Origin of the sequence: Microbacterium murale (genome assembly GCF_030815955.1) — a bacterium.
Taxonomy (GTDB): Bacteria; Actinomycetota; Actinomycetes; order Actinomycetales; family Microbacteriaceae; genus Microbacterium; species Microbacterium murale_A.
The window spans coordinates 1807862-1920159 of sequence record NZ_JAUSXK010000001.1 but is presented as its reverse complement, the minus strand read 5'-3'; the positions used below and the strand labels follow the sequence as shown (position 1 = coordinate 1920159).

Here is a 112298-nt window from a genome sequence, read left to right as displayed (position 1 = left end):
GATGCCGGGCCGGATGCTCCGCGGCGGTCTGCTCTGCGTGCGCGCGAGACGAGACACCGATGACCTTCACACCCAGCTCACCGGCACGTAGCGCCGCGTCAATGAGCGCAGCGTTGATCCCGTAAGCATTCACGAGCACGAGCACGTCATCCGCGCCGAGTCCCGCATCATCGATCACGATGCGACCGTAGCCGGGCAGCCGTTCCATCGCCATCGAACGAAGCGCACCTGATGACAGCAGTGTGCCCTCGTCGAGGATCGCCGAAACATGCATGAGCCCACCCGCGCGGAAGAAGACCTCCTGGCTGGCGAGATTCGAGTGGCCGCCTGGACCGTAGACGTGGACCAGGCGATCTTCACGGATCTGGGCCGCGAGCACACCCGCGGCCTGCGCGACACCTGCACCCTCCTCGGCCCTGATTCTGGCCATCAGTCCGGTGACGGCATCGAAGTACTCGTCGGCGATCTCACTCATCATCGGCTCCGTCGGGGGTTGAGCCCGCGTCGAGATAGAGATGTGCGTCGCGGTGCGTGTGCAGAGCGGTGCCAGGATATTGCGGGTCGGGTTCTCGGGCGATCGTGTCTGCGACCGCCTGCCGCTTCGCGATGCCGAGAACACTGCAGATCACATGCCGCGCGTGCAGCAGCCGGGGAATCGTGACAGTGATCGCCTGAGCGGGCACAGCGTCGAGGTCTGGGAAGTGTCCCTCATCGACCTGCTGTCCGCGCGAGACGTCGTCGAGGAGCACCGGGCGCGCGGCGAATGGGTCTTCAAAATCCGCCGGAGGATCATTGAAGGCGAGGTGGCCGTTCACACCCAAGCCGCAGAGCGTCACGTCGAATTCCGCCTCTCCCATTGCCTCAGCGTAGGCGGCGGCGCTTTCCTCCGGCGGGCGTGACGCATCGATGCGGTAGAAGGCGGCGGGCTGCGACAACTGGGAGAGGAAGTTGTTCTCCAGCCAGTTGCCGAAGCCCTGTGGTGCATCCGGCGCGAGGCCGAGATAGTCGTCCATGTGGAAGAACTCCACACGCGAGAAGTCGACGTCGGATGCGGCGAGCGCCTGCAGAGTCGCGAGTTGTGAAGGTGCGGCAGCGAGCATCACGCGCGCGGTGCCGCGCTCTTCGATCGCTTGGGCGATATGCACGGCCGCACGGGCGCCGGCGGCATGGCCGAGCTCGTGCGTCGTGCTGAAGCGGTGGACAGCGAGAGGGTACAGCGGCATTCAGATCTCCTGGGAAAGTGTGGCGGTAAGCCGATTGAGCAGCAGCAGGCTGCGGGCGATATGGAACGGATCCTTGACGGGGAGGGCCACGACCTGATCGAGCGGCACGCCCGCGCGGTTGCGGATCTGCAGCCACTCCGCGCCATCAGGATCGGGGAACGTCGACAACGTGTAGTCGGAGATGAGCTGGGCGACCGCGGCGAGATGAGCATCGCCAGTGCGCTGGGCGAGCAGCGCCGTCGCGTACATGGCCTCGGCGTGCACCCACCAGAGCTTCGTGTCCCACGTGTCGGTGACGAGTTGCTCGTAACGTGACAAGGCTTCGGCATGCGGCCCCTCAGGCCTCCGTCCGGAGGCGTCGACGTAGCGGAACAGTCCGCCCTGTTCGTTGTCTTCGCCGATCGCGACTGCACGCCGCGCGAGTCGGGCGAGGCCGCGCGTACCAGGTAGCTGTTCCGCGCCGATATCACCTCGAGCGGATGCTTCCTCGGCGGAATGCACCAGCATCCACGTCAGCTCCAGCAGATGTCCCGGTGTACGGTGCCGAGAGAGCAGGGTCTGCTCTGTCTGATCATCGGGGCGAAACTCCCACCACCAGTCTTCGCGCAGAAAGCCGTTCTCGCCGTGCAGCCGCGTCCAGGCGCGGTCGCGTACCGCGCGAGCGGGTGCACTGTCGGGCACCGCGCGCAGCAACTCGGATGCCGTATGCACGAGACTCATCGGTGCGGCGAGATCGGCGTACCCCTCGGGTACCGGATACGGCTCGCTGAGCGCCGTACGCTCAACACTGCTCAGCTCTGCCGTGAGCAGCAGCTGGGTCGCAGCACCCGTCCAGTGCGAACGTCGCGAGTCGTCCACCGGGAGTGCCCGGAGGCCGCCCGCCAATCCCAGAGCGGCGAACAGATCGGCGAACACGCTCGTCGCGAGTTCTCCATCCGGGCCGCTCGGCAAGGGCGTCCCGTCGGACGACAAGCGGAACGCGACGGTGCCGTCGCCCAGCAGAGCGTGATCCGCGATCAGCGCCGCGGAGTCGACGGCACGCTGCTGCCAGAGCTCGGCGTCGACGGACAGCCGACCGGCGCGCGCCTCTTCGGCGAGTTCGGCCGCGAGCCACGCCCAACGTCCCTGCGACCAGGTGTAGAGGTCGTCACTGATGCGCGTCCCGTCATTGCTGTAGCAAGTGAACACGCCACCGTGCGGTCGAACAGCCTGCTCCCACCACGGCAACACCACCGTCTCAAGGTGTCTGCGCCATGACGTCGCCGATTCAGGCACGGGCGTCGTCTGCGCTTACGTCGGCGGCCGTTCCGTATCCTGCCGTGGGCACGACTTCGGCTTCCGGAACATCTGCGGCGATCGAGTCGAGCAGCGCGTCGGTCTCGACGCTGGCTTCGGAGCGGATGAGGCCGATCGCAATGAATGAGACGAGAGAGACGATCACAGGTGTGGCGACCGACCAGGCCTGTGCGTTCGCTCCGAACGACTCGACCCAGCCTGGCCAGACCCATCGGTTCAGCGCGAATGTGACCAGGCCGAGGGCGGTCGAAATGAGCGCTGCGGCGGAGCCGGAACGGCGGAACCAGGGAAGCATCCCGAGCAGCATCGGCACCGCGACAGGGCCGACCAATGCACCGAACCACAGGATCAGCAGGCCGAGAACGCCGCCGAAGGAGTCGCTCGTGAGTGCGATGACCATGGAACCGGCGATGAAGAGGAAGGTGATGAACCGGCTGAACCACAACTCGGCCTTGGCCGGAAGGAAGCTGCGCCCCTTGCGGAACATCGGGATGATGTCTCGCACGACGACTGAGGCGATCGCATTCGAGTCGGACGAAGTCATCGCCATGGTGTGGCTGAACATGCCGACCAGCACGAGACCGACAAGTCCCACCGGGAGCAGGTTGTTCACCAGCAACGCGTACGACTGACTCGGATCCTCGAGGCCGGGCAACAGAATCGGCGCCGCCCACATCGGGAAGAACAGCACAAGCGGCCACACCAGATACAGAACGCCGGAGAGGATCATCGATCGTCGCGCTTCACGACCGTTCGGAGTCGAGATCATGCGCATGGCGAGATTCCACGTCCCCCCGTTGTAGGAGAGGGTGGAGATGAGGATGTAGGCCAGGAAGAACGGTGCCGTCAGCGTGCCGGCAAAGGGATCGGCGTGACCGGCCGGAAGGTCGTCCCACATCGTCCAGATGGTCGCGAATCCGTCGAGGTGGACCATGACGATGACGGCCAGGGCGATGGCTGCGACCAGCTGGATCAGGAACTGACCGAAGTCGGTGAGCACGTCAGCCCAGACTCCGCCGATAGTCGAGTAGATCATCGTCACGCCGCCGACGAGGAGGATGCCCCAGCCGATCGGCACGCCAGCGAACACCTGCAACAGGATCGCCGAAGCGCTCCATTTCGCGGCGACGTCGAAGACCTTCAGGGCCACGCCCGACCATGCGAGCACCTGCTCGGTGGCGATGTTGAAGCGCTTGGCCACGTACTCGAGCGGAGAGATGATCCCGAGACGCTGGCGCAACCGCGGCCAGCGCGGGGCGAACAACCATGTACCGAGACCACAGGCGATCGTGATGCTCAGTGCCCACCAGACGTACACAGAGAACCCGGTCGTATAAGCGAGGGCTGCATAGCCGACGAAGACCGCGGCCGAGTACCCGGACATGTGGTGCGAGATCCCGGTCAGCCACCAAGGGATCTTGCCTCCCGCGACGAAGAAGTCTGCAGCATTCTTGATACGAGATCTCGCGTAGATGCCGATCGCGATCATCACGAGGAAGTACAGCGCAACGACAACCCAGTCGAGCACACCCATAGAAGACTCCTTCAGACAGTTCGTCACGGCGGCACCGAGACCGGGAACAATTGTTCGGAACGGTTGCATGCAATCGTTTGCATTGCAAGGGTTTCGTTCCTGGAACGCGGATTCGCCGGGAAACCGTGCGGATGACCCGGTCGGGAAACCGGGAGAACCCGACCTCGCCGCGCGCGGGCTGCGCTCGATCGGTCTGCTCGATCTCCGCGTGGACGGATGCGACGTGACCCTGTTCGCCGAACGACCGGACGGGTACCCTCGGGCGTGAACGGAGGAACCATGACCATTCAGCCCGTGGACGTCGCCCGCGACGAAGACATCGAGGGTTACCTGCTCGGCTCGCCGGTGAGCATCATGCGCGAGTACATCACAACGGCCGGCAGAGGGCCACGGCTGCACAGGCATCCCTATGCGGAGACCTTCCTGATCCACCGGGGGCGGGCGCTGTTCACTGTCGGAGAAGAGCAGGTCGTCGGCACAGGTGGGCAGATCCTCGTCGTGCCCGCGCTCGTGATCCATCGTTTCGAAGTGCTGGACGGCGGCACTTACGAGGCCACCCACCTGCACGCGAACGATCGCTTCGTCACGGAGTGGCTCGAGTAGCTCCGACGACATTCACGCCCGGGCCCACGAAGGCACGAGCACGCCGACCAGGGGACGGGTGGACGCGCGCGTCAGGCGAGCACGCGTGCGAGCGCGTCAAGGGTCGTGTCAGGGCTGGCGTTGAATGCGAAGCGGGCTGTGGGAGCGAGTTCATGCACGGCGTTGACGATTCGTTCGAAGAGTTCGGTGTGCACTGGCAGTGCGCGGATGCCGGCGCCGATCATCACGGCATCCCATACTCCTTCGCCGAGCCGCGCACGGACGGTCGCCTCACCCTCTGAGGGGTCGGTGCCGAGCTGGCACGAGATCGCCTCGTACCCTGCTGCTGCGACAGCCGCATCTCCCGCGGCGATCCGCGCCTTGAGCGTCTCGTAATCGATCGGCGCTTCGGACAGGTCGACAGCCTCCGGGGCCAGTCCGATGAGGAGAACGCGAGGAGCGGCAGCATCAGTCATGGCGCGATCCTAACCCAGCCGTGCGAGGGCAGGCTTCACGGCAGAAAGAAGTGCACGCGTACTCTGAGACCGTGACCGACACCGAGCTGCACACGTTGCTGGAGGTGCTGCGCCGCGAGGCGAACGCTCGCACGGAGACGATCGCTGCCGCGCTCACCGAGCTGACGCACGATCGCAGCACCCAGAGCGACGACGATGAGCACGACCCGGAGGGCGTGCCGCTGTCAGCCGAATGGTCGCGGCTCAGTGGGCTGCTCGACGGCGCTCGCGACGAGCTGAAGCAGGTCGACGATGCACTCACCCGAATGGATGCCGGCGACTACGGCGTCTGCGCGAACTGCGGTCGCAGCATCCCGATCGCGCGGCTACGTGTGCGGCCGTTCGCCACGCTCTGCGTGCCGTGCGCCGAGAAGCTCGGACGCTGACGACGTGCGTTTGTCAACCCTCTGGTCGCCGTCGGCCCGCCGGGCGACGCTGAGCGGACATCCGATGAACAGGAGCACCTCATGAGCGATCCGAACACCGGCGAGCCCCACATGGACGACCCCACCGAGACCGGTCTCGACAAGGGGACGGGCGACCCGAACGATGACCGCGCCTATCTCGACGACCTCCCGCCCGCCCAGGTCGACGACGAGGACGACACCGACGAGACGGATGCCGACGCCTGAGCAAGCGCACGGCCAGGGGTTACGTGACCGTGCGCTTGGGACTCAGCGCGCGGCGTGCGCGGCGAATCCGTTCAGCGCCGCAATGACCTGCTCCTGATCCCCCCGCGCCTCGCCGTAACGCAGGAACTTCACGCGCTCGACCTGCACTTCGGTGGCCTCCGGCTGTGTCTCCAGGATGTTCATCGTCTCGTCGATGTACTCGTCGAGAGGCATCGCTGTCGGCTCGTCCTGGTGTCCGGGCATCAGCTCGGTCTGCACAGACGGCGGCACGAGTTCGACGACGCTCACGCTCGAGCCGGCGAACTGCAGTCGCAACGACTCACTGAGCTGGTGGATCGCGGCCTTCGTCGCGTTGTACGTCGGCGTGACGCGCAGTGGCGCGAACGCCAGTCCCGACGAGACGGTCATGATCGTGGCATCCGGCTGTGCGAGCAGGTGCTCGATGAAGGCGGCGATCAATCGGATCGGGCCGAGCAGGTTCGTCGTCACGGTGGCCTCGGCGGTCTCGAGGAAGCTGCCGGGCTCGGTCCAGTCCTCCACGCGCATGATGCCCGCCATCGGGACGATCACGTTGAGATCGGGATGACTCTCGATGACCTTTGAAGCCGCAGCGGCGATGGACGCGGCATCCGTCGTATCGATCCGGACCGTGTCGATCCCCGGATGCTGCGCCGCGATCTCCTCGAGCAGCTCGGTGCGCCGGCCGCCGATGATGACCTGGTTGCCAGCGTCCTGCAAGCGCAGAGCGAGGGCGAGGCCGATGCCGCTGGTCGCGCCGGGGATGAAGATGGTGTTTCCATTGATTCGCATGATTCGAGTGTCCGCCGCCCGAGAAGCCGGCGGCAGAGAGCGGTTGTCGGGGGACTGGCGATCCCTGGATACCGCAGCGCCACGCGCGCATGATGGACTCATGGATCGTGAAGCCCTCGCCGAGTTCCTCCGCCGACACCGGGAGCAGTTGCAGCCCGGCGACGTCGGGCTGTCGACCGGCGTGCGCCGCCGCGCACCGGGGCTGCGCCGTGAGGAGGTCGCGCAGCTCGCGTTGATGTCCACCGACTACTACACGCGGCTCGAGCAGCAGCGTGGACCCCAGCCGAGCACGCAGATCCTCTCCTCGCTCGCGCGTGCCCTGCGGCTCTCCTCCGACGAGCGCGACTACCTCTATCGCGTCGCGGGGCAAACGGTGCCCGACCGGATAGCGCCATCTGATCACGTCGCGCCGGCACTTCAGCGCGTGTTCGACCGGTTGGACGACACCCCGGCCCTGATCATCTCCAGCCTCGGCGAGACGCTCGTGCAGAACGCGCTGGCCGCTGCACTGCTCGGCGACAACGTCGGCGCCACGGGGCTCGAGCGTTACGAGCCGTACCGCTGGTTCGCGCAGCCCGAGCAGGCGCGAGCGCACTATCCCGAGGACGATCACGCCCGCAACAGTCGTGCGCAGGTCGCGGGGTTGCGCGCGGCATACGGTGTCATGGGCGCGGGGTCGCAGGCCGGGATGCTGGTCGCAGAGCTGTCCCGGCGCAGCGAGGAGTTCCGTGCACTGTGGGATCGGCAGGAGGTCGCCCAGCGATTCGCCGACCACAAGACGCTGATCCACCCCGAGGTGGGAGCGATCGAAGTAGATTGTCAGGTGCTGTTCACCGAAGACCGCGGACAGGCGCTGCTCGTGCTGACCGCCGCGCCCCGTAGCGAGGACGAGGAGAAGATCCGCCTGCTCCGAGTGCTCGGGGCGCAGCGGTTCAGCACTGAGCGGGCGCCGCGGGCCTGAGGCCCGGCATCCGCGATACTCCTGTTCGCAGTTGTGCACCTGATCCGCAGGAATTCAAGGATTCCCTGCGAACGAAGCGCACATCTGCGAACGACGGCACGCCGCGACCCGGGCCGGCTCTTGCAGCTCAGCCGGCGTCGGCCTTGCGCGCACCCGCCTCGAGCACGTCGCCCGCCGGGAGTTCCTTGTGTCCGCCGAACTGCAGTCGCATCGCCGAGAGCACCTGATTGGCGAAGAGGTCCTCGTCGCGTGATGAGAAGCGCTCGAAGAGCGATGCCGCGAGCACGGGCACCGGAACGCCGACGTCGACGGCGGCCTTGACGGTCCAGCGGCCCTCGCCGGAGTCCGAGACTCGACCCGCCAGCCCGTTGAGCGTGGGGTTCTCGTGCAGGGCGGCCGCTGTGAGGTCGAGCAGCCACGACGAGATCACCGATCCGCGCCGCCACAGCTCGGACACCTTTTCGGTGTCGATGGGGAACTGGTAGAACTCCGGCTCCTCGAGCGGGGCGATCTCGGCGGAGTGCTCGGCTTCGCGCACTCCGGCATCCGCATTGTCGAGCAGGTTGAGGCCTTCGGCGATCGACGCCATGATGCCGTACTCGATGCCGTTGTGGACCATCTTCACGAAGTGGCCCGCGCCGGAGGGACCGCAGTGCAGGTAGCCCTGCTCCTCCGGAGTGAGGTCTCCGTCGCGACCGGGCGTGCGCTCGATCTCGCCGACCCCCGGCGCGATCGTGCGCAGCACCGGCTCGATATGAGCGAAGGCGGTGTCGCTGCCGCCGACCATGAGGCAGTAGCCGCGCTCCAGGCCGAACACGCCGCCGCTGGTGCCGACGTCGACGTACTCGATGCCGCGCTCGCGCAATGCGGCCGCCCGGCGCACGTCGTCGCGATAGTTGGAGTTGCCGCCGTCGATGAGGATGTCGCCCTTGTCCAGAACTGCCGCAACCTCTTCAGCGACGGAACCGGTGAGCGAGGCGGGCACCATCATCCACACGACCCGCGTGGGCTCGAGCTTCGCGGCGAGATCGGCCACGCTGTCCGCGCCGACTGCCCCCTCCGCGACCAGTGCGGCGACGGCATCCGCGTTCACGTCATAGACGACGCAATCGTGCCCATCTCTCATCAACCGTCGGACGATGTTCGCGCCCATCCTGCCGAGTCCGACCATGGCCAGCTGCATATCCGCTCCTGCCGTTCAAGTTCGGCTCGCGGTGAGCCGAGTCGTGGCCATCCTGACACGACGACCGGCACGGTGCCAGCATCGATCGGACGCACTGGCGCTGGGAGCACCATCTCGCGGGTGATAACAGCCCGGCATCCGCTGGACCGTCAGATGTCCGCCTCGATCGCGAGGGTGTTGCCGTCCGGATCCGCGACCCAGGCGATGCGTCCGCCCCCGGCTCGAGGCGCGATCCCACGCTCATCCTGATCGAACGCGTCGTAGCGAGCGAACTCCGCGCCCGCTGCCGAGAGCTGGTCGACGATCGCATCGATGTCATCGACGTACCATGTCGCGACAGTCGACCGCGTCCCACCCGCTGTCGGCGTCTCGAACACGTTGAGCATCGTGCCCTCCCCGGCAGCGTAGAACCGAGCGCCTCCTTCGATATCAGCGCTCGGACCTTCGCCCTCGGGGACGAGACCGAGCACACCTTCGTAGAACGCCGCCGCACGTCCGATGTGGGTGACTCCGATTGATGCTCTGACGGGATAGTCGCCTAGTGCCATGTCCGCACCATAGTCCGCTCGAGGCGCCGGAACAATGGTGCACGAGGGCGATGATTCGCCGTGAAGGACGCACCGGCGCTGCGGATGCCCCGGCGCTCGCCCGCATCGTCAGTCGCCGAGCGCACCGAACCCCGCCACAGCGCACGCGATTCCCGCCACCAGGAGCACGGGAGCCGCGGTCAGTCCGCACCAGAAACTGCGCGCGATGGGCGTCTCGTTCATCCGTCCGATGAGCACTGCGAGCCCTGTGAGCACCATGCCGACCAGGGCGTACATCGGCTGCACGAACACCCACGCGAGCGGCACGAAATGGATGCCGACCACCGCGAGAACGAACACCGGAATGAGGTCCTGGCGCTTCTTGCGCGACGCCCAGATCGCGAGTGCGATCATCGCAGCGACCTCCAACCAGAACACGACGATGTAGACGATGAACGCCGGAGTGCCGACGCTGATGGCCGTCGGCTCCGACCAGTTCCTGATCGCCGCGGGAAGGCTGATACCGGCGAGCGCCGCGCCACCGAGGCCGAGCACCGCGAGGATGACCCGCCAGATCCAGTGCTTCGGCGGACGCTCCTGCGCCCACCCCGCCCACACGAACGCCGCGACGCCGAAGATCGCGCCCGTCATGAGCAGATCACGCGGGAAGTCGGTGATGATCATGCGGCCCAGGCTAGTGGAGGGTACGTCCTCAGTGCCCCGCGTGGCCTCCGGTCGCAGCATCATCGGTGTCCTCGTCGTGCCCCGAATGCTCCGGCACCCCGACCCTGTCCTCATCCCCTGACTCGATCACGACGAACTGCCCCATCATGCCCTCGTCCTCGTGCAGCAGCATGTGGCAGTGGTACATGTACGGCATGGTCGGATCGGCGTAGTCCTCGAAGCGCACCAGCAGCCGGTAGGTCAGGTTCGGGTTGAGGTAGATCGTGTCCTTGGGCCCGGCCAGCTCGGGCGGCGGCTCCCGTCCGTCGATGCTCAGCACCCGGAACTGCACATCGTGGATGTGGAAGCTGTGCGGAATCGGCTGGGTGCTGCGCACCTCCCACACCTCGGTGGCGCCGACGTGGACGACCTCATCGATCCGGTTCATGTCCATCTGCTCACCGTTGATCTCACGGGTGTTCAGTACGAAGTCCCGAGTGACGGATGCTTCGTCCTCATGCAGCTCATCGGCGACAGCATCCTTCGCCTGCGGCCATGACGGCTCGGAGGACGGCGTCAACGTTGCTGCCGCCCGGAACTCCAGCACATCGAACTCGTCGTTTCCGCCCGACGTCGCAGGCACGACGATGCCGCCGAGGTCGGTCTTCGACGAGTGCAGGCGCACGGTCTCGCCGGCGTCGAACGATACGACGACTTCGGCACGCTCGCCAGGAGCGAGTCGCACCTGATCCATCTCGACCGGAGCATCGAGGAAACCGCCGTCGGTCGAGATAAGAGTCATGGGCCGATCCGGCATCTCGAACGTGTACGTCCGGGCGGTCGAACCGTTCAGCAGCCGCAGACGCACCTGCTCGGTCGTCACCTCCTGGTACGCGCCGACCGTGCCGTTCACCATGACCGTGTCGCCCAGCGTCCCCGGCTCCGAACCGTCGTCGTTCAGCGCGAGTCGGCCAGAATTGTCGAACTCCTTGTCCTGCACGATGAGCGGCAGATCGTCCACGCCGTACTCACTCGGCAGATCTGCGGCGAGGCTCGCATCGTCGTCGAGGATGAACATCCCGGCCAGACCGAGATACACGTGCTTCTCCGTCTCCCCATGCGGATGCGGGTGATACCAGAGCGTCGACGCGGGCTGATCGATCGTCCACGTCGACCGCCACGTCTCACCCTGCTCGATCATCTGGTGCGGACCACCGTCCATCGCAGCCGGCAGATGCATCCCGTGCCAGTGCACACTGGTGGCCTCCGGCAGCTGGTTGTCGATCTCGAAAGCGACCCGCTCACCGCGCTCGGCGCGGAGTGTCGGGCCGAGGAAGGCGCCGTTGAAGCCCCAGGTCTCCGCATCCCCGATGCCGAGGAAGCTGGTTGTGCCCTGCCCCGCCGTCAGCTGGAACGTGCGCACGCCGTCCTCGACGGTGGAATCGGCGAGCGGCGGGATGGCGAGCTCGTTCACGAAGTCGTGCTCGGCGACAGCGGTGGTGGAGAACGAGTCGCATGCGGTGAGGAGTACGGCGGATGCTGCGACTGCGGCGAGCGCGGCGGCGATGCGCCTGCCGCGCGGTCGTGGTGCTCCATAACTCCGGAGGATTTTCCCGGATGCCCGGATTCCCGGGGCCCTAACCACGCTATTCATCGGATTCTCCGGAGTTGTGCGGGCTCGTGCCGGTCTGCTCATGCTCGGGGCTTCCGCATCTGCTGGATGGCGAGAGCGAGGAGTCCGGCGATCGCACCCCAGAAGGTGTCGATGACGAGGGCCACGAACACGGTCCAGACCGGTCCGTCGACGCCGCCGAAGATCGCCGCGACGACCATCGAGATCGCACCGTGGGCGAGCCCCGTGAGCGTGAGGACCAGCACCGGGCGCGGCACTCGGCCGAAGCCGACGACGGCGATCCAGGTCACAGCGACGACCGCGATGATCGTCAGCGCGCGCGGGGCACCCTGGCCGATGCCGATCAGGTTCGTGAGCGGCCACAGCAGCGAGAGCGAGGCGAGGCCGACGATGAGCAGCCAGGGCAGTGCGGGTCGGGCGGTGGTGGAAGGAGTTGTCTCAGTCATGCCTCCAGCCTCGCCAGCCGCGGCGGAAGGCACATCTGGCCCGGGGCGTCTCCTCGCACCGGCAGCAGGCGACGTCCGGGCGGTCGGGTGTCGCCTGGGAGCGACATGCTCGTCGCCTTGAGGGGATCGCGCACTGCACCGTGCACTTCTACGCTGGAGGCATGCGCAGCGAGGTGAACCCACGGCTCACCGACGCGGGACTCGCGATCGCGGTGACGCTGGTTCTCGCGGTCGTCATCGCCGCTGATCCGGTCGGTCGCACGTCCTTCGGCGGATATGCGTTCGCGCTCGGATTCGGGCTGATCCTGCTCGTCCGGCGCCTGCTGCCGCGGACCACGCTGGTCGTGACGCTGCTCGCGATCTTCGCGTACTACACCCTGGATCTGCCGCCCGTCGGCATCGTGCTCCCCGCCATCGGCGCCCTCTTCTCTGCCGCTGAGCAGCATCGCACGTACTGGGCGGTCGGGTCGGCCGCAGTGCTGCTCGCGGTCGCAACCTACTTCCGCCTCGACGGGTCAGAGCCGGAGGCAACGCTCAACGGCTACACCTTCGTCACCGAGTTGGCGCTTGCCGCCGCGGCCATCGCGCTCGGCGTTGCAGTGCGCCTCGCGCGGGAGGCACGTGAGCGAACCGCGCAGATCTCCGCGCTCACCGCCACAGAAGAAGCCCACGCCGCGGATGCGAGGATGCAGGCCGAGCGGATGCAGATCGCCCGTGACCTGCACGACACCATCGGGCACACGCTCTCGGTCGCGTCCCTGCACGCCGGGGTCGCCGCCGAGGCTCCGGATGCCGCGGCAGCGCGACCCGCGCTCGACCAGGTGCGCGCGGCGACATCGGACGCCCTGCGTGAGCTGCGGCGCACCGTGAAGGTGCTGCGGGCGGACGACGCCTCTGGCCCCGAACCGGTGCTGGGTCTCGGGTCGCTCGACCCGCTATTCGCCGCCGCGCGGAACGCCGGACTGCGCGTCGAGACCGAAGTGTCAGCCGCATCGGATGCGCTGTCGCGATCGGTGGATGCTGCGGCCTACCGGATCGTGCAGGAGTCACTGACGAACGTGCTCCGGCATTCGGGAGCCTCGACGGTTCGCGTGACCGCGCGCGCGGTGGAGGGGACGCTGACCCTGCGCATCGTGGATGACGGCACCAGTGCGCGTGAGAGCCACCGTGCGGGATCCGGCATCCGGGGCATGCAGGAGCGCGCAGAACTGCTCGGCGGCACGCTCACCGCGCACCCTGCACCGGGCGGATTCATCGTGGACGCCGAGATTCCGGCGCAGTCAGAAGGAGAAGCGTGAGCGAACCGATTCGTGTGGTGATCGTCGACGATCAGGAACTCGTACGCGCGGGGCTGCGTTCGCTCGCCGAACGCGACGGCGACATCGCCGTCGTGGATGAGGCGCCGGACGGGCGCAGCGGGCTCTCGCGCGTGCGTGAGCTTCGTCCCGACGTGGTGCTGATGGACATCCGGATGCCGGTGATGGACGGGCTGGAGGCGACGAGGGCGATTGTCGCGGATGCTGCGCTCGACGGCATCCGCGTCCTGATCCTGACGACGTTCGACGAGGACGAGAACGTCTACGCCGCGATCCGCTCCGGGGCGTCGGGGTATCTGCTGAAGGACGTGTCGCCGGAGGACCTGCGCGCCGCGATCCCGCACGGTCGCCGCCGGCGATTCGCTGCTGTCTCCGTCGGTGACGGCGACAGTGATGCGGGCCGCCGCATCGCAGACGGTCATAGACCGCACGCTGCTCGCCGGACTCACCGAACGCGAGCTCGAGGTGTTGACGCTGGTGGGCCGAGGCAGGACCAACGACGAGATCGGCGCCGAGCTCTTCCTCAGCCCCGCCACCGCCCGCACCTATGTCAGTCGCCTGCTCGGCACGCTCTCCGCCCGCGACCGCGCAGCGCTCGTCGTGTTGGCATACGAGACGGGGCTGGTCGCGCCCGGACGCTGACCGGGCGCGACCGCATGCTCAGCGGGTTCGCCGGTGGATGCTGTCGAGCTGAGCCCTCAGCTCGGGCGGGCCATGCACAGCCGAAGTACGCCGAGCAGATGCGCGTCGCGCAGGAGACATTCGACGCGGAGATGACCGGACGGGCGGAGGGACGCAGCAGCGCTCCCACCCGCTGAGATCGCTGCGCAGGTCCCATCGAATGGGGAGGGGTGCAGGGCAACAGCGCGCAGTAGGCTGAACGCATCATGCAAGAGTTCTGGCAGTGGGCGGGCAGCTTCTGGTGGCTCATCTTCCCCATCATGGGAATGGCCGGCGGGGCTGCGAAGGCGTGGGAGCAGGGCGCGAAGCGCCGGCACGAGCGACGCCTCGAGACGCTGCGACTGAAGGGCGAGCTCAAGGCCGCCGAACTCGCCGCCCGCGGCCAGGTCGCACCTTCCAGGAAGCCGCGAGAGATCGTATCGGACGCGCAGGTGTCGTCGAACCAGTTGTTGGAGCGACTGTTCCAGGAGCACGACGAGATCACGGCCCGGTGGCTGGACTACGAACTCGACGTCGCGAAGCTCATCGCCTTCCCCGCCATGAGCGACGGCCGCCAGCCTCTGACTGCCGCGTTCCTGCGAGCGAAGAAGACGGCGGATGCTCTGCGTCCGGCATCGGCAGACGCCAAGATCAGCGAGCAGCGCGTCTCCGAGTATCTGGATGCTGTCGGCAATTACGCCGTCGCGTTCGAGATCGCCGAGAAGGACGCCAGGCGGCTGCGCGATTCCACGTTCAGCGAGGCCGAGCGCAAGCGCCTCGACCGCGCCCAGAAGCTGTTGAAGGTCGCCATCGACGAATCGGCCACGCAGGCCGAACGCAACGTCGCCTACAAGCGCGTGCGCGAAGAACTCGAAGGACTGATCCTCCTCTCCGACGACGCCGTGACGGTGCTCGAGAAGCAGGTGGCGCGCGAGATCACGGCGGGACCGACTCCGACTCCGGCCCCCGAACGGGAACCGAATGCCGAGCCTGCGCCCGAACCCGTCCGTGCGCCGGAGCCTGAGCGTGTCCGGTTGAACCGGGAAGACGACCGGGCGTAGGCGCCCTACCCCTCCGCATTCGCCCGGCACGTCCCGGGAGGAGGCGCACCACTCACGGCAGCTCCGCCGCCCCTACGATCACTCGCCGCCGATCCCGCATCCAGATCACACCATCGCGGTGCCGCTCCTCGCGGGTCGCGAAGCGGTAGCGGTATGACACCGCACGCACCCACCGCGGCGGACGGCCGGCGAACGGATCGGCGCGCAGCAGCGCCAGCGTCGGGGCATCCGCCTGCAGCAGTCGGGCGAGGAACACCGTGAACCAGTCATCCAGCGACCGCCCGAGCGGCAGGAACCACATCAGCCAGTCCAGGCGCAGATGGTACGGCGCGAACTGCCGCGGCACGCGGCGCACGTCGCCGGGCTTGCCCTTGAACTCGTACTCGCGCCAGGTCGCGGCATCGGGGTCCTCATCCAGCGTCCCCTCGATGACGATCTCGATCCGTGCCTTCGTGACCGTCCCGAAGGCACCGTAGGCATTCGCCAGCTGCCAGCGGTTGAAGCTCGCGTTCATCAGCTGACGGTGGGCGAAGAGGTTGCGAAGGGCGGGCCAGCTGACGACGAGATACAGGATGCCGACAGCCGAGGTGATGATGATCCAGTAGAGCGGGAGGGTCTGCTCGGCACTGGCGCGCATCGGCACCCCGATCGCTGAGAACGCCAGCACGATCGTCGCCCAGTTCAGCCATGCGAAGTTTCCGGTGATGACGAGCCAGACCTGCGTCACGATGATGATCACGCCCGCGACGGCGCCGATGATCTGGGGCACGGGCCCCGGCATCCAGAGCGAGAGGATCGGAGCGAACAGGAAGAACGGAACGATGAGCTGCGCGAAGTGATTGCCCAGCACCTCACCCTTGTGGAGCCACCGAGGCAGCAGATGCGCCTGACGGCTGAGCGGACCCGGCATCGGCTGCGTCTCGTGGTGATAGGTGAGAGCGGTGAGGTCGCGCCATTCCCGTCCGCCGCGGATCTTGATCATGCCCGCACCGAACTCCAGGCGGAACACCAGCCACCACATCAGCACGATCACGACGGTCGGCGGCGGCTGATCCCTCGAGCCGAGGAATGCGGCGAGGAACCCGGCCTCCAGCAGCAGCATCTCCCAGCCGAAGCCGTAGAACGTCTGCCCGATGCTCGAGATCGACATGTACCCGATCCAGAGTGCCAGGAAGCACGTCATCGGTACCCACGGCGGTGCCAGTTGCGGGATGCCTGCGACGAGCAGCACCGAGATGACGATGCCCGCCCAGCAGAGAATCGCGAGGCGTCGATCCGTGTAGCGGATGCGGCGGAACAGCGTCGGTTGCAGCATCCGTCCGCGCGCCTTCGACGAGGCAGCCCATCCCAGCAGCGCGGGCGCAGGCAGCAGCCCGTGCTCGCCCAGCAGCGGGCGGAACTGGTTCAACGACGAGACGAAGGCGACGAGATACAGCGCCGCAATGCCCCGCTGGAGCACCTCGCGAGAGAAACCGAAGTCGACAGCCGCGAAACCGTCCATGCCCTCAGGCTACGCGCGTCACCCCGACGCGGCAGGGGGTTGCGTGCACCGTGCATCGGTGAGCCGCGGCATGATTCCGCCCCGGCCGTGGTTGCATCCACCATGCGCATCGATCTCAGAGGCAAGACCGCACTCGTCACCGGTTCCACCCAGGGGATCGGACGGGCCATCGCCGCCACCCTCGCCGATGCCGGCGCGCGCGTCGCCATCAACGGCCGCAGCGCCGACGGCGTGGCATCCGTCATCGCGGAACTGCAGGCAGAGTCCGCCGACCGCCACCTCATTGCCGCTCCGGGTGACGTCACGAACCAAGAGGGAGCGGATGCCGTGCTCGCCGCGACCGGCGACATCGACGTTCTCGTCAACAACCTCGGCATCTTCGGGACGGAGCCCGCGCTCGAGATCACCGACGAGGAGTGGCGCCGCTACTTCGACGTGAATGTGCTCGCCGCTGTACGGCTCATCCGTGCCACGCTGCCGGGGATGAAGTCACGCGGATGGGGCCGCGTCCTCAATATCGCCAGCGACTCGGCGGTCGTCATCCCCGCCGAGATGATCCACTACGGCATGTCCAAGACCGCCCTTCTCGCCGTCTCGCGCGGCTTCGCAAAGGATGCCGCCGGCACCGGCGTCACGGTCAACTCGGTACTCGCCGGTCCGACGCACACCGGCGGCGTGGAGACGTTCGTCTACGAGCTGGTCGATGCTGCCCTTCCTTGGGATGAGGCGCAGCGCGAGTTCATGCGCCTGCACCGGCCGCAGTCGCTGTTGCAGCGGCTCATCGAGCCCGAGGAGATCGCGAACATGGTCGCGTACCTCGCCTCACCCCTGGCCTCCGCGACGACGGGCGCTGCGGTGCGGGTCGACGGCGGGTACATCGACTCGATCGTTCCGTGATCCCGCCGCACGCTTGCACGTCGAAACGCACGGATGGCTGACGAAATCGGCCATCCCGACGGCCAACCGTGGCTTCCGCCAGCCATTCGTACCGGCACGCAAGCACGCACGACCGCACGCACGCAGGAGGGCGCCGCGACCGGAGTCGCGACGCCCTCTGTCGCTCGGTGAGCGTGAAGTGATTACTCCTTGACGACCCAGTCGAACTGGTCGCCGTTTTCCTCGAGCCACTTGTCGACGGCGTCGGCCTCCTGGCCTTCACCGAACTCGTTGACGACGAGGTCCTCGAGCGAACCGTACTGGTCGTCGTCGAGCTTGATCTGCTTGACGAGCTCAGCGGCCTCGGGGAACTCCTCGGCGAAGCCCTTGTGCGCCATGAAGTTCAGCGTCTCCGCCTCACCCATCGCGCCCAGCGGGTCTTCGAGTTCCTTGACGTCGTACTTGCTGTTCGCCCAGAACGGCTTCCACAGCGTGACGACGAGGTCTTCCTTATTGTCGATGGCCTCACCGAGAACGGTGAGCATCGCCGAGGTCGACGAAGTCTCGAGGGTGTACTCACCATCGAGGCCGTACTCGGGCATCATCGAGTCCTGCGTCACGCCGGTGAGGCCCGCGCCTGGCTCGATACCAGTGATCTTGCCGTCGAAACGGGCGGCCTGGCCCTTGAGGTCTTCGATCGAGTCGATGTCCATGTAGCTGGGCACGGCGATCGTGAGCTTGGCGTTGTCGTAGTACGCGCCGAGATCCTCGAGGTCGTCGCCATAGGTCTCCATGTACTGCGCGTGCGTGACCTCGGGCCATGCCGACGGGAACAGGTCGACATCGCCCTGCGCGAGGCCGGTGTACAGCGGGCCGGCCTCAGTCAGCGTCTCGAGCTCGACCGTGTAGCCGAGCTTCTCGAGCTGGTCCTGGACCAGGTACGCCATGCTCAGACCATCGGTCCACGAGGGGATGAAGCCGAGGGTGATGGTGCCCTTGTCTCCGCCTTCGCTGTCACCGCCGCCGTTTCCGCCTGCGGTGTCATTGCCGGTCGCGCAACCGGCGAGGGTGAGGGATGCCACGGCCCCCAGGGCCACGGCGGCTGTGATGTGCCGGAACTTCTTCATGGTGCTTCCTTCCGTATGTTCTGCTGCGTTTCGTATGGGTGAGGGATGGTCAAGGGGCCGCGCGGCGCATGCCCTTAGCCGTGGCTCGGTTGGTCTCCAACGCCGCGGCATCCGCCTTCTCGGCCTGCTGCGAAGCGCGACGGCGCGACATCATGCCCAGCAGCGACGACGGGAACTCGCCCGGCGTACCGAGCGCAGCCGTGACGCGGTCGAGGAACACGGCGAGCAGGACGACGGCGAGTCCCGCCTCGACGCCCTTGCCGATGTTCACGGTCGCGATCGCCTCGACGACCAGCTTTCCGAGTCCGTCGGCGCCGGCCATACCGGCGATGACGGCCATCGACAGCGAGAGCATGATGACCTGGTTGACACCGGCCATGATGGTCGGCATCGCGAGCGGAAGCTGGATGCCTCGCAGGATCTGACCCGGCGTCGCGCCGAAGGCGTGTCCGGCCTCGACGGTCTCGGAGTCCACACCGCGGATGCCGAGTTCGGTCATGCGTACGCCAGGAGGCAGGGCGAAGATGACGGTGGCCACGAGCCCTGGCACGACGCCGATGCTGAAGAACACGATCGCGGGGATCAGATAGACCATCGCCGGCATCGTCTGCATGAAGTCGAGAATCGGCTTGAGGATGGCGCGGACGGTGTTGTTGCGCGCCGACCAGATGCCCAGTGGGATCGCGATGACGACCGCGACGAGCGCGGCGACGATCACCAGCGAGAGCGTCTGCATCGCCGCGACCCACAGCCCCATGCTGAGGATCAGCGCGAATGACACGGCGGTGCCGAGCGCCATCCAGATGGAGCGGACAGCCCAGGCGATCAACGCGGCGATGATGATCACGGCGACTATCGGCGTGCCGAGGAGCACGTCGGTCAGGCCGTTGACGAGGAACTTGACGATGAACGAGATGAAGTCGAGCAGACCCTCGAGGTTGTCCTTGACCCACCCGACGGCAGCGGCCGCCCACTCACCGATCGGAATGCGGAATCCGTCCATCAGCGCACCTCCCCTTCAGCCGTGGCTTCCGGGGCGACGGCATCTGCCGCCTCTCCGCGAACCGTGGTGGCCGTCGGGGCGACGGCATCCGCAGCCTCTCCGAGCACGGCGGCGATCTCGGCGTGGGAGACCGGCGGAAGCGGCAACGTGATCTCCTCGGTCGAGTTCGGACCGGGGCCGAGCGCTGCGAGCAGCGTGACGCGCGGGATGACACCTGTCAGGCGGCCGGCCCCATCGACGACCGCGAGCGGCAACTGCGACTCGACGGCGGGGACGAAGAGGTTCATCAGCACCTCGTCCTCGGGGACGCTCTGCGGCACGGGCTTCAGGATCGATGCGAGTGCGGTCTCCCCCTTGCGCACGAGCTTGACGGCGTCGCGGTCGGTGACCATGCCGAGCAGCTTGCGGTCGCGGCCCGTGACGTATGCGGCCGACATGTAGGCGTCGCGCATCTGACGCAGCGCTGTGCGGGGTCCCGCGTTCTCTGCGACCACGGGGCGCGGGCGCTCCATGACGTTCGACGCAGTGAGCACACGGGCGCGGTCGACGTCCTGCACGAACTGCTCGACGTAGTCGTTGGCGGGGTCGGTGAGGATGTCTTCCGGTGTGCCGATCTGCACGATGCGGCCGTCGCGCATGACCGCGATCCGATCGCCGAGGAACATGGCTTCGTTCAGGTCGTGCGTGATGAAGACGATGGTCTTCTGCAGCTTCTCCTGCAGTTCGAGCAGCTGCTCCTGCATCTCGCGACGAATGAGCGGGTCCAGGGCGCTGAAGGCCTCGTCCATGAGCAGGATGTCGGTGTCAGCGGCGAGCGCGCGGGCGATGCCTACGCGCTGCTGCATGCCTCCGGACAGTTCCGACGGGAGCTTATCGCCCCATCCGTCGAGGCCGACCATGGTGAGCACTTCTTCGGCCTTGGCCGAGCGTTCGGCCTTGCCGACGCCCTTGAGCTCGAGCGGGTAGGCGACGTTCGCGGCGACCGTGCGGTGCGGCAGCAGCGCGAAGTGCTGGAAGACCATCGACACGTTCTCGCGGCGGATCTCGCGCAGTCGGGATGCCGGCACCCCGGCGATCTCGTCGCCGCCGACCACGACGGAGCCGTCGGTGATGTCGTGCAGGCCGTTGAGCATGCGGATGATGGTGGACTTGCCCGAACCGGACAGTCCCATGATGACGAAGATCTCACCGCGGTTGACGGTGAAGCTGGCGTCGATGACGGCCGCGGTTCCGGCATCCTGCACGGCGGTGCGGGATTCGCCGGACTTCAGACGCTGGACGGCCTGCTTCGGATTTCGTCCGAAGACCTTGAAAAGATTGCGCGCTTCGAGAGCGGTTTCGGTCACGTTTCCCCCGGTGGCTTCCGATTTTTCGGGTCTCGGTAGCCGACTTCGGTTACGCCCGGGTGATGATCGCAGGGCCGCTTCGACAGTGTCGTGCTGGCGGCTCGGGCAACGGATTTCGGATCCGCGCAAAGAACATCGACCGTACGTCCACGCCTCTTCGCAGCACAGCTCATCGAATGAAGGACGTGACCGCGGACTGGTCTATAAGCCGAAAGGCCTACATTTCAACGTAACAAAAGGGCCGGTCAGGGGCAAATCTCGCCCAGTCTGGGCTTCTGGATTTTTGTAGCCTGAACGGGGGTTCTGTCGAATGTCGACAATCTGCGTGTGGGCGTGTCAGCGACGGATGCTGCGGGTCACGGTGAACTTCGGCGTACGGTGCAACTGCTCGGTCGGGCCGATCAAACGCGTCAGTTCCGGCCGGTACGAGAGGCTCGAATTGAACACGGTGAGCAGTGCGCCGCCAGGCTTGAGCAGGCGGGCGGATGCCTCGAACAGACGCGTCGCGGCACCGGTGTGGACACTGGCGCCGAGATGGAACGGCGGGTTGAGCAGGATGAGGTCGGCGCTGCCGTCCGACAGGGCCGAGCCCGCATCGTCGTGGGTCACTTTCACGCGGTCGGCGACGCCGTTCGCGATGATCGTCGCCCGAGCGGATGCCACGGCCGCCGCAGATCGATCGGTCGCCGTGACGCCGGCTTCGGGGTGAGTCAGCGCGTAGTAGGCGGCGAGCGCTCCGGTACCGCAGCCGAGGTCGATGACGTCGGTTGACCCTTCGCGCTGCTCACCCAGCACCTCGAGCAGCACCCGCGTGCCGATGTCGATCCGGCTCGCGGCGAAGGCGCCGCCGTGCGCTGCGAGCCTGAGCCCGAACTCCGGATGCTCCGACCACTGCGGGTACGGAGGTTCGGCCGACACGGTCAGGGGGCCCGCAGCCACGATCAGCCGCGACTTCCGCTCGGCGCGCTGCGCCTGAACCTGGGCGAAGCTGCGCCCGAGCACCTCGTTCTGCGCGAGGGTCATGTGCTTCACGCGTCCTCCGGCGACGATCACCACGTCGGGCGCCGCCCAGCGGGCCACGGCATCCGCGATCTCCTCGAGTTCGGCGAGCGCCTTCGGCAGCTGCAGCAGCACGAGGCGCGCGCCCTTGAGCAATGACGATTCGAGTTCGTGCGAGACGAACCCGCCCAGCTCGAGCGCGGCGGCGTTGCGAGCGAGCGCCTGCCTCCCGGTGGCGAGGTCCTGGTGCACGCGGACGCCGTCGTTACCCGGCGTCCGTCAGCGCCAGTGTGATCGCGCCGTATTCGTCGCCGATCACGCTGATCTCCGAGCCGGTCAGCGCGCGTTCCGCGATCAGGGCGAGTGCCTGATCGACCAGCATCCGATCTGTCGCGTCATACGCGAAGAGATTGTCGGCCTCGACGTCGGGGAATCGACGCAAGCCGTCGTATGGGAAATCGGGCACCCCCTCAATTTACGCGTGCCGGCGTGCCTTCATGAAGGCCTGGCTCGAACACGGCATCGACCTCCGCGAACACTTCTACCACTGGTCCTCGTTCAGGCCTAGTGTGCTGTTCAGCGGTGGCGTCACACCGGAGAAGGGCCAACGTCCATGAGCGCAGCGATCGAGATCACCCGGCTGCATAAGAAGTACCAGCAGCACACCGCCCTGCACGAGCTCGATCTGCACGTGCGCGCCGGCGCCGTGTTCGGGCTGATCGGACCCAACGGCGCCGGCAAGACGACAACGCTGCGCACCCTCGTCGACGTCATCCGCCCGTCGTCTGGCACCGTGCGTGTACTCGGTGAGGATCCGCGCCACGGTGGAGCCGCGCTGCGCCGGCGGATCGGATACGTGCCCGGCGAACTGCACCTCGAGGGCCGGGCGAGCGGGCATCGACTGCTCGCCTTCTATGCCGAGGTGTCCGGATCCAACGGCTCGACGACATCCGTGCTGCGCACAGCCCGCGACCTCGCCGATCGTCTCGGCGTCGACCTCGACCGGCCGGTGCGTACGCTGTCGAAGGGCAACAAGCAGAAGGTCGGGCTGATCCAGGCCTTCATGCACCGCCCAGAACTGCTGATCCTCGACGAACCGACCAGCGGACTCGATCCGCTGGTGCAGCGCGAGTTCCTCTCGATGGTGCGCGAGGCGCGCGATGCCGGGCAGACCGTCCTTCTGAGCTCGCACGTGCTCAGCGAGATCCAGCAGACCGCCGACGAGGTGGCGGTGCTCAGCGCTGGTCGCATCGTCGCCGAGGGAGACGTCGCCTCGCTCCGTCTCGGGTCCGTACGCCGCGTGCGCGTGCGCATCGGCGGAACGGATGCCGTGGTCGCACGCGCGGCGTTCGAGAGGCTCGCCGGGGTCGAAGCGCTGGATGTCGTCGATCATGGCGAGGGCGTGCAGCTCTCGACCACGATCGAGGGCGGAATCGACCCCTTCCTGAAGACCCTTGCACGATACGAGGTGCAGGATCTCACGGTCGAGGAGCCCGATCTCGAGGAGTCGGTGCTGCGACTGTACGGCGACCGCTCCCACGCCGACACCGCTCCGACCACCAGACGCTCGAGCCGCGGGCGGAGGCACTGATATGCGCAGCATCCTGCCGGTGTTCCGGCGCAGCATGCGGGAATCGTGGCGGAGCCTGCTCGGCTGGACGGCCGGCATCGCCGCCGTACTGTTCCTGTACCTGCCGCTGTACCCGAGCATCGGGGCGAGCGATCAGATGACGCAGCTCATCGATTCGATGCCCAAACAGTTGGTCGACACGCTCGGCTACGACCAGATCGCCAGTGGCGCCGGCTACACCGAGGCCACGTTCTACGGGCTGATGGGGTTCCTCCTGACGACCATCGCCGCGGTGCTGTGGGGTTCGTCGCTCGCGGCTGCGGAGGAGAGCGGCCGCGCCGAACTCGACCTCGCGCACGGCATCGGTCGCGGTCAGTACGCACTCGAGACAGCACTCTCGGTGCTCGTGCGCCTGATCTGGCTCGGCGCCTTCGCCGGGCTCGTGATCTGGGGGCTCAATGGCCCGGCAGAGCTCGAGTTGGAGCCGGTGCGCATCATCGGTGCGAGCGCGGCGCTCGTGGGTCTGGCCTTCCTCACCGCCGGCGCCGCGCTGCTCGCGGGCGCCGCGACCGGACGCCGCATCTGGGCGACGGGAGTGGGTGCGGGTATCGCCGTGCTCGGGTACATCCTGCAGGCGCTCGCGAAGCAGTCCGACGATCTCGAGTGGCTGAACGCGCTGTCGCCGTACGCCTGGGTGTTCCGGCAGTCGCCGCTCGCCGAGGGCATCGACCTCGGCGGCCTCACGCTCACCTGGGCGATCGGGCTGGTTCTCGCCGCAGCATCCGCCTTCACCTTGCGCGCCCGCGACCTGCGCGGCTGACCCGCATCCCTTTTCACCCCTTCCTCCTCGCCGAAGGGCTTGACCTGCCCGCGGTTCTATGGTTAATTAGTCGAGTAAGTAACCAACTGACCACCTGGAGGCACCAGTGATCGAAGAAGGCAAGGCACTCTTCCTGCAGATCGCCGAGCAGATCGAGGACTCGATCGTCGACGGATCGCTGGACGAGGAAACCAAGGCTCCATCGACCAATGAGCTCGCCGCCTTCTACCGGATCAACCCCGCCACCGCAGCGAAGGGAGTCGCCATGCTCACCGACAAGGGCGTGCTGTACAAACGTCGCGGCATCGGCATGTTCGTCACCGCCGGCGCCCGCGACCAGCTCCTCACCGAGCGCCGAGCCGAATTCGCCGACCGCTACATCGACCCTCTCCTCGCCGAGGCCCGCACACTTGGACTCGGCCCGGAGGATCTGGCCGCATTGCTGCGCGAACGCGCGGCAGCATCCACCGCCACAGACACCATCACAGAAGGGAAGAACCCCGCATGACCGCCGTCATCGAGGTGCAGAACCTCTCCAAGCGCTACAAGGACACGCGCGCACTCGACAACGTTTCGCTGTCGGTCGAAGGCGGCGCCATCTACGGCCTCCTCGGCCGCAACGGCGCCGGCAAGACGACGCTGATGTCCATCCTCACGGCCCAGAACTTCGAGTCGTCCGGCACCGTCAAGATCTTCGGCCAGCACCCGTACGAGAACGCCCACGTGCTCAGCCGGATCTGCTTCGTCCGTGAGAGCCAGAAGTACCCGGACGACGCGTACCCCCGGCACGCATTCAAGGCATCCAGCCTGTTCTTCCCGAATTGGGACCAAGCGCTCGCCGACGACCTGATCGCCGAGTTCCAGTTGCCGATGAAGACCACGATCAAGAAGCTCTCCCGTGGGCAGCTCTCCGCGGTCGGCGTGATCATCGGCCTGGCATCCCGGGCAGAGATCACCTTCTTCGACGAGCCATACCTCGGCCTGGACGCCGTCGCCCGGCAGATCTTCTACGACCGCCTCGTCGAGGACTACGCGGAGCACCCGCGCACGATCATCCTCTCCTCGCACCTCATTGACGAGGTCTCCAACCTCATCGAGAAGGTCATCGTCATCGACAACGGCCAGATCCTGCTCAACGAGGACACGGATGCGGTGCGCGACCGCGCCATCACCGTCATCGGCGATGCGGACAAGGTCGACACGTGGTCGGCCGGACGCGACGTCCTGCACCGCGAGGCGCTCGGACGAGTGGCCTCGGTGACCGTTCTCGGCGCTCTGACCGACGACGATCGCTCCAGTATCGCGGCATCGGGGTTGGATCTGGCACCGGTCTCCTTGCAACAACTCGTCGTCCGACTCACCCAGAAAGCCGCCGCTGCATCCGCCACGGAGGAGGTCCACTGATGCGACGCACACTCAACGTCATCCGCCTGCAGTTGATCAACAAGGGCACCTTCATCTGGTACCCGCTGGTGATCCTCGCCGGCGCAGTGCTCATCTCGGTGCTCATCTACGCGATGATTCCCATCGATCAGCCGAAGTACGGCGGTGGCGGACAGGCCCCGCTGTGGTACTTCTTCGCGATCGGTATGTCGGCGATGACTCTGACCTTCCCGTTCTCCCAGGCCATGAGCATCACGCGCCGGGAATTCTTCCTCGGCACGATGCTCACCGCGATCCTCGGCAGTGCCCTCATGGGCGCGTTGTTCCTGATCGGCGGTGGGATCGAGATGCTGACCAACGGGTACGGCGTGAACGGGTACGTCTTCCATCTGCCGTGGCTGTGGGAAGCCGGTCCGCTCGGAGCGTTCGTGGTCTACTTCACCCTCGCCCTGTTCTTCTTCGTGGTCGGATTCACCGGCGCGACGATCTTCAAGAGCTGGGGCCAGATGGTGCTCCTCATCGCGAGCTTCGCGGTCGTGCTCCTGATCCTCGGTCTGGTGTTCCTCGTCACCCGTCTCGAGGCGTGGGGGCAGGTCTGGGAGGGCATCCTGGCACTCGGCGCGGTCGGCCTGGCACTGTGGGGCCTGGTCGTCGTCGCGTTGCTCTCGGTGATCTCGTTTCTCGCGTTCCGCAGGACGATCCCGTAGTCCTCGAGCTGCAGCCGCGTCACGGGGCGCCCGTCATCCTTGGGATGCGGGCGCCTCGGTGCGGGTACACGTGGGTGCGCGGGTACAGATGGCCGTCCGGAATCACGGATGGCTGCCCAGATCGCCGATCCGGACGGCCAAGTGTGCAGATCCACGGCCAAGCGTGCAGGGTCTGTGCCGCGCGACGCAGGGGCCGGGCTCAGATCGTGTCATCGGCGGCGATGATGTCGAGGCTCCAGATGCGAGTGTCGGGATCGTCGGGGTCATGGGCATCGCCGACCTCCTTGATGACCTCGTGGATCCGCCGCTCGATCTCACTGAACTCCGCCTCGGTCAGTCGTAGGTTGGCCTGCGAGAAGGTCCCGTGCACGACGGGGTCGCGACCGGACACGTACTCCGGTGCCCACGCCATGAACCGCCGCATCATGTCGAGATGATCATCGACGAGTGCATTCATCAGCACTCCGCCGAGCACTTCGTCGGCGATCGGATGCTCCGGCGAACCGACGTTCCAAGACCCCTCAGTCGCCTTCCACACCCGATCGCGCTTGTCGCGGGCGAACTCGGGTGCCTCTTCGATCAGCCCGGCCTCGGCGAGGACACGCAGATGAAAGCTGACGCTGTTGGCGGGAACGCCGAGGTCGGCCGCGACGTCTGCGGCGCGCGCGTGGCCACGACCGGCGACCGCCTTGGCGATCCGCCGACGCAGCGGGTGCGCATACGCCTTCAGCATGGCCGTGGTCGCCGGCTTCGCGTCGGGGTGCGTGCCCTTCGAGCCCGAGTGCGCGGGCATCGCGTTCGGCCGCGGATTCTTCGGCGATCTCTCGTCTGCCATCTCGACATCCTATCCACAACAAATATTGCGCAATAAAAGTTGCGCAACTTCTGTTGCGGATCTACTCTGGATCACATGACAACAGCCACCGCGCATCGCCTGGTGCACAACATCCGCTACATCACCTGGCTGATCAGCGACACGGCCAAGGGGCTGGCTTCTGCGCTGTTCGGCTTCGCCATCCCGCTGATCGCGCTGTTCGTCACGAACGACCCGGCGCAGGCCGGCATCATCAGCGCCGTCGGCATGACGATCCGCACGCTCACGACGGTGTTCGGCGGCGTGCTCGCCGATCGGCACGACCGCATCGTCATGATGATCGTCGGCTCTGCCGCCGGCGTCGTGCTCGCCGGGGCGTTCACCGTCCTGGCCCTCGCGGACGCGCTCACGTTCGCGACTCTGCTGGTGATCGATGTGGCCCTCGCCGCGCGCGCGGGCCTCTTCGACGTCGCCGGCGAGAGCGCGTTGAAGGAGATCGTGCCCGATGACGCGATGGGCAGAGCACAGGCGGCGAATCAGGGGCGCGATGCCGTGCTGCAGCTCGCGGGAGGGCCGCTCGGCGGCGTGCTGCTCGCGTCCGGAGCGTGGCTGATCGGTGCTGCGATGGCGGCGTGCCACGTGGTCGCAACGGCGACGGCATGGATGCTGCGGCGCTCGGCCCCTGCAGCAACAGGTCCTGCAGCACCAGATCCGGCGGCATCGGAGGTCGGGCTCGCGGCCGCCGCAGTGGCGATCGCCCGCCCGAACGCACTGCGGGAGATCGCGGAGGGCTTCCGTTGGCTGATCTCCCGACCCGACCTGCGCGGCGTGCTGTTCGTGGCGACCATCGTCAACCTCGGATTCAGCACCGCCATGACGACCGTCATCTACGCATTGCAGCAGGCGGGCCACTCAACGGTCACGATCGGCCTGCTCGCGACCGGCGCTGGGGTCGCGATGCTGATCGGCGCGCTGATCGCGCCCCTCCTGGTGTCACGGATCCGCGCGAGCATCGTCATCATCGGCGGCCTCGCCGTCGCCACTGCCGGGGTGTTCAGCATGATCCCCGCACGCGAGCCGCTCGCACTGATCGCTGTCCTCGGCGTCACGGTGTTCTTCATCCCCGCCGTGAACGCCGCTCTGATGGGCTACTTCATGGTCGCGACGCCGACCGAACTGCTCGGTCGAGCCAACAGCGCATCTGCAGTCCTCGGGATGGGCGCGATGCCCTTCGCTCCGCTGATCGCCGGGTTCGGTCTCGCTGCGATCGGGCGCGAGAACACCCTGATCACGGCATCCGTCCTGTGCGCGATCTCGGTACTGCTCGCCGTCGCGAATCGCGGTCTGCGTGCGCTTCCCGCCGAAGCCGGCTGGACCTCGCACGCGCGCCAGTTCGAGTGAGTCGCACAGCACGAGCGGCCGGCGCCTGCCGGTCCGGTCAGAGAGCGCCGGTGAGTGCGGCTATGCCCGCGATCACGGACACGAGCGCGATCACCAGTGCGAGCGCGATCAGCACCGCGTGCACTTTGAGGAACGTCGTGGCCCTGCCCTCGGCGTCCCGCGCCCTCGGGTCGTTCGCGACCCGCTTGTAGAACCGCGGCCACACGATGACGTTGAAGGCGGCGTTGACGAACAGGAGCACGGCGAGAGCGATCACCTCTCTACGCTATTGCCTTGACCACTGCCTGCCGCGCCGTGAGCGTCAGGCCAGCATCCCGCGCCACACGACGTCCATCGCCGCGCTCACCCTGGCACGAGTGCTCTCGTCCTCGAGCCGGTCGCCCCGAACGACGAGCTGGTAGTACACGACCCCGGCTATCGCGTCGAAGCACGCCTCGACGTCGAGGTCGTCACGCAGGATGCCACGTGCGATGCCTGCGCTCAGCGCGGACTCCACCGGAACGCGGCGACGTGCGACGTGCGATCTCCAGTACGCCTTCTGCAACGCCCGATCGGCCATCACGAGGCGGATGCGGTGCCGGAAGCGCGCCTCGGAGTAGGCGGATGTCGTCGCCATCCCCGCCGCGCCGAACATCGATGCGAAGATCGCTGTTCGAAGATCGCCCTCCGCGTCGACCGCAGGCGGGATCGAACGTCCCACATCCAGGGCCGCCGCGATCAGTGTCGTCAACGACGGCCAGCGCCGGTACAGCGCAGCGCGGCTCACACCGCTGCGCTGCACGATCCTGGTGACCGTCACCGGTTCCTCTGCATCGATCAGCCCCAGCGTCGCCGCGATGATCTGACCGTCGATCTCCTCGTCCCGCGGACGGCCGGGCCTACGGCGCACCGCGGTCCCGGCATCCGCCACGACAACCGTCATTACGAGCGCGCCCGCTCACTGAGTCGGGCGATCGTGTCATCGCTGAGGCCGGCAGCGCGCAGTGGTGCGAGGGCATCACCGTGCCGCTCACGCAAGGTGCCCAGCAGTGAACGCATGGAGACCTCCATCGATCCTTCGAGGAGCTTCGTCGAAGCCTGACGCGCGTCGGGCTCGAAGCCGAGCGCTCGCCACATCGCACCCATGACAGGGGCGGTGCGCTGCATGATGGCGACCATGTTCTCGCCGGTGCGCGTGTAGTCGGCGACGATGTCATCGTCGTGCGCCCCCAGGACCAGCAGCAGCATTGCGGCGAGCACGCCGGTGCGATCGCGGCCCGCGGCGCAGTGGAAGGCGGTCGCCCCCGGGGTGTACGCGATGACGTTCAGGGCCGTGACGAGCTGAGGGGCTGCGGTCTCGACCATCCGTACGTACATCCTCCCCATGCCCTCGTGGCTGAGATCAGGAGCGCCCTCGGCCATCGAGTCCGCGACGTTCGCGATGAGAGGGAGGTGGTGATAGCCCAGGGCGCGTTCCCCGAAAGGGCCGCGCCCTGTCGCGGCGACCTCGGCCGGAGAGCGCAGGTCGATGATCGCGGTGAGGCCCGCATCGATCAGCTCGTCGACCACATCCGAGGTGACGTACGCGAGGTCGTCGGTGCGAATCGCCAGGCCTTCGCGCAGCACCCCTCCGTCGATCGGGATTCCGCCGAGATCGCGCAGGTTGACCGGTGCGCTCAGGGTGATGTCGATCGCGGCGGTGTCCATGGATGCCGTGGTCATGTGATTCTCCTTCTGATGAGGGCGCTGCCCTGATCGATTGCCGTGACGAGCACGATGATGCAGATGATGATGGCGCTGAGGTGTCCGTAGTCGTACATCCGCATCGCTGTGGTGAGTTCGAGACCGATGCCGCCGGCGCCGACGAGGCCGAGGATCGTGGCGCCGCGCACGTTGCCCTCGAACAACAGCAGCGTGTACGACACGAGCAGAGGGGCCGCCTGCGGAAGCACCCCGTACTGGATGACCTGACGCTTGGATGCACCGACCGCCTGCATCGCGGTGATCGGGCCGCGATCGACCGACTCCATCGCCTCGGCGAAGATCTTGCCGATCGAACCCAGCGAGCCCAGCGTCATCGCCAGGATTCCGGCGAACGGGCCGAGCCCGACCGCCGACACGAACATCAGCGCGAAGACGAGGTCGGGCACCGAGCGGATGATGTTCATCACCCAGCGCGAGGGGTAGTACAGCCACTTCGGCGCGATGTTGGATGCCGCGCCGAAGGCCACGATCAGCGAGAGCACCGCACCGAGCACGGTGGCGATGATCGCCATCTGCAGCGTCTCCAGCAGCAGGGCGAGGATCGTGCCGAGCTTGGAGAAGTCCGGTGGGAACAGCCGCGAGAGGAACTCGCCCATGTTGATGGCGCCCTCGCCGAGCTTGAAGAAGTCGAAGCCGACTCCGCCTGCCGACCAGAACAGCACGATGATCGCGACCGGGATGCCGATCAGGAAACGGGTCCGCGGAATCGAGAACGCCCGCTCCAGTCGCGCCCTGTCCGCTGTCGACAGCGTCGGCTGCTCGCGCTTCGCGCGCGGCTGCGGCGAGTGCGACTCGGGCGTGCGCGATTCAGGCGTGGTGGTCGACATCGTCATCCTCCTCGTCGTAGAGCACCGACAGTTTCGCGGCGTCGAGGTCGGTCGTGCGCGCCGAGACGAGCATCTCGCCGTGGCGGAGCCCGACGATCCGGTCGCTGTGCGCGAGCGCCAGCGGCAGCACGTGCAGACTGACGAGCACCGGGATGCCGTCCTCCGTCGCGATCCGACGCAGCAGCCCGAGCACCGAGTCGGCGAGCTTCGGATCCAGCGACGCCACCGGCTCATCGGCGAGGATCACCCGCGGCTGCTGCATCAGCGCCCGTGCGATCGCGACTCGCTGCTGCTGGCCGCCGCTGAGGGAGCGGGCGGGGTCCTTGGCCTTGTGGGCGATGCCCACGCGGTCCAGCAGCGACAGCGCGCGCTGACGGTGCGCCGACGAGAACCCGCCGACGAGGTTGATCGGTCCTGCGCCGTGCAGCGCCCCCGTGAGCACATTCGTGAGCACGCTCAACCGTGGGATCAGCTGGAACTGCTGGAACACCTGCCCGACGTCCGAGCGGAGAGTGCGCAGCTCACCCCGTGCGAGGTTGGTGACGTCGTGACCGGCGATGCGCACCGAACCACCGGAGACCGGTGCGAACCCGGTGAGACTCTTCATCAGCGTGGACTTTCCCGAGCCGGAGGCACCGAGCAGCGCCACCATCTCGCCGGGGAACAGTTCGAGATCGACGCCGTCGAGCACCGGCTTGGTCTCCGGCTTGTCGTCGTACGCGACGCGGAGATCCCGCACCGTCACGAGTGGGAGCGCCTGCCGCAGCTCGGCCGTGGTCGTGCGATCGGTCGCGGTGACGGATGCCTGCCCAGCACCGGCACGCACGGGCGCCGCCTGGGCAGTGGCGGATGCCGCGGCATCCGTCACCCGTGTCACCTGGTTGCTCATTTCAGATCCTTGAGCTCGACCCCGGCGACGCCTGCGATCTCAGCGAAGGACGCGAAGATGCTCGGGTCCGGCGCGATCTCGACCTCAAGACCGATGAACGAGCTGTAGGCGGCGAGCGCGTCCGCGTTCTCCTCGGAGAACACCTTCGGCAGCGCCTCTTCCAGGAGCGTGCGGGTCTCGTCGTCGAGCGACTGCCGCGCGAGCACCGTTCCCATGACGTCCATCGAGGGGCTCTCGCCCACTGCCCGCCACTCACCATCGGCGAAGGGGAACATCGGAGCCCCCATCTCGGTGAGCACGAAGGCCGTGCATGCGGCATCCACCTGGTCCTGCTGCAACGCGGCGAAGCTGCCTTCGTGGCCGCCGGCGAAGATGCCCTCGTAGTCCTCGCCCTGTTCCAGCCCGGCCTCGTGCAGCATGTACACCGGCATGAAGTATCCGGAGCTGGATGCCTGATCGGCGAAGGCGACCGTCTTGCCTTTGAGGTCGGCGACGGTCTTGATCGGAGAGTCGTCCTTCACGACGCAGGTGGAGACCGGCTCATCCGACCCCTTCCACGCCAGGAGCGCATCGACCTCGCCGGTGTTGACGGCGAGTGCCGAGGGGAAACCGCTCATGATCCCGATGTCGACGTGGTCGCTGCGAATGGCCTCGACGACGCTGAGGTAGTCGGGCACGTCGGTGATCTCGACGGTGCGTCCGGTTTCCTTCTCGATGAGCTCGGCGAGTGCATCGACCGGGTTGACCTGGGTGGGATCGTCGGACGCGGGGAGAGTGGCGATCGTGATCGGGGCATCAGGCGCAGCTGCCGCGGCGTTCGCGTCGGTGTCTGCGGCAGGGGTCTGGCAGCCGGTGAGAGCGAGAGCAGCGATGCCGAGCAAGCCCACCGCGGGGAGGGTGTAGCGACGCATGGATGTGGCCTTTCCAAGGATGACGGGATTTCGAGAACACCTGTATTCGAACTCTCGAAGGTGTCCAGGAATTACGAGACCGTCGTACTTGGAATGGAACGTCAGGTGAACACAGCGTGATCGGTCGACCGCAAGGGCACATCGGGTACAGATGCAGGGAGATCGCACGGATGCAGGACGACACGCCGCCGGATGCCCCTGCATCCGTGCAACGGCCCTGCAGATGTACCCGGGTCAGCAGGCGAGCCGGGTCAGCAGGTGCACCGCGTCAGCGGGCGAGGAGGACGCTGTGCCCCACGGACTCCAGAGCGGTGCGATTGGCCTCGGTGATGCCCGCGTCGGTGATCACCGTCGGGAACAGCTCCGGTCCTCCGACGAATGCGAAGGCGGAGACGCCGATCTTGCTCGAATCGGCGACGATCACCGCTCGCCTCGCGCGCTGCGCCATCATCCGATTCACGGCCGCCTCACGCTCATCGTGCGTGGTGGCACCGGCCCCGGCATCCATTCCGTTCACGCCGATGAACGCGATATCGAGTTGGATGCCGCTGAGCAGTTGCTCCACGAAAGGACCGACGAGCTCGTAGCTGCGCGAATGGATCACTCCACCGGTGACCACGACCTTGATATCGGGCCGCGTCGCCAGCTGAGCGGCGATGTTCACCGCGTTGGTGACGATCGTCAGGCCGTGCTGAGCGGTGTCTTCCCTGGCGGCGAGGGCGGCCGCGATCGCTGTCGTCGTGGTGCCTCCGGACAGCCCGACCACGGCACCGGGGGCGACCAGGTGTCTTGCGACCTGCGCTATGCGCGCTTTCTCATCGGTGCGGTGATGGCTCTTGTACCTGATGGGCAGCTCGTAGGCGACCGACTGCGCAACCGCTCCACCATGCGTGCGGGTGAGCAACCGCTGCTCCGCGAGGCTGTCGAGGTCGCGCCTGGCCGTCGCCGGAGACGCATCGAGCTGCTCCACCAGCTCATCGACCGTGACCTCCCCCTGCGTCGCCAGCAGATCGAGGATCGCACTCAGTCGAGCCGCCCGCTTCATCACGCGCCCTGCAGGGCGAACAGCCGCAGCATCCGGGCGGCCTCGTCGACGACCGCCGCACGGCCGGGGGCGATGTACTTGCGCGAGTCGACCAGGCGCTCATCGGCGTCGAGCGTCTGACGCACGGCCCGTGTGAAGAAACCGTTCAGATGTGTGGAGACGTTGATCTTGGTCATACCGGCGTGCACGGCATCCATGATGACAGCATCCGCGACGCCGGACGACCCGTGCAGCACCAACGGCACATCGAGGGCTCCTCTCAGCCGCGCGATGAGGTCGACGTCGAGGGATGCGCTGCGATCGGTCATTGCGTGGGACGACCCCACAGCGACGGCGAGCGCGTCAACTCCGGTCTCGGCGACGAACGCGCTGGCCTCGTCAGGATCGGTGCGCACGCCCGGCGCGTGGGCGCCGTCCTTCCCGCCGACCTCGCCCAGCTCGCCTTCGACGTAGACGCCGGCCGCGTGCGCGCGGGCCGCGACCTCACGGGTCAGGGCGACGTTCTCGTCGTAGGGCAGGGCGCCGCCGTCGAACATCGCCGATCCGAATCCGAGCGCGATGGCCTCGTCCACGAGTTCTGGCAGCTCGGCGTGATCGAGGTGCACGGCGACCGGTGTCTCGGCCCTGCGAGCGACGGCGAGCGTCGCCAGGGCGATCGGCTCGAGCGCGCCGTGATACTTCGCGCAGTTCTGCGAGATCTGCAGGATGACCGGGAGCCGAGCCTGAGCGGATGCCGCGACCAGTGCCTCGGCGGTCTCGAGGTGGATCACGTTGAAGGCGCCGATGCCACGGTTGCGGGCGGCAGCCTCGCGGACGAGGTCGGCGGCGGAGACGAGGGTCATGCGGGCTCTTCCAGATGGTGCGTCGGGGCGGGAAAGGTGTCCACGATCAGCGCTCGTTCAATGTCACGCCAGGTCGGATGGATCTCGCCGGCCAGAGGCATGAGCACGGCTGCTGCCGACCAGGCGGTCGCACGACGCAGGATCGATTCGGGATCGCTGGTGCCGTCGGTCAGCAGCGTCGCCGCGGCCGCGACAGCGGCATCTCCCGCCCCCGTCGGGTTCCCGGCGAGCGGCTCAGGCAGGCATGCGCGCAGCAGCCGATCGGTCGTGACCGCGTACATGCCGTCGGCGCCGAGCGAGAGCAGCACGAGACCCGCACCGCGGCGCAGAAGCTCGCGAGCCCCGGCGATCGGATCGGCGAGCCCGGTGGCTTCCGCGAGTTCGGCTTTGTTGGGCTTGAGCACCGCGACCCCGGCATCCGCCGCCGCGAGCAGCGCGGGGCCCGACGTGTCGACGATCACGGGCCGCCCGGCGCCTGCGGTGATGAGTTCCGGCAGAAGCGTCGGCGGTGCACCGGGCGGGAAGCTCCCGGAGATCACCAGCACCGATGCAGCGGCGGCCTCTGCGCGCACGACGTCACTGAATGCCGCCCATTCGTCGGCGCTCGGATTCGCACCGCGCTCATTGACGATCGTGGTGTCTCCGAGCGCACGGTCGACCCACGCGACGCTGCGCCGGGTCGGCGCGGCGACCGGAACGAGCAGGTGCGGCACCCCGCTCGCCTCGAGCTCGGCGCGCAGCTCTGCACCGGTCGCGCCGCCGCAGGTCGTCACCGCACGAACCGGATATCCCTGGGCGTGAGCGACCCTTGCGACGTTGAGACCCTTGCCGCCGGCGCGAACGGCACCGGTGTCTGCGCGGTGCGCGGCACCGATCTCGATGCGGTCGATCTCCCACGTCAGGTCGAGTGCGGGGTTCGCCGTGACGGTGACGATCATGTCGACTCCCTCGCGCGCAGGGCTGCGCCGATGAGCCCGGCGTCGCCTTGAAGCTCGGCCGGCAGCAGTTCCGGCAGCCGATGGAAACTGAGCCTGGCCGCCAGCCGCCTGCGCAGCTCGTCGAACAGTGCGCCCCCGGCGCGGGAGAGGCCGCCGCCGATCACGATCGCCTCCGGCGCGAACATCGCGGTCAGCTGTGCGAGCGACATCGTGAGCGCGTCGAGCGCGTCGTCCCAGATGCGCGCGGCGACAGTGTCGCCGGCGGCAGCACGTGCGATCACATCCCTGGCGCCGTCCGGAGTGGTGCCGGTCTCTGCGGCATAGCGGCGGGCGATGGCCCCCGCAGAAGCGACGGCCTCGAGGCAGCCGCGCGCACCGCACGCGCACACGGGGCCGTCAGCGATCGGGGAATGCCCGATCTCGCCGGCGTAGCCGCCCGCGGTGTATGGCTCGCCGCCCACGAGGATCGCTCCGGCGATACCGGTGCCGATGATCAGCACGACGACGTCGTCATGTGCGCGGGCGCCGCCGAGCTGGTGCTCTGCCCAGCTCGCGGAGCGCACGTCGTGATCGAAGGCGATCGGCAGCTGCAGCCGTTCAGCGGCAAGCGCACGCAGCGGCGCATCGCGCCACCCCAGGTTGCTCGCGAAGACGCCGATCCCGGCATCCGCATCGACGATGCCCGGCACGACGAAGCCGAGGGCCGCAGGTGCGACTTCCGGATGCTGCGCCCGCAGCTCGTCCGAGAGACGGGCGAGCTCTTCGATCAGCGCCGCAGCCGGGTCGTCACCCAGAGCCGGGGTCGGCGTGCGACGCAGCCCGAGTGCGATGCCGTTCGCGTCGAAGATCGCCGACTTGATGTCGGTGCCTCCGACGTCGAAGGCGAGTACGGGCGCACCCTCGCCGATGCTGGGCGGGTCGATCGCTGCTGCGGACATCACGCGTCCAGAATGACCGATCGGCTGAGGTTTCGGGGGAGATCCGGGTTGAGTCCCTTGGCCACGGCGCGATCGAGTGCGACGCGGTGCAGTCGTACGAGGTCGGCGAGCGGATCGACGTCGTGCTGCACGAAGCGGCCGCCGGTGGCCTCGATCTGGCCTGCGAGCCCTTCGGGAGCGACGCCGAACTGCCAGGTGATGCGGCCGGGCGCGGCGATCGCGATCGGGCCATGGCGGTAGTCCATCGAAGGATACGACTCCGTCCAGGACTGCGAGGACTCGCGCATCTTCAGCGCAGCCTCATGCGCGAGACCGATGGTCCAGTTACGCCCGAGGAATGTGTACTGCTCTGCTTCGGTAAGCGTGCTATCGTCTGCGGTCGCGAGCACCGCTTCGGCATCCGCGATCGAACGGGCGACGTCGTCGTGGAGGCCGAGCGAGGCGCGGAACAGTGTGAGCGCGGTGGTGGCGAAGCGCGTCTGCACGACCGATTGCTCGTCGGCGAAGGGCAGCAGCACGACCTCGTCGACGAGGTCGACCAGTGGCGAAGTCGGGTCGCCGATCACGCCGATGACCGGGACCTTCCCCTTGACCTGCTCAGTGAGCTCCAGCACCTCGCTGGTGGTCCCAGAGCGCGTGAGCGCCACGACGGCGTCGTAGTCACGATCGAGGAACGCCTCGGATGCCGCGTAAGCGTCCGTCACGCCGAGACCGGCCGTCTCGCGCAGCGCGGCGTACGACTGCGCGATGAACCAGGACGTGCCGCAACCCACGACGGCGACACGTGCACCCGCGGCCGGGAGCACCTTCTGCTCGTCGCGCATCTCGGCGGCGCGCGCCCAGGTCTGCGGCTGGGAGAGGAGTTCCTCGCGCATGTATGCGCCGGGGACCGAATTGGCCATGTGTGGATGCCTTCCGCTCAATGCTTGTTTTTGATTGCTTGCCCCAAATTACGATCATAGAGTAGCTTTCGAGGATGATGTGGCATCGCGCGGGATCACCGGAAGCGCGAGAGCGTCTCGCTGAGCCTGGCGAATGTCTCGGACGACACGCGCGCGCCGCCGGCACGCACCGCGAGCAGCCCGGCGCCGACCGCACCGTCGATGACCGGAATCAGCTCGAGGCCCGCCGCAGCAGCGCCGAGACGGTGGAGGAACGCGTCTCTGACGGGGGTCGGGCGAAAGAGCACGCTGCCTCCGACGACGAGCGGCCCCGGGCCGGCCAGAACTGCGGCGAGCGAATCGGCGAGGTGCTCGCCCGCTCGCCGCAGAATGCTCTCGGCCACCGGATCACCGGCCACGAAGGCGAGCGGTGCGAGAGCAGCGAGCTCGATCGGCCGCATGGCGTACAACGTCTCGACCAACTGTTCGAGCGTGCGAGAGCGCCCCTCTCTGCGTGTCGCATCCTCGACGATGCCGAGATGCTCCAGCACGCCGCGCGTCAGCACCGTCGCCGGTCCCGCATGATCCAGATCCCGCACGACCGCCCGCGCCACCCGGTGCCCGATCCAGAAGCCGCTGCCACGATCTCCCAGCAACCAGCCCAGCCCATCCGCCGTCGCGTCGATACGGCCACCGGCGACGCGGACTGCGGACGCCCCGGTGCCGGCAACGATCGCGTAGCCGAAGGGCTCCACCGAACCGCTGGCGTATGTCGCCATCAGATCCGACTCGAAGGTGAGCCGGCCGCTGAATCCCTCGGCAGCGAGCCGGTCGGCCAGCCATCCGCCTTCGCCGTCTTCGGCGCGCTGCCCTGCCATGGCCGCGGTGACGACTTCCACCTCGGCCAGGGTGCGGGCGGACGGCGCGAGCGCCAGCGCGATGGCATCGAGCACACCGTCCGCCGCGCGGTCGGGACCCACAGCGATGGGGTTCCCGCGCCCGCCGACGCCGTAGCCGATGCACTCGCCCTCACCGGTCGTCAGCACCGCCCTGGTCGATGTTCCGCCCGCATCCACTCCGAGCATCAGAATGTCGTGACCCATTTGTTACGCGTCCTAACTTGACGCACCCTGACGGTGAGAATAGTTTTCATCCAAACGGGAACTTCCTGCGAGAGTGAGTTCTGGAGGCAATGGTGCCACGCAGTATGAACACCGGCAACGGCGCGATCGTCAGCCGTATCGCCGAGCGCCGTCATGCCATGCCGGTCGCTCTGGCCCGGATCGCCGATCTAGTGATCTCGCACCCGACCACTCCCGCGGAGCTGACGATCACGGAACTCGCTGAGCGGTCGGGAAGCTCCCCTGCGAGCGTCACGCGTTTCTGCCGCTCGCTCGGCTTCGACGGATACACCCAGTTCCGTGTCGCGATCGCGACCGAACTGGGGCACGCTGCCGCCGAGCATGCCTGGCTCACCGACATCGGTGCCGAGTTCGAGCCGACGGATTCGCCGGAGAAGATCCTGCGCACGCTGCTCAACGTGCATGTGAGCGGCCTCGAGACCACCCGAGAAGGCATCGACCTGGATGCTGTCGGTCGGGCCGCGCGCGCGATCACCGCCAGCACGCACGTCGACATCTACGGCCTCGGCGGCAGCGCAGGAATCGCTCAGGAGTTCCAGCGCAGGATGCACCGCATCGGAATCAGTGCGCATGCCTGGTCGGATGTGCACGACGGTCTGGCCAGCGCCGTCCTGCAGAGTGAGAGCTCCGTCGCGATCGGAGTGTCCAGCACTGGGCAGACCAACGAGACAGTGCAGATGCTCGCCCAGGCGGGTGCCGTCGGCGCGCTCACTGTTGCGATCACTCACGACGACGAGAGCTGGATCGCGGATATCGCCGATGTGTCGATAACCACGGCGGCACCTGTCGGCTACCTGCGCCCTGACGACATGTCGGTGAAGCACTCGCAGCTCTTCGTGATCGATCTGCTCTATCTCCTCATCGCGCAGCAGATGTTCGATCCGGCCACGAGGCGGCTCGCCGCCACCGCGACGGCCGTGTCGGGGCACCGTCGACCTCGGAAGCTGAACTCCCGTTCGCCGGAAGCCCGATCGGAACTCCAGGAGGAAGCAAGTTGACCGCGACACCGTCCGATCTCTTCCGTGAGGCGAACGAACGCCTCACTCGCCTGACTGCCGATGCCGAGGCGGGCTCCCTCGACCCGGCGATCGAGCTGATGGTCGGCGCCTTGGACGCCGGCGGAGTGATCCATGCCTTCGGCACAGGGCACTCCGAAGCCTTCGCTATGGAGATCTCCGGGCGCGCAGGCGGGTTGATCCCGACCAATCACTTCGCTCTCCGCGACCTCGTGCTGCACGGCGATCGCGAGATCGGCGTGCTGACGCCCGCGCTGGAGCGAGAGCCCTGGTTGGTCGAAGAACTGATGGCGACGGTCCCGGTCGGCGAGAACGACGTCTTCATGATCGCCTCGAACTCCGGGGTGAACGGTTCGATCGTCGGCGCAGCGCTGTGGGCGAAGGAGCGCGGTCACAGCGTGATCGCGGTGACGAGCATGGAGCACACCATGCGCGTCGAGCCGAAGCATCCGTCCGGCAGACGCCTCGCCGACGTCGCCGACGTCGTGATCGACAATCTCGCCCCCTATGGCGATACGACTCTCGAAGTCTCCGGAGGCATCGGCGCCGGTGCGATCTCGTCGATCACCGCGGCGTACATCGCGCAGCTGCTCACGCTCGGCGTGGCACGCACCATCGCCGACCGCGGCGACACGCCCCCGATGTACATCTCCGCGAACATTCCCGGCGGCGATGAGCACAACTCCGTCCTCGAAGACCGCTACCGCGGTCGAATCCGCCGGGGCACCTGATCGGATCCCCGGAACACCAGAACCCGAACACCAAAACGAAAGGTACGAAGATGGAACTCACACAAACCTCCATCAGCCGCCGCAACCTGTTGCGCGGCGCGGCAGCGACGGCGCTGCTGCTGCCATTTGGCATGTCGCTCGCCTCCTGCGCAGCACCAGGCGGCGGAGGAGGCGGTGGCGGCGCCAAGGGTGAAGTCACCGCAGACAACCCGTTCGGCGTCGCTGCCAACACCGAGGTCGACGCAGTCATCTTCGACGGCGGCTACGGCGTCGACTACGTCGAGAACGCGGCCAAGATCATGGCGGGCAACAAGGGCCTGGACGGCGTCACCGCCAAGGTCTCCGCCTCCACCAAGATCGCGCAGGAGCTGCAGCCGCGGTTCGTCGGTGGGAACCCGCCGGACCTCGTCGACAACTCCGGCGCGAACTCGATCGGCTGGAACACCATCCTCGACCAGCTCGAAGACCTCAGCGATGTGCTCGAGTCGGAGAACCTCGAGGGCAAGAAGATCGCTGACACGCTGTTCGACGGCGTGAAGGCGCCGGGCACCTTCGGCGACAAGTTCGCAGCGCTCAACTACGTGTTCACCACTTATGGCCTGTGGTACTCGGGGAGCCTGTTCGAAGAGAACGGCTGGGAACCGCCGACCACCTGGCAGGATCTGAAGGCCCTCGGCGAGGCCGCGAAGGCACAGGGCAAGTACCTGTTCCTCTGGGGCAAGGAGGCGGCGACCTACTACCAGACCTTCGTCGTCGACTCCGCTGTCATCCAGTCCGGTGACGACGTGCGCCTGCCGCTGGAGAACCTGGAAGAGGGCTGCTGGTCGCATCCCACACTGCAGTCGATCCTCACGATCCTGCACGAACTCATCGCAGCCGGCTACGTCAAGCCTGGCGGCGGTGGCACGCAGTTCACGCAGGCCCAGTCGCAGTGGAGCCTCGACCAGGAGGCGCTGCTCTACCCCTCGGGCTCGTGGATCGAGAACGAGATGAAGAAGACGACTGCGGAGAACTTCCAGATGAAGGGCGTGCGCGAGATGCCCCTGGACGACAACGCCACCACGCCCGCCGGCTTCATGCGAGCCGAAGCCGGCGAGCCGTTCATCGTTCCCTCCAAGGCGAAGAACCCCGCCGGTGGCAAGGAACTGCTGCGCACGATGCTCTCGAAGGAGGCGGCATCGGCATTCTCGAAGGAGAAGCTCGCCCCGACCGTCGTCAAGGACATCGTGCCCGAGGACGGATTCGGATCGACGGCGCTCGTGTCGCAGGTCGAGATGATCGCGGCCGCCGGAACGGGCATGTTCACGATCAAGTCGTTCAACCTGTACGGCATGAACTCCGACCAGCTGCCGATCTGGAACTCGTTCCTCGACGGCAAGATGTCGGTCGCGGACATCACGAAGCAGCTGCAGGACCTCACCGACAAGATCCGCAACGACAGTTCCATCGAGAAGATCGAGATCAAATGAGCCTCAGCGCTCCCGGTCTCGACGTGGCGCTGGACACCAGCGCCGTCGTCACCGCCCGCACGGGACGCCGCAAGGCGCCCCGTGCGGGCCTTCGGCGCAAGATGACGTTCGACTACGCGTCGTTCCTGCTGATCTTCCTCGGGCTACCGGTCGCGATCTTCCTGATCTTCGTCATCTCGCCGTTCATTCAGGCCGTGTACTACGCGATGACGAACTGGACCGGCTTCTCGCCGAACATGGACTTCGTCGGCGTCGACAACTTCGTGAGGCTGTTCCAGGACCCGACGTTCCTGCAGGCGATGGGCAACAACATCCTGTTGGCGATCGTCGTCCCGCTGATCACGATCGTGATCGCCCTGATCTTCGCGAGCATGATCACCGTCGGAGGCCCGAGTCACGGTCAGGTGCGCGGGTTGAAGGGCTCGAGCTTCTATCGAGTCGTGTCGTTCTTCCCGTACGTCATCCCCGCGATCGTGATCGCGATCCTGTGGAACATGATCTACACGCCCAGCGGGCTGCTCAACGGTCTTCTCGGGGTGGTGGGCGTCGACACGAACGACTTCGCGTGGCTCGGCGACGCGCGCACCGCGATGGGCGCGACGATCTTCGTGATCGTCTGGAGCATGGTCGGCTTCTACATGGTGCTGTTCATCGCCGCGATCAAGGGGATCCCAGGGGAGACCCTTGAGGCCGCGCGCATCGACGGGGCGGGCCGGTTCCGCACCGTCATCTCGATCGTTCTCCCCCAGATCCGCGACAACGTCCAGACGGCCTACATCTATCTCGGCATCCTCGCATTGGACGCCTTCGTCTACATGGCAGGCCTCAACTCCACGGGCGGACCGGGCAACAGCACACTGGTGATGAGCCAGTACCTGTTCCGCACCGCCTTCGAGAAGGGGCAGTTCGGCATGGCGAGCGCGATGGGCGTCATCCTCGCCGTGATCACCCTGTTGTTCGCCGCGATCGTGATCGGCGTGTTCCGCCTCGCCGGCGGCAAGGATGAAGGAGGACGCTCATGAGCCTGACCACCCGTGCCGCAGTCACGATCGATCCGAAGTCGGCGACTCGGCCGACTGCCTCGAAGACGAAATCCACCAAGAGCGACAAGGCGGTCGGCGGCGCATCCCACGTCGTCCTGGTCATCTGGTCGCTCGTCGTGATCATGCCGATGCTGTGGACCCTCATCGGCTCCTTCAAGACCACGAAAGAGATCTTCGCCTCACCGTTCGGACTGCCTGCGGACTGGAACTTCGACAACTACATCAACGCCTGGGTGGGGAACAACTTCGGCGGCATGTTCATCAACACGGTCGTCGTCGTGGGCGTCTCGCTCGTGCTGGTGATGGTGCTGGGCGCGATGTGCGCATACGTGCTGGCGCGCTTCTCTGTTCCCGGCAGCCGGGTGATCTACTACCTGATGCTCGCAGGACTCACGTTCCCAGTGTTCCTCGCGATCGTCCCGTTGTTCTTCATCCTGCAGGGCATGGGGCTGCTGAACACGTTGCCCGGCCTGATCATCACGTACGTCGCGTTCGCACTGCCGTTCACGGTGTTCTTCCTGTTCTCGTTCTTCAAGTCGCTCCCGTATGAGATCCAGGAGGCCGCTTACGTCGACGGTGCGAGCGAGTGGCGCACGTTCTTCCAGGTGATGCTGCCCATGGCGAAGCCTGGAATGGCGGCGGTGGCGATCATGAACTTCCTCGGCCTGTGGAACCAGTTCCTGCTGCCGATCTCGTTGAACACCGACAAGAGCAAGTACGTGCTCTCGCAGGGCATGGCGTCCTATGCGTCGTCGGCGGGCTACGCACTCGACTTCGGGGAGATGTTCGCGGCCGTGGTCATCACGATCGTCCCGGTGCTGATCGTCTACATCTTCTTCCAGCGTCAGCTGCAGGGGTCGGTGTCGCAGGGCACTTCGAAGTAGAGGGGCAGCGCCCTGTGGTGTCGGCGCAGTTCCCACGAGAGCGGCGCCGACAACAGGGAGTCTCGATAGGCTCGAGCGCATGCGCATCCTGATCATCGGAGCAACGGGACACATCGGCAGCGTCGTCAGCGCGACGCTCGAATCGGGCGGTCACGAAGTGCTCCGCGCGTCGCGCGGCAGCGAATGGACCGTCGACGTCACCGATCCGCCATCGGTGCGCGCCCTGTTCGAGAAGGTCGGCGAAGTGGATGCTGTGGTCGTCGCATCCGGATCCGTCCCGTTCGCGCACCTCACCGAGCTGACCCGCGACGACTACCTCACCGCGTTCACGTCGAAGGCCCTGTCGCAGATCGACGTCGTGCGCACGGCTCTCGACCACGTACGCGACGGCGGATCCATCACCCTCACGTCGGGAGTGCTCGCCCGTGAGCCGATCGCGACCGGTGCTGCGGCTGCCGCCGCCAACGGCGCCGTGGAGTCGTTCGTCGTCACCGCCGCCGCTGAGGCGCCGCGCGGCATCCGCATCAACGCCATCTCGCCGAACGTGCTGGAGAACTCGCCCGGATACCACTCCCTGTTCGCCGGCCAGCGCCCGGTGACCGATGCCGAGATCGGCCGGGCCTACAGGCTGGCCGTGGAGGGGCTTGTGACCGGCCGCGTGATCACCGTCTGACTGAACGGGCGCGCGCCGGGTCGATTCATGGGGTCATCGCCCCTCTTTGGCCTCTGTGTGGTGGCGGATGACTTCGGCGACCACGAAGTTGAACCACTTCTCGGCGAACTCGGGGTCGAGGTGGGCCTCTTCGGCGAGCGCGCGCAGTCGGGCGACCTGCTGCTCCTCCCGCTTCGGATCAGAGGCAGGCATCTCGTGCTCAGCCTTGAGCACGCCGACCTGCTGAGTGGCACGGAAACGCTCGGCGAGCATGTAGATGAGCGCGGCATCGATGTTGTCGATGCTGCCGCGCAGTCGCAGCAGTTCGGCGCGGGCGTCTTCGGCGTCAGTCATGAATCTCCTCCTGGTCGCAGGTACGACGATATCGCGACGGGCTCAGGGAGCGGCTCACGTCAGGCTGGGACCCACGCCTTAGAGTGGGCGCATGAGCACCGACACGCCTGCGGCCTCCGATGACCCCACCGATGCCGACATCTCAGACGCCTCGCGAGCGAAGGTCTCCACGAAAGCGAAGTCCAAGAAGAAGTCGAAGCCGGAGCCCGCCACGGAACCCGAGATCACGACGAAGCCCGTCATCGAGCCGGTACTGTCGAACCGCTCGTTCTGGACGCGCATCGAGCGCCCTTTCGGGTTCGGATTTCTCGTCACTCTCGGGGGCCTGGCCGCGATCCTGCTCGGGCTCGCACTGTCGAACCTGTCGACGGTCATCATCTACATCGCACTCGCCCTGTTCGCCGCCTTGGGCCTCGACCCCGCGGTCCGCTTCCTCGAACGGCGCGGACTGAGTCGAGGGTGGGGCGTCATGATCGTGCTCCTCGGCCTCATCATCGCGCTCGGCCTCATCATCTGGGCGATCGTCCCGGTCGTCGTTGCGCAGATCACGTCCTTCGTGAAGGACGTCCCTGGGATGATCGCGGACTTCCAGGGCAGCGACCTCTACGCGACTCTGGAAGATCAGTTCGGCGAACAGTTCGAGTCGCTCGTGGGGGACGTGCAAGGGTTCCTCACCGATCCAGGAAACATCGCCGCGATCGGCGGCGGCGCCCTCCAGGTGGGCGCATCCATCGCCAACGGCATCTCCGGCGCGGTCATCGTGCTCGTGCTCATCATCTACTTCGTCGCCACGCTGCCAGGGATCAAGACCGCGATGCTCCGTCTCGTGCCGGCACGCGACCGCGCGAACGCCGACATCATCAGCACCCAGATCACCGACTCGGTCGGCGGCTACGTCATGGGCATGGTGACTCTGGCGTTCATCAACGCTATGGTCGTGCTGCTCCTGTACACGGTGCTCGGATTGCCGTTCCCCCTGCTGCTGGCCGTCGTCGCATTCCTCATCACGCTGATCCCGCTCGTGGGCTCACTGCTCTTCTGGGTGATCGGCACCGGCATCGCACTGTTCGGCGACAACATCGTCTTCGCTCTGATCTTCGCGGTGATCTACCTCATCTACATGCAGGTGGAGTCGTACTTCCTCACCCCGCGCGTGATGAACAGGGCCATCTCGATCCCGGGGTCGCTGGTCGTGATCGGCGCCCTCGTCGGAGGAACCCTGCTCGGGCTGCTCGGAGCGCTCGTGGCCGTCCCGGTCACGGCATCCATCCTGATCATCATCAAGAAGATCTGGATCCCGCGTCAGGACTCGAGGGTCTAAACCCCTTCGATCGACTGATCCACGAAGCCGACGAACCGACTGCCGACGCCGTCGAACTCACCGCGGTGGTGTCCGGGGGCCGGCTTCGGAAGTTCCGCCGGCGAGTGATGCCTGCAACTCAGGTAGGTGAACTCCGGCCACCACTTCTTGGGTCTGGCCGTCTCGGTGTATCCGCACACGTCGCAGGTCAGGGTGGCCCACACCGGGCGCGCGCCCTTCTTGCGGTTGGCCCTGGACTGGATGAGCCAGGCGGGCGGGTCCTGCTCAAGCGCTGCGAACTCAGCCTCGCTGATGCCGTCTCCGAGTCCGTGACGGGCGACCATCTCCAAGGAGATGTCGAGCCGCTGGGCGAGATCGCGCTTCGAGATCATGCGGGTGAGTCCGTTGCCATGGGCTCCATTGTCTCAGGCCCGGCTGAACACGCAGGAGGGGCCTTCCGCAGATCGCCGGAAGGCCCCTCCATTTGACTGATCAGAGCAGATCGTTGTCCGTCAGCCACTGCTTCGCGATGTCCTCGGGAGATTTCTCGTCGACCGTGCTCTGCACCCCGAGCGCGACGAGGTCATCGGCACCGAGCGCGGCGCTGACCCCGTTGATGACGTCGGCGATCTCATCGGCCACATCGCTCGAGGCGATCGGCACGACGTTCGACGCCAGGATGAGGTTCTTCGGGTCTTCAAGCGCGACGATCTCCTCGGTCTCGAATGCCGGGTCCGCAGAATAGATGTCTGCGACCTGGATCTCGCCGGCCAGCAGGGCTTCCAGCGTCGTGTCGCCAGTGGCCGAGAAAGCGAGGTCGACGTTGTAGAGCTCCTTGGCGCCGGCCGGCCCGTACGGGCGCTGCTCGAACTCGGGCGCACCTCCGATCGTGGCCTTCTCGCTGAGGTTCGCGAGATCGGCGATCGTGGTGAGGTTGTTCGCCTCGGCGAACTCCTTCGTGACCGTGTACGTGTCCTGGTCACTGGCCTCGGCGTAATCGAGAGCCGTCAGTCCTTCTGGAAGCGCGTCCTGCAGAGCCGCATACACGTCTTCCGGGCTGGTCACGTCGGCCGCGTCGTCGTAGAACTCCAGCAGGTTGCCGGTGTACTCCGGGAACAGGTCGATCGCACCGGACTCCAGATCGGGCATGTAGGCGTCCCGCTGACCGATGTTGAACTCCTTCTTGACATCGAAGCCGGCGTTCTCCAGTGCCTGCGCGTAGATCTCCGCGATGATCTCGTTGGAGTAGTAGGCCTGCGAGCCGATCACGATGGTGTCGGAACCGGCGCTCTCGCCGCCGTCTTCGGTGGGGGTGTCCAGCGGGTTGCTGCTGGCGCAGCCGGCGAGCACCAGCGAGGCTGCGAGCCCGATGCCGCCGATGAGGGCGAGGCGTGACTTTCGTGCGGTGAACATGATGTTCCTTCCTGGTGGGGAGTGCTGGTCAAGTGGTGGAGGCTGTAGCGGATGTTGTGGTCGATGTTCCGGCGGATGCCGCGCGGCGGACTGAACGCGGCGTCTGGGAGCGCGGCGTGGCGGCGCGGATACCGGCGGGAACGGCCGCTCGCTGGGCGAGGGCGAGCAGCAGGTCGGCGATCAGTGCGAGCACGGCGACGAGGATCGCGCCACCGAGCACCTGGTCGAACCGTCGCAACGGAATGCCCTGGATGATCGGCCAGCCGAGGCCGCCGAGGTTGACGTACGCGGCGATGGTGACCGTGGCGATCACCTGCAATGTCGCGGCGCGCAGACCGCCGACGAGCAACGGCAGCCCCAACGGCACTTCGACCTTCCAGAAGATCTGCCACTCGGTCATCCCGGTGGCGCGCGCAGCATCGATCACGCGACGATCGATGGCCTCGAGACCGGTGTACGCCCCCGCGAGCAGCGAGGGGATCGCCAGCAGCACGAAAGTGATGGTCGCCGCCTCCGGGACGCGCAGCACGCCCAGCAGCAGCACGAGCAGCACCATGAGTCCGAACGACGGCACAGCACGTGCCGCACCGGAGATCGCGACTGCCACCTCGCGTCCGCGCCCGCTGTGACCGATGAGCCAGCCGGACGGGACGGCGATCACCGCCGCGATCAGAACGGAGATGACCGTGTAGTAGAGGTGCTGACCGAGGAGGATGGGCAGCGCATACTGACCTTCCAGCCGTTCCGGGGAGAACAGCCAGGCGAAGGCTTCGGCGAAGAGATTCATGCGGCGGCCCTGACGATACGGGCGGGGGCGCGAGTCGCAGTCGGTGTCTTCACTGCGCGCGTCCACGGCATCAGCGCGCGCCCGGCGAGCAGAAGAAGAAGATCGATGATGAGGGCGATCACCACGACGGCGATCACCCCGGCGAACACCTCGGCGATGATCCGCCGTTGCAGGCCGTTGGTGAACAGGTAGCCGAGGTTCTCCACACCGACCAGGATCCCGACGGTGGCCAGCGAGATCGTACTCACGGCTGTCACTCGGAGACCGGCGAGGATCACCGGCGCCGCGAGAGGGAAGTCCACCGTCCAGAACCTGCGAAGTCCGCCGTAGCCCATCGCGGTCGCGGATTGCCGGATCGCCGGATCGACCGAATCGAGCCCGTCGGCGACCGCCCGCACCAGGATCGCGACGGCGTAGATCGTGAGTCCGATGATCAGGTTCGCCGGGCTCCGAGTCGACAGGCCGATGACCGCGGGGAGCAGGATGAGCAGGGCGAGAGACGGGATCGTGTACAGCAGACCGGTGAGGATGATGACCGGTCCCCTCGCGAGCCGGTAACGCCAGGCGACCCACCCCAGCGGCAGCGACAGGAAGAATCCGAGCACGATCGGGATCGCGCTCTGCCAGAGATGCGCGAGTGTGAGCTCGAGGATGAGGCCGATGTTGTCGGCGATCCAGTTCACTGGGTGCCGGGCCCTTCAACGGACTCAGAGGGCGACGGGTTCGGAGCTGCCTCGTCCAGAAGCGCGCCCTGCGTGCGCCCCTCGGAGTCGACGACCACCCGACCGCGCGACGTCTGCTTGATGCGCAACGCCCTCTTGCCGCGCTCGGTGCCGATGAAGGCGGAGACGAAGTCGTCGGCGGGATTCTCGATGATCTCGCTCGGGCTGCCGACCTGCACGATGCGGGCGCCCTTGTCGAGGATCACCACCTGGTCGCCGAGTAGGAACGCCTCATCGATGTCATGCGTGACGAATACGACGGTCTTGTCGAGCTCGACCTGCAACCGGATGAGCTCTTGCTGCAGATCAGCGCGCACGATCGGGTCGACCGCGCCGAACGGCTCGTCCATGAGCAGGATGTTCGGGTCGGCCGCGAGGCCGCGTGCCACTCCCACGCGCTGCTGCTGCCCACCGGAGAGCTGGCTCGGGTAGCGATCTGCGAGCGCACGGTCGAGACCGACGGTGTCGAGAAGTGAGCGGGCGCGCTCGTGCGCGTCCTTCTTCGAAGTGCCGGTCAGGCGCAGCACCGTTGCGACGTTGTCGATCACGGTGAAGTGCGGCATGAGGCCCGAGTTCTGCATCACGTAGCCGATACTGCGCCGCAACGCCACCGGGTTCTTGTCGAGCACGCTCTCGCCGTCGATCTCGACGTTGCCGCTGCTCGGCTCGACCATCCGATTGATCATGCGCAGCAGGGTCGTCTTGCCGCATCCGGACGATCCGACGAACACCGTCGTCTTGCGTGACGGCAGCACAAGGCTGAAGTCCTCGACGGCGAGCGTGCCATCGGGGAATCGCTTCGAGACCGAACGGAACTCGATCATGCGCGGCTCGCTTCCGTCGCCCGGACTATGGTCCGACCTCTACCTGGCGCGGATCGAACGCGATGTGGCCGGAGATGTCCTTGCCGAGACGTTCGAAAGCGGTCGGGTATGGGTTCGGGTAGCCCCAGGCGGCGTCGGCGTGCGTCTCTCCGCCGACGATGGCCGAGTGGTACTGGGCCTCGCCTTTCCATGGACACGTATACGGCGTGGGACTGTCGACGAGCACCCCGTCCTTCACGGAGGACAGCGGGAAGTACCAGTTGCCCTCGATCGAGATGAGTTCGCTCTCGTCTGCTTCGGCGATCACGGTTCCTGCGAGTACAGCCTTCATGGTCATGTCTCCTCAGATTCGGTTTCGAGCGTATGGGAAGGCTCGGACATATGGGGCATATTCCTCGGCTGTTCGGAGCCGACGGCCAGATGGATGGGATGCTGACGGGGAGCGCCTCAGGCCGATTCCCGCCCGTACTGCTCGAGCAGCCGGAGCCAGACCTCGCTGACTGTCGGATATGCGGGCACCGCATGCCACAGCCGTGAGATCGGCACTTCGCCGACGATCGCGAAGGTCGCAGCCTGCAGCAGGTCGGCGACGTCCGGCCCCACGAAGGTGACGCCGAGGATGACGTCGCGCGCGGCGTCGACGACCATCCGAGCCTGCCCGCTGTAGCCGTCCTCGCGGAGGCTGGAGCCGGCTATGGCTCCGAGGTCCTGATCTATCACTCGTGTTTCGTATCCGGCATCCTTCGCGGCCTGAGCTGTCAACCCGACCGATGCGACCTCCGGCTCCCCGAACACGACCTGCGGTACCGCGGCGTGGTCGGCGGTGGCGACATGTCGACCCCACGCGGCGTCGTCGACGTCGTCGCCGTTCGCGCGCGCGGCGATCACGTCGCCCGCCGCCCTGGCCTGGTACTTGCCCTGGTGGGTCAGCAGAACCCGTCCGTTGACGTCGCCGACGGCGTACAGCCAGTCGCTGCCCGGAACGCGGAGGGTGTCATCCGTCTCGACGTACTTCCCCGGTTCGAGGTCGACAGTCTCGAGCCCGATGTCACGGCTGCGCGGGGTGCGTCCCGTCGCTGCGAGCACCTCCTCCGCGACGATGTCCGTGCCGTCGTCGAGTGTCACCGTCACGCCGGCCTCGTCGCGCGAGACACGAGTCGTACCGGTGTTCGTTCGAATGTCGACGCCCAGCGCGCGCAGCCCCTTCTCGACCAGCTCGCCCGCGAAAGGTTCCATCTTCTCGAGCAGACCGCTGCGGGCGATCAGGGTCACTTTCGCACCCAGGCCCGCGTAGGCGGTTGCCATCTCCACGGCGACGACGCCCCCGCCGATGATCGCGAGGGATGCCGGAATCTCCTGCGCACTCGTCGCCTCGCGGCTCGTCCAGGGCGCAGCGTTCACCAGCCCGTCTATCGGGGGGATCGCGGCATCCGTTCCTGTACTGATCGCGACCGCGTGGCGGGCCTTCAACACTGTCGTCGTGCCGTCTTCTGCGGTCACGGTGACTTCGCGTGGGCCGGAGATACGGCCGTGGCCGCGCGCCAGGTCGATACCTGCCGACTGCAGCCAGCCGACCTGTCCATCATCCGACCAGTCGCTGGTGAACGAGTTGCGGCGTGCGAGCACGGCGCGCACGTCGAGTGTGCCGGTGACCGCCTCGGCTGCCCCGGCCACGTGCTGGGCCGCGCGCAGCGCCTGTGCCGAACGCAGCAGTGCCTTGGACGGCATGCACGCCCAGTACGAGCATTCGCCTCCGACGAGTTCGCTCTCGACGATGATCGCGGTGAGTCCGCCCTGCACCGCCCGGTCAGCGACGTTCTCACCGACAGGGCCTCCGCCCAGGACGATCAGATCGTATTCATCCGTTGGCATAGCGTCGCCTTCCGTCGGAACCGGTACCGCACCAGTCTCGTCGAGATGCAACGCGATGTCACCGGGGTTGTTCCCGGGCGGGGTACACCTGTAGGGAGTTTGAACGGATGCAGGGTCGGATACCGGCGTTTCGCCCTGCAAGTGTGCCTTGGCCCTGCATGTGTGCGGATCCGCGACTGCATCACGGGATCAGCACGACCTTCCCTCGCTGACGACGCTGCTCGATCGCCGCATGCGCATCGGCTGCACGCTCGAGGGGGAACTCATCGACCGGCGGAATCACCCGGCCATCCGCCACGGCGGCGAGCGCACGCGTCTCGAGTTCACGCAGCTGCGGAACGGGGCGCCCGAGCGGGACCGTCACGGTGAGCGATCGGCCGACGATGTCGTCGGTGTCGATCCGCACCGCCTCACCGCTCGACCATCCGATGATCACGACACGCCCACCGCGGCCCAGCGTCTCGAAAGCCGCGCGGCCCGTCGATCCACCGACACCATCGATCAGCAGCGACGGTTCGCGCTCCCCGAGCAGTGCGGTCATCTGCGAGGGCCAGGACTCGTCCGTGGCATCCAGAGCGAAGAATCCCGCGGCATCCGGTGCCAGCCCTTCCACGACGGTTCGCTTCGCCTCGCCTCCGTACAGCGCCACGACAGTGGCCCCGATCGAGAGCGCAAGTTGCGCGAGCTGACTGCCGAGACCTCCTGAGGCCCCTGGAATGATGACGACGTCGCCAGGCTGCACGCGCGCGTCTTCCAGCACGTACTGCGCCGTGCGTCCAGTGCCGATCGAGGCGACGGCGTGAGGGAACGTCACGCCGTCGGGCACGGAGTGCAACGCGGCCACCGGTGCCAGCGCATACTCGGCATAGCCGCCGTTCAGGAACCCGACATGCGCGACCACTCGCGTACCGATGAGCGACCGATCGCCCCCGGGTCCTACCGCGTCCACGATGCCCGCCACCTCGCGACCGGGTGTCATGGGAAGCGACGGTCGCGGCATCGATGGCGGGCCGTCTCCCTGCCGGATGTTCGTGTCCACCGCATGGACACCGGCAGCAGCGACCCGCACGCGGACCTGCCCCTCGGCGGGATCAGGAAGATCGGTTTCCTCGACGACGAGCACCTGCGGCCCCCCGAACTCGCGCTGGACGACCGCCCTCATGCCCCCGCCTCCTCACGGGTGCGGACGACGGCCACCCTTGGCGCCAGGATGACCGCAACAGCGGCGATCACCCCGGTCAGGGCGAACACGGCGGTGAACGGATCCGCGGTCGTCGCCAGGGCGGCGAACAGGGTCCCGGTGATGGCCAGCACCATCGCACTGCCGAAGGAGTCGGCGACCGTCATGGCCGCGCTGTTGAATCCCTGATTCACGGGTGTCGAGAGCGACAGCGTCAGCACACTGCTTCTCGGGCTCATGAGGCCCATGCCCGAACCTGCGACGACCCACGCCACAGCGATCACCAGAGCATCCCATCGGAAAGCGGCGATGGCCAGCACGAGCGCGATGCCGATGAGCACGAGCGCCGTTCCGATCCGCAGCGCGAGCGCATTCGACAGTCGGGTACCCATCCGGCCCTGCACCGTCGATGCGGCGGACCACGCCAGGGCGCCGCCCGTCAATGCGAGCCCGGCGAGAGTCGGGCTGAGCGCGTACCGATCCGTCAGCAGGTACGGCACGTACACCTGCGTGCCGAAGAACGCACCCGCCACGAGCCCTCGGACGAGGATGACCGACGGCAGGCCCCGGCGTGCGCGCAGCGTGCCCGTCGGCACCAGTGGTCGCACGGCGACCAGCGCGACGACGACGGCGACCGCCGCGAGCACCGGGCCGACACCCGGGATATCGCCGACGAGGTTCAGCGCGAGCACTGCGACCGCCGCGAGCACCGACCAGCCGAGCCGGCCCAGAGCCCAGGGCGCCGTCGCATCGCCGCCGCCCGACAGACCGCGGAGCGCCGGAACCACCATGAGGAGCGCGGCGAGCGCGAGCACGACGACGCCGAGGAACACCCAATGCCAGCTCCACAGGTCCGTCACCACGGCGGCGATGGTGGGTCCGATCAGCGACGGCACGACCCAGGCCGCCGCGAATGCGGCGAAGATCGCCGGATGCTTGTCCTGCGGATACACCCGGGCGACGACGACGTAGAGCGCGACCATCATCGCGCCGCTGCCCAGTCCCTGCACGAAACGCCCTGCCACGAGGGCTTCCATGCTCGGCGCGAGTCCGGCGATGAGCAGGCCGGCGACGAAGGCGATGACCGACGTGTACAGCGGCGCCGTCGGTCCGCGGCGGTCGGCCCAGTTCCCCGCAGCGACCATGCCGATGACTCCCGTGGCCAGCGGGCCGGCGAAGGCGAGAGCGTACAGTCGCTCGCCACCGAGGTCGTCGCTCACCACCGGCATCACCGTCGTGACCGCCAACGACTCGAACGCTCCGAGGAAGACGAGTGCGCACGCGCCGATCGTGATCCAGAGGAACGTGCCGCTCATGATGCCCGGTGCGGTGGACGGGGCAGTCCGCACCTCTCCTGTTTCCGTTGTCATTTCCCCGACGTTAGGACCTCAACTATGGTTGAGGTCAAGTAAGTGGATGCAACGGGGGAGAAGAGCATGCCGCAGTTGGACGGAGACAAGCACCGACAGCTCACGATCGGCGAGCTTTCCAGCCGCAGCGGAGTGGCTTCGTCTGCCCTGCATTTCTACGAACGAAACGGCCTGATCCGCTCGGCGCGCACGGAGGGGAATCAGCGCCGCTATTGTCGCGACACCCTGCGCCGCGTGGCGTTCATCCGGGTCTCGCAGCGCGTCGGCATCCCGCTCAAAGACATCCGCTCCGCGCTCGAATCACTGCCGGAAGGACGCACGCCGACCAAGAAGGACTGGGCACGCCTCTCGCAGCGGTGGCGCGACGAACTCGACGCCCGCATCCGCCAGCTCGAGCACCTGCGCGGCCATCTCGACGGATGCATCGGATGCGGATGCCTGAGCCTGAACTCCTGCGCGCTGCAGAACCCGGCCGACGTGCTCGGGAACAAGGGTGCTGGACCGATCCGCTGGCTCAAGACCGGGGCCGCGGCCGCGGAGTGAGCAGGCCGCCATCCGCGGCCGCAGCCCACACCGCAGCCGATGCCGCAGCTCACGGTACGAATGGCTGGCCGAAGCACGGATGGCCGTCGATTTCGGCCTGTTCCGACATACAGGTGTGCATTCTGACGGCCATCTGTGCGAGATGAGCGGGTGCGGCACGAGATGAGCGGGTGCGGCACGAGATGAGCGGGTGCGGCACGAGATGAGCGGGGGCGGCACGAGATGAGCGGGGGCGGCACGAGATGAGCGGGTGCGGCACGAGGTGAGCGCGGGCGGCGCGGGTGAGCGGGTGCGCCCTCAGCGGGCGAGCAGCAGGTGCGTCGGTGCCGGCGCCGCAGTACGGTGACGGATGCCGCGGGGGGCGCCCGTGCGGTCATCGAGGTCGAGCACACTGATCTCGTTCGAGCGCTGGCCGGCGACGAGCAGCGAGCCATCGTGGATGAGGTGGTGACGCGGCCAGTCCACTCCGGATTCAGCGAGCGCGAACGGCTCGACGCTCTCGCCGCCGCCGCGCACGCGAAGCGCCGCGATCGTGTTGCTGCCCCGCAGCGCCGTGTACAGCGTCGCGCCGTCCCTGGAGCGGGCCAGCTCAGCGGGGAAGTCGGTGCCGAGCTCTGCGGCGGGCGTCACCGAGGTCGCGGCGGCGAGGGCCCAGCGCCCGTCGGGTTGAACGGCGAGCGTGAAGATCTCGCAGGAGTACTCGGTCACCACATGGAGGTGTCCGCTCGGGTGCACGACCATGTGCCGCGGCCCGGTGCCGAGCGGCAGCACGATCTCGTGGTCCAGCGCCAGGCCTCCCGACGTCGGACGCCAGATGCGCACGAGATCGAACCCCAGGTCTGTGGTCGCGATGCGCCCGTCAGGCAGGAACGCCGCAGCGTGCGCATGCGAGGCGCGGGCGGGCTGATCCTCCGCCTTGACAGCGGGTTCCGGCTCTGGCGCGGTGACGGGGTTGAGCCCGAGCGCCTCGTCGAAGAGCAGCAGTCCCGACCGCGGCGGATCCGCGACTTCGGTGGGAGGCTGCTCGAACGTCATCGACCCGTTGCGCAGCATCGCTGCGGCGATCTCCTGCGCCGAAGCCTCCATCGCTTCCTCTGAGGGATTCTGTGCGGCATCCGGATCGTAGGGATCGCGCGCGGCGACCGAGACCGTCGGCTTCAGGAGCGAGCCGTCTGCGGAGAGCCCGATGCGCACGACCCGGCCGTCGCCGTAGCAACTGGCGATCAGGTACGAGCCGCTCGCAGCGACGGCGATATGGCACGCCGAGTCGCCCGCCGCGACCGGCCGGGCGAGCGGCGCGAGCGTCGACTGACCGGTGCGGGCGAACGCCTGCACCGTGCCGTCGTCCTCGAGCGCTGCGTAGACGACGTCGAGCGACGGATGCCGTGCGAGCCAGGACGGCGAAGAGGTCTGCGTCACAGCACCGCGGTAGGCGAGCGTATCGGGCTCACGCCCCTCGTCTCCCTCGAGCAGGCCGATGCCTGCGGCATCCCCGCCCATCCCGGCGCCGTAGCCGCCGACCCAGAACTGCGTCATTCTCAGTCGAGAAGGTCGTGGCGCACGATCACCTGATCGCGCGCCGGCCCCACGCCGATCACCGAGATGCGTGTCTTGCTCATCTTCTTGAGCGCGAGTACATACTCCTGGGCGGTCTTCGGCAGGTCGTCGAAGCTGCGCGCGGTGGAGATGTCTTCGCTCCAGCCGGGGAAGTACTCGTAGATCGGCTTCGCGTGGTGGAAGTCGGTCTGGTTCACCGGCACATCGTCGAACCGCTCGCCGTCGACGTCATAGGCCACGCAGACCGGGATCTGCTCGAGACCGGTGAGGATGTCGAGCTTTGTCAGCACGAGGTCGGTGATGCCGTTGATGCGCGTCGCGTATCGCGTGATCGGCGCGTCGTACCAACCGACTCGGCGCGGTCGCCCGGTGGTGGTGCCGAACTCGAAGCCGGCCGAGCGCAACCAGTCGCCCTTCTCGTCGAACAGCTCGGTCGGGAACGGGCCCGATCCGACGCGTGTCGTGTAGGCCTTGACGATGCCGACGATGCGGTCGAGGCGCCCGGGTCCGACACCGGATCCGGATGCTGCGCCGGCCGCCGTCGCGGTCGACGAGGTGACGAAGGGGTACGTGCCGTGGTCGATGTCGAGCATCGTCGCCTGGCCGCCCTCGAACACGACGACCTCGCCGTTCTCGAGCGCCTGGTCGATGAGGTGTCCGGTGTCTGCGACCATCGGGCGCAGCCGTTCGGCGTAGGAGAGCAGGTCTTCGACGATCTCGTCGACCGTCACCGCGCGGCGGTTGAAGACCTTGACGAGGAGGTGGTTCTTCTGATCGAGCGCACCCTCGACCTTCTGGCGGAGGATGTTCTCATCGAACAGGTCTTGCACGCGGATGCCGACGCGATTGATCTTGTCCGCGTAAGCCGGACCGATGCCGCGGCCTGTGGTGCCGATGTTGCGCTTGCCGAGGAAGCGCTCGGTGACCTTGTCGAGCGTGCGGTGGAACTGCGTGATGAGGTGCGCGTTCGCACTCACTTTGAGCTTGGAGACGTCGATGCCGCGCGCGGACAGCGCCGTGAGCTCATCGAAGAGCACTTCGGGATCGATGACGACGCCGTTGCCGATCACGGGCGTGACGCCGGGCGAGAGGATGCCGGAGGGCAGAAGGTGCAGGGCGTACTTCTCATCGCCGACCACGACGGTGTGCCCGGCGTTGTTGCCGCCGTTGAACTTCACCACCCAGTCGGTGCGGTCGCCGAGCAGGTCGGTCGCCTTGCCCTTGCCTTCGTCGCCCCACTGGACGCCGACGATCACGATTCCTGGCATGGGTAACCCCCTGGGTAGTGCTTCTCGCCGGGGTTGCACCGGCAGATGAGCTGGCCCGATCGGGCCGTTCCATCTTAGCGAAGGGGTCTGATGGAGCCTGCTCGGACGAGACGACGACTCCGATACTGGCGGAAAAAGCACGGCAGTTGGCTCTCCGACCGGTCGACGGTGTCTGTAGCCACTGCGAGGATCGGATCATGCCAGAAGTGCCGATCCGTCCCACACCGCCCGTGGCGAAAGTCGCCGTGCCTGGCGTCGATGAGCCGAGATCGCGGGGGTCGCTCACCCTCATCGCTGCTCTCGTCACCGTCGTGCTGTGGGCGTCGGCCTTCATAGGCATCCGCGGCGCCGGCCCGCACTTCGACCCCGGCGCACTGGCACTGCTGCGGATGGCCGTCGGCACCGTCGCCTTGGCGATCATCGCGCTCCGGCACGGCATCCGCCTGCCCGAGCGCCGGCATTGGCTGCTGGTGGTCGTGTGGGGCGTCGGCTGGTTCTGCATCTACAACCTGGCGCTGAACAGCGCCGAGCGCACGCTCGACGCCGGCACCGCGGCGATGGTCGTGAACCTCGCTCCGCTCATGGTGGTCGTCTTCAGCGGCCTGTTCCTTCGCGAAGGCTTCCCCAAGCCGCTGCTGATCGGGGCTCCGATCGCCTTCCTCGGCGTGGTGCTGATCGGAATGAACTCGACGACGAGCGCCGGACTCGACATCACCGGTCTGCTGCTCGCCTTGCTCGCAGCCGTGATGTACGCGGGCTGCACGCTGGTGCAGAAGCATCTGCTCACCTCAGGAGTCGACGCGACGACGCTGACCTGGCTCGGAGCGATCGCGGGCACTGTCGCTCTGCTGCCGTGGGCGGGCCGTCTCGTCGCCGATCTGCAGACCGCGCCGCTGGATGCGACCCTCTGGGTCGTGTACCTGGGCATCTTCCCGACCGCGATCGCCTTCACCACCTGGGCGTACGTGCTGCAGCGCAGCACCGCCGGTCAGACCTCGGCGACGACGTACGTCGTTCCGGCGATCGCCATCCTGATGTCGTGGATGATCCTCGGCGAAGTGCCGACGCTGATGATGTTCGTCGGCGGGGCACTCTGCCTGCTCGGCGTACTCGTCACTCGGATGCGGCGGCGCCCGGTGGGCTGAGCGTCACGATCATCCACCTCGAAGAGAGCTCAACCGATATCTGCGCCGAAAGGTTGCCGCCGCGAGGTTCTGTCCACCAGACTTGGCGCATGCCTCAGCGTCCGTTCAAAGACACGACTGTGTCCCCTCGCCGTGCTTTCACGCGTTCGATGTCGGCCATCATCGCCGTCGCGGCGCTGAGCCTGACCGTCGTACCCGCGGCGTCGGCCGCCACCACGACGGCGTGGGCCGCATGGGCACCCCTCTCCGGCACGGCAGGGAACTACACCTCGGCGGTGACTCTCGCCGGACAACCCGCTCTGTCCGCGAGCATCACGAGCGACTCCCGCGCCGGCAGCGTGGGCGTCATCTCCGGTGCATCGAACTGGTTGTCCGAGGGGACGCCGATCGGCGCGAAGTACGGGTCGAGCCGCGATCAGCCCTATCTGAACCTTCGCCCGGCGGCTGACAATGCGACGTCGCCTTCGACGACCACGTACACCTTCGACACTCCTGCCCCCGCATCCGGATGGGCCTTCGCACTCGGCGACATCGACGCCGACTCGGTGCGGATCTCCGGTGTCTCGGCATCCGGCGCAGCTCTCACTGCCGCCGACCTCGGCTTCCAGGACGGATTCAACTACTGCGCGCCCGGCGTCGCCGGCAAGCCGTCGTGCACGGGTGATCCGGCAGATGTCCCGACGTGGGACCCCGCGGCACTGACGTTGGTCGGAAATCTGGGCGCAGTCGACACCTCCGGCTCTGCCGCCTGGTTCGAACCCACCACTTCGATCGCGAGCCTCACCTTCGAATTCACGCAGCGCTCCGGATTCCCCGTCTACCAGACCTGGTTCGCGTCGATGGCGAGAGACATCACCGGCGCGGTCAGTGACGTGGATGACGGCCCGCTCGACGGTGTCGCCGTGTCGCTCACCGATGCGAACGGAAACGTCGTCGCCACCACGACCACTGCCGGTGGCGGCCTCTATTCCTTCCCCGGATACTTCGCCACCGACGGATACCAGGTCACTGCGACCCCTCCTCCGGGCAAGATCGGAGTGGTCGGCACGGGGACCGCTGACCTCCGCACCGCAGACGCCGTCGTCGACCTCACAGTTCGCGATATCGCATCCCTGGCAGGAACCGTGACCGCAGCAGGTTCCGGCATCGCCGGCGTGACCGTCACCGCGACGGGGCCCGGCGGCACACTCACGACCACGACGGCGAGTGACGGAACCTATTCGTTCCCGTTGATCGGCGACGGAACGTATGACGTGACCGTGACCGTTCCCGCCGGCACCGTTGCGGTGACACCGGCCACCCGGAATGAGACCGTGGCAGGCTCCGACCTCACCGGGGTGGACTTCGACCTTGCCCGGCTGGGTTCGGTCTCCGGCACGATCAGCGACGGCGAGGGCGATCCGGTCGCCGACGTGACGATCAACATCGACGGCCCGGCGGGCACGACCACTGCGACGAGCGGCGCCGACGGCACGTACCTGGTCGGCGACCTCCCGCCCGGGTCCTACGACATCTCGGTCGTCGCCCCGGACGGCTACACCGTGGACGGTCCGGCACGCCTTACTGCCACGATCACCGCCTCCGGTGACGTCATCGTCGACCAGGACTTCGCGCTGATCGCCGACCGGGTCGACCCGGTCGACCCGGTCGATCCGCCCACGACGCCCGGCGGCCAGGCTCCAGGTACCGATGGTGGCAGCTCAGGTCCGCTCGCCACGACCGGTGCCGACAGCACGCCGTTCATCGCCGGAGGACTGATCGCCCTGCTCAGCGGTGCACTCCTGTTCGCAGCAGGTCGTCGGCGCATCCGCGGACGCGTCTGACGGGGAGAGCCGCGTCGCCTCCTCGAGCGGTCATCACCGGTCGAGGAGGCGCCTCCGGTCGACGCCAAGGCCCGCGAGCGTGTCGGCCGCGAGGGCCCGCTTGAGCTCCAGTGACTCCCCGATCTCGGCGGCGAGTTTCGGCCGCGAGCGGATCAGGTCGTCAACGGTCGCGAGCGGGATGACGACGACGGTGAGGATCTCCCCCGCGATCGTCACCGCCTGGGTGCGCTCGCGGGTAAGTGCGGTCTGACCGATGAGGTCGCCCTTCTCCGCTGTGGCGAATTCGATCCGCCCGCCGTCGATATCGAGGGCGAGGATGGCCCGACCCGACACGACGATCTTCACCTGATCGGGGATGATTCCTGCGGGAAGCACGGTCTCGCCGATTCCAAAACGCTCCAAGTGGGCTGAAGAGAGAAGTGACTCCGTGTCCTCTTCCCGCAGATGCAGTGTCGGCGCGATCACCGTCATGGCCTCGACGAGGCGCTGGGGTTCGGCGAGCGGATCGGTGGAGTCGCCATCCAGGGCGAACCCGCGCCGGCGTGCGGCGTACCAGAGCCAGGACAGGTACGTGGAGAGCGCCTGTCCGGCATCGGCAGGACCCGTGACCGGTATCGACACTCCATACGCGCCACTCCCGGAGTAGTTGACCGACGCTCGCCGCTCCGGCAACCGCATCGGCAGTGCGTCCGCGATCTCGAGCAACAGCGCCATCACCTCGTGCGGCGGGTCATCGGTCGAGAAGCTCACGGGAGTGGTTGCGAGATACGGCCCTTCCGGCTCGCTCATGTTCGTGAAGGATGCTCCGGACAGGGTCGAGTTCGGCACGATCTGGATGCCGGCGCCGGTCTGGATGTGCACAGCACGCCAGTTCACCTCGACCACGCGCCCCTTCACACCTGCAGCATCGAGCCAGTCGCCGATCTTGAACGGCTGCTCGAACAGCAGCAGCAGACCCGAGATCACACCGCCGACAGCGTTCTGCAGTGCGAGACCGATCACGATCGAGGTGACACCGAGCGCGGTGATCAACCCTCCGACGTCGGCACCCCACACCCAGGAGAACAGCAGCGCGAGCCCGACCACCACGAGGGCGAGGCGGGCGATCTCCACGAAGATCGTCGGGATGCGGTCTCGCCATGACCCCGGCTCCGCGTTCGCAAACAGGGCCACGTTGAATGCGGAGAGCACGAGCAGGATGACGAGGAAGCCGAAGACGGTCGCGACGACCCGCACCCACACCTGATCGGCCGGAGACTGGATCGCGAAGGCCAGCAGGGCGAGCAGCGCGCCGGCAGGAACCACCCAGTTGCGCAGCAACCGCAGCGGTCCGGCGACCGGGTTGTTGCGGCGCACAAGGGTGCCGATCACCTCGGTGAGTACCACGAGCAGCACAGGCACTCCGACGGCGAGCGCGATCACCCACCACGCCCAGCCGTCCTGGAATGCATCGGTCATCTCACGCCACCTTCCACACGGTCTCGGTCCTGCCCTGCGACTCGACGGTTCCCGCCTCGACGTAGTCGACGAGCTCCAACGTACGGTCGCGTACCGTCTGACTGACGTAGATGCCCGGCTCCCCGGTCACAGACCGAACGCGGTAGGCGAGGTTCACGGCATCCCCCCACAGGTCGTACGCGAGGGTGGTGCGCGCCACGAGTCCGCTTGTGACGGTGCCGGTGTCGACACCGGCACGAAGCGCGATCGAGGTGCCGTTCTGCACGTTGAATCGCTCGACGACCTCGACGAGATGTCGGGCGAAATCAACGCTGCGGCGCACGTTGTCCACGCGCGGGATCGCCATGCCGGACGACGCCAGATAGCCGCCGTGGAGCGTGCGGACCTTCTCCACCCCTGTCTTCTCCGCAGCCTCGTCGAAGCCGCGCATGAGGGTGTTCAGCTGTCCGATCTCCTGCTCGCCCGTCAGCCCTCTGGCGTAGTCGTCGAAGCCGACGAGCTCGGCGAAAACGACGGAGACGTTCTCATGAGCCTCGGATATCGCCTCGTCGCCTTGCTTGTACCTGTTCGCGACGCTTTCGGGCATGAGTGTGTGCAGCAGCTTCTCGTTCTCCTTCTGCTGCTCCTCGATGAGGTCCTGCTTGATTCGCAGACTCGATGCCATGTCGTTGAAGGCGCTTCCGAGGTCGCCGAACTCGTCGCGTGATCCTTGAGGCACTTGAACGTCGAGGTCGCCCTCTGCAATCTTGTGAACGGCACCCACCAGCCGGTGGATGGGCCGCGTGAAGATCTGAGCGAGCAGCAGCGAGAGCAATGCCACTCCGAGCATGATGCCGAGGAGCGACAGCAGCACGTTGCGGGTGAACTCGGTCACCGGTGCGAGCGCCTCTGCGGTGTCGATTCTCGCGATCACCACCCAATCGAGCCCCTCGACCTCCAACGGCGCATAAGCGGTGACGCTGTCGCCGCCCATGAAATCTCTGCCGACGACCGTGCCGCTGCGTCCTGCCTGCGCCTCAGCGACGGCGAACGTGTTCACGGGCTGCAACAGAACCGTCCCCTTGATCTCGGCAACTCGTTCGGCGATGCTCGGTGCGACGCCTCCGTTGATGATCATCTGCGCATAGGTGTCCGGGTTCTCGATGAGCCTCCTGGCGTTACTGCGCATGAGATCGTCCCGCCCGACGAGGTAGACCTCGCCCGTGTCGCCGAGCCCTTGCGCCTTCCACTGCTCGTTGCCGGTCATCACGTCGTTGATCTGATCGATCGAAAGCTGAAACGCGATCGCGCCCGTTATCCGGTCGTCGTTGCCGACCGGCGACACCACCCACATGGCGGGGATGTTCAGCGAGGGGATCCAGCGTTCGAAGTCGGTCATCCCGATCGCGTCCACCGAGTTCGTGGCGATCGTCTCACGATATGTCTCAGCGAATGCAGTATCGCGATACGGCCCGGTGTTGAGATTGGCACCGAGATCGATGCCCTTGTACGCGGAGAACACGACGTCGCCCTCGAGATTGAGGAGCAACGCGTCTTCGTAACCGACGTGCTCGATCAGGCGGGAGAAATAGTCACCGTAACGGCCTGCCGCTGCCGAGTACGAGGTGCCGTCCCCCACATCGTTGCGGGTGAGGAGCTCGTCGTAGTCGGCGTCGAAGTCTCGGTTCCCCGTGGTGTACTGCAGCTGCAGATAGCGGCCGGCGTTGGACTCGGGGATGAATGCGGTTGCCCCGTAGTCCTCTCCTGCCCGACCTTCCAGCTCGGGGATGTAGGTGTCGGCATAGTAGGCATCGAGTTCGGCCTGCTGCTCGGAGGTGAGTTCTTGCGCTTGGAGTTCGTCGAATGCCGTGTTCAGGGCCAGAGACATATTCTGCGCGCTGAGATTGCGGGAGTTCAGCGCCGCAGTCTCCTTGGCGTCGTCGATCGCCTCGATCGCCTCGGCCGCGCGCATCGAGCGGATCGTGATGAGCTGGTCCACCGCGGCGTCGTGCAGAGATTGCCGCCCGTTGATGAAGCCGATCGCGCCGACCACGATGGAGGAGACCAGGCTGACGCCCAACAGCATGATGAGGAGCTTGGATTGGATGCTGATTCCACCGCGCTGGAAGCGCCGACGTCCCCTCGGCTTCGCTGTCTCTTCTGACGTGTTCGCTTCCGACACCGGCACTCCTGTCTCGCACTCTCAGAACATTTCGTCCCCAGATCAGCGCCCCCACGCAGACAAACCGGCACGCGGCTGTCACGCGCCACAATATCGGTCAGGGCATTCGTCCGTCGAGAGATCACGGTGAATGACCGTGTTAATTCAGCAGGCGCCGCTCGTTCGCGACAGCCACCGCCCCCGAGCGGGTGTCGACGCCCAGCTTGGTATAGATGCGGCTGAGGTGCGTCTTCACGGTGGCCTCGCTGATGAACAGCGTGCGAGCTATGTCGCGATTGCCTATTCCTTCGACGAGGAGTGCCAGGATGTCAGTCTCTCGTTGAGTGAGACGGGCCGAGGCAGTTCCGCGCATCTGGTTCATGACTCGATTCGCGACCGGTGGGGAAAGGGTCGTGCGCCCTTCTGCCGCGGCATGGATCGCGGCGAACAGCTCTTCAGGTCGCTCCGCCTTCAGGAGGTAGCCGGTGGCGCCGGCGTCGATGGCCCGCGTGATGTCGGCGTCAGTGTCGTAGGTGGTGAGCACGAGGACGTGGATGCCGGTCGGGGCGATCCGCCGGATCGCTTCGACACCGTCGATCCCATCGCCGAGTTGCAGATCCATCAGCACGACGTCGGGCCTCAGCTTCGCGGCCATCGCGACCGCGTCTTCGCCACTCCCGGATTCTCCGACGACCTCGATGTCCGGCTCGCTGCCCAACAAGGCGAGCAGCCCGGCCCGGACGACCGCGTGATCGTCGCAGACGAGAAGGCGTACTGGGCTCATCGCAAGGTCCTCATGGGGTTGCGGCACCGAGAGGAATCGCCGCTGAGACCACGGTAGCCTCACCCGGTGTCGATTCGAATGTGACGGTGCCGCCATGCTGCGACGCGCGTGCGCGCATGGCGGACAGTCCGTAGCCGCGCACGCCCTCCGGCTGCTTCGCTGGATCGAACCCCCGCCCATCATCCGCGATGTCCAACACCACCTGGTCATCGAGGTAGGTGATCGTCACGACAGCCATGGTTGCGTCAGCATGCTCGCGCACGTTCGCCAGCGCCCCCTGGGCGATGCGAAGGAGAGTCGATTGGATTCGTGCGGGTAATGGCTCTGGTGGTACGCCGTCCTGGTGGAATCGAACTCGAAGCGATTCGCTGGTCTCACGTTCGGCAAGGGAGCGAAGCGCGTCATCCAAGCCGCTGCCGTCTGCCAGGTCCGCGGGCGCAAGATCGTGCACGAAACGCCGCGCCTCGATGAGATTGCGTTCCGCAATCGTTCTGGCCGCATCGACATGACGATGCGCAGTGTCGGAATCGGTGACCCAGAGCCGATCCGCGGCCTGCAGCAGCATCTGCTGGCTGGACAGGCCCTGCGCGAGGCTGTCATGGATCTCCATCGACAGTCGCTGGCGTTCGGCCAGGGTCCCTTCGCGGCGTTCCGTCGCTGCAAGCTCGCTGCGAGTCTGCACGAGGTCCGCGATCGCCGTTCGCAGACGGCTCGACTGCCGCTGGGAATAGATGAACATCGCGGTGGCCACGGCGGCGACGGCGGGCGGGGCGAAGATCAGGGTCGGATCGAACCCGAACTTCAGCCGCAGTTGGACCTGAGCTGCGACGACGAGAGCTGTGACCAACACGACGAGGGCGATCGCTGCGCGGGTGCGCAACGTTCTCAGCGCTGTGTAGAACAGCGGCACCGCGCACCAGCCGAAGCTGGGGGCGAGGATCACCAAGGCCGCCCATGACGCGATGACCGCAGCAAGCCAGACTCTCGACCACACGGTGGACGGAGACGGGTGCGCAACGTCGTCGGCTGGCCCCGTCACCGGTCCGAAGATATACAACAGCGCCAGAACTCCAGCGAGGACGATCACCCACAGCGAGATCGGGTCCGTGTAGTGGACGATCAGAAAACGGGCCAGTGATGAGATCAGCAGCACGAAGAACGCCACGTGCATCACTGTTGCCAGCCAGCGGGAGTCGGGGTCAGCGACCTGGGCGCCGGGAGCGGAGTCTTCCTTCATGCGCGCCACCTCCGGATATGTCAGCCGTGCCATCAGGTTATCGGGGCAAGGCGATCTCCCCATCAGCCGAATGGATGACACCGCTGTCGTCCACCCAGCGATCCGATGCCAGCCGTTAGGCCCACGACGTCAGGGCAGTCGCGGACTGACGATTGATACCAGGTCGGAATCACGAACACCCCCGACCTCCAGATCACCACCTCGAAGGAGTCCTCATGAACAAGATGTCCACCCGAACCCGCGCCCTCACCGGTGCCGCCGTCGCCGTCGCCCTGGCGGCCGGAACCTTCGGCGTCGTCTCCGCCGCCAGTGCGGACAGCCAGGCCGCCCCGGCAGCAATCACCAGCGCAGCCACGGACAACGTGACGCAGTCGAGCCACTTGACGGTCGAAGCCGCGACCCGGGCAGCTCAGGCCGCCATGGACGCCGCCGCCGCCGAAGGCCAGCGCGTCTCCGTTGCGGTCGTCGACCGCAACGGCAACACGATCGTCACCCTGCGCGGCGACGGTGCGGGCCCGCAGTCGCCCGAGTCGGCTGTGAAGAAGGCATACACGGCTGTCGCCTGGAACGCTCCCACCTCAGAGCTCGTCGAGCGCCTTGAAGACGCTCCGAACCTGAAGGACATCCCGGGCACCCTCTTCCTCGGAGGCGGAGCCCCCGTCGCCTCCGAGGAAGCTCCGATCGCAGGTATCGGAGTGGCGGGCGCACCCAGCGGCGATCTCGACCAGAAGTTCGCTCAGGCCGGCGCCGCTGCGCTCGGCCAGTAGCCCCCCCCCCCCCCCCCCCCCCCCCCCCCGGAAACACTGGCGGCACTCGACATCGAGTGCCGCCAGTGCCATCCATATGGAGGCTTGCCATGCGTGATCCATTCCGCCGGCGAACGCTGGCAGTGCTGTCCCTCGCAGCATCCCTTTCTTTGCTCGCGGCGTGCGCACCCGCCCCGCACACTGCACCGAGCACACAACCCTCCACGCCGTCTACGCAGAAGGCTCTCGACGAGCAGTTGCGAGACGCGGCGTGGGCTGACGACATCGGACAGGCCGCCGAACTGATCAGGTCGGGGGCAGATGTCAACGCCAAGGACAGCACACAGCAGTCGGCCTATCTCATCGCCACGAGTGAGGGATACCTCGACCTCCTTCACCTGACGATCAAGTCGGGCGCTGCGATCGATGACAAGGACAATTGGAACGGCACGGGGCTGATCCGCGCCGCCGAACGTGGGCACGGTCTCGTCACCGGCGCTCTGATCCAGGAGGGCATCGACCTCGATCATGTGAACCGGATCGGCTATCAAGCGATTCACGAGGCGGTGTGGTTCGGTCAGGATGACCCTGAGTATGCGACGACTGTACGCACTCTGATCGCCGCCGGCGCGGAGCTTGATCGCGTATCCGAATCGGAACGGCTCACCGCATTGCAGATGGCCGATCAACGCGGATTCGTCGGCCTCCACTCGATCCTCGAGACGGCATCGAAGGCGGAGCCGATGGCTGATCCCGATGCGGAGCTGCTTGCTGCCGCGCAGTCAGGAGATGCGGATGCTGCTGCTATCGCCCTGCGTGCCGGCGCGGACCTCGAGACGCGCGATCCGGACCTGCAGCAGACACCACTGATGCGGGCGGTGTTGGCGGATCGCGTCTCTGTAGCGCAACTGCTCATCGCGATGGGAGCCGACCCTGACGCGTTCGACTATCGGCAGGACACTCCTTGGGTGATGACGGGCGTCACGGGAAGTGTGCCGATGCTGGAGGCGCTGTTGCCGGGCGGTCCGGACCTCAGCATCCCCAATCGGCGAGGCGGGACGCCCGCCCATCCCGCTGCCGAACGCGGGCACGCTGAGTACATCGCTCGAGTCACACAGTTGGACATCGACGTCAACCGCGTGAATCTCAACGGCTGGACGGCACTGCTGGAAGCTGTGGTCTTCGGCGACGGCGGGCCGGCGCACCAGGAAATCGTGCGTACCCTTCTCGAGAATGGCGCGGATGCCGACATCCGCGATGCGAACGGAATCTCGGCGCTCGAACATGCCCGTGACCGCGGCTACACCGAGATCGTGGCGCTGCTCGGCGGCTGATCCGACCGTCGGCGGTCGTGTCCCGCTATGGTAATCGCGGAGGAAACATGAATACTTGGTGGCCATACGCACGTCTTGCCGCCGCGGTGCTCGGGCTCGCGGCGATCATTCGCCAGTTCTCGCTGTCCATGGCGAACGCGGCCGCCGCCGACACCCCGTGGGCGAGTCACATTCCGACCGTGACGGTGAACTTCTTCAGCTACTTCACGATCCTCTCCAACCTCATCGCGGCCATCGTGCTGATCATCGCCGGCGTGTGGATGCTGCGCACGAAAGGGAGCACGAAGCCCGAGCCCGCATGGCTGGCGACGCTTCTCGTCTGTGTGAGCACGTACATGATCGTGACGGGCATCGTCTACAACCTGCTGCTGCGGCACATCGCGATCGCCGGGATCTCCGACGTCTGGACGAACGAGACCCTGCACGTGATCATCCCGCTGTTCCTGCTCGCAGACGTCCTCTTCGCGCCGCGGCGACGAGCGCTGCCGTGGGGCACGATGCTCACCGCCGCCGTCTTCCCGATCGTCTGGGTTGCCTACACCTTGATCAGGGCGAACTTCATCATCGGTCCCGCCCACGGCAACCACTACTGGTATCCGTATCCGTTCCTCGATCCGAACATCCAGGGAGGCTACGGCGGTGTCGTCGGCTACATCATCGGGATCGCGGTCGCGATCATCGGCGTGGCCGCACTTGTCGTGTGGGTGGGCCGCCGACGCGGCATCCGCTCCCCCGGACTTTCTGACCCGATCTTCGAGTCGGGAACGGCTCAGCGGGCATCCTCCCTGGAGTGAGAACGGTTCGCTTGATCGATATGGTGTTGGTGTGGATGGATCTGAGCCGACACCCGCGGTGAGCGCCCGGCGTCGCGACTTTCGTGTCCACGCTGTCGAGGCCTCGCTGCCGGCCGCGCAGCCGGTGCAGAGCGCACGCGCATCGACGTCGACGTCCGGTCGGAGACGGCGAATCGCACCGTGGCTGCTCGTGAGCATCGCGGCGCTGGTGATCGTAGGCGTGATCACCGCGGGTGCGCTCTCGCTGAATGTGCGCGACGACACCGCGCCCACCGCATCCGGTGCCGGAGCGGTCTCCGGGCGCGATGCGCTGAGCGCTCAGTGCGTGCCGCGAGCGCTCGACGAGAACGGAGAGCGCAGCGACCGGTGCAGTACGACGGCTGACCGTGATGATGATGTTCATCAGCAGGCGCCGGATGCTCCTGCTGTCGAAACCGTCCACGATCGGGATTCCGAATCCCCGGAAGATCTGCGGGAGAGGCCGCCTGCACCGGACGCAGCGGCGCCTGCGGCGCCCGGCCCCTCGGATCCCTCCAGGGGGACACCGGATGCCGATTCTCCCGGCACCCCCGCGGCGCCCGCGCCCGCGCCAGCACCTGCTCCAGCCCCGGCACCCGTCGCCCCAGCTCCACCCGCACCCGCACCCGCACCCGCACCCGCACCCGCACCCGTCATACGGCCTCTCGCCTTCACCGGCATCAGCGAGAACCACGTGATCGGGCTGCTCGGCATCAAGCTCCTCTCCAGCTACACGTTGTCACTGTCGGGCCAGCCGGGCGCGACGGCATCCGTCTCTTATGGGTCCCGTGACGCCGGCACGGTGACCTTCGATACCGGTGGGCGGGCGAGCATCACCCTGGGCGGCACACTTCTCAGTACAGGCCTCAGCAACCCGACCATCCGCGTCGCTTACTCCGACGGCACCAGTGGTTCCGCGATCCAGGCCCCGCGCGACTCGATCTGAGATCAGACCGGTACGACGTCGCTGTCGACGAAGTCCACGATCGTCCTCGTGAACAGCTCCGGGTCCTGGATGCTCCACACGTGACGCATCCCCGGCGCCGTCCAGGTGCGCGTCTGCGGCATCGTCGCGACGATCACCGGGAACGCCGCGGCGACGCTCCTTGATTCCCGCGCGCCGGCGATCGCCAGCATCGGACCGCTATATCCGAAGCGCCCATCGGGCATCGCCCCGTCGAAGATCTCGCGGTACATCCGGGTCGCGGCATCCTTGTCGACGCCCATCCCGTCCGAGACGAACAGCTCTCGCGTGTCGATCGGAATGCGGAACATCGCCGCCTGCATGCTCCAGAACCAACGCTTGTCCCACGACCGCAGTTGCAGTTCCGCGAGCCGACGTTCGAATCCACCCATCCCGGTCATCGCCGCGCCGGTCACCATGCACGATCGGACGACATCGGGATGCCGCTTCGCGAGGTGCACGCCGATCACTCCGCCCATCGACAGGCCGACGACGTGCGCCCTGCCGTCGAGCGCACGCTCGCGGATGATGTCGGCGATGTCGTCGGCCGCGCCGCCGAGCCCCGGCCATCGCTCTGCGGAGCGGGAGCCGAAGGCCACGACATCCGGGGTTATCACGTGCCGACCGGCGAGACCATCGACCTGCGGTTCCCACATCCAGTTGCCGACGTTTCCCCCGTGCAACAGGATGATCGACTCACCCGTACGCGGACCGTGCTCGATCGGGTATCTCTCGGTCATGGCAGCTCCTTCATCACGGATTCCCGCACATCGGCGAGCCAGGAGAGCTCGGCGTCTGCCACCCGCAGCCCCGCGTCGAGGGTCGCTGTGCGCAGCACGGCGCCGAGTCCCTGTGCCGACCTCGGAATCTGCGCGAGCTGGTCGCGCTCTGCTCGGACGGCTTCCGTCCGCTCATCGATCAGCGCGAGCACGCCCTCTACTCCGAGCGGCTCAGCGAAGAAGAGTCGGGCGAGGAAGGGCTCTTTGGGCAGGACTGCCTCGATCGGCGAGCGCAGCCAGCCATGCAGCTCCGCACGTCCGGCGTCGGTCAGCGCATGCACCCGGCGATCGGGACGTCCGGTCTGAACGATCAGCTCGGTCTCCACGGCGCCGTCGGCCTCGAGCCGGTCGATGGTGCGGTAGATCTGCGATTGGTCGGCGTGCCAGAAATGTGCGACTGACCCGGCGAATGCACGGCCGAGGTCGTAACCGCTCTGGGGTGCGATGTCGAGCAGGCCGAGGATGGCGTGGCGCAGATGCATGACCATAGTAGATCACACATATATAGGACAGTACAAGTAGCTCCGGTAGTCATGGGGATTTCTGCCCGTCCCCTCGGGATGTCCGAGTCGGATGCTGCGATTACGCTGTTCGTGGGGGAGATCGGAGCACCGTTCCCCCGCGCAAGCGAGGAGACAGTGATGAACGAGTCGAACGCCGCCGCTGCCGGGGCAGCCTCCCCACCGCCGCCACCCCGGCCGCCGGCACCTTCCGCCGCGTCCGCAGCTCAGGCGACCGCGCCGGCTCAGACGCCCGCAGCAGCTCAGACGCCCGCAGCGCCTCCAGCAACAGCGTCGGCTCCGCAGCCGGCAGCGACCGGTTCAGCGTCGGCTCCGGCCGCGAACCCTTCGACGGGCTCCGACTCCACGCCGAGCGACGCGGAGATGACGCGCGCCGCGAACGTGCTGAAGGTCGTCTCCGATGCGTATTCCGCGAAGATGGTCGGCCAGGAGCGACTGCGCACCAGCCTGCTGGTCTCGCTCATCGCCGGCGGCCACATCCTGCTCGAGTCCGTCCCCGGCCTCGCCAAGACGACCGCGGCATCCACCCTTGCCGACACCGTCAAGGCCAGCTTCAAGCGCATCCAGTGCACGCCCGACCTGCTGCCCAGCGACATCACGGGCAACCAGATCTACGACGCCCAGGCCGGGTCGTTCCGCACCGTGCTGGGCCCGGTGCACGCGAACTTCGTGCTGCTCGACGAGATCAACCGCCTCCAGCGCGAAGACCCAGTCGGCCATGCTCGAGGCGATGCAGGAGCACCAGACGACCATCGGCGGCGAGGTGCATCACCTGCCGAAGCCGTTCCTCGTGATCGCGACGCAGAACCCGATCGAGCAGGAGGGCACCTACGAGCTGCCAGAAGCGCAGATGGACCGCTTCCTGCTCAAGGAGATCGTCGAGTATCCCAGCCCTTCGGACGAGTTCGAGATCCTCCGGCGCATCGACTCCGGGGTGCTCGACCCCGACCGCCACGTCGCCAGCGCCGTCACCCTTGACGATGTGAAGTTGCTGCAGGATGTCGCGAGCCGCATCTACGTCGACGCCGCGATCCGCAACTACATCGTCTCGATCGCCTACGTGACCCGTAACCCCGGGCCGTACATCGGCGAGGACCGCGCCCGCTACATCAAGTACGGCGCAAGTCCGCGCGCCAGCATCGCGTTCCTGCAGGCGTCCCGCGCACTCGCCCTGCTCAACGGTCGCTCGCACGTGCTTCCGGAAGACATCCGCACTCTCCGCCACGTCATCCTCCGTCACCGCGTGCTGCTCACGTTCGAGGCGGATGCTGAGGGCATCCGCAGCGAGGAGATCATCGACCAGATCTTCGCCGCCGTGCCGACGCCGTAATCCCTTCATGGCCAGCCTGATCACGCAGGTGAAGAGCAAGCTCTTCATCCACTCGTCGCAGAAGTCGATGCACGCGCTCGATGGCGCCTACGCATCGCTGCTGCACGGGCGCAGCCTCGACTTCGAGGATCTGCGCAAGTACGAGTACGGCGATCAGGTGCGCGACATCGACTGGCGGGCCACCGCACGCCTCGGCACCCCGCTGGTGAAGCGACATCGCGCGAATCGCATGCACACGGTGCTGTTCGTCGTCGACACCGGCAGGTCAATGACGGCGCTCGCGCACGACGAGAAGCCGAAGAAGGACCTCGCGATCCTCGCCACCGGCGCTCTCGGCATCCTCGCCCTGCGCCACGGCGATGATTTCAGCGTCGTCCACGGCGACGCCGAGCGGGTGCGCCGACGCGCGCCAGGACGCAGCGAGGGCGCCCTCGAGCACGCCCTCCGCACGATCGATCAGGCGATCACCGAGGGCCACGCACCCAGCGACCGTGATGCACTCCTCTCGTATGTCGCGCGCACGATCGCACGTCGATGCATCGTCGTGATCATCACCGACGATGCGCCGGTCACCGATGACACCGAGCGGATGCTGCGCCGCCTGCGCGTGCAGCACGATGTGCTGTGGATCACGCTCCACGACGCGGACCCGGTGCTCGATCACACCTCGCACTCGGTGCGCGCCGACGTCAACACGCGCTGGGCGGTTCCCGACTTCGTGCACGGCGACCGCGAGGTGCTCGGCGAGCTCATCGCCCAGACGCAGGCGGATGCCGCGCGGCTGAACGAGCTGCTCGATCGCCTCGAGATCAGCCACACCACCCTCGACACTCAGGATGACGCAGTGCCGCAGCTGCTGCGCATGCTGAACCGGAGGGCCAATGTCCGGAACTGACGAGCTCTATCCTCCCGCGCAGTACGGGTGGGGATGGATGCTGCTGGCACTCGGCATCATCGCCGTGCTCATCCTCGCGGGCTGGCTGCTGATCGTCCTCACGAAGCCTCGACGCGGAATCGTGCTGCAGGGCGATGCGCAGACATCCGTACCGCTGACCGCAGATGTGCTCACGCTGCTGCGGCAGGAATACCACGAGCGCATCGGACAGATCGAAGCCGACTATCGGTCGGGAACGCTCACGGCGCGGCACGCCAACCTCGAACTCAGCCGCGTCGTACGCACGTTCGTCAACGAGTACAGCGGGCTCGAGGCCCCGGTGCTCGCCCTCGACGACCTCGTGCGACTCGGCGTGCCGCCCACGCTGATCGATGCGCTGCAGCGGCATTACTATCCCAGCATCTTCCGCAAGGGACCGGCGGTCGACCCGATCGCCGGTGCCGAGGCCGCCCATAAGGTGGTGGGCTCATGGCACTAGCGAACTGGTGGATCATCCTCATCGCGGTCGCCGTCGTCGTGATCGCGATCGGTGTCGGGCTCTTCATCGGCCTCCGCCGGGGCGCCCGTCATCGCGAACAGCAGAGCGCCCCGATCGCACGGGCGGAGCGACTGCGCGCACTGCCGTCGTTCCAGCACGCCGTCCGGCGCCGCACCGTGGCCCTCGCGGGTGTGCTCGCTCTCGGTGTGCTCGCCAGCGTGATCGGCGGGGTCGTGGCCGCGCGGCCGATGGCATCCGAAACGATCCAGCCGGTCAACACCAGCCGCGACATCATGCTCTGCCTCGATGTCTCAGGATCGATGAGCGAGGTGGACATCGAGGTTCTCAGCGTGTTCGAGGAGCTGCTCGACGGCTTCGAGGGCGAGCGCATCGGCCTGACGATCTTCAACAGCTCCCCGGTGCAGGTGTTCCCCCTCACCGACGACTACGAGTTCATCCGCACGCATCTGCAGAGCATCCGCGAGAGCTTCGACTACGTCGAGGAGATTCCGGAGCACTGGGTCGGCACGCTCAACGGGCCAGGCGCCTCGCTGATCGGCGATGGGCTCGCATCCTGCGCCATGCGGTTCGATCACCTCGATGACGAACGCTCGCGTTCGATCATCCTCGCCACCGACAACGAGGTGAACGGCGACTCGATCGTCACGCTCGAGGAAGCGTCGAACTACGCCGCATCCGCCGGCGTGCGCGTCTTCGCACTCAACCCCGTGCAGGGCGTGGACACCGACATCAGCCAGGAACTCGTCACGGCCGCCGAGACGACCGGCGGGAAGGCCTACGGCCTGCGCGACACCACGACCGTGTCCGACATCATCGAAGACGTCCAGGAGCAGGAGGCCACCGAGCTGCGCGGTCAGGCACAGGTGGTGTGGACCGACAACCCGAACCTCTGGATCGCGGTGCTGCTGGTCGCGGCCCTCGGCTTCCTGGTGCTGCTGTGGAGGGTCAGACTGTGATCTTCCAACCCGTGCTCAACGTATTCCTCCTCGTGCTGCTGTTCGCACCTGTCGCCTTCGTCGTCGTCTGGATGCTGGTGAAGGCGGTTCGCCCTCAGGCCGGCGCAGCGGATGTCGGCACCGGCGCTTCACCCGTCATCTGGGGGCTGCGCCTGTTGATGCTGCTGGCCTGCTTCATGATGCTGCTGCGCCCCGGCATCCCCGGCGGGGCGACCGAGACCCTCGCGACCGACACCGACATCCTGATCGTCGTCGACACCACCGCGAGCATCGTGGCCGAGGACTGGGACGGCGACGGGCAGCGGCTCGACGGCGTCCGCGCCGACGTGCAGTCGATCGTCGACGAGTACCCCGGCGCGCGCTTCGCGCTGATCAGCTTCGACGCCGCCGCCGAGCTGCGACTGCCGCTGACGACAGACGCCACTGCACTCGTCTCGTCGCTCGAGGTCCTGCGTCCCGAGGTCACCGCGCAGTCGCAGGGGAGCTCGATCGGCATCGCGAGCACCATGGTCGAGGAGACCCTGAAAGCCGCCGCGGAGTCGGCCCCCGATCGCTCGCGGATGGTCTTCTACCTGGGCGACGGCGAGCAGACGGTCAGCACCGACCCCGAGTCGTTCTCCGCCAGCGCCGAGTACACCGACGGTGGCGCCGTGCTCGGCTACGGCACCAGCGAGGGCGGCCCGATGAAGGTCACCTCCGGGAGCGTGTCGTCCGACGAGGGCGGCGAGTACATCGAGTACCAGGGTGAGCAGGCGATGTCGGTGATCGATGAGGCCAATCTGCAGACCATCGCCGAGGACCTCGGCGTGGAATACCAGCTGCGCTCCGCCGACACCCCCATCGAGTTGCCGGAGGCCCCGACCACGACGACGAACTACACCGAATCCGGCTCGGTCGGAAACGTCATCGAGCTGTACTGGATCTTCGCCCTCGTGATGGTGCTCCTACTCGGCGTCGAGATCGCACGCGCCACGATCCTCATCGCGCAGATGCGCGGACTCGCCACCAGGGGAGGTGACGCATGACGGATGCTGTGACCGCCGCCGCTTCAGCCGACCAGTCCACGGAAGGGAACGCGAACGGCGCTCCGGATGCCGCGGCGGCGCTGCTCGCGGCCAACCGTCGACGTCGCCTGATCCGTCGCTGGGTCGCGATCGGAACCCTCCCGCTGACGCTGGCGGCGCTGCTGTTCGTCGGCAAGCTGCTGAGCATGTACGCGTACGCGCACCAGGCGATCACGACCTACGTCGTCGCCGACTACTCCGGATCGACGGCCGCCGCCGAAGGCCAGGAGTTCCTGAACTGGTTCGAGCCCTACAAGGCGCCGTACAACGTCGGCACGGCGCTGGCCGGGTCTGAAGATCTCGACGGTGCGCGCGCCAAGCTCGAAGAAGCCCTGCCGCTGGCCCATGGCCTCGAGGTGTGTGCGGTGCGCGTGAACCTCGCCATCGTGATCGAGCGTCAGGGCGACGCCGCTGTCGACGACGGCGACGGGCCCGGCGGTGCTGAGCTGTACGGCGAGGCACTGCTCATCACGGCCGAGACGCCGGAGGAGTGCAACAGCGAAGAAGCGGACTCGCAGTCACCCGACCCCGACCGCAGCATGGGCGACACGATGGACGAGCTCGAGGACCGGCTGCAGGAGAAGCAGCAGCAGGCCCAGGAGCAGCAGCCGCCGCCCTCTGAGGGCGAGGGCGAGGAGCAGGAGCAGCCCCAGCAGCCAGACCAGGACAAGCTCGACGAACTGCAGGACAAGCTCGATCAAGGCGCCGAGGAGCGCGAGCAGAACCAGGGCGACGAAGACGGTCCAGGCGGCGGAACGGACAAGCCATGGTAGAGCCCGAGAAGCAGCGCGCCCGCTACATCGCCGGTACTGAAGGCGCACCACCCGTCCCACCGCCCGGCGGGTATCACGGCGCCCGGCGCGTGCAGGGCCCGACCGTCCTGCCTCAGCTTGATCTCGCGCAGGGCGCTCCGGTGCCGCCGGTGATCAGCTCGGCCGAGGCGACGCAGGAGAAGCAACCGGCAGGCGTCATCGGTTGGGTCGCGCTGGTGGCGGCGATCCTCTTCGCGGTCGTGCTGCTGGGCACCCTGCTCGCCGGCGGCACCGATGCGCTCTACGGCGTGACGATGCTCACTCTTCAGCTGGTGGTGCTGGCCGTCGTGATCGCGGCGCTGTTCTCCCGCCGAGGACGAGTGCTCGGAGCATCCGCCCTCATCGTCACCCTGATGCTCAATGTCGCCACCGTCGGCGCGATGAGCGCTCTGCAGACCTCGGCATCGGGCAACTATCAGGGCGAGAAGACCGAGGAGCAGAAGCACGAAGAGGCCTACCCCGGCATCAAGGACACGTCATCGAGCACGATCCTCGCGCAGCCCTCGCTGGAAGAGGTGCGTGCGCAGAGCGAGGATGTGCTCGCCGAGATCCGCCGTCGACTCTCCGAGCAGTACGGCTACACGTGGACCGAGGCCGACAAGGAGAACCTCCGCCCCGAGCGCAACGGGTTCGGCGGCGAGTCGATGCTGGTGCAGTACACCTCGGTGTCGTGGATGACGAACGAGCCGATCCAGGACTACGACCGCAAGGTGGCCGTGATGGATGTGATCGAGCAGGTGATGGTCGACTACGACATGTACAGCCTGTACTCGTTCAACGATCCGTCGTCCGGGATGGACGATTCGATCCTCGAGAAGTTCTACGGCAGCAGCGACCCTCGTACGCAGAACACGTGGGAGTACTACTCGGACAACTATCCGGATCCGCTGCGCTTCTACGCCGTGATCTACGACACCTCCAACGACAGCACCGGAGAGTTCACCGGCGAGCGCGAAGCGCAGAGCGCCCGGACCGGCGAGCCCCTCGAGGGACTGCAGATCTACTTCCTCGCACCTGAGCTGCTCAGCGAGGAGGATCGAGAAGAGTTCGAGACGCGCATGCAGGAGTACCCGGATTACTGATCCCGCTGACGGGCTCAACCCCCGAGCGAGAGCCCAGCAGCGAGCGCGAAGCCGAGCACCGTGGCCAGCCCCGTCGACTCCTTGGCCTTGGACTGCGCATCGGGCACCATCGAGTCGACGAGCATGACGAGCAGGGCACCGGCAGCGAAGCCGCTCGCTCCGGCGCGGAACTCGGGGCTCACGGCATCCGCGAGCGCGTAACCGGCGATCGTCGCGATCGCACAGACCACGGCGACGCCCGCCCACAACGACAGCACTCGCGACCGCTTCATTCCGCCTTCGAGCAGGTCGGCGGCGGACCCGATCGACTCGGGCAGGTTGGAGACGACGATCGCGATGACGAGAGCGGTGCTCACGCCTTCACCTGAGGCCAGGCCGATGCCGAGGACGAGCTGTTCGGGGATGCCGTCGAGTAAGGCACCCACCGCCAACGGGCCGCCGGCGGCTCCCTTCTTCGCCGACGCGCGACTCTCGACGATCCGATCGGCGATGTAGTAGCAGAGCGCACCCGCCGCGACACCGACGACGAGCGGGATCGGTCCGCCGAGCTGCAGGCCCTCCTCCCACAATTCGAAGGCGATGGATGCCATGAGGGCTCCGGCGCCGAACCCGAGCACGATCCCGAGCCACTTGGGCGGCCAGGTGCGCAGCAGCGCGAGAACCGCGCCGACGAACAGCGGCGCGGCCGCGACCGCGCCCCACAAGATCGCCTCGCTCATGCAGCAACCGTAGCGGCGGCGTCCCCCCATTCGGGAGGAGAACGCACGAAAGGGAGGAACAATCCTCGCGTTCTTTCCTCCCTTTCGTGAGATCTCCTCCCCTTCGGGTGGCACGTCTCGCGCCGAACGGGCGACACGCCGCGCGTCGGTAGAATGGACTCCATGTCCAAGGTCCTCCAGTCCCTGCCCGTCGGCGAGCGCGTCGGCATCGCTTTCTCCGGAGGACTCGACACCTCCGTCGCCGTCGCATGGATGCGCGACAAGGGCGCGATCCCCTGCACGTACACGGGCGACCTCGGGCAGCCCGACGAGGATGACATCGATGCGATCCCGGGCCGCGCGCTCGAGTACGGCGCAGAGATCGCGCGCATCGTCGACGCGAAGACCGCCCTCGTCGAAGAAGGCTTCGTCGCGCTGCAGTGCGGCGCGTTCCACATCCGCTCCGGCGGCAAGACGTACTTCAACACCACCCCCCTCGGCCGCGCAGTGACGGGCACCATGCTCGTGCGCGCTATGAAGGAGGACGGCGTCGACATCTGGGGCGACGGTTCCACCTACAAGGGCAACGACATCGAGCGGTTCTACCGCTACGGCCTGCTCGCCAACCCGCGCCTGCGCGTGTACAAGCCATGGCTCGACGCCGACTTCGTCACCGAGCTCGGCGGCCGCAAGGAGATGAGCGAGTGGCTGGTGGAGCACGGCTTCCCCTACCGCGACTCGGCGGAGAAGGCGTACTCCACTGATGCCAACATCTGGGGCGCCACTCACGAGGCGAAGACCCTCGAGCACCTGAACGTCTCCCTCGAGACCGTCGACCCGATCATGGGCGTGAAGTTCTGGGACCCCTCTGTCGCGATCGAGACCGAAGATGTCGCCGTGACCTTCGAGGCAGGTCGCCCCGTCGCCATCAACGGCGTCGAGTACACCGACCCGGTGGCGCTCGTGAACGAGGCGAACACGATCGGCGGACGCCACGGCCTCGGCATGAGCGATCAGATCGAGAACCGCATCATCGAGGCGAAGTCGCGCGGCATCTATGAGGCCCCCGCCATGGCGCTGCTCTTCATCGCGTACGAGCGACTCGTCAACGGCATCCTGAACGAAGACACCCTCGCGACGTATCACGAGCAGGGCCGCCGTCTCGGACGCCTCATGTACGAGGGACGCTGGCTCGAGCCGCAGTCGCTCATGCTGCGCGAGTCGATCCAGCGCTGGGTCGGACTCACGATCTCCGGCACGGTCACGATCCGCCTGCGTCGCGGCGACGACTGGACGATCCTCGACACCACCAGTGCGAACCTCTCCTATGGCCCGGAGAAGCTGTCGATGGAGCGTGTCGGCGACGCCGCATTCGGCCCGGTCGACCGCATCGGCCAATTGACGATGCGCAACCTCGACATCGCAGACTCGCGTTCGCGCCTCGAGCAGTACGCGAGCCTCGGCCTCGTCGGCGGCGCCACGGGCGAGCTCGTCGGACGTGTGACTGCGGGCGAAGCATCCGAGATCACCGGATCGGTCGAAGACACCGACGAGAAACTGGCGGATGCCGTAGACACCGCATCCGAGGGCGCGGCCTTCGACTCCGGCACCGACTGAGACACTCGGGTCAGGCACCGCCGCCCGACACTTCGGGGGCCAAAAGCACACATGTCGGTCACTTCGCCTGTTTCCGTCCGACATATGTGAAGTGGTCCCCCATAGTGTCGGCGGATCGGTCTGGCGCCCTCACGCGCATCCCCCCCGATCTGCTGGAGGTTCGGGCGCCTACGCCCGCGGATCGGGGCGATGCCCGCGGATCGGGGGGAGGTCCGCTGATCGGGTCGCTCAAGCTGAGCATCCACCCAGCGATCTTGCACATGACTGTGCAAGATCGTAAACTTGGGGGCATGACAGACACCCGTGCCCCTCGCCGCGATGCGCAGGCCAACCGCGAGAGCATCCTGGCCGCTGCCCGCACCGCATTGGCACAGGACCCCAACGCCTCGACCGATCTGATCGCACGCACGGCCGGCCTCTCCCGCCGCGCACTGTACGGACACTTCGATGATCGATCGGCTCTGATCAGCGAACTCATCCGCACCGGCGCACAGCGCTTCAATGCGATCGCCGAGCAGGCACTCGACGACGACGCGCGCATCGCTCTCGCCCAGCTCGCCTCGCGACTCTGGCACGAGGTCGCCCACATCCAGACAGTGACGGCCATCGCACTCGACGACGCGCATGTGGCTGACACCGCCGCCGCGCTGGCGCCACTGCGTCAGGTCGTGTCGAACATCGTCGACCGCGGCCGCCGTGCGCATGCACTGCGCACCGACGTCCCCGGCGACGTGCTCGCCCGCCTCATCGAAGAGACGGCCCGCATGGTCGTGCGTGTCGACACCGCGGGCTCGGATGCCGCGGCCACGGCCGTGCGCGCCGTTTTGAGCATCGCCGGTCTCTCCTGGCGCGAGGCCGACGCACTGCTCGCCGCCCACCCCGAGATCGTCGCGACCCAGATCGTCGGTCCCGAGCGCGTCGAGGAGGCCAACGCATGAAGATCGCGCTCCACGAAGTGCGCAAGGGTCGCGACGGACAGGCCCTGCCCACCACGAGCCTCGAGTTCCATACCGGCGCGGTGCGCTTCGCCCTCGCCGAGACGCAGCAGCGACCGACCGTTCTCGGCCTGATCGCGAGCGGCCGGATGAGTCCAGACGCCGGCAGGGTGACGATCGACGGCGACAAGGACAATCGCCTGCTGCGTCGCGCTATCGCCCTCGTGGATGCTCCGGACGTGAGCGATCCGCATGCCGACATCACCGTGTCGGGCGTCGTCGGCGAGGAGCTCATGTTCGCGGGCGTCGGGGCGACGCCGATCCATGCTCGCCGCTGGCTCGCGCAACTCGGTTACGCGGAACTCGCATCGACGCCGATCGGCAACGTCGACCCGGCGGCGCGCGTGCGCATCATGTGCGAGCTCGCCGTGCTGCGCAAGGGCACCGAGGGGATCGTGCTCGTGTCGCCCGACCGACACGGCGGCAGCCCGGACGGCTGGTGGCGCATCGCGTCGGAGTTCGCCGACCGCGGCTACGCCATGCTCGTCATCATCGGCGGATCGGCAGCCGTCGCCCTCGAGCGGATGCACGAGCTGGAGGCCATCAACGCCTCCGGCCCGGTGACACCCCTCGTGCTCGAGCGGCCCGAGGCCGCAGCATCCGACGCGGCTTCCGGCTCGGAAAACGGAGACGACATGCGCGACGCCCCGCGCGTCGATGAGAAACACGCCGTCGACACGCCAGATGATCCCGGTTCTCCGGACGACATCGCCCCGCAGATCGCCGACGAATCGAACGAGAACGACACGACCGAGGAAGGAGACAGGCCATGAAGGTTCCCGCCATGATCGCCGCCGAGCTGCGGCGCCTCACTGCGAGCCGGATGGGCATCATCGCCCTGATCGCGCTCATGTGCGTGCCGATCCTCTACGGCGGCCTGTACCTCTGGGCGAATCAGGACCCGTACGCCAAGTTCTCCGACGTGCCCGTGGCGCTGGTCGTGCAAGACGAGGGCGCCGCCAGCACCAACGCCGAAGGAGCAGACGAGACCGTCAACTACGGCGAAAAGGTCGCCGAGAACCTCATCGAGGGGAATGCGTTCGACTGGCAGGAGATGACGGCGGATGCCGCAACCACAGCCCTGCGCGACGGCACAGTCGATTTCACTGTGACGATCCCGAGCGATTTCTCCGCGGCGCTGACCTCGGCAGCGGGCACAGAACCCCACCAGGCCCGCATCGATCTCGAGACGAACGACGCCAACAACTACCTGGCGTCGTCGATGGGCACGCAGGCCGTGGAGAAGATCCGCAGTTCTGTCGCGAAGATGGTCGGAAGCGAGGCGGCCGAGCGCCTCCTCACGGGGCTCAGCGACGTGCGAGACTCCCTCTCCGAAGCGGCCGACGGCGCCTCTCAGCTCGCAGACGGCGCGGTCACGGCATCCACCGGCAGCGCGACGCTCGCCGACGGCACGACGCAGCTCGCCGACGGCACCGCCCAACTCGCGAGCGGAACGGCCCAACTCGCGAGCGGCGCCTCTCAGCTCGCCGACGGCGCGCAGCAGGTCAGCGACGGCAACCAGCAGATCGCCGACGTCGCCGATCAGGCAGGTGGGATCGTGCAGGATGCCGCAGACACGCTGCCGCAGATCCGCACCGACATCGCAGACACGCTCGCCTCCCAAGGACTGACGCAGGCCGAGATCGACGCCGTGCTCGCCAAGCTGGATCCGCTCGGAGAGCGCCTCCAGCAGGGCAACACCACGGTGCAGGATGCCGTGAGCAGGATCGACCAGCTCGCCGCCGGCGCGGCCACGCTGGCCTCAAGTGCACGCACGCTGTCCGACGGCGCCAACACTGTGGCGACGGGTGCCGGCACTGCGGCGACCGGTGCTGCTGCGGCGAACGACGGAGCGATCCAACTGCGCGACGGCCTCTCGACCCTGGCCGACGGCACCGCCGAACTCCGTGACGGACTCGCAGACGGGGTCACGCAGATCCCGGCATCCACGCCTGAGCTGCGTGAGGCACAGGCCGACACGATCTCCGACCCGCTGCGTGTCTCCAGCGACAAGGTCGCCTCTGCAGAGGACTACGGCGCAGGGCTCGCACCGTTCTTCGCCGCGCTTGCGGCCTGGATCGGCATCTACGCGCTGTTCCTCATCGTGAAGCCGGTGTCTCGCCGTGCCGTCACCGCACTGCACTCCCCCATCCGCATCACTCTCGCCGGGTGGCTCACCCCCGCCGCCCTCGGCGCGCTGCAGATGGTGGGTCTGATGGGCATTCTCGCGATCACCCTCGGCTTCCGATTCGACAACGCGCTCGGCACGCTCGGGGTCATGGTTCTCGCGTCCGCGACGTTCGCGGCGATCATTCTGGCGCTCAACGTCTGGCTGGGATCTGTGGGCCAGTTCCTCGGACTCGTGCTCATGGTGTTGCAGTTGGTCACCGCCGGTGGCACCTTCCCGTGGCAGACCCTCCCCGCGCCTCTCGCCGCGCTGCACCATGTGCTGCCGCTGGGCTATGTCGTGGATGCGATGAGGCAGCTCATGTACGGCGGCAACTTCGATCGTGCGTGGTGGGATCTGGCTGTGCTCGCCATGTGGTTGGTCGGTGCGCTCCTGCTCGCGATGATCGGCGTGACGCGGATGACGCATCGCCGCACGCTGCGTGATCTGCAGCCGAGCCTGATCGGGTGAGTGCGGAGGAGACGACGATCACGAGTGCGGATGCCGCGGGATCCGCACTCGTCCTGCACACGACGCCACCGCCGGGAACTGGTGCCGAATCGCGACAACCCCGCTAGGCTTCCCAGAGCGCGCCCCGAAACGCGCTCTGGGGAACGGTGACACCGGATCCCACCGTTGACCCCGAAAGAACTCCTCAATGACGATCGAAGCTCCGGAATCTTCAGCACGCCGCCCATTGGGCCCCAGAATCGGACGCGTCGCGTTCGCCGTCGTCGCAGGTCTTCTCGTCATCGCTGTCGCGGCGGCCTTCTTCGTCGTCTGGACGATCCAGCGCTCGTTCCCCCAGACCTCAGGGGAGCTCGAGCTCGATGGGCTCAAGGACCAGGTGACGGTGCAGCGCGATGATCTCGGCGTGCCGACGATCACAGCCGATTCGTCGCACGACCTGTTCTATGCGCAGGGTTTCGTCCACGCGCAGGACCGCTTCTTCGAGATGGACTTCCGCCGGCATGTGACGTCGGGCCGCGTCGCCGAGATGTTCGGTGAATCACAGGCACCGACAGACATGTTCCTGCGCACTCTCGGCTGGCGTGATGTCGCCGAGGAGGAGGTCGAGGCGATGGATGAGACCACGCTCGCCTACTACCAGGCCTACGCCGACGGTGTGAACGCCTATCTCGCCACGGGTGACGGTGCCGACTTCGCACTCGAATATGCCGTTCTCGGCATACAGAATCCTGAGTACGAGATCGAACCATGGGAGCCCGCCGATTCCGTGGCCTGGCTCAAGGCGATGGCGTGGGATCTGCGAACCAACATCGAAGACGAGACCGAACGCGCGATGCTGGTCGCCGAAGTCGGCGATGACGCAGCGCCCGGCGACAGCCTGGAACTGCTCGATCAGCTCTACCCTGCGTATCCGTTCGATGAGAACCCGGTGATCGTCCCGAAGCTCTCGACGGTGCCCGCTCTGGAAGCGGGGGCGGGCGCTGCGCCGGCCTCGTTCTCCACCGACGCCGGCGGCGACTCGGATGGCGACGACATCGGCGACTCGAACGTGCAGACCGCGGTGACCACGATCGAGTGGCAAGAGGCCGACAGTGTCGTCGCGGCTGCAAGCCTGCTGGTCGGGGACGTCGGCGAGGGCATCGGATCGAATTCCTGGGTGGTCTCCGGATCGCTCACCGAGAGCGGGTTGCCGCTGCTGGCGAACGACCCCCACCTGGGCGCCTCGCTCCCCTCGGTCTGGTACCAGGTGCAGCTGCGCTGTTCCAAGGTCACCGACGAATGCCCGTTCGACGTGGGCGGATTCTCGTTCTCCGGTCTGCCCGGCATCGTGATCGGGCACAACAGCCAGGTCGCCTGGGGCTTCACGAACCTCACGACCGACGTCGCCGACCTCTACATCGAGAAGGTCGACGGCGATGAGTACTGGCGCGACGGCGCGCTCGTGCCGCTCGAGGTGCGCGAAGAGACGGTCAAGGTCGCCGGCGGCGACGACATAGACCTCACGATCCGCTCCACCGTGCACGGGCCGATCATCTCGGGGCTCACAGACGACTTCACCGCCGTGGCAGACGGCCAGGTTGCGGCGGACGGCGACGGGCTCACGCACGGCGAGACAGACGCTTCGGCCGCCCTCTCCGGCGAGTACGCCGTGAGCCTGCGCTGGACCGCTCTGGATGCCGGCAAAACCGCCACCGCGATCTTCGCCCTTGCCACGGCTCAGGACTTCGATGACTTCCGGTACGCGGCATCCCTGTTCGACGTGCCTGCACAGAACCTGATCTACGCCGACGTCGAGGGCAACATCGGCTATCAGGCTCCGGGCCGCCTGCCGCTACGCGGGGCAGGAGACGGGTGGATCCCGCAGCCGGGATGGGACAGCAGCTACGACTGGACCGGATTCATCGAGTTCGAAGAGCTGCCGGTGTCGTACAACCCGAGCTCGGGCTACATCGTCACCGCGAACAATGCGATCGTGACCGACGACTACGAGTACTTCCTCTCTCGTGACTGGGACTACGGCTACCGCGCCGCTCGCATCGCCCACCTGATCGAGCGCCGAGCCGCCGCCGCGCCCCTCACCGCGCAGGATATGCGCGACATCCAGAACGACAACGAGATGTGGATCGGCAAGAAGCTCGCAGCGGTCATGGGCGACATCGAGGTCAAGGGTGCCGGGCCGAAAGAGGCCGTTGCTCTTCTTCGCACCTGGGACGCGCAGAACAACGCCGATTCCGCAGCAGCAGCCTATGCGAACGTGCTGTGGTCGAATCTGGTACTGAACCTGTTCGAGCAGCGCGAGGCACCGCTGCCGCATGGCGGTCAGGCGCGCCTGTTCACGGTGGTCTCCGCGCTTCTCGATGACCCGACCGACCCGCTCTGGACGAATGAGAACATCGGCGTCGACGGCATGGAGGAGATGCTCGCGCTGTCGGCCGAACAGGCCTACGACGAACTCGCCGGCCTTCAAGGCACGGCTGTGACGCGCTGGAACTGGGGCGATCTGCACGCCATCACGTTGACCAGCTCGACCCTCGGATCATCCGGGATCGCGCCGATCGAAGCGCTGTTCAACCGCGGGCCGTACCCGGTCGGCGGCGGCCCATCGGTCGTGAACGCCACCGGGTGGGAACTCGGCGAGGGGTACGCGACGACCACCGTTCCGTCGATGCGCATGGTGATCGATCTGTCCGACTTCGACGCGTCGACGTGGAATCACCTGACCGGCGCATCCGGGCACCCGTACCACCCGCACTACGTCGATCAGACCGAGAACTGGGCTGCCGGCATCCAGACGCCGTGGGCGTTCAGCGCGGACGCCGTGGACAAGGCCGCCCTCGACACTCTGGTGCTCAATCCAGGCGGCTGACTCGCCGGATGACGTGAAGGGGAAGAAGCATCACCCCGGCGGGTTGGCGACCCCGCGGCGGTGAGCCCACACCGCGACCTGCACCCGATCACGCAGTCCGAGTTTGACGAGGATTCGCCCGATGTGCGTCTTCACCGTCGCCTCCGACAGATGTATGAGCCGGCCGATCTCGACGTTACTGAGACCGTCGGCGACCAGCTGCACCACTTCGATCTCCCTCGGTGTCAACAGCCCGGCCGGGATCGCGTCCTCCGGAGCGCCGCGGAACGGACGCTCCAGCAGGTGCCCGACGACACGGGCGGTCACCGACGGCGATAGCACCGCGTCTCCTCTCGCGGCCGCACGGATCGCGGTGACGAGCTCATCGACGGGTGCGTCCTTCACCAGAAATCCGCTCGCACCGGCACGGAGCGCACCGTAAACGTGTTCATCGGCATCGAACGTGGTGAGCAACAGCACTCGTGCGCTCGATCCCCGTTCCACGATCCTCCTGGTGGCCTCGATACCGTCGATGCCGGGCATGCGGATGTCCATCAGAACGACGTCCGGCGATCCCTCCGTGACAGCGCGCACGGCCTGATCCCCGTCCCGTACCTCGGCGATGACGCGCATGTCGGGCTGCGCCTCGACGGTGGCGACGATCCCTGCGCGCACCAGATCCTGATCGTCGGCGACCACCAGGCGGATCATGCGCGGTCTCCCGAGTCGCGCGTCTCGACGTACGGCACCGATGCGGTCACGGCGAATCCGCTCGTGCGGTCGACCGTGAGTACGCCGGACACCGCAGCGAGGCGCTCCCGCATCCCTTCCAGTCCCATCCCCAGCCCGTCCGAGCCCCGGTCGACCGCCGGGACGGCGTTGCGCAGTGTGATCATGGTTCGATCCTGCTCCCAGATCTCCCGCCATTCGACGGCGCCCTCACCGTGTCGCAGCGCATTGGTGAGCCCCTCCTGAACGAATCGGTACAACGCGAGCTCGGCCGCCGATCCGAGGGGGCGGATACGGCCCTCCGTCCGGCGGTGCACGACGAGACCGAGGTCCTGCATTCTCGCGGCGAGCGCGGGAAGACCGGACAGTGACGGCGTCGGTTGCAGCGGGGCATTCCACGTGGGCGACGGTGATCCGACATCCGTCCCGACGCGCCACCGCGTGTCCGCGTCCGGATCCCGCAGCGATTGGAGCGTACCGCGCAGGTCCCGCAGCGATTCGCGTGCAGTTTCCTCGATGACCTGCAGTGCCGCCGCGGAGTCCTCCGTCCGGAATCTGGCGACCCTCACCTGCCCGACGATCACGGTGAGCGAGTGCGCCAGCACGTCGTGCAGATCGCGGGAGATCCTCGCCCGCTCGCCCGCGGCCGCACGCGCCTCACGATGCGATCGTTCTCGTTGCTCGAGATCGAGCTGAGCGGCGGTCAGTTCGACCGTGCGCAATTCCGCACGGCGCAGCAAGCCGAGGGTGACGGCGACCGCGCAGCCTGCGAGCAGGAGGAGTGCGAGCAGCCACGGCTCGGGTCCGAACTCACTGTCCACGATGCTGGGATCGATGGCGTACCGCGCGGCCGCCGCCAACGGACCGAGCACTGCGACCGTCGATGCCACGTATCGATTCCCCCGCGCAGCGGCTCCATGCAGCGCGGGGAGCACCAGCAGCGTGCTCGGGAACAGCACGAAGAGGCCGGTGATGATCCCCTGCAGGGCGACCAGCGCGGAGATGATCAGCAGCGTCATCGTGGCCCTGCGGAACAGGCCGAACAGCGTCAGATGCGCGCCGAGCGCGCAGGCGGTGACAGTGATCGCGGCCGGTAGTGAGAGCGAAGCGAATGCGATCAGGACGGTCGCGGGAAACAGCAGGACGGCCGCGCCGACCATGAGCAACGTGCGCACGCTCGCCTCCTCTCTCCTGACGTATCAGCGCCGTGCCGGCGCCGCGCTGCGGCCCGCCGGCACATCACGCGTCGTCGCCTCCTCATACAGCACCGTAGCGGCCGCGACGATCGCACCGAGTGCGAACCACGTGCTGTACACGGCGAAGACCATCACCGCCCGGCCACCGTCGCCGAGGTCCACATCCGCTGCAACGAGCCCCAGCCGCTGCGAGAGGAGCCCGAACAGCATCAGCGCGCCCATGCTCAGCAGTACGAACGAGCCGCACCAGCCGCCGAGGGATACCAGCCGCCGAGGAAGTCGCGCTCCCGCGCTAGTGCACAGCATCAGCAGCCCGAGGGCTGCAATCGAGAACGCCGCCAGTTCCATCGCCGGGAAGCCGACCTCGAACTCGCTCTGATCGCCGCTCATCCACCACACGATCTTCAGAAGTGGATACGGCACGCACAGCACCAGCCCGCTCAGCAGGAGGATCCGACGCGCACCCCGTCGCTCGCCGGACCGTGCCGGATCGAGCGTCGACCGACGCAGGGCGCGGGCGAACCTGAGCGCGGCGAACGCGGCGACCAACGACATCAGCCGAGCAGCGAAGCCGGGCAGGTCTACGACGGAGAAGGCCCCCGCGGGGATGCCCGTGACGGCGAAGAAGGCGCGCAGCGCGTCGAGTACGACGCCACCGGATGCCCCGAGCAGCATCAGTGAGGCGACCCACGCGCTCGCCTCGGCTACTCGTTCAGCAGAGTGATTGCATACGATCGCCACCACTGCCAGCACTGACCCCACGAATCCCAGCCAGGCAGGCGGAAAGATCGCCGAGTACTCGGCGCTGGAGCCGACGAGCAAGGCGACCGCTGTCACGACGGCCACGAGCACTGCAGCGACCAGGAGCGGAACGGGTGAAGGGGCGGAGGGCCGAGGTGGCGTGGGGGCTGGTTCGGGGTTCGAGATGAAGGTGTCCATGCCCTCATCATTCGCCGCGGACGGTCGTCGGAGAGTCCTCCTCAGGTCGCTGTCCATGCGACCTGAGTCTCGAACCTCAACCGGCGACGGGTCTGCCTCGCGTCGGTCCCGAAGAAAGTCGCGATCAGACCTCTTCGGCGAATTCGATCGGGCCGATCGCCGGCGGCTCTTCATCGGCGGGTGTCTCCACCGTCTCGACGTTCTCGTCCTCGCCCGTCAACCGAGCCACTGCCTCGGCGAACTGGCGCTCGAGTGCGAGGAACGCAGCCGAGACGTCACCCGCCGCGATCGCATCGAGCAGCTCACGGTACGTCTCAGATACCGACCGGCGCACGGTGTATCCGTTGGGGTCGCTGAGACTGGCGATACGGGTCTCGATCGCGAGCGTGGCCATGTAGTGGGACAGCCTGCGGCTGCCGGCGGAGTCGACCAGCACTCGATGGAACTCGATGTCAGCATCGCCGATGGCGCGAGCATCCGTCCCCTCGCTGACCGTGACGAGTTCGTCGTACGCGCGCTCGAGCGCATCTGTCACGGCCGCGGCACCGGACTTGACGATCAACCGCACGGCCTGGCTCTCGATGGCGAGGCGCGCGTCGTACACGTCGGCGACATGCTCAGGTCCGATCACGCTCACCCGCATGCCGCGGCCAGGGGATGCGGTGAGCAGCCCTTCCTGCACGAGTCGTTGCGTGGACTCCCGCAGCGGACTACGACTCACGCCCAGTTGAGACGACATCTCGACTTCGCCGATGGGGCTGCCGACCGGTAGCGCGCCGGTGAAGATCGCCTTGCGCAGCTCGGCGGTTATGAGGTCGACGGTAGACGGTCGCGCCACGCGCACCATCGAGATCGGCGAAACCGCGCGAGGGGTGTGTGAAGCCATGTGCATCCCTTCCAGCCGTCGCGCGAAACCGCGGACATCTCATTGTCGATCCTCCGCGCCGATCCGCGAAGCCGATTCTGGATTCCCCAGTCTGCCCCACGATCACATTTTTGTATACGTGTCGACAATCTGCGCGTCTGACTGTACATCTCTCGACAGATTCCATAGTCTGGGGCACGGTCAACGGCGCCCGTGCAGAGCGCCCGGATACGGAACTCATACGGAACGCGAGGACATCATGACGAAGAGAACGACACGGCTCGGCATTGCCACAGCCGCCATCGGGACCCTGACGCTCGGCCTTCTCGCCGGGTGCTCGTCGAGCGGCGACAGCGACACAGAAGGCATGAACACACTCGAGAAGGCACAGGAAGAGGGCACGATCACCCTCGCGATCGCCTCCGAGCAGCCGTACTCCTGGGTGGAGGACGGCGAGCCGACCGGCGCGACCATCGCCATGCATGAGCAGATCTTCAAGAACCTCGGCATCGATGACATCAAGATCGAGGAGGTCGACTGGAACTCGCTGATCCCCGGCCTGAACGCCGGCCGGTGGGATGCCGTGAGCGCCGGAATGTCGATCCTTCCCGAGCGCTGTGAAGAGGCCGCGTTCAGCGACCCCGAGATCATGTACACGACCACGCTCGTCGTCGAGAAGGACAACCCCAAGAAGCTCAGCGACCTCGACTCGGTCGCTGCAGCCGGCGATGTGACGCTCGCCGTGCAGTCCGGTGCGATCGAAGAGGGGTACGCCACCGACCTGGGCATCGCGAACACCGTCCAGGTCGACAGCGCCCAGGCCGGTATCGAGGTCGTGCAGTCCGGTCGCGCGGATGCCTTCGCACTGACCGCCGTCTCGCTCAACTGGATGACGGAGAACATGGACGACGTCGAAACCACCGAGGCGTTCGTGCAGGAGATCGACGGCGTCGAGCAGATCGGCGCAGGCGCGACCGTCTTCCGCCAGGACGACACCGAGCTCCTCAAGGCGTACAACGAAGAACTCGCCAAGATCACCGGCGATGAGGCGTCGTACCTCGACCTGGTCGAGCCCTTCGGATTCACGGCGGAGAACCTCCCGCCGGCCGACCTGACCACCGAGCAGCTCTGCTCGGGCGAACTGGGCTGATCTCACCACAGTGACTGAGAACTTCGAAGCGCTCTGGCGGGCGCTGCCCCAGCTCATCGATGGGGTGCTCATCACCCTCCAATTGACTGCGGGCGGCGCCCTCCTGGCGATCGTCGTGGCGATCGGCCTCGGTCTGCTGGCGCGATTCGAGAACATCGTGCTGCGCGGTATCGCGCGCACCATCATCGAGCTGTTCCGCGGGACCTCATTGCTGGTGCAGCTGTTCTTCTTCTTCTTCGTGCTGCCATTGCCGCCATTCGAGATCGAACTGCCTGCAGTGTTCACCGGCATCCTGGCCCTGGGATTGAACTACGGCGCGTACGGCGCCGAGGTCGTTCGTGGATCGATCAACGCCGTGCCGGCCGGACAGTGGGAGGCGACCACGGCGCTCAGCCTGTCGCGCACGCAGAGGATGTGGCGGGTGATATTCCCGCAGGCGTGGGCGCTCATGCTCCCCTCTCTGAACAATCTGCTCATCCAGCTCCTGAAGGGCACCGCCGTCGTCTACCTGATCACGATCGTCGACCTCACTGCAGAGCTGAACCGCCTACGCGTCCAGACGGACGTGTATTTCGCCTATGGACTGGGGCTGCTCGTCTACTTCGCCATCGCCTACCTGCTCACGTTGGGCATGAACGCGCTCGAGACCAGGGCCAAGCACCGACTCGGACAGGGCGGAAAGTGGCGTGACACCATCACCACCACCCCGATCCCCGATATGAAGGGGGCGGGCCAGGCCGCATGAACGACGACAACAGCTTCTGGGACTGGAATCACGCCATCGCGGCGTTCCCCGACATCCTCGGGAAGTTCCTCACCGTCACGCTGGTCGTGACCGTCATCGGCAGCATCATCGCCGCCGTCCTCGGACTCGTGATCGCCCTCGGGCGCCGTACGGCGCCCCGCCCCGTCGCAGCCATCATCAGCCTGTTGATGAACTTCGTGCGGATGACCCCGCTCGTGGTGCAGCTGCTGTTCGCGTACTACGTGTTCACGACGGTGCCGCCGATCGTCCTTGGCACTGTCATCATCGGCATCCACTACGCGACTTACATGGCCGAGGTCTACCGCGCAGGAATAGATGCGGTGCCACCGGGACAGTGGGAGGCGACGACGGCGCTTTCGATGTCGCCCGGTCGCACGTGGACCGCCGTCATCATCCCCCAGGCACTGCGTTCGACCTTGCCTGCGCTGAGCAACTACGTCATCTCGATGTTCAAGGACACTCCGTTCCTGATGGTCATCACGGTCGTTGAGATGGTGCGCCAGGCACAGCTGTACGGCAGCAAGAACTTCCGCTTCGTCGAGGCGATCATCATCGCCGGGCTCATCTACCTGGTCGCGAGCTACCTGAGCTCCCTGCTGGCCAGGCGATTGGAGAAAACGTCTTGAATACACCACCGCTTGACACGCACACCGGCGCGATCGCGTTGGACCACGGCGACGTGCCCGCCATCCGCTTCGACAAGGTCGAGAAGCGCTTCGGCGACCACGTCGTGCTGCACGACCTCGACTTCACGGTGCGTCGCGGGGATCGCGTGACCCTCATCGGGCCGAGTGGCTCGGGTAAGACGACGATCCTGCGGCTCGTCATGACACTGGAAGAGGCGGATGCCGGCTACATCCTCATCGACGGCAAGCCGCTCACGCACTTCGAACGCGACGGCAAGCGTGTCGAGCTGAAGGAGAAGCACAAGAACGAGATGCGCAAGCGCATCGGGATGGTCTTCCAGCAGTTCAACCTGTTCCCGAACATGACCGTGATCGAGAACATCATCGAGGCTCCGGTTCACGTGCTGGGTCTTCCCAAGAAGGAAGCGATCGCCCGCGGACGTGCACTGCTGGAGAAGGTGGGGCTCCCCGACAAGGAGAACGCGCACCCCACGCAGCTCTCCGGCGGACAGCAGCAGCGCGTGGCGATCGCGCGGGCACTCGCCATGGAGCCCGAGATCCTGCTGCTCGACGAGGTCACGAGCGCACTCGACCCCGAGGTGGTCGGCGAGGTGCTGAACATTCTCCGCGACATCGCCCGCGACACCGATGTGACGATGCTGATCGTCACGCATGAGATGCAGTTCGCGCGCGACGTGTCGAACCGTGTGCTCATGTTCGACAGTGGTCGTATCGTCGAAGAGGGCAAGCCGGAGGACATCTTCAGCGATCCGCAGGAGCAGCGGACCAGGGACTTCCTCTCGGCGGTGCTCTGAACTGCAGTTCAGGGAGCTTCGACGACCGTCTCCACGAACGCACGCCGCGAGACCACCCAGATGCCGAAAGCGGCGGCAAGGAAGATCGCCCCGAGCATCATCCACCCGAGCAGCCCGAACGTGATCGCCGTCGCGTTCACGACGAAGGGCGCTGCGAGCAAGCCGAGCGAGAACCCCATGCCGAACACGCCCTGATAAGCACCGGCACGCAGGGGATCGGCGAGCTCGAAGCTGAGCCCCCATGCACCCGCCTGCGAGAGGATCTCGGCGAAGGTGTGCGTGACGGCGGCGACGATCAGCACGACGATCGCGACCCAGGCCGGCAACCCCGCAGCGAGCGCATAGATCACGCATGCCGCGGCCATCAGCCATCCGGCGATCATCGTCACCCGTCCCGCGACGCGCACATCGTGCGTGCCACGCGACGCGCGCACCTGGAAGAGCACCACGAGCGAAGTGTTGACGATCAGCAGCAGTGCGACGATCCAATCGGGGGCGTTCGTGCGCTGCGTCACCCACAGCGGCATCCCGAGCTCGGCGACACCGAATTGCATGCCGAACACCGCCGAGAGGAACGACAACAGCAGGTAGCGGGGATCGCGCCATGGCGAACGCCTCCGCCAATCCTGCCGGGCAGCGAGTGCGGCCTGCGCCGTGCCGAGGGTGTCGATCGAGCCGGTCTCCGTGCGGACCTCTTCGACCTCGCGCACCGGTGCGTCGACGGATGCCGGCAGCCGAAGCAACGGTATGGCGCCGAGGACGCCGATCACGCCCGCGAAGACGATGACGACACGGTACGCCTCAGCGGTGCTCAGCGCCAGGGCGATCGCGGCGATGCCGGAGCCGAGTGCGATCGACAGATTGGTCACCGTGCGTAATACCGCACGGGCGTGCACCCGCCGCTCTGGCGCGAATCCGCGCGCGATGATGGCGGATCGAGCCGAGTAGGCGATCGTGTCGAAGAGGCCCGCCAGGGCCGCGATCACCACAGCGGCGATGAAGGTGTCGGCGAAGGCGTAGGTCGCCAGCAGCAGTCCGCCCAGCGTCTCGAAGACGTAGGCGAGTCGGCGGGCGCTCCATCGGTCGGCGAGCCATCCGCCGAGGAAGGAGGCGAGCACTCCGCAGGCACTGGTGACCGCGAGCACCACGGCGGCTTCGCCGGCGCTCAGACCGATGATCAGCGTGAAGAACAGCACGGTGACCGTGAGGAAGACCCCTCGCCCGATGCGTGACACCGCTGACGCGGTCACCAGCGCGCGCAGCACCGGGTCGGCGAACGTCTCTGTCAGGCGCTCGCGCATGCGCGGCTTCGCAGAATCGGTGGTGGACGGGGCTTGGTCGGTATTGGAGGGGTCTTGCGAAGACACATGACAGTTTCACACAGAGCGCGGACACCGCTCGTTCAGGCCGGCGGACGGCATCCCTCGATAGGGTCGATTCATGCCTTCCCGTCTTCTCGCTCCTGAGGGCGTCGCCGTATCCGTCATCGAGTTCGAGCACGGCGGTGCGACCCTCATCGCCGAAGACTTCGGCGCCGGCAGCCGACCGTACGTGCTCGTGCACGGGATCGGGATGGGCCGCAGCGTTTACCTCGACTTCATCGAGCGCCTGCCCGGTCGCATCATCGCCCTCGACCTGCCTGGTTTCGGCGAGGCACCCGAGCCCGAGCGCACTCTCACCATGGCGCGTCACGCCGACCTGATAGCGGCCTTCCTGCGCAGCATCGGCGTCATGGATGCCGTGATCATCGGCCATTCGATGGGCAGCCAGATCGGCGCCGAGCTCGCGGCACGGCATCCGGACCTGGTCGACGGGCTGGTCCTCGCCGGCCCCACGGTGAACAGCGCGACACGCAGCATCCGGGAACAGGCCACGTACCTGCTGCGCGACCTCGTCGGCGAGCGCCCGATCGTGCTCTGGCGCGGTGCGCGCGAGTATCTGCGCGGCGGCCCGCACCTCATCCGGAAGATCCGTGCCACCGTCGTGCACGAACCGGAGAAGGCCTACGCGAGGGTCAAGTGCCCGGTGCTCGTGCTGCGGGGCGAGCGCGACCCCCTCGCGCCGGTGTCGTGGTGCCGCGAGATCGTCTCGCTCGTGCCTGGGCCCGCCGAGCTGAAGGAGATCCCCGACCACGGCCACGGCACGTTAATCAGTGATGCGGCTCTCGCCGCCGCCCTGATCACGGAGTTTGCCCGTTCGCTCTGAACTGCCGGGCCGATGTCAGGCCAACGGCGGAGCCTTCGGCGGGAGGATCAGCGTGTACCGGCGGACGTAGGTGAGCACCAGCACGAGCCCGCCGACCACCACCCCGATCAGCCCGGGGACCACGATGGCCACGCCCACCCACCGGTCCAGCGCGTAGATCAACACGAAACCGAGCACCGTGCCGATCGTGCCGAGTATGGCGAAGACCCACCCGATGATCATCGAGACTCGGAACGAACGCTCGCCGTGCTGGGTCGGCCGTACGCCGATCTTCTGTCCGACGTACGGGCTCCATCGGGTTCCGGTCCACCAGCGACTGACCTGGCCGGACACCGCGAACCACCCGGCCCCTGCTCCCTCGACCTCGCCGGGAAGCGGGCGGGTCGACGCATCGAGAACGGGCGAGGTCGACGGAGCCGGAAGTTTCGTCAGCTGGCGTGTGCGCAATCCTCCGATGAGCCAGAGGGCACCGGCCACCAGGAACAGCACCGGGGTGAAGGCGAAGAAGGGCTGCCCCGAGAGGTTGTAGGTGTTGAACTGCGTGATCCCGAGCACGATGAACAGGAAACCGAGCACGAATCCGTTGCTTCCCGGTTCGATGGCGAAAGCATCCGGGCGGGGCTTGCCACCACGAAGACGGTATGGCGTCCATTGCGCACCGTCCCACCAGCGCACGTCCGACGCGCCCGACACCGGGAACCAGCCCATCGGCGCACGCAAAGCCACGTGCTGCACCGGCTGCGCCACGACCGGCGTTGAGCTCGCTCCGCGTTCGTGGGCCGTCCACTGCGCACCGTCCCACCAGCGCTGCACGCCTGGAACCTCGGCGTCGTACCATCCCGGCTGTGCGTTCACTCGTCCCCCTCCGTCGCGTTCCGGCCCACGATACTTCGGGCTCGCCGCCCGGACTACCCGGCCCCGGGCGGGGTCTGCTTCGACTCGGCCAGTTCGTCGACGACGAGCCTGCGCTCCTCCGTCGTCCCGTTGCGGTACGCCTGGCGACCCACCATGTGCGCCGACAGCGGAGCCGTCGCGAACTGCATCAGCACGATCGGCGCCACCAGCGCGAGGCCCAGCAGGATGCCGCCGACGGAACGCTGAGCGAGCGCGACGGCCAGGCAGATCAGCATCACCCCGAGCACCTGCGGCTTGGTCGCGGCGTGCAGGCGGGACGGCACGTCACGGAAGTGCAGCAGCCCCACCGCCGCAGAGAGGCACAGCACCGCACCGCACAGGATCAGCACCAGTACCGCGACGTCGATGACGGCGTCCGGAATCTCGAAGTCGAACACGTTCATGATGTCGTGTTGTCCCTTCTCGCCACATACCGGGCGACCGAGATCGACCCGAACACACCGACGGCGGCGATGATGAGCAGCACCGGAATGCTGCGGGTGTGGCCGTTGATCGCCATCTCCGCACCCAGCACGCACATCACCTCGGTGAGGAGGACATCGGATGCCACGGCGCGATCGAGGATCGACGGCCCGCGGATGATGCGGAACAGGGTCAGGACGGCAGCGATGCTGAACACCGCCACGATCACGATCATCAGTATGTTCATCGCCCACCCCCTGCGCGCTCGTCGGCCTTCAGCGCACGATACTGCGCCGGAGTGCCCAGCGCCCGCACGATCCTCTTCTCCCAGCGCAGGATGCCGTCGCGCTGCGCATCGGCGTCGGCACGTGTGCGTACGCCGATTATGTGCAGGTACAGCACGCGGCGGTCACGATCCGTCTCGACGACCAGCGAACCGGGGATCAGCGAAGACGTGACCGAGACGTGCGTCATGATCAGGTCATCGGCGTACTGCAGCGGTATCGCGATGATCGCCGCACCGGGCTGACGACGGAAATCGAATACCTGGATCGACACGGCGATCGCACCGCGCACGACGGCGAACAGGAACTGCACGAGGAACAGCGCCCCGTACCAGAGGTTGACACGGCCGGAGAGTTCGATGGTCGGCAGACGGAAGACGCGCGTGACGAAGACGGCGACGACGAGTCCGGTGACGAACGACAGCAGTGTGAACTGGTTCCACAGCAGCATCCAGAGCACGACGAGCCACGCGAGGAACGGGAGCTGCAGCCACACGTCGTGCAGGCGGTGGCGCTGAGTCTCGGGAGTCACGGGCTCACCTCCTCTTCCAGCTGCACGAGGCTGACCGGCTGAAGCAGCGCATCGCCGATGCGATCGCACAGCGCATACAGCGGCCCGGCGAAGATCGTCAGCAGAAGTGTCACACCGACCATCCCGCCGGTGGCGAGCGTCATGATCTTCGGGATGCGACGGCGCTCCTGCTGCTCGTCGGCCGCTGGCGCGTTGCCGAGGTACTCGATGCGACCATCGGTCTCCGCCGAGTCCTCCTCCTCACGCCAGAACGAGAGGTTCCACGCACGCATGAGGGCGTAGAGGGTGAGCAGGGATGTCAGGATGCCGCCGAAGATCAGCACCATCATGATCGGAGTGCCGACGGATGCCGCAGCCTCGAACAGCGCGAACTTGCCGATGAATCCGGAGAACGGCGGCAGGCCGCCCAGGTTGATGGCCGGCACGAAGTAGAGCACTGCGAGCAGCGGTGCCGCCTTCATCAGACCCTTGACCCTGAGGATCGACGTGCTGCCGGCTCTTCGCTCGATGAGTCCGACGGCGAGGAACAGGGTCGTCTGCACGACGATGTGGTGAACGATGTAGTACACCGTGGCGCCGATCGCCGCGGGCGTTGCGATGGCCAGGCCGAAGATCATGTAGCCGACGTGGCTCACGAGGGTGAACGACAGAATCCTCTTCAGCTCGGCCTGCGCCACGGCGCCGAGCACGCCGATGATCATGGTCGCAAGTGCGACGATCAGCAGCAACGTGTCGATGCTGTTCTCGGCGAACAGCTGCGTCTCGGTGCGGATCAGCGCGTAGACGCCGACCTTCGTCAGCAGGCCAGCGAACACGGCAGTCACCGGTGCGGGGGCGGTCGGATAGGAGTCCGGCAGCCAGAACGACACCGGGAAGATGGCCGCCTTGATCCCGAACGCGACCACGAGCATCAGGTGCAGCACGAGCTGCGTCTCCTGCGGCAGTTCCGTCATGCGCTCGGCGATCTGCACCATGTTCACGGTGCCGAGCGCGCCGTAGATCATCGCGATCGAGGCGAGGAAGATGATCGACGACACGAGCGAGACGACGATGTACACCGCACCGGTGCGGATGCGCGACTCCGTGCTGCCGAGTGTGATCAACACATACGACGCGACCAGCAGGATCTCGAAGCCCACATAGAGGTTGAACAGATCACCGGCGATGAAGGCGTTGAATATGCCGGCCGCGAGGATCAGGTACGACGGGTTGAAGATCGAGATCGGGGTCTCGTCCGTGCCGTCTGCGGCACCCTGGCCGATCGAGAACAGCAGCACCGCGAGCAGCACGATGCTGGAGATCAGCACGAGCAGGGCGGCGAGCCTGTCGACGTAGAGCACGATGCCGAACGGCACCGGCCACCCGCCGACGGAGACGGCCAGCGGCGAGCCGCCGTCGACGGCGATGAGCAGCACCGCGGCGATGACCGCCACTGCTGCGAGGGCCGCGACCGTGACGAACACCTGCAGGCGAGGGCTGCGGCCGAACACCAGAGTGATCGCCGCCCCCAGAAGCGGGAGCGCGACGAGCAGGGGGACGAGCGCACTCATGTGCGGTCCTCCTCGTCGTCGGATGCCGGGGGTGCCGAGTCAGTGGGCGACCACGGCCGATCCATCGGAGCGTCGTCGCGGATCGAGGCGTGATCCCGCATCTGCAGCACGGTGATCGGCGAAGTGCGCACGTCCACGAAGTCGGTCGTGGCCTCTTCGTCTTCGGCATCCCCTTCGTCGTCCATGACGTCTTCGTCTGCATCGGTGCGCTCGCGCAGTGCGATGTCGGCCTCGTCGTCCTCGACGGTGTCGGCCTGGCCGAGCTGCCAGGAGCGGTAGATGAGAGCGAGCAGGAACGCGGAGACCGCAAAGGTGATGACGATGGCGGTGAGCGTGAGCGCCTGCGGCAACGGATCGCTCAACGTGCCCTCGGTACCGAAGAACGGGGCGTTGCCCGGCACGCCCATGACGATCAGGAGAAGCAGGTTGGTGGCGTTTCCCAGCAGAAGGAAGCCGATGAGCACGCGGGTGAGGCTGCGTTCGAGCATGGCGTACACGCCGCAGGCGAAGAGAATCGCCATCACGATGATGAGGGTGAGTGAGACATCCATCAGATGCTCACCCCCCGCGCACGCATCTGCTGCGCCTGGCGATCGACCTCGGCACCGAGGCTGCGCAGTACATCGAGCACGAGTCCGATGACGACGAGGTAGACGCCGATGTCGAAGATCGTCGACGTGACGAACTCCATGTGGCCGAGGCCGGGGATCTCCCACTCCCAGAACGAGCTGGTCAGCGGTGCGAGGCCGAAGAACAACGGCAGCACCGCCGTTCCGACGGCGAGGATGAGCCCGAAGCCCAGCAGGCGCCCGGCGTCCGCTGGGGCGGCGGCGCCGAGCTCCCAGCGTCCGCCCGCGATGTAGCGCATGACGAGCGCCATCCCGGCGACGAGACCTCCGGCGAAACCACCACCGGGACCGTTGTGGCCGGCGAAGAGCAGATAGATGGAGACCACGATGATCGTGTGGAAGAGGATGCGAACGATCACTTCGAGCAGGATCGACCGGTTCTCAGGCTTCATCTGCTGCCCGCCGATGAGCCACGCGCGCGGGCTGCTGCGATTCTCGGTGGTCTGGAAGCGGATGCCGTCCGTCGTCTCGACGAGCGGAGCGATCCGCGTCCGGCGTCGCGAGTGCTCCGGCAGAGAGGGCCGCTGGGAGAGCATGTCGGCACGATGAGTGACGAACACGAGCGAGGCCACGCCGGTGGCGGCGAGCACGAGGACGGAGAGCTCCCCCATCGTGTCCCAGCCACGGAGATCGACGAGTGCGACATTGACGACGTTCTTGCCGTGGCCGATCTCATAGGCGAGTTCAGCGAACGAGACCGAGATCGGATCAGTGATGCGGGCCTGGGTCGCGACGACTGCGATGAACGCCATCGTGACGCCGACGCCGATCGCCAGCACAGCTCGCGGGATGCGCGAGACAGAGGCGTTGTGCTCGCCCATGCGCGACGGAAGGCGCCTCAGGACCAGGGCGAAGGTGACCATGGTGACGGTCTCGACGAGGATCTGGGTGAGAGCGAGGTCGGGGGCACCGCTCGTCGCGAACAAGGCGACCATGCCGAGGCCGGACACCGAGACCAGCACGACGCCGGTGTAGCGCTTGCGTGCCTGCACCGCGAAGACCGCGGCGATGGCCATGATCGGTGCGACGGCGATCTGGGTCGGGGTGTGCCAGGCGGAGAGGTTGAGCTGATCGATGTCACTCGCGAGGAGCGCGGTCGTCTCCGCGGCGACGAACACGACGAAGATCGTGCCGACATAGACCGGCAGAGAGCCTCGCTGAGTGAGGGTGGTGGTGATCACTGAGAGTCGGTCGATGCCGCGCATCACGACGAAGTACGCGTCCGCGGCGGTGAACTTCAGCATTCGCGCCCTGCGGTCCCAGCCGGTTCGTCTGCTGAGCAGGAACAGGCCGATGCCGAGCACGACGGACAGCACCGATATACCCAGCGCCGGCTCGAACCCGTGCCACAGGGCCAGATGGCCCGGGCCCTCGTTCGCGACGCCCTCCGGGTCGAGACCGCGTACCGCGGTCACGGCGTAGCCGTGCAGTGCGGTGTCGAGCGCCGGCGCACCGATTCCCAGGGCGATGGTCGCTCCGCCGAGGATGATCGGAGCGGAGAGGAAGCCCACCGGGGGGTCTGGCCAGACGGTGTCCGGCATCCGCTGGCCACGCTCGTCGCGCTTCTTCCAAAACGCTCCCCACAGGAACCTGACACCATATGCCGCAGTGAGCATGGATCCGAGAACGACACCGATCAATGCGACCAGAGCCCACGGTGAACCGCCGACAGCATCGTCGAGCAGTCCGGTGAGCGCCGATTCCTTGGCGACGAACCCGATGGTCGGTGCGACGCCTGCCATCGAGGCGACCGAGATGAACGAGATCGTCGCCATTACGGGCGCCTGTCTGCCCACACCCGACAGCTCATCGATGTCACGAGTGGAGAGCTGGCGGTCGATGACGCCGACGATGAGGAACAGGGCCGACTTGAACAGTGCATGCCCGATCACCAGCGCGAGTCCAGCGAGCGCAGTCGCCTGCGTGCCGTAGCCGACCATGACCGTGAAGAACCCGAGTTGACTGACTGTACCGAATGCCAGGATGCGCTTGAGGTCTGTCTCTCGCAGCGCTTGGATGCCGCCGAGCAGCATCGTGAAGACCCCGAAGGAGATCACGATGGGTCGCCACGGCTCGGACAGCGCGAAGATCGGCGCGAACCGGGCCACGAGGTAGATTCCCGCCTTCACCATTGCCGCGGCGTGCAGATATGCGCTGACCGGTGTAGGCGCCGCCATCGCACCCGGCAGCCAGAAGTGGAACGGGAATATCGCCGACTTGCTGAGAGCGCCGACCAGCAGCATCACGATCGCCGCATTCACGAGCGGCCCTGTCGGCGCGAGTTCGAGCATCTCGGTGATGCTCGAGGTGCCGGTGTCGACGACGAGCAGTACGACGCCGACGAACATGACGAGCCCGCCGAGGGTGGTGACCAGCAGCGCCTGCAGCGCGGCACGACGGCTTGCCGCACGGCGGCGGTAGTGGCCGATGAGCAGATAGGAAAGGATGCTCGTGACTTCCCAGAACATCACGAGGATGACGAGATCGTCGGTGAGGACGAGTCCGTACATGGCCCCGGCGAAGCCGAGCAGGACGCCGGCGAACTGTCCGAGGCCCGCGGCCTCGTCATGGAAGTACCAGCGGCAGTAGAGCAGCACGAGAGCGCCGACCCCGGTGACGATCAGCGTCAGCACCCACCCGAGCACGTCCATGCGCATCGACAGATTCAGGCCGAGCTGGGGGATCCACTCCACGCTCTCGAACGGTGGGGAATCACCGGTCAGCACCTGCGGCGTCATCACCAGCGCCTGAACGAATGCCGCAGCGGGTATGAGAGCCCCGACCGCGAACGCTCGCGCCCCGAGCCAACGTACCAACACGGGAAGAACAAGAGCCCCGAGAAGGAACACGGCAAGGAGCAACAGCATAAGCGGCTCCTCAATGGCTCGTCGCGGCCTTGCGGCACAGGCGGGCGGGGGATTTCTTAGAGTTTACCGGCTCGTGCACGCCGAGAGTCCCGTGATCGACACAGAAGCAGGCATGAAAGAGTATTGGACATGCGACAAACGTGGGTCCGCGAGCTGTGCGGCTGGCTCGCCGCCGTGCTGATCGCCGTCGTCACGGTGGCCCAAGTCGCGACGACGGCGCGCGCTGATCTGCTGTTCAGGGACAGTGACTCACTGGTCGTCGCGTTGCTCGTGCGTTCCGTGTCCGAAGGGGAATCCTTCGACTGGGTGATGTCCAGCGTGCTGTTCCTGCCGGAGATCGTGGTGTTCGGACTGCTCTGGATGCTGGGAAGAGTGTTCGCTCTCGACGTCAATGCCGTATTCGTGATCAATGCCGTCGTGAACCTGACGGCGCTGTACGGGGCTGTCCGACTGGCTGCTGGCCGACGACGCGAGGGATCCGCCCCCGTGGCATGGTCGCTTCTCGCTGTCAGCATGTTCGGCGTCCTCGCGATGACCGAGACCTCCGCTTCCCGTGACTCGCTCGAACTGGCGTCACTGCTCGCGACGACGACGTACTACTCGGCCACGGTGATCGCTGTCGTCCTGAGCATCGGGATCGTGCGACGCGTGTTCGACGGAACAGTGCGAGTTCGGTGGCGGTTGCCTGCAGTGCTCGGGGTCATCGCGGCTGTGTCCACCCTGTCCAACCCGCTCTACGCGGCGTGGGCCACGGTGCCGCTTGGCCTGCTGCTCGGCGTCTCCGCCGTGTACCAGCGCTCACGCGGTCATGCGATTCCCTTGTTCGTCTGGATCGTCGGCGGGACTGCGGCAGGTTTCGTCGCTCGCATTCCGCTTTCGGAATGGATCGCCAACGACGGCTCCGCCTACGCGCAGCCCACGCTCTGGCCGCAATCGGTCCGCTACTACGGCGAGCTTCTCGCCGAGCGTCTGTCCGCTCCGCTCGGCGCGCTCGGCGCAGTGCTGCTGACAGCTCTGCTGCTGCTCGCGATCGTGCAGTCCGTCCGCGCGCCCACTCGTGGCGCGCGGGTCGTGGCGGTGGCGGCATGGCTGCTGCCGGTGCTCGTGGCTGTCGGCGCCGTCGCGCTCGGCACCCATGCCGCCCGGTATCTCGAACCCGTGGCCTTCGCGCCCATCCTCGGACTGGTCGCCTCGCCGCGGGCTCTGCGAGTTCCGCAGCGGGCCGTCGTCGCCATGACCGCCGGCGCCGGCGTCCTGCTGGTCGTCGGTGCGGGCCTCAGCACTCCCCGCGTGGCCGCGACCGCGCAGCATCCGAATGCCGACCTCACCTGCGTGAGCGAATGGGTGAACGCGTCGGGACAGGTGGGCGCCGGACAGTTCTGGACCGTCCGGCTGCCGAAGCTGCACCTGGACGATCCGTCGCAGCTCATTCAGGTCGACCATCAGCTGAACGCATACGCGTGGCTCATCAATCGCTCAGACTTCGAAGCGGGTGAGGTCACATTCCTCATCGAGGATGCGCAGAGCACATCCTGGGCATTGGGCACGAACGCGATGCCGACAGATGTGATCGCGTGCGGCCAGTACACGATCTACGACTTCTCACCGGTCGCACTGCCTCTCGGGCCGGCCCGATCCTGAGACGGGGGGCGGCAGACGCCGCCCCCCGTCCATCAGACCGCGACCGGGGAGCCGGCGCGCGCGGAACGACGAGCAGCATCCACGATCTCGAGCGTGCGCATGCCCACTGCGCCGTCCGGCTGCGGTGCGAGAGGAGCCCGTCCGGGAACCGCGGCGCCCGAGCGACGGACAGCCTCGAGGAACTCGTCGATCAGGAGCGCGTCGATGTCGGCTCCATAGCCGATGCGGATGTCTCCGTCGACGCCGACACCGCCGATGTGCTCGGCGAACGGCTCGATCTCGACCGATCCGTTCGTGCCCGTCACCTTCAGTGTCAGTCCGCCCCATGTCGATGCCGCGTCCGGCTGGCTCCACGAGCAATCGATCGTGGCGATGAGGCCGCTCTCGTATGTGATCGTCACGAGGCCACCGGTCTCGGCCGCCACGTTCTTCTCCGAATGCAGGATGCCGTTCGCCGCCGCGTACACCGTGCGCGCTCGCATTCCGCCTGTGAGCGCATCGATGAGGTCGGCGCAGTGCACGACGTGGTCGACCATCGCGCCGCCACCGGAGAGCGCCGGGTCTGTGAACCATTGCCGGGAATCGGTAGGGATCTTGCCGTTGTTCGTCCCGACGATCGCGAACGGCTCGCCGAGCGCCCCGGCGTCGAGGTGCTGGCGGAGCGCCGTGAACTGCGAAGCGAACCGCACAGGGTAGGCGATCATCAGGATCACCCCGGCGGCCGCGCAGGCAGCGATCATGGCTTCGGCATCGGCGATCTCCGTGGCGATCGGCTTTTCGCAGAGCACGTGCACGCCCTCGGCGGCCGCACGTTCCACGATCGCACGGTGACGTGCGTTCTCCGTGGTGACGATCACGGCATCGGGGCCCCACGCGAAGAGATCGTCGTAGTCATCGACATAGGGCACGCCGATCTGGGCGGCGAGGTCGGCGCCGCGAGGCGCGTCGTCCGGGGCGGTGGCCCCGTCGGGGTCGCTGGCGAGCAGCGATACGCCCGGCATGCCGAGCAGCGTCCTCGCGTAGCCCGCGGCGTGCATGTGGGCGAACGAGGCGATCGCGATCTTGATCGGGTGTGCGGTGGTCACGCTGCTTCCTCCTGCGGGGTGCTGAACTCCGACATGACGACGACCTGACCTGTGTCGAGCGACCGTTGTGCGGCCTCCGCCAGGTAGACGGCGAACGCCCCGTCCTCGGCGCTGACGCGCGGAGCGGGTCCGCCGCGGAACGCCTCGGCGAACTCGCGAAGCTCCTCGAGGTACGGACTCTCCCGCACCGGGGTCTCGGGAATGGTCAGGCTCGCCCCGTCGATGCCCTGCAGCTCCAGAGTCAGACCGCTGTTCTCCAGCGACGAGTACTTCAGCACGCCCTTCTCACCTGCGATGCTGAACCCGGTCTTGAATATCGTGCCGGTCGCCCCCCACGTCGCATGGATGTGCGAGATCGCGCCGCCCAGGTGCGTGAGAGTGACGTGCGCGGAGACGAACGGCGGGATGAGGCCGTCCACCGTGGATGGGTTCTGCACCGCATAGACGCTGACGACTTCGCCGCAGATCCAACGGGCCTGGTCGAGGTCGTGCAGCATCAGGTCCATGATCACTCCGCCCGAGAGCTTCACGTCCTGGAACCAGGTGCCGATCGCAGGGCTCGAGCCCTCCCGATGGAAGCGCGCCACAGCGACACGTCCCAGCCGTCCCGCGGTGACAGCGTGATGCGCCGCAGCATACGGGGCGGTGTAGCGCACGACATGGGCAGGGAAGATCTGCACCCCCGCCGCGTTCGCCGCGTCGAAGACGGCACGCGAGGATCGGGCGGTGAGGGTGAGCGGCTTCTCGCACACGATGTCCTTGCCGGCGGCGATCGCGGCGAGCGCGATCCCTTCGTGTGTGGCAGTGGGCGTCACGATGTCGATGATCGTCGCACGCTCGAGCACCTCCGCCATCGACTGCACGGCTTCGAGATCGAACTCCTCAGCGAGTGCTTCCGCGCCGTCGGTGGAATGCACGAGAACGTGCGCGCCGAGCGCCTTCCACGCCGGGGCGTGCATTCGGGAGATTCCGCCGGCGCCGATGAGGCCGACGACGAGTTGAGTGGATTCGGATGCCACGGGCTCCAGGTTTCGCATGAACGACTCTCTATTTCAGGCCGGAGAAGAAGAAGGAGGCGATGCCTTCGACGACACGACGTTGCAGGATGATGAACGAGATGAGCACGGGGGCCATCGCGAGCAGCGATGCCGCCATGAGCACGCCGGTGTGGATGCTGGAGCGATAGCCCTGCAGTGTGGCGAGTCCCACGGAGAGCGGCATGTTCTCCGGCGAGCTCGCGACGACGAGGGGCCACAACAGGTCGTTCCACGATGCGAGGATCGTGATGATCGCGAGCGACACGATGCCGGGTTTCGCAAGCGGCAGCATCACGCGCCAGAAGATCTGCCAGCTGTTGCACCCGTCCAGGCGCGCGGCCTGTTCGAGTTCGGCCGGCATCGTTCTGAAGAACTGCACCATCAGGAAGGTGCCGAAGGCACTGAACAGACCCGGCAGAGCGATGCCGAAGATGGTGTCCAGCAGCCCGAGGCTCTGGATGATCTGATACTGCGGGATCAGGTAGACCTGTCCCGGCACCATCAGGATCGACAGCACGAGTCCGAGCAGCAGGCCCTTGAACCGGAACTGCATCCGAGCGAACGCGTATCCGGCCATCGAGCAGAGTACGACCTGTCCGAGTGTGCGCAGCGCGGTGATGGCGATCGACACCCAGAACTGACTGAGGAACGGCAGCCGCTTGAACACCTCGGCGTAGTTCTCCCACTCCAGGCTCGATGGCCAGAAGTTCGGCGGCACGGCCATGATCTCGGCTTCTGTCGAGATCGAGAGCTTGATCTGCCAGAGGAACGGGAAGAGCATCAGCAGCGACGCGAGGATGAGCACGGTGTGCGCACCCCAGTGACTGCCGTCTCGTTTCACCCGTCGCCGAGCGGCGGGCGACATGGCAGAGGTCAGAAGCGCCTCAGTCGACATAGTGGACCCACCTCCGCTGGAGCCTGAACTGCAGGAACGTGCACACGGCGATGATGAGCAGAACGAGCATCGCGATCGCCGAGGCGTAACCCTTCTCATTGCTGAGGAAGGCGGCGTTGTAGAACATGAACACGAGCGACTGCGTCTTCGGCATGACCGGGTTGGTCGGCCCGAGAAGCGCGTAGAGCAGGTCGAACAACTGGAAACCGGAGATGAGCGTCATCACCGACAGGAAGAAGATCGACGGCGTCAGCAACGGGACGGTGATCGAGAAGAACTGTCGGCCATGTGATGCACCATCGAGAGACGATGCCTCGTAGAGCTCGGAAGGAATGCCCTTCAGCCCCGCCGACAGGATGATCATGTTGAAGCCGACCGACATCCACAAGCCCAGGATCGAGACAGCGACGAGAGCGAACCACTCGGTGGCGATCCAGGCAGGACCCTCGATGCCCACGACTCGCAATGCCGAGTTGATGATGCCGTATTCCTGGTTGTAGATGATGCGCCACACCATCGAGATGGCGGTGGGCATGGCGACATAGGGAAGGAAGAAGCAGGTGCGGTACAGCATCGCGAAACGCAGCCCTGGCCGATTCAGCAGGCTTGCGAACACGGTGGCGATCGGGATGCCGAGCAGCAGGATCAGGGTGTAGATCACCGTGTTGAGGATCGAGCGCAGCACGGATGGATCGCTGAAAAGGCGGATGTAGTTGTCCAAGCCCGTCCACGTCGTCCCCCCGAACACTCCCCATTCGGTGAAGCTGAAGTAGGCGGACTGCAGCAGTGGCCACAGGTAGAAGAGTCCGATGCCGATGAGCAGCGGCAGGACGAACAGCAACGGCCAGTACCCGTCCGGAGACTGACGTTTCGCACGCGGACCGGGGACGGAGGACGCCCCGACCCCGGGGACGGATGCCAGAGCGACATCCGTCCCGTTCCTCACGGAGGTCATCGGCCTACTTCTCCTTGGCGAGGGCCTGATTCATCTGCTCAGCCAGGTCCTTGGCGACCTCGGCCACCGGACGCTCTCCCGAGTAGGCCTCAGGCAGCAGATCCGTCTCGAGCTTGTTCCACGCGCCGGTGTTCAGCGAGACAGGATGCGCGACCGAGTAGTCTGCCGCCGCGTCCTCGAAGATCTGCAGGTTGTACTCGGGGACGGAGTCGACGAAGGTCTGCTGCGTGCCGTTGAAAGCGGGGTTCGCGACGCCGAGTTCGGCCTGGATCACAGCGGCCTCTTCGGATCCGAGGTACGCCAGGAACGCCTGGGCTGCGGGGTCGTCTGCCGCCTTTGCGCTCATGGCGTTGCCGATGCCGTGGATACCCGTCACGCGCTCACCGGACGGCGCCAACGGTATCTCGACGGCCGTCACGTCATCCGCGACCGGGGATTCGAGGAGTCCGGAGACCTGCCAGTTGCCCGTCCAGAGCATCCCCGCCTGACCGTTCAGGAAGCGCTGCAGCCCGGTCGTGTCAGCATTCTGGGCGGGAGAGGGCATGGAGCCGTCGGCCACCATGTCGGTCCAGAACTGCAGGGCCTCGATCGCCTCTGGGCTGTCGTAGCCCGATTCGCCGTCTTCGATGATCGTGCCGCCGTTGCTGAGGATGGAGGGGTAGACCGTCTCCTGCGTGCCGAATCCGTCGCCGGAACCGAAGATGCCCTCGCCTGCGAGGGCGTCGCTGATCTGCTTCGCGGTGGCGTGGTAGTCGTCCCAGGTCCAATCGGAGGTGGGCTCGGCGACGCCGGCGCGGGCGAAGATGTCGCGGTTGTAGAAGACCGCGATCGTGTCGAAGTCCTTCGGCACCGCGTACTGCACGCCGTCGAGCGTGTAGATGTCGTTCATCGCGGCGGGGTAGTCCGCGGGGTCGATGAGACCGGCGTCTTCGAGCGGCGTCACCGGAGCGAGCAGTCCGTTCGAGGCGAAGAGCTGGAAGTTCGGGCCGTTCATCCAGAAGACGTCGGGCAGTGTGTCTGAAGACCCCTGTGTCTGCAGCTTGGTGAAGTACTGGGCGTAGGCCGTGAGCTCGACGGAGACGTCCACATCGGGATACGTCTTGTTGAAGTCGGCGATGAGCTCCTCCATCGCCGGTTGCTGATTCACGTCCCAGATCGCATAGGAGATCTCACCGCTGATGTCAGCGGGATCCAGGGAGGTGTCGACTTCGCCGGAGCCGGAGTTCGCGCCCGAGGCGCAGCCCGTCAGCAGGAGGGCCACGGCGGCGACGCCGATTCCTGTTCGCAGTAACCGCATGGGAATTCTCACAATCGTTCGGAGTACGCGCGGGTGGGCAATACGCTCACCGTTCGCGGACCTGATGGTTGTCGAAGTAGTGCTGCAATTCGGATGGGAGCGGATCGATGGCTTTTGGCACGGATCCGTCCCGCAACGACTCGGCGGCGGTGATGCCGGTCGCGACAGCTTGTCTGGCGGCTATCGGAGATGTCTCGGTCATCCCGCCGTCTCGTACGAATCGGAGGAATTCGGCCATCGTGAGCTGATCAGCGTCTCCGTGGCCTTCCTCGTCGCCGACGATCGGATACTCGAGATCACCGTGCTCCTGGTATTCGTGCCGCCTGTTCCACACCCGCACCACTCCCCCGGCGGCGTCGCCGAAGTTCTCGGCGCGTCCGCGCGTGCCGATGACGGTGTAGTTGCGCCAGTAATCCGGCGTGAAGTGGCACTGCTGATATGACGCGAGTACCCCGTTGTCGAGGCGCATCTGGATCATCGAGATGTCTTCGACGTCGATGATCGGGTTGAGATCGGTCTGACTCTCCGGTGGCCAGTTCTCGTGACTGAACCAGTCCCCCATCAAGCGGTCGGAGTTGTCGCGCCGAGAGGTGACGTCGCCGTAGACCATCAGATCGCCCATGCCGGTGACCTGCTCGGTGTAGGCGCCGGCCAGCCAGTGGATCACGTCGATGTCGTGCGCGCCCTTCTGAAGGAGGAGGCTGCCCACTCGAGCGCGCTCGGCGTGCCAGTCCTTGAAGTAGTAGTCGCCGCCGTTGCCGACGAAATGTCGACACCAGATCGCGCGCACCTCGCCGATCGCACCGCTGCCGATGATGTCGCGGAGCGTGCGCACGACGCTCATGTGACGCATGTTGTGCCCGATGTAGAGCTTGCTGCCCGACTCATGGGCTGCGGTGAGGATGCGGTCGCAATCGGCGACCGTGATGGCGAGCGGCTTCTCCAGGTACACCGCGATTCCTGCGCGCAGCAGGAATTCGGCGACGTCCGCGTGCGCGTCATCCGGCGTCGTCACGATGGCCGCGTCGAGAGACAGACCGGCGAAGTCGCGGTAATCGGTGACGAACGACACTTCGTCCCCGAACAGCTCACGAGCGCGCTCCGCGGCCGACGGTCGTACGTCTGCGGCTGCGAGGAGCAACGCATCGGTCTCCGCGCCACCCACCCAGCGTCCGATCGATGCTCTGGAACCGACCCCGACGATTCCCACCCGCAGTGTCATGCGATCTCCCTCGTCTCACGGTCGAGAACGATCGCCGGCACCGCGACGTCGGCGATGCCGAACAGCGACTCCGAACCGAATTGGAACGCCAGCGCGAGCGCGCCCGTCGCAGCTCCGATCGAACCCAGCGGCGACGCCGTCACGTCGGGCTTGTCCGCGAGCACGATCAACCGGTGGATCTCCTCGCGCAGCATGTCGACGAACAGGTCTCCAGCGCGGGACAAGCCGCCTCCGACGACGATCCGTGCCGGATCGACGACCAGGCTGACGGTGGTGAGCAGTGGTGCTATTTCTCGGATGAACGCCACCACCTCGCTCAATGCCGTCTCGTCACCGGCCGAGGCCCTGGCGAACACCTGCTCAGCGGTCTCGCCACTGCGCCAGGTGAGCTGGCCTTTGATCGATGTCTTCGTCCAGTGCATGCCGCGGAGGCTGCTGACCTCGCCCGCGCTGCGGTGCGCGCCGTGGAAGATCTGCCGATCGAAGGTCTGCGACAGCGAGATCCGATTGCCGATCTGGATGAAGAGGATGTTGTCGACGTCGTGGGCTGCGCCCATGTTGTGCTCGGCGTAGGCGGCGAGCTTGATGTCGTTCTCGAGCACGGCGACGCAGTCGTAGCTGTCGGCGATGTGCTCGGCGATCGCTACGCCGTTCCACTCCGGGACGGCGAAGCTGTTGATCAGGCGTCCGGATTCGCCCACGATGCCCGAGACCGCGATGCAGGCGGCCTGCAGGTTCGCGGCAGAGACGCCGCTGCGCTGCAGCGCGTCAGCGGTCACGGCGGTTACGATC

General features: G+C 66.8%; 113 protein-coding genes and 2 pseudogenes (2 of these 115 running past the window's edge). 47 read left to right on the top strand and 68 right to left on the bottom strand.

Annotation, left to right across the window (positions count from 1 at the left end; translation table 11 throughout):
* The 4 genes in view from QFZ46_RS09445 to QFZ46_RS09430 are tightly spaced (each overlapping or abutting the next) and all read right to left on the bottom strand, a layout consistent with a single transcriptional unit that may run on beyond the window.
* Positions 1–475: the 5' portion of a sugar isomerase domain-containing protein gene (locus QFZ46_RS09445; RefSeq protein WP_307360709.1), read on the bottom strand. 281 nt of this gene lie to the left of the window's left edge; the window shows 475 of its 756 coding nt (coding positions 1–475); its start codon is at positions 473–475; its stop codon lies beyond the left edge, outside the window.
* Positions 468–1223 (bottom strand): 6-phosphogluconolactonase, encoded by a 756-nt coding sequence (locus tag QFZ46_RS09440; RefSeq protein WP_307360707.1) that lies wholly within the window; start codon positions 1221–1223, stop codon positions 468–470. The genes QFZ46_RS09445 and QFZ46_RS09440 overlap by 8 nt, the downstream gene beginning before the upstream one ends.
* Positions 1224–2498 carry an AGE family epimerase/isomerase gene (locus tag QFZ46_RS09435; RefSeq protein ID WP_307360706.1) on the bottom strand — a complete coding sequence of 425 codons (1275 nt, stop codon included), beginning with the start codon at positions 2496–2498 and terminating at the stop codon, positions 1224–1226.
* On the bottom strand, positions 2491–4053 hold the full coding sequence (locus QFZ46_RS09430; RefSeq protein ID WP_307360704.1) for a sodium:solute symporter family protein: 1563 nt from the start codon (positions 4051–4053) through the stop codon (positions 2491–2493). Before QFZ46_RS09430 ends, QFZ46_RS09435 begins: the two co-directional genes overlap by 8 nt.
* A 67-nt stretch (positions 4054–4120) precedes the next feature.
* Here QFZ46_RS09430 and QFZ46_RS09425 point away from each other — a divergent pair, with 67 nt between their 5' ends.
* Positions 4121–4321, top strand: a complete 201-nt coding sequence (locus QFZ46_RS09425) for a hypothetical protein (protein WP_307360702.1) — start codon at positions 4121–4123, stop codon at positions 4319–4321.
* Between the two features lie 11 nt (positions 4322–4332).
* The gene (locus QFZ46_RS09420) at positions 4333–4656 is read left to right on the top strand and encodes a cupin domain-containing protein (RefSeq protein ID WP_307360701.1); all 324 of its coding nucleotides are present in this window, start codon (positions 4333–4335) and stop codon (positions 4654–4656) included.
* Positions 4657–4727: 71 nt separating this feature from the next.
* Here the strand turns inward: QFZ46_RS09420 and QFZ46_RS09415 are convergent, their stop codons facing one another.
* Complete coding sequence (locus QFZ46_RS09415; RefSeq protein WP_307360699.1) at positions 4728–5111, bottom strand: hypothetical protein; 384 nt, start codon at positions 5109–5111, stop codon at positions 4728–4730.
* Positions 5112–5182: 71 nt separating this feature from the next.
* Between QFZ46_RS09415 and QFZ46_RS09410 the strand changes: the two genes are divergently transcribed.
* Together QFZ46_RS09410 and QFZ46_RS09405 are read left to right on the top strand one after the other, a co-directional pair.
* A complete protein-coding gene (locus QFZ46_RS09410) occupies positions 5183–5536 on the top strand; it encodes a TraR/DksA family transcriptional regulator (RefSeq protein WP_307360697.1) in 354 nt (117 codons plus the stop codon).
* Positions 5537–5617: 81 nt separating this feature from the next.
* Positions 5618–5782, top strand: coding sequence for a hypothetical protein (locus QFZ46_RS09405; protein WP_307360694.1), 165 nt, complete (start codon positions 5618–5620; stop codon positions 5780–5782).
* Positions 5783–5824: 42 nt separating this feature from the next.
* Here the strand turns inward: QFZ46_RS09405 and QFZ46_RS09400 are convergent, their stop codons facing one another.
* Positions 5825–6592, bottom strand: coding sequence for an SDR family oxidoreductase (locus tag QFZ46_RS09400; protein ID WP_307360691.1), 768 nt, complete (start codon positions 6590–6592; stop codon positions 5825–5827).
* Between the two features lie 100 nt (positions 6593–6692).
* Between QFZ46_RS09400 and QFZ46_RS09395 the strand changes: the two genes are divergently transcribed.
* Positions 6693–7553, top strand: coding sequence for a helix-turn-helix transcriptional regulator (locus tag QFZ46_RS09395; protein ID WP_307360689.1), 861 nt, complete (start codon positions 6693–6695; stop codon positions 7551–7553).
* Positions 7554–7680: 127 nt separating this feature from the next.
* Here the strand turns inward: QFZ46_RS09395 and gnd are convergent, their stop codons facing one another.
* The 5 genes from gnd to QFZ46_RS09370 form a co-directional block, all read right to left on the bottom strand.
* A complete protein-coding gene (gene gnd / locus QFZ46_RS09390; RefSeq protein ID WP_307360687.1) occupies positions 7681–8736 on the bottom strand; it encodes a phosphogluconate dehydrogenase (NAD(+)-dependent, decarboxylating) in 1056 nt (351 codons plus the stop codon).
* Positions 8737–8885: 149 nt separating this feature from the next.
* Positions 8886–9284 (bottom strand): VOC family protein, encoded by a 399-nt coding sequence (locus QFZ46_RS09385; protein ID WP_307360685.1) that lies wholly within the window; start codon positions 9282–9284, stop codon positions 8886–8888.
* Positions 9285–9392: 108 nt separating this feature from the next.
* Positions 9393–9947, bottom strand: a complete 555-nt coding sequence (locus QFZ46_RS09380) for a hypothetical protein (protein ID WP_307360682.1) — start codon at positions 9945–9947, stop codon at positions 9393–9395.
* A 28-nt stretch (positions 9948–9975) separates the two neighbouring features.
* Positions 9976–11571: a multicopper oxidase family protein gene (locus tag QFZ46_RS09375; protein ID WP_307360680.1), complete on the bottom strand. Its 1596-nt coding sequence runs from the start codon at positions 11569–11571 to the stop codon at positions 9976–9978.
* A 47-nt stretch (positions 11572–11618) separates the two neighbouring features.
* Positions 11619–12005 carry a hypothetical protein gene (locus QFZ46_RS09370; protein WP_307360678.1) on the bottom strand — a complete coding sequence of 129 codons (387 nt, stop codon included), beginning with the start codon at positions 12003–12005 and terminating at the stop codon, positions 11619–11621.
* A 161-nt stretch (positions 12006–12166) separates the two neighbouring features.
* On the opposite strand from QFZ46_RS09370, the gene QFZ46_RS09365 reads away from it, so the two are divergent.
* The 3 genes and pseudogenes from QFZ46_RS09365 (at position 12167) to QFZ46_RS09355 (ending at position 15042) form a co-directional block, all read left to right on the top strand.
* Positions 12167–13303 carry a sensor histidine kinase gene (locus tag QFZ46_RS09365; protein WP_307360676.1) on the top strand — a complete coding sequence of 379 codons (1137 nt, stop codon included), beginning with the start codon at positions 12167–12169 and terminating at the stop codon, positions 13301–13303.
* A pseudogene (locus QFZ46_RS09360) lies at positions 13300–13963 on the top strand (response regulator). The gene QFZ46_RS09365 and the pseudogene QFZ46_RS09360 overlap by 4 nt, the downstream one beginning before the upstream one ends.
* 245 nt (positions 13964–14208) lie before the next feature.
* The gene (locus QFZ46_RS09355) at positions 14209–15042 is read left to right on the top strand and encodes a hypothetical protein (protein WP_307360673.1); all 834 of its coding nucleotides are present in this window, start codon (positions 14209–14211) and stop codon (positions 15040–15042) included.
* A gap of 52 nt (positions 15043–15094) precedes the next feature.
* On the opposite strand, the gene QFZ46_RS09350 is transcribed toward QFZ46_RS09355, so the two are convergent.
* Positions 15095–16543, bottom strand: a complete 1449-nt coding sequence (locus tag QFZ46_RS09350) for a lipase maturation factor family protein (RefSeq protein WP_307360672.1) — start codon at positions 16541–16543, stop codon at positions 15095–15097.
* Between the two features lie 102 nt (positions 16544–16645).
* Between QFZ46_RS09350 and QFZ46_RS09345 the strand changes: the two genes are divergently transcribed.
* On the top strand, positions 16646–17440 hold the full coding sequence (locus QFZ46_RS09345; protein WP_307364558.1) for an SDR family NAD(P)-dependent oxidoreductase: 795 nt from the start codon (positions 16646–16648) through the stop codon (positions 17438–17440).
* 182 nt (positions 17441–17622) lie between these two features.
* Here QFZ46_RS09345 and QFZ46_RS09340 read toward each other — a convergent pair whose 3' ends face one another.
* From QFZ46_RS09340 to QFZ46_RS20040, 5 genes are all read right to left on the bottom strand, one after another.
* Entirely contained in the window at positions 17623–18546 is a 924-nt protein-coding gene (locus QFZ46_RS09340) for a glycine betaine ABC transporter substrate-binding protein (RefSeq protein ID WP_307360671.1), read from the bottom strand.
* A 49-nt stretch (positions 18547–18595) separates the two neighbouring features.
* Entirely contained in the window at positions 18596–19549 is a 954-nt protein-coding gene (locus tag QFZ46_RS09335; RefSeq protein WP_307360669.1) for an ABC transporter permease, read from the bottom strand.
* On the bottom strand, positions 19549–20895 hold the full coding sequence (locus QFZ46_RS09330) for a quaternary amine ABC transporter ATP-binding protein (protein WP_307360667.1): 1347 nt from the start codon (positions 20893–20895) through the stop codon (positions 19549–19551). The genes QFZ46_RS09335 and QFZ46_RS09330 overlap by 1 nt, the downstream gene beginning before the upstream one ends.
* Before the next feature lie 336 nt (positions 20896–21231).
* Complete coding sequence (locus QFZ46_RS09325) at positions 21232–22146, bottom strand: class I SAM-dependent methyltransferase (RefSeq protein ID WP_307360665.1); 915 nt, start codon at positions 22144–22146, stop codon at positions 21232–21234.
* A gap of 13 nt (positions 22147–22159) precedes the next feature.
* A complete protein-coding gene (locus QFZ46_RS20040) occupies positions 22160–22360 on the bottom strand; it encodes a hypothetical protein (RefSeq protein ID WP_307360664.1) in 201 nt (66 codons plus the stop codon).
* A gap of 147 nt (positions 22361–22507) precedes the next feature.
* On the opposite strand from QFZ46_RS20040, the gene QFZ46_RS09315 reads away from it, so the two are divergent.
* From QFZ46_RS09315 to QFZ46_RS09295, 5 genes are all read left to right on the top strand, one after another.
* The gene (locus QFZ46_RS09315) at positions 22508–23485 is read left to right on the top strand and encodes an ABC transporter ATP-binding protein (RefSeq protein ID WP_307360663.1); all 978 of its coding nucleotides are present in this window, start codon (positions 22508–22510) and stop codon (positions 23483–23485) included.
* Between the two features lies 1 nt (position 23486).
* The gene (locus QFZ46_RS09310) at positions 23487–24284 is read left to right on the top strand and encodes an ABC transporter permease subunit (protein WP_307360661.1); all 798 of its coding nucleotides are present in this window, start codon (positions 23487–23489) and stop codon (positions 24282–24284) included.
* Positions 24285–24390: 106 nt separating this feature from the next.
* The gene (locus QFZ46_RS09305) at positions 24391–24792 is read left to right on the top strand and encodes a GntR family transcriptional regulator (RefSeq protein WP_307360660.1); all 402 of its coding nucleotides are present in this window, start codon (positions 24391–24393) and stop codon (positions 24790–24792) included.
* Positions 24789–25688 (top strand): ABC transporter ATP-binding protein, encoded by a 900-nt coding sequence (locus tag QFZ46_RS09300; protein WP_307360658.1) that lies wholly within the window; start codon positions 24789–24791, stop codon positions 25686–25688. Before QFZ46_RS09305 ends, QFZ46_RS09300 begins: the two co-directional genes overlap by 4 nt.
* Complete coding sequence (locus QFZ46_RS09295; RefSeq protein WP_307360655.1) at positions 25688–26374, top strand: hypothetical protein; 687 nt, start codon at positions 25688–25690, stop codon at positions 26372–26374. Before QFZ46_RS09300 ends, QFZ46_RS09295 begins: the two co-directional genes overlap by 1 nt.
* A 199-nt stretch (positions 26375–26573) precedes the next feature.
* Here QFZ46_RS09295 and QFZ46_RS09290 read toward each other — a convergent pair whose 3' ends face one another.
* Positions 26574–27209 (bottom strand): winged helix-turn-helix domain-containing protein, encoded by a 636-nt coding sequence (locus QFZ46_RS09290; protein ID WP_307360652.1) that lies wholly within the window; start codon positions 27207–27209, stop codon positions 26574–26576.
* A gap of 75 nt (positions 27210–27284) precedes the next feature.
* Here QFZ46_RS09290 and QFZ46_RS09285 point away from each other — a divergent pair, with 75 nt between their 5' ends.
* Positions 27285–28589 (top strand): MFS transporter, encoded by a 1305-nt coding sequence (locus tag QFZ46_RS09285; RefSeq protein ID WP_307360649.1) that lies wholly within the window; start codon positions 27285–27287, stop codon positions 28587–28589.
* Between the two features lie 37 nt (positions 28590–28626).
* Here QFZ46_RS09285 and QFZ46_RS09280 read toward each other — a convergent pair whose 3' ends face one another.
* From QFZ46_RS09280 to QFZ46_RS09225, 12 genes are all read right to left on the bottom strand, one after another.
* Positions 28627–28845: an SCO4848 family membrane protein gene (locus tag QFZ46_RS09280; RefSeq protein ID WP_307360647.1), complete on the bottom strand. Its 219-nt coding sequence runs from the start codon at positions 28843–28845 to the stop codon at positions 28627–28629.
* A gap of 45 nt (positions 28846–28890) precedes the next feature.
* The gene (locus QFZ46_RS09275; protein ID WP_307360644.1) at positions 28891–29511 is read right to left on the bottom strand and encodes a TetR/AcrR family transcriptional regulator; all 621 of its coding nucleotides are present in this window, start codon (positions 29509–29511) and stop codon (positions 28891–28893) included.
* Positions 29511–30290 carry a tyrosine-protein phosphatase gene (locus tag QFZ46_RS09270; protein ID WP_307360641.1) on the bottom strand — a complete coding sequence of 260 codons (780 nt, stop codon included), beginning with the start codon at positions 30288–30290 and terminating at the stop codon, positions 29511–29513. The genes QFZ46_RS09275 and QFZ46_RS09270 overlap by 1 nt, the downstream gene beginning before the upstream one ends.
* On the bottom strand, positions 30287–31159 hold the full coding sequence (phnE, locus tag QFZ46_RS09265) for a phosphonate ABC transporter, permease protein PhnE (RefSeq protein WP_307360639.1): 873 nt from the start codon (positions 31157–31159) through the stop codon (positions 30287–30289). Before phnE ends, QFZ46_RS09270 begins: the two co-directional genes overlap by 4 nt.
* Entirely contained in the window at positions 31140–32048 is a 909-nt protein-coding gene (locus QFZ46_RS09260; RefSeq protein WP_307360637.1) for a phosphonate ABC transporter ATP-binding protein, read from the bottom strand. Before QFZ46_RS09260 ends, phnE begins: the two co-directional genes overlap by 20 nt.
* Positions 32045–32959 carry a phosphate/phosphite/phosphonate ABC transporter substrate-binding protein gene (gene phnD, locus QFZ46_RS09255; protein WP_307360634.1) on the bottom strand — a complete coding sequence of 305 codons (915 nt, stop codon included), beginning with the start codon at positions 32957–32959 and terminating at the stop codon, positions 32045–32047. The genes QFZ46_RS09260 and phnD overlap by 4 nt, the downstream gene beginning before the upstream one ends.
* A 268-nt stretch (positions 32960–33227) precedes the next feature.
* Positions 33228–34004, bottom strand: a complete 777-nt coding sequence (locus tag QFZ46_RS09250; RefSeq protein ID WP_307360631.1) for a DeoR/GlpR family DNA-binding transcription regulator — start codon at positions 34002–34004, stop codon at positions 33228–33230.
* Positions 34004–34846 (bottom strand): class II fructose-bisphosphate aldolase, encoded by an 843-nt coding sequence (locus QFZ46_RS09245; RefSeq protein WP_307360628.1) that lies wholly within the window; start codon positions 34844–34846, stop codon positions 34004–34006. Before QFZ46_RS09245 ends, QFZ46_RS09250 begins: the two co-directional genes overlap by 1 nt.
* Positions 34843–35784, bottom strand: a complete 942-nt coding sequence (locus tag QFZ46_RS09240; RefSeq protein WP_307360627.1) for a 1-phosphofructokinase family hexose kinase — start codon at positions 35782–35784, stop codon at positions 34843–34845. The genes QFZ46_RS09245 and QFZ46_RS09240 overlap by 4 nt, the downstream gene beginning before the upstream one ends.
* On the bottom strand, positions 35781–36722 hold the full coding sequence (locus QFZ46_RS09235; RefSeq protein WP_307364556.1) for an ROK family protein: 942 nt from the start codon (positions 36720–36722) through the stop codon (positions 35781–35783). Before QFZ46_RS09235 ends, QFZ46_RS09240 begins: the two co-directional genes overlap by 4 nt.
* The gene (locus tag QFZ46_RS09230) at positions 36722–37624 is read right to left on the bottom strand and encodes an SIS domain-containing protein (RefSeq protein ID WP_307360624.1); all 903 of its coding nucleotides are present in this window, start codon (positions 37622–37624) and stop codon (positions 36722–36724) included. The genes QFZ46_RS09235 and QFZ46_RS09230 overlap by 1 nt, the downstream gene beginning before the upstream one ends.
* Positions 37625–37719: 95 nt before the next feature.
* The gene (locus QFZ46_RS09225; RefSeq protein WP_307360623.1) at positions 37720–38706 is read right to left on the bottom strand and encodes an N-acetylglucosamine kinase; all 987 of its coding nucleotides are present in this window, start codon (positions 38704–38706) and stop codon (positions 37720–37722) included.
* 104 nt (positions 38707–38810) lie between these two features.
* Between QFZ46_RS09225 and QFZ46_RS09220 the strand changes: the two genes are divergently transcribed.
* The 6 genes from QFZ46_RS09220 (at position 38811) to QFZ46_RS09195 (ending at position 44561) form a co-directional block, all read left to right on the top strand.
* Positions 38811–39743 carry a MurR/RpiR family transcriptional regulator gene (locus QFZ46_RS09220; protein ID WP_307360622.1) on the top strand — a complete coding sequence of 311 codons (933 nt, stop codon included), beginning with the start codon at positions 38811–38813 and terminating at the stop codon, positions 39741–39743.
* Complete coding sequence (locus tag QFZ46_RS09215; protein ID WP_307360619.1) at positions 39740–40492, top strand: SIS domain-containing protein; 753 nt, start codon at positions 39740–39742, stop codon at positions 40490–40492. Before QFZ46_RS09220 ends, QFZ46_RS09215 begins: the two co-directional genes overlap by 4 nt.
* A 50-nt stretch (positions 40493–40542) precedes the next feature.
* A complete protein-coding gene (gene ngcE / locus QFZ46_RS09210; protein ID WP_307360616.1) occupies positions 40543–41961 on the top strand; it encodes an N-acetylglucosamine/diacetylchitobiose ABC transporter substrate-binding protein in 1419 nt (472 codons plus the stop codon).
* Positions 41958–42983, top strand: a complete 1026-nt coding sequence (locus QFZ46_RS09205) for a carbohydrate ABC transporter permease (RefSeq protein WP_373457642.1) — start codon at positions 41958–41960, stop codon at positions 42981–42983. Before ngcE ends, QFZ46_RS09205 begins: the two co-directional genes overlap by 4 nt.
* The gene (locus QFZ46_RS09200) at positions 42980–43888 is read left to right on the top strand and encodes a carbohydrate ABC transporter permease (RefSeq protein WP_307360614.1); all 909 of its coding nucleotides are present in this window, start codon (positions 42980–42982) and stop codon (positions 43886–43888) included. The genes QFZ46_RS09205 and QFZ46_RS09200 overlap by 4 nt, the downstream gene beginning before the upstream one ends.
* 79 nt (positions 43889–43967) lie before the next feature.
* Positions 43968–44561, top strand: coding sequence for a short chain dehydrogenase (locus tag QFZ46_RS09195; RefSeq protein WP_307360611.1), 594 nt, complete (start codon positions 43968–43970; stop codon positions 44559–44561).
* 33 nt (positions 44562–44594) lie between these two features.
* Here QFZ46_RS09195 and QFZ46_RS09190 read toward each other — a convergent pair whose 3' ends face one another.
* Positions 44595–44894, bottom strand: coding sequence for a chorismate mutase (locus QFZ46_RS09190; RefSeq protein WP_307360609.1), 300 nt, complete (start codon positions 44892–44894; stop codon positions 44595–44597).
* A gap of 91 nt (positions 44895–44985) precedes the next feature.
* On the opposite strand from QFZ46_RS09190, the gene QFZ46_RS09185 reads away from it, so the two are divergent.
* Positions 44986–46215, top strand: coding sequence for an AI-2E family transporter (locus QFZ46_RS09185; protein ID WP_307360607.1), 1230 nt, complete (start codon positions 44986–44988; stop codon positions 46213–46215).
* Here QFZ46_RS09185 and QFZ46_RS09180 read toward each other — a convergent pair.
* The 9 genes from QFZ46_RS09180 to QFZ46_RS09140 form a co-directional block, all read right to left on the bottom strand.
* A complete protein-coding gene (locus QFZ46_RS09180; RefSeq protein ID WP_307360606.1) occupies positions 46212–46586 on the bottom strand; it encodes a DUF5997 family protein in 375 nt (124 codons plus the stop codon). The two genes, QFZ46_RS09185 and QFZ46_RS09180, sit on opposite strands and share 4 nt — an antisense overlap.
* 100 nt (positions 46587–46686) lie before the next feature.
* Positions 46687–47607, bottom strand: a complete 921-nt coding sequence (locus tag QFZ46_RS09175; protein WP_307360603.1) for an ABC transporter substrate-binding protein — start codon at positions 47605–47607, stop codon at positions 46687–46689.
* 28 nt (positions 47608–47635) lie between these two features.
* Positions 47636–48394: an ABC transporter permease gene (locus QFZ46_RS09170; RefSeq protein ID WP_307360601.1), complete on the bottom strand. Its 759-nt coding sequence runs from the start codon at positions 48392–48394 to the stop codon at positions 47636–47638.
* Positions 48391–49077 (bottom strand): ABC transporter permease, encoded by a 687-nt coding sequence (locus QFZ46_RS09165; protein ID WP_307360599.1) that lies wholly within the window; start codon positions 49075–49077, stop codon positions 48391–48393. The genes QFZ46_RS09170 and QFZ46_RS09165 overlap by 4 nt, the downstream gene beginning before the upstream one ends.
* Positions 49074–49940 (bottom strand): ABC transporter ATP-binding protein, encoded by an 867-nt coding sequence (locus QFZ46_RS09160; protein ID WP_307360598.1) that lies wholly within the window; start codon positions 49938–49940, stop codon positions 49074–49076. Before QFZ46_RS09160 ends, QFZ46_RS09165 begins: the two co-directional genes overlap by 4 nt.
* Positions 49941–49965: 25 nt before the next feature.
* On the bottom strand, positions 49966–50271 hold the full coding sequence (locus QFZ46_RS09155; protein WP_307364553.1) for a DUF427 domain-containing protein: 306 nt from the start codon (positions 50269–50271) through the stop codon (positions 49966–49968).
* A 116-nt stretch (positions 50272–50387) separates the two neighbouring features.
* On the bottom strand, positions 50388–51812 hold the full coding sequence (locus QFZ46_RS09150; protein ID WP_307360597.1) for a dihydrolipoyl dehydrogenase family protein: 1425 nt from the start codon (positions 51810–51812) through the stop codon (positions 50388–50390).
* 181 nt (positions 51813–51993) lie between these two features.
* Positions 51994–52974: an alcohol dehydrogenase catalytic domain-containing protein gene (locus QFZ46_RS09145; RefSeq protein ID WP_307360596.1), complete on the bottom strand. Its 981-nt coding sequence runs from the start codon at positions 52972–52974 to the stop codon at positions 51994–51996.
* Complete coding sequence (locus QFZ46_RS09140) at positions 52971–54362, bottom strand: MFS transporter (RefSeq protein WP_307360595.1); 1392 nt, start codon at positions 54360–54362, stop codon at positions 52971–52973. The genes QFZ46_RS09145 and QFZ46_RS09140 overlap by 4 nt, the downstream gene beginning before the upstream one ends.
* A 66-nt stretch (positions 54363–54428) precedes the next feature.
* On the opposite strand from QFZ46_RS09140, the gene soxR reads away from it, so the two are divergent.
* Positions 54429–54905 (top strand): redox-sensitive transcriptional activator SoxR, encoded by a 477-nt coding sequence (gene soxR, locus QFZ46_RS09135; RefSeq protein WP_307360594.1) that lies wholly within the window; start codon positions 54429–54431, stop codon positions 54903–54905.
* Positions 54906–55202: 297 nt separating this feature from the next.
* On the opposite strand, the gene QFZ46_RS09130 is transcribed toward soxR, so the two are convergent.
* Both QFZ46_RS09130 and QFZ46_RS09125 read right to left on the bottom strand, forming a co-directional pair.
* Positions 55203–56441, bottom strand: a complete 1239-nt coding sequence (locus QFZ46_RS09130; RefSeq protein ID WP_307360593.1) for a lactonase family protein — start codon at positions 56439–56441, stop codon at positions 55203–55205.
* 2 nt (positions 56442–56443) lie between these two features.
* Positions 56444–57730 (bottom strand): adenylosuccinate synthase, encoded by a 1287-nt coding sequence (locus tag QFZ46_RS09125; RefSeq protein ID WP_307360592.1) that lies wholly within the window; start codon positions 57728–57730, stop codon positions 56444–56446.
* 197 nt (positions 57731–57927) lie between these two features.
* On the opposite strand from QFZ46_RS09125, the gene QFZ46_RS09120 reads away from it, so the two are divergent.
* Both QFZ46_RS09120 and QFZ46_RS09115 read left to right on the top strand, forming a co-directional pair.
* Entirely contained in the window at positions 57928–58875 is a 948-nt protein-coding gene (locus tag QFZ46_RS09120; protein WP_307360590.1) for a DMT family transporter, read from the top strand.
* A gap of 89 nt (positions 58876–58964) precedes the next feature.
* The gene (locus QFZ46_RS09115) at positions 58965–60698 is read left to right on the top strand and encodes an MSCRAMM family protein (RefSeq protein ID WP_307360588.1); all 1734 of its coding nucleotides are present in this window, start codon (positions 58965–58967) and stop codon (positions 60696–60698) included.
* A gap of 33 nt (positions 60699–60731) precedes the next feature.
* On the opposite strand, the gene QFZ46_RS09110 is transcribed toward QFZ46_RS09115, so the two are convergent.
* The 4 genes from QFZ46_RS09110 to QFZ46_RS09095 all read right to left on the bottom strand — a co-directional run bounded on the left by QFZ46_RS09110 (position 60732) and on the right by QFZ46_RS09095 (position 66317).
* Positions 60732–62156, bottom strand: a complete 1425-nt coding sequence (locus tag QFZ46_RS09110) for a mechanosensitive ion channel domain-containing protein (RefSeq protein WP_307360587.1) — start codon at positions 62154–62156, stop codon at positions 60732–60734.
* Position 62157: 1 nt separating this feature from the next.
* A complete protein-coding gene (locus QFZ46_RS09105; protein ID WP_307360585.1) occupies positions 62158–64317 on the bottom strand; it encodes an adenylate/guanylate cyclase domain-containing protein in 2160 nt (719 codons plus the stop codon).
* Positions 64318–64456: 139 nt separating this feature from the next.
* Positions 64457–65080 (bottom strand): response regulator, encoded by a 624-nt coding sequence (locus QFZ46_RS09100; protein ID WP_307360583.1) that lies wholly within the window; start codon positions 65078–65080, stop codon positions 64457–64459.
* 10 nt (positions 65081–65090) lie between these two features.
* Complete coding sequence (locus QFZ46_RS09095) at positions 65091–66317, bottom strand: sensor histidine kinase (RefSeq protein WP_307360582.1); 1227 nt, start codon at positions 66315–66317, stop codon at positions 65091–65093.
* Positions 66318–66532: 215 nt separating this feature from the next.
* Here QFZ46_RS09095 and QFZ46_RS09090 point away from each other — a divergent pair, with 215 nt between their 5' ends.
* The 4 genes from QFZ46_RS09090 (at position 66533) to QFZ46_RS09075 (ending at position 70155) form a co-directional block, all read left to right on the top strand.
* A complete protein-coding gene (locus tag QFZ46_RS09090) occupies positions 66533–67084 on the top strand; it encodes a GlcG/HbpS family heme-binding protein (protein ID WP_307360580.1) in 552 nt (183 codons plus the stop codon).
* A gap of 89 nt (positions 67085–67173) precedes the next feature.
* On the top strand, positions 67174–68397 hold the full coding sequence (locus tag QFZ46_RS09085; protein WP_307360578.1) for an ankyrin repeat domain-containing protein: 1224 nt from the start codon (positions 67174–67176) through the stop codon (positions 68395–68397).
* A 47-nt stretch (positions 68398–68444) separates the two neighbouring features.
* Positions 68445–69191, top strand: a complete 747-nt coding sequence (locus QFZ46_RS09080; protein WP_307360575.1) for a Pr6Pr family membrane protein — start codon at positions 68445–68447, stop codon at positions 69189–69191.
* A 31-nt stretch (positions 69192–69222) separates the two neighbouring features.
* Positions 69223–70155, top strand: coding sequence for a hypothetical protein (locus QFZ46_RS09075; protein WP_307360573.1), 933 nt, complete (start codon positions 69223–69225; stop codon positions 70153–70155).
* Between the two features lie 2 nt (positions 70156–70157).
* Here the strand turns inward: QFZ46_RS09075 and QFZ46_RS09070 are convergent, their stop codons facing one another.
* Positions 70158–70913, bottom strand: a complete 756-nt coding sequence (locus QFZ46_RS09070; RefSeq protein ID WP_307360571.1) for an alpha/beta fold hydrolase — start codon at positions 70911–70913, stop codon at positions 70158–70160.
* A complete protein-coding gene (locus QFZ46_RS09065; protein WP_307360568.1) occupies positions 70910–71434 on the bottom strand; it encodes a PadR family transcriptional regulator in 525 nt (174 codons plus the stop codon). The genes QFZ46_RS09070 and QFZ46_RS09065 overlap by 4 nt, the downstream gene beginning before the upstream one ends.
* A gap of 402 nt (positions 71435–71836) precedes the next feature.
* On the opposite strand from QFZ46_RS09065, the pseudogene QFZ46_RS09060 reads away from it, so the two are divergent.
* The 7 genes and pseudogenes from QFZ46_RS09060 (at position 71837) to QFZ46_RS09030 (ending at position 78111) form a co-directional block, all read left to right on the top strand.
* A pseudogene (locus QFZ46_RS09060) lies at positions 71837–72803 on the top strand (AAA family ATPase).
* A 7-nt stretch (positions 72804–72810) separates the two neighbouring features.
* A complete protein-coding gene (locus QFZ46_RS09055; protein ID WP_307360565.1) occupies positions 72811–73698 on the top strand; it encodes a DUF58 domain-containing protein in 888 nt (295 codons plus the stop codon).
* A complete protein-coding gene (locus QFZ46_RS09050; protein WP_307360562.1) occupies positions 73685–74176 on the top strand; it encodes a hypothetical protein in 492 nt (163 codons plus the stop codon). Before QFZ46_RS09055 ends, QFZ46_RS09050 begins: the two co-directional genes overlap by 14 nt.
* Entirely contained in the window at positions 74167–75153 is a 987-nt protein-coding gene (locus QFZ46_RS09045; RefSeq protein WP_307360560.1) for a VWA domain-containing protein, read from the top strand. The genes QFZ46_RS09050 and QFZ46_RS09045 overlap by 10 nt, the downstream gene beginning before the upstream one ends.
* Positions 75150–76178: a vWA domain-containing protein gene (locus tag QFZ46_RS09040; protein ID WP_307360558.1), complete on the top strand. Its 1029-nt coding sequence runs from the start codon at positions 75150–75152 to the stop codon at positions 76176–76178. Before QFZ46_RS09045 ends, QFZ46_RS09040 begins: the two co-directional genes overlap by 4 nt.
* Positions 76175–76990 carry a hypothetical protein gene (locus QFZ46_RS09035; protein ID WP_307360555.1) on the top strand — a complete coding sequence of 272 codons (816 nt, stop codon included), beginning with the start codon at positions 76175–76177 and terminating at the stop codon, positions 76988–76990. Before QFZ46_RS09040 ends, QFZ46_RS09035 begins: the two co-directional genes overlap by 4 nt.
* Positions 76984–78111, top strand: a complete 1128-nt coding sequence (locus QFZ46_RS09030; protein ID WP_307360553.1) for a hypothetical protein — start codon at positions 76984–76986, stop codon at positions 78109–78111. Before QFZ46_RS09035 ends, QFZ46_RS09030 begins: the two co-directional genes overlap by 7 nt.
* Positions 78112–78125: 14 nt before the next feature.
* Here the strand turns inward: QFZ46_RS09030 and QFZ46_RS09025 are convergent, their stop codons facing one another.
* Positions 78126–78830, bottom strand: coding sequence for a ZIP family metal transporter (locus QFZ46_RS09025; protein ID WP_307360550.1), 705 nt, complete (start codon positions 78828–78830; stop codon positions 78126–78128).
* Positions 78831–78992: 162 nt separating this feature from the next.
* On the opposite strand from QFZ46_RS09025, the gene argG reads away from it, so the two are divergent.
* The 5 genes from argG (at position 78993) to QFZ46_RS09000 (ending at position 86925) form a co-directional block, all read left to right on the top strand.
* On the top strand, positions 78993–80426 hold the full coding sequence (argG, locus tag QFZ46_RS09020) for an argininosuccinate synthase (RefSeq protein ID WP_307360548.1): 1434 nt from the start codon (positions 78993–78995) through the stop codon (positions 80424–80426).
* A 290-nt stretch (positions 80427–80716) separates the two neighbouring features.
* Entirely contained in the window at positions 80717–81364 is a 648-nt protein-coding gene (locus tag QFZ46_RS09015) for a TetR/AcrR family transcriptional regulator (protein ID WP_307360546.1), read from the top strand.
* Positions 81361–82194 carry a hypothetical protein gene (locus QFZ46_RS09010; RefSeq protein ID WP_307360544.1) on the top strand — a complete coding sequence of 278 codons (834 nt, stop codon included), beginning with the start codon at positions 81361–81363 and terminating at the stop codon, positions 82192–82194. Before QFZ46_RS09015 ends, QFZ46_RS09010 begins: the two co-directional genes overlap by 4 nt.
* Positions 82191–84059 carry a YhgE/Pip family protein gene (locus QFZ46_RS09005; protein ID WP_307360542.1) on the top strand — a complete coding sequence of 623 codons (1869 nt, stop codon included), beginning with the start codon at positions 82191–82193 and terminating at the stop codon, positions 84057–84059. The genes QFZ46_RS09010 and QFZ46_RS09005 overlap by 4 nt, the downstream gene beginning before the upstream one ends.
* Before the next feature lie 187 nt (positions 84060–84246).
* Positions 84247–86925, top strand: a complete 2679-nt coding sequence (locus tag QFZ46_RS09000; protein WP_307360539.1) for a penicillin acylase family protein — start codon at positions 84247–84249, stop codon at positions 86923–86925.
* Between the two features lie 30 nt (positions 86926–86955).
* Here the strand turns inward: QFZ46_RS09000 and QFZ46_RS08995 are convergent, their stop codons facing one another.
* The 4 genes from QFZ46_RS08995 to QFZ46_RS08980 all read right to left on the bottom strand — a co-directional run bounded on the left by QFZ46_RS08995 (position 86956) and on the right by QFZ46_RS08980 (position 90654).
* The gene (locus tag QFZ46_RS08995; protein ID WP_307360536.1) at positions 86956–87615 is read right to left on the bottom strand and encodes a response regulator; all 660 of its coding nucleotides are present in this window, start codon (positions 87613–87615) and stop codon (positions 86956–86958) included.
* A complete protein-coding gene (locus tag QFZ46_RS08990; protein ID WP_307360534.1) occupies positions 87612–88808 on the bottom strand; it encodes a sensor histidine kinase in 1197 nt (398 codons plus the stop codon). The genes QFZ46_RS08995 and QFZ46_RS08990 overlap by 4 nt, the downstream gene beginning before the upstream one ends.
* Before the next feature lie 24 nt (positions 88809–88832).
* Complete coding sequence (locus QFZ46_RS08985; protein WP_307360533.1) at positions 88833–89768, bottom strand: hypothetical protein; 936 nt, start codon at positions 89766–89768, stop codon at positions 88833–88835.
* 124 nt (positions 89769–89892) lie between these two features.
* Positions 89893–90654: a GntR family transcriptional regulator gene (locus QFZ46_RS08980; protein WP_307360532.1), complete on the bottom strand. Its 762-nt coding sequence runs from the start codon at positions 90652–90654 to the stop codon at positions 89893–89895.
* Between the two features lie 238 nt (positions 90655–90892).
* On the opposite strand from QFZ46_RS08980, the gene ehuB reads away from it, so the two are divergent.
* From ehuB to ehuA, 4 genes are read left to right on the top strand one after another with little or no spacing between them, the layout of a single operon-like run.
* Positions 90893–91783, top strand: a complete 891-nt coding sequence (gene ehuB / locus QFZ46_RS08975) for an ectoine/hydroxyectoine ABC transporter substrate-binding protein EhuB (protein WP_307360530.1) — start codon at positions 90893–90895, stop codon at positions 91781–91783.
* A gap of 10 nt (positions 91784–91793) precedes the next feature.
* Positions 91794–92528 (top strand): ectoine/hydroxyectoine ABC transporter permease subunit EhuC, encoded by a 735-nt coding sequence (gene ehuC, locus QFZ46_RS08970; RefSeq protein ID WP_307360527.1) that lies wholly within the window; start codon positions 91794–91796, stop codon positions 92526–92528.
* A complete protein-coding gene (gene ehuD, locus QFZ46_RS08965; protein ID WP_307360526.1) occupies positions 92525–93175 on the top strand; it encodes an ectoine/hydroxyectoine ABC transporter permease subunit EhuD in 651 nt (216 codons plus the stop codon). The genes ehuC and ehuD overlap by 4 nt, the downstream gene beginning before the upstream one ends.
* A gap of 32 nt (positions 93176–93207) precedes the next feature.
* On the top strand, positions 93208–93990 hold the full coding sequence (ehuA, locus tag QFZ46_RS08960) for an ectoine/hydroxyectoine ABC transporter ATP-binding protein EhuA (protein ID WP_373457672.1): 783 nt from the start codon (positions 93208–93210) through the stop codon (positions 93988–93990).
* A gap of 8 nt (positions 93991–93998) precedes the next feature.
* On the opposite strand, the gene QFZ46_RS08955 is transcribed toward ehuA, so the two are convergent.
* Positions 93999–95291: an MFS transporter gene (locus tag QFZ46_RS08955; protein ID WP_307360524.1), complete on the bottom strand. Its 1293-nt coding sequence runs from the start codon at positions 95289–95291 to the stop codon at positions 93999–94001.
* 139 nt (positions 95292–95430) lie between these two features.
* On the opposite strand from QFZ46_RS08955, the gene QFZ46_RS08950 reads away from it, so the two are divergent.
* Entirely contained in the window at positions 95431–96195 is a 765-nt protein-coding gene (locus tag QFZ46_RS08950; RefSeq protein WP_307360522.1) for an alpha/beta fold hydrolase, read from the top strand.
* Positions 96196–96210: 15 nt separating this feature from the next.
* Here QFZ46_RS08950 and QFZ46_RS08945 read toward each other — a convergent pair whose 3' ends face one another.
* Genes QFZ46_RS08945 through QFZ46_RS08915 form a run of 7 tightly spaced genes read right to left on the bottom strand, consistent with a single transcriptional unit; the run spans position 96211 to position 103374 of the window.
* Positions 96211–97050 (bottom strand): DUF2510 domain-containing protein, encoded by an 840-nt coding sequence (locus QFZ46_RS08945; protein ID WP_307360521.1) that lies wholly within the window; start codon positions 97048–97050, stop codon positions 96211–96213.
* Between the two features lie 53 nt (positions 97051–97103).
* The gene (gene mnhG, locus QFZ46_RS08940; protein WP_307360519.1) at positions 97104–97493 is read right to left on the bottom strand and encodes a monovalent cation/H(+) antiporter subunit G; all 390 of its coding nucleotides are present in this window, start codon (positions 97491–97493) and stop codon (positions 97104–97106) included.
* Positions 97490–97759 carry a monovalent cation/H+ antiporter complex subunit F gene (locus QFZ46_RS08935; RefSeq protein ID WP_307360517.1) on the bottom strand — a complete coding sequence of 90 codons (270 nt, stop codon included), beginning with the start codon at positions 97757–97759 and terminating at the stop codon, positions 97490–97492. The genes mnhG and QFZ46_RS08935 overlap by 4 nt, the downstream gene beginning before the upstream one ends.
* Positions 97756–98328, bottom strand: coding sequence for a Na+/H+ antiporter subunit E (locus tag QFZ46_RS08930; protein ID WP_307360515.1), 573 nt, complete (start codon positions 98326–98328; stop codon positions 97756–97758). The genes QFZ46_RS08935 and QFZ46_RS08930 overlap by 4 nt, the downstream gene beginning before the upstream one ends.
* Complete coding sequence (locus QFZ46_RS08925) at positions 98325–99878, bottom strand: Na+/H+ antiporter subunit D (RefSeq protein WP_307360514.1); 1554 nt, start codon at positions 99876–99878, stop codon at positions 98325–98327. The genes QFZ46_RS08930 and QFZ46_RS08925 overlap by 4 nt, the downstream gene beginning before the upstream one ends.
* Positions 99875–100429: a Na(+)/H(+) antiporter subunit C gene (locus tag QFZ46_RS08920; protein ID WP_307360513.1), complete on the bottom strand. Its 555-nt coding sequence runs from the start codon at positions 100427–100429 to the stop codon at positions 99875–99877. The genes QFZ46_RS08925 and QFZ46_RS08920 overlap by 4 nt, the downstream gene beginning before the upstream one ends.
* On the bottom strand, positions 100429–103374 hold the full coding sequence (locus tag QFZ46_RS08915) for a Na+/H+ antiporter subunit A (protein WP_307360512.1): 2946 nt from the start codon (positions 103372–103374) through the stop codon (positions 100429–100431). The genes QFZ46_RS08920 and QFZ46_RS08915 overlap by 1 nt, the downstream gene beginning before the upstream one ends.
* Before the next feature lie 129 nt (positions 103375–103503).
* Between QFZ46_RS08915 and QFZ46_RS08910 the strand changes: the two genes are divergently transcribed.
* Entirely contained in the window at positions 103504–105015 is a 1512-nt protein-coding gene (locus QFZ46_RS08910; protein ID WP_307360511.1) for a hypothetical protein, read from the top strand.
* A gap of 32 nt (positions 105016–105047) precedes the next feature.
* Here the strand turns inward: QFZ46_RS08910 and QFZ46_RS08905 are convergent, their stop codons facing one another.
* The 7 genes in view from QFZ46_RS08905 to QFZ46_RS08875 are tightly spaced (at most 46 nt apart) and all read right to left on the bottom strand, a layout consistent with a single transcriptional unit that may run on beyond the window.
* Positions 105048–106100: a Gfo/Idh/MocA family protein gene (locus QFZ46_RS08905; RefSeq protein WP_307360509.1), complete on the bottom strand. Its 1053-nt coding sequence runs from the start codon at positions 106098–106100 to the stop codon at positions 105048–105050.
* Entirely contained in the window at positions 106097–107137 is a 1041-nt protein-coding gene (locus QFZ46_RS08900) for a Gfo/Idh/MocA family protein (RefSeq protein ID WP_307360508.1), read from the bottom strand. The genes QFZ46_RS08905 and QFZ46_RS08900 overlap by 4 nt, the downstream gene beginning before the upstream one ends.
* A 10-nt stretch (positions 107138–107147) precedes the next feature.
* Positions 107148–108032 (bottom strand): carbohydrate ABC transporter permease, encoded by an 885-nt coding sequence (locus tag QFZ46_RS08895; RefSeq protein WP_307360507.1) that lies wholly within the window; start codon positions 108030–108032, stop codon positions 107148–107150.
* Positions 108022–108987 carry a carbohydrate ABC transporter permease gene (locus QFZ46_RS08890; protein ID WP_307360506.1) on the bottom strand — a complete coding sequence of 322 codons (966 nt, stop codon included), beginning with the start codon at positions 108985–108987 and terminating at the stop codon, positions 108022–108024. Before QFZ46_RS08890 ends, QFZ46_RS08895 begins: the two co-directional genes overlap by 11 nt.
* 4 nt (positions 108988–108991) lie before the next feature.
* Positions 108992–110284, bottom strand: coding sequence for an ABC transporter substrate-binding protein (locus tag QFZ46_RS08885; RefSeq protein WP_307360504.1), 1293 nt, complete (start codon positions 110282–110284; stop codon positions 108992–108994).
* A 46-nt stretch (positions 110285–110330) separates the two neighbouring features.
* Complete coding sequence (locus QFZ46_RS08880) at positions 110331–111506, bottom strand: Gfo/Idh/MocA family protein (RefSeq protein WP_307360503.1); 1176 nt, start codon at positions 111504–111506, stop codon at positions 110331–110333.
* A protein-coding gene (locus QFZ46_RS08875; RefSeq protein WP_307360501.1) for an ROK family transcriptional regulator crosses the window boundary here: on the bottom strand, positions 111503–112298 show its 3' portion. 374 nt of this gene lie beyond the right edge of the window; 796 of the gene's 1170 nt are visible here — the last part of the coding sequence; the start codon falls outside the window, past its right edge — the gene reads right to left on this strand; its stop codon occupies positions 111503–111505. The genes QFZ46_RS08880 and QFZ46_RS08875 overlap by 4 nt, the downstream gene beginning before the upstream one ends.

Bases quoted from the DNA above. Each gene is read 5' to 3' on its own strand.
- QFZ46_RS09440 (WP_307360707.1), bottom strand. From the start codon at position 1,223: ATGCCGCTGTACCCTCTCGCTGTCCACCGCTTCAGCACGACGCACGAG.
- QFZ46_RS09430 (WP_307360704.1), bottom strand. From the start codon at position 4,053: ATGGGTGTGCTCGACTGGGTTGTCGTTGCGCTGTACTTCCTCGTGATG.
- QFZ46_RS09425 (WP_307360702.1), top strand. From the start codon at position 4,121: ATGCAATCGTTTGCATTGCAAGGGTTTCGTTCCTGGAACGCGGATTCG.
- QFZ46_RS09420 (WP_307360701.1), top strand. From the start codon at position 4,333: ATGACCATTCAGCCCGTGGACGTCGCCCGCGACGAAGACATCGAGGGT.
- QFZ46_RS09415 (WP_307360699.1), bottom strand. From the start codon at position 5,111: ATGACTGATGCTGCCGCTCCTCGCGTTCTCCTCATCGGACTGGCCCCG.
- QFZ46_RS09405 (WP_307360694.1), top strand. From the start codon at position 5,618: ATGAGCGATCCGAACACCGGCGAGCCCCACATGGACGACCCCACCGAG.
- QFZ46_RS09400 (WP_307360691.1), bottom strand. From the start codon at position 6,592: ATGCGAATCAATGGAAACACCATCTTCATCCCCGGCGCGACCAGCGGC.
- QFZ46_RS09395 (WP_307360689.1), top strand. From the start codon at position 6,693: ATGGATCGTGAAGCCCTCGCCGAGTTCCTCCGCCGACACCGGGAGCAG.
- gnd (WP_307360687.1), bottom strand. From the start codon at position 8,736: ATGCAGCTGGCCATGGTCGGACTCGGCAGGATGGGCGCGAACATCGTC.
- QFZ46_RS09385 (WP_307360685.1), bottom strand. From the start codon at position 9,284: ATGGCACTAGGCGACTATCCCGTCAGAGCATCAATCGGAGTCACCCAC.
- QFZ46_RS09380 (WP_307360682.1), bottom strand. From the start codon at position 9,947: ATGATCATCACCGACTTCCCGCGTGATCTGCTCATGACGGGCGCGATC.
- QFZ46_RS09370 (WP_307360678.1), bottom strand. From the start codon at position 12,005: ATGACTGAGACAACTCCTTCCACCACCGCCCGACCCGCACTGCCCTGG.
- QFZ46_RS09365 (WP_307360676.1), top strand. From the start codon at position 12,167: ATGCGCAGCGAGGTGAACCCACGGCTCACCGACGCGGGACTCGCGATC.
- QFZ46_RS09355 (WP_307360673.1), top strand. From the start codon at position 14,209: ATGCAAGAGTTCTGGCAGTGGGCGGGCAGCTTCTGGTGGCTCATCTTC.
- QFZ46_RS09350 (WP_307360672.1), bottom strand. From the start codon at position 16,543: ATGGACGGTTTCGCGGCTGTCGACTTCGGTTTCTCTCGCGAGGTGCTC.
- QFZ46_RS09345 (WP_307364558.1), top strand. From the start codon at position 16,646: ATGCGCATCGATCTCAGAGGCAAGACCGCACTCGTCACCGGTTCCACC.
- QFZ46_RS09340 (WP_307360671.1), bottom strand. From the start codon at position 18,546: ATGAAGAAGTTCCGGCACATCACAGCCGCCGTGGCCCTGGGGGCCGTG.
- QFZ46_RS09335 (WP_307360669.1), bottom strand. From the start codon at position 19,549: ATGGACGGATTCCGCATTCCGATCGGTGAGTGGGCGGCCGCTGCCGTC.
- QFZ46_RS09315 (WP_307360663.1), top strand. From the start codon at position 22,508: ATGAGCGCAGCGATCGAGATCACCCGGCTGCATAAGAAGTACCAGCAG.
- QFZ46_RS09310 (WP_307360661.1), top strand. From the start codon at position 23,487: ATGCGCAGCATCCTGCCGGTGTTCCGGCGCAGCATGCGGGAATCGTGG.
- QFZ46_RS09300 (WP_307360658.1), top strand. From the start codon at position 24,789: ATGACCGCCGTCATCGAGGTGCAGAACCTCTCCAAGCGCTACAAGGAC.
- QFZ46_RS09295 (WP_307360655.1), top strand. From the start codon at position 25,688: ATGCGACGCACACTCAACGTCATCCGCCTGCAGTTGATCAACAAGGGC.
- QFZ46_RS09290 (WP_307360652.1), bottom strand. From the start codon at position 27,209: ATGGCAGACGAGAGATCGCCGAAGAATCCGCGGCCGAACGCGATGCCC.
- QFZ46_RS09285 (WP_307360649.1), top strand. From the start codon at position 27,285: ATGACAACAGCCACCGCGCATCGCCTGGTGCACAACATCCGCTACATC.
- QFZ46_RS09275 (WP_307360644.1), bottom strand. From the start codon at position 29,511: ATGACGGTTGTCGTGGCGGATGCCGGGACCGCGGTGCGCCGTAGGCCC.
- QFZ46_RS09270 (WP_307360641.1), bottom strand. From the start codon at position 30,290: ATGACCACGGCATCCATGGACACCGCCGCGATCGACATCACCCTGAGC.
- phnE (WP_307360639.1), bottom strand. From the start codon at position 31,159: ATGTCGACCACCACGCCTGAATCGCGCACGCCCGAGTCGCACTCGCCG.
- QFZ46_RS09260 (WP_307360637.1), bottom strand. From the start codon at position 32,048: ATGAGCAACCAGGTGACACGGGTGACGGATGCCGCGGCATCCGCCACT.
- phnD (WP_307360634.1), bottom strand. From the start codon at position 32,959: ATGCGTCGCTACACCCTCCCCGCGGTGGGCTTGCTCGGCATCGCTGCT.
- QFZ46_RS09250 (WP_307360631.1), bottom strand. From the start codon at position 34,004: ATGAAGCGGGCGGCTCGACTGAGTGCGATCCTCGATCTGCTGGCGACG.
- QFZ46_RS09245 (WP_307360628.1), bottom strand. From the start codon at position 34,846: ATGACCCTCGTCTCCGCCGCCGACCTCGTCCGCGAGGCTGCCGCCCGC.
- QFZ46_RS09240 (WP_307360627.1), bottom strand. From the start codon at position 35,784: ATGATCGTCACCGTCACGGCGAACCCCGCACTCGACCTGACGTGGGAG.
- QFZ46_RS09235 (WP_307364556.1), bottom strand. From the start codon at position 36,722: ATGTCCGCAGCAGCGATCGACCCGCCCAGCATCGGCGAGGGTGCGCCC.
- QFZ46_RS09230 (WP_307360624.1), bottom strand. From the start codon at position 37,624: ATGGCCAATTCGGTCCCCGGCGCATACATGCGCGAGGAACTCCTCTCC.
- QFZ46_RS09225 (WP_307360623.1), bottom strand. From the start codon at position 38,706: ATGGGTCACGACATTCTGATGCTCGGAGTGGATGCGGGCGGAACATCG.
- QFZ46_RS09220 (WP_307360622.1), top strand. From the start codon at position 38,811: ATGAACACCGGCAACGGCGCGATCGTCAGCCGTATCGCCGAGCGCCGT.
- ngcE (WP_307360616.1), top strand. From the start codon at position 40,543: ATGGAACTCACACAAACCTCCATCAGCCGCCGCAACCTGTTGCGCGGC.
- QFZ46_RS09205 (WP_373457642.1), top strand. From the start codon at position 41,958: ATGAGCCTCAGCGCTCCCGGTCTCGACGTGGCGCTGGACACCAGCGCC.
- QFZ46_RS09200 (WP_307360614.1), top strand. From the start codon at position 42,980: ATGAGCCTGACCACCCGTGCCGCAGTCACGATCGATCCGAAGTCGGCG.
- QFZ46_RS09195 (WP_307360611.1), top strand. From the start codon at position 43,968: ATGCGCATCCTGATCATCGGAGCAACGGGACACATCGGCAGCGTCGTC.
- QFZ46_RS09190 (WP_307360609.1), bottom strand. From the start codon at position 44,894: ATGACTGACGCCGAAGACGCCCGCGCCGAACTGCTGCGACTGCGCGGC.
- QFZ46_RS09185 (WP_307360607.1), top strand. From the start codon at position 44,986: ATGAGCACCGACACGCCTGCGGCCTCCGATGACCCCACCGATGCCGAC.
- QFZ46_RS09180 (WP_307360606.1), bottom strand. From the start codon at position 46,586: ATGATCTCGAAGCGCGATCTCGCCCAGCGGCTCGACATCTCCTTGGAG.
- QFZ46_RS09175 (WP_307360603.1), bottom strand. From the start codon at position 47,607: ATGTTCACCGCACGAAAGTCACGCCTCGCCCTCATCGGCGGCATCGGG.
- QFZ46_RS09170 (WP_307360601.1), bottom strand. From the start codon at position 48,394: ATGAATCTCTTCGCCGAAGCCTTCGCCTGGCTGTTCTCCCCGGAACGG.
- QFZ46_RS09160 (WP_307360598.1), bottom strand. From the start codon at position 49,940: ATGATCGAGTTCCGTTCGGTCTCGAAGCGATTCCCCGATGGCACGCTC.
- QFZ46_RS09155 (WP_307364553.1), bottom strand. From the start codon at position 50,271: ATGAAGGCTGTACTCGCAGGAACCGTGATCGCCGAAGCAGACGAGAGC.
- QFZ46_RS09150 (WP_307360597.1), bottom strand. From the start codon at position 51,812: ATGCCAACGGATGAATACGATCTGATCGTCCTGGGCGGAGGCCCTGTC.
- QFZ46_RS09145 (WP_307360596.1), bottom strand. From the start codon at position 52,974: ATGAGGGCGGTCGTCCAGCGCGAGTTCGGGGGGCCGCAGGTGCTCGTC.
- QFZ46_RS09140 (WP_307360595.1), bottom strand. From the start codon at position 54,362: ATGACAACGGAAACAGGAGAGGTGCGGACTGCCCCGTCCACCGCACCG.
- soxR (WP_307360594.1), top strand. From the start codon at position 54,429: ATGCCGCAGTTGGACGGAGACAAGCACCGACAGCTCACGATCGGCGAG.
- QFZ46_RS09130 (WP_307360593.1), bottom strand. From the start codon at position 56,441: ATGACGCAGTTCTGGGTCGGCGGCTACGGCGCCGGGATGGGCGGGGAT.
- QFZ46_RS09125 (WP_307360592.1), bottom strand. From the start codon at position 57,730: ATGCCAGGAATCGTGATCGTCGGCGTCCAGTGGGGCGACGAAGGCAAG.
- QFZ46_RS09120 (WP_307360590.1), top strand. From the start codon at position 57,928: ATGCCAGAAGTGCCGATCCGTCCCACACCGCCCGTGGCGAAAGTCGCC.
- QFZ46_RS09115 (WP_307360588.1), top strand. From the start codon at position 58,965: ATGCCTCAGCGTCCGTTCAAAGACACGACTGTGTCCCCTCGCCGTGCT.
- QFZ46_RS09110 (WP_307360587.1), bottom strand. From the start codon at position 62,156: ATGACCGATGCATTCCAGGACGGCTGGGCGTGGTGGGTGATCGCGCTC.
- QFZ46_RS09100 (WP_307360583.1), bottom strand. From the start codon at position 65,080: ATGAGCCCAGTACGCCTTCTCGTCTGCGACGATCACGCGGTCGTCCGG.
- QFZ46_RS09095 (WP_307360582.1), bottom strand. From the start codon at position 66,317: ATGAAGGAAGACTCCGCTCCCGGCGCCCAGGTCGCTGACCCCGACTCC.
- QFZ46_RS09090 (WP_307360580.1), top strand. From the start codon at position 66,533: ATGAACAAGATGTCCACCCGAACCCGCGCCCTCACCGGTGCCGCCGTC.
- QFZ46_RS09085 (WP_307360578.1), top strand. From the start codon at position 67,174: ATGCGTGATCCATTCCGCCGGCGAACGCTGGCAGTGCTGTCCCTCGCA.
- QFZ46_RS09080 (WP_307360575.1), top strand. From the start codon at position 68,445: ATGAATACTTGGTGGCCATACGCACGTCTTGCCGCCGCGGTGCTCGGG.
- QFZ46_RS09070 (WP_307360571.1), bottom strand. From the start codon at position 70,913: ATGACCGAGAGATACCCGATCGAGCACGGTCCGCGTACGGGTGAGTCG.
- QFZ46_RS09065 (WP_307360568.1), bottom strand. From the start codon at position 71,434: ATGCATCTGCGCCACGCCATCCTCGGCCTGCTCGACATCGCACCCCAG.
- QFZ46_RS09055 (WP_307360565.1), top strand. From the start codon at position 72,811: ATGGCCAGCCTGATCACGCAGGTGAAGAGCAAGCTCTTCATCCACTCG.
- QFZ46_RS09050 (WP_307360562.1), top strand. From the start codon at position 73,685: ATGTCCGGAACTGACGAGCTCTATCCTCCCGCGCAGTACGGGTGGGGA.
- QFZ46_RS09045 (WP_307360560.1), top strand. From the start codon at position 74,167: ATGGCACTAGCGAACTGGTGGATCATCCTCATCGCGGTCGCCGTCGTC.
- QFZ46_RS09035 (WP_307360555.1), top strand. From the start codon at position 76,175: ATGACGGATGCTGTGACCGCCGCCGCTTCAGCCGACCAGTCCACGGAA.
- QFZ46_RS09030 (WP_307360553.1), top strand. From the start codon at position 76,984: ATGGTAGAGCCCGAGAAGCAGCGCGCCCGCTACATCGCCGGTACTGAA.
- QFZ46_RS09025 (WP_307360550.1), bottom strand. From the start codon at position 78,830: ATGAGCGAGGCGATCTTGTGGGGCGCGGTCGCGGCCGCGCCGCTGTTC.
- argG (WP_307360548.1), top strand. From the start codon at position 78,993: ATGTCCAAGGTCCTCCAGTCCCTGCCCGTCGGCGAGCGCGTCGGCATC.
- QFZ46_RS09015 (WP_307360546.1), top strand. From the start codon at position 80,717: ATGACAGACACCCGTGCCCCTCGCCGCGATGCGCAGGCCAACCGCGAG.
- QFZ46_RS09010 (WP_307360544.1), top strand. From the start codon at position 81,361: ATGAAGATCGCGCTCCACGAAGTGCGCAAGGGTCGCGACGGACAGGCC.
- QFZ46_RS09005 (WP_307360542.1), top strand. From the start codon at position 82,191: ATGAAGGTTCCCGCCATGATCGCCGCCGAGCTGCGGCGCCTCACTGCG.
- QFZ46_RS09000 (WP_307360539.1), top strand. From the start codon at position 84,247: ATGACGATCGAAGCTCCGGAATCTTCAGCACGCCGCCCATTGGGCCCC.
- QFZ46_RS08995 (WP_307360536.1), bottom strand. From the start codon at position 87,615: ATGATCCGCCTGGTGGTCGCCGACGATCAGGATCTGGTGCGCGCAGGG.
- QFZ46_RS08985 (WP_307360533.1), bottom strand. From the start codon at position 89,768: ATGGACACCTTCATCTCGAACCCCGAACCAGCCCCCACGCCACCTCGG.
- QFZ46_RS08980 (WP_307360532.1), bottom strand. From the start codon at position 90,654: ATGGCTTCACACACCCCTCGCGCGGTTTCGCCGATCTCGATGGTGCGC.
- ehuB (WP_307360530.1), top strand. From the start codon at position 90,893: ATGACGAAGAGAACGACACGGCTCGGCATTGCCACAGCCGCCATCGGG.
- ehuD (WP_307360526.1), top strand. From the start codon at position 92,525: ATGAACGACGACAACAGCTTCTGGGACTGGAATCACGCCATCGCGGCG.
- QFZ46_RS08955 (WP_307360524.1), bottom strand. From the start codon at position 95,291: ATGCGCGAGCGCCTGACAGAGACGTTCGCCGACCCGGTGCTGCGCGCG.
- QFZ46_RS08950 (WP_307360522.1), top strand. From the start codon at position 95,431: ATGCCTTCCCGTCTTCTCGCTCCTGAGGGCGTCGCCGTATCCGTCATC.
- mnhG (WP_307360519.1), bottom strand. From the start codon at position 97,493: ATGAACGTGTTCGACTTCGAGATTCCGGACGCCGTCATCGACGTCGCG.
- QFZ46_RS08935 (WP_307360517.1), bottom strand. From the start codon at position 97,759: ATGAACATACTGATGATCGTGATCGTGGCGGTGTTCAGCATCGCTGCC.
- QFZ46_RS08925 (WP_307360514.1), bottom strand. From the start codon at position 99,878: ATGAGTGCGCTCGTCCCCCTGCTCGTCGCGCTCCCGCTTCTGGGGGCG.
- QFZ46_RS08920 (WP_307360513.1), bottom strand. From the start codon at position 100,429: ATGGATGTCTCACTCACCCTCATCATCGTGATGGCGATTCTCTTCGCC.
- QFZ46_RS08915 (WP_307360512.1), bottom strand. From the start codon at position 103,374: ATGCTGTTGCTCCTTGCCGTGTTCCTTCTCGGGGCTCTTGTTCTTCCC.
- QFZ46_RS08910 (WP_307360511.1), top strand. From the start codon at position 103,504: ATGCGACAAACGTGGGTCCGCGAGCTGTGCGGCTGGCTCGCCGCCGTG.
- QFZ46_RS08900 (WP_307360508.1), bottom strand. From the start codon at position 107,137: ATGCGAAACCTGGAGCCCGTGGCATCCGAATCCACTCAACTCGTCGTC.
- QFZ46_RS08895 (WP_307360507.1), bottom strand. From the start codon at position 108,032: ATGTCGACTGAGGCGCTTCTGACCTCTGCCATGTCGCCCGCCGCTCGG.
- QFZ46_RS08890 (WP_307360506.1), bottom strand. From the start codon at position 108,987: ATGACCTCCGTGAGGAACGGGACGGATGTCGCTCTGGCATCCGTCCCC.
- QFZ46_RS08885 (WP_307360504.1), bottom strand. From the start codon at position 110,284: ATGCGGTTACTGCGAACAGGAATCGGCGTCGCCGCCGTGGCCCTCCTG.
- QFZ46_RS08880 (WP_307360503.1), bottom strand. From the start codon at position 111,506: ATGACACTGCGGGTGGGAATCGTCGGGGTCGGTTCCAGAGCATCGATC.